The 114460-nt window shown below is 33.2% G+C and carries 129 protein-coding genes and 1 tRNA gene (2 of these 130 only partly in view); 50 read left to right on the forward strand and 80 right to left on the reverse strand.

Going from position 1 to position 114460, the window contains the following annotated elements; all coding sequences use genetic code 11:
• The 3 genes in view from VOI25_RS06245 to VOI25_RS06255 are tightly spaced (at most 57 nt apart) and all read left to right on the forward strand, a layout consistent with a single transcriptional unit that may run on beyond the window.
• Positions 1 to 87, forward strand: partial view of a tetratricopeptide repeat-containing sensor histidine kinase gene (locus VOI25_RS06245; RefSeq protein ID WP_323788202.1) — the 3' end only. The gene continues 1974 nt to the left of window position 1, outside the view; 87 of the gene's 2061 nt are visible here — the last part of the coding sequence; its start codon lies beyond the left edge, outside the window; it ends in the stop codon at positions 85 to 87.
• 37 nt (positions 88 to 124) lie between these two features.
• Complete coding sequence (locus VOI25_RS06250) at positions 125 to 760, forward strand: chromophore lyase CpcT/CpeT (protein WP_323788203.1); 636 nt, start codon at positions 125 to 127, stop codon at positions 758 to 760.
• Between the two features lie 57 nt (positions 761 to 817).
• Entirely contained in the window at positions 818 to 1333 is a 516-nt protein-coding gene (locus tag VOI25_RS06255) for a DinB family protein (RefSeq protein ID WP_323788204.1), read from the forward strand.
• A 76-nt stretch (positions 1334 to 1409) separates the two neighbouring features.
• On the opposite strand, the gene ctlX is transcribed toward VOI25_RS06255, so the two are convergent.
• Both ctlX and VOI25_RS06265 read right to left on the reverse strand, forming a co-directional pair.
• Entirely contained in the window at positions 1410 to 2345 is a 936-nt protein-coding gene (ctlX, locus tag VOI25_RS06260) for a citrulline utilization hydrolase CtlX (protein ID WP_323788205.1), read from the reverse strand.
• A gap of 47 nt (positions 2346 to 2392) precedes the next feature.
• Positions 2393 to 2782: a hypothetical protein gene (locus VOI25_RS06265; protein ID WP_323788206.1), complete on the reverse strand. Its 390-nt coding sequence runs from the start codon at positions 2780 to 2782 to the stop codon at positions 2393 to 2395.
• Between the two features lie 123 nt (positions 2783 to 2905).
• Between VOI25_RS06265 and VOI25_RS06270 the strand changes: the two genes are divergently transcribed.
• Complete coding sequence (locus VOI25_RS06270) at positions 2906 to 4645, forward strand: M14 family metallopeptidase (protein ID WP_323788207.1); 1740 nt, start codon at positions 2906 to 2908, stop codon at positions 4643 to 4645.
• A gap of 1 nt (position 4646) precedes the next feature.
• On the opposite strand, the gene VOI25_RS06275 is transcribed toward VOI25_RS06270, so the two are convergent.
• Complete coding sequence (locus tag VOI25_RS06275; protein WP_323788208.1) at positions 4647 to 5087, reverse strand: hypothetical protein; 441 nt, start codon at positions 5085 to 5087, stop codon at positions 4647 to 4649.
• A 92-nt stretch (positions 5088 to 5179) separates the two neighbouring features.
• The gene (locus VOI25_RS06280) at positions 5180 to 5761 is read right to left on the reverse strand and encodes an NUDIX hydrolase (protein WP_323788209.1); all 582 of its coding nucleotides are present in this window, start codon (positions 5759 to 5761) and stop codon (positions 5180 to 5182) included.
• A gap of 124 nt (positions 5762 to 5885) precedes the next feature.
• Between VOI25_RS06280 and pyrE the strand changes: the two genes are divergently transcribed.
• Positions 5886 to 6530 (forward strand): orotate phosphoribosyltransferase, encoded by a 645-nt coding sequence (gene pyrE, locus VOI25_RS06285; RefSeq protein ID WP_323788210.1) that lies wholly within the window; start codon positions 5886 to 5888, stop codon positions 6528 to 6530.
• A gap of 36 nt (positions 6531 to 6566) precedes the next feature.
• Positions 6567 to 6962: an SRPBCC family protein gene (locus tag VOI25_RS06290; RefSeq protein WP_323788212.1), complete on the forward strand. Its 396-nt coding sequence runs from the start codon at positions 6567 to 6569 to the stop codon at positions 6960 to 6962.
• Here the strand turns inward: VOI25_RS06290 and VOI25_RS06295 are convergent.
• The gene (locus VOI25_RS06295) at positions 6959 to 7690 is read right to left on the reverse strand and encodes a biotin--[acetyl-CoA-carboxylase] ligase (protein ID WP_323788213.1); all 732 of its coding nucleotides are present in this window, start codon (positions 7688 to 7690) and stop codon (positions 6959 to 6961) included. The two genes, VOI25_RS06290 and VOI25_RS06295, sit on opposite strands and share 4 nt — an antisense overlap.
• Before the next feature lie 96 nt (positions 7691 to 7786).
• On the opposite strand from VOI25_RS06295, the gene rsfS reads away from it, so the two are divergent.
• From rsfS to VOI25_RS06335, 8 genes are all read left to right on the forward strand, one after another.
• Positions 7787 to 8158, forward strand: coding sequence for a ribosome silencing factor (gene rsfS / locus VOI25_RS06300; RefSeq protein WP_323788214.1), 372 nt, complete (start codon positions 7787 to 7789; stop codon positions 8156 to 8158).
• 30 nt (positions 8159 to 8188) lie between these two features.
• Positions 8189 to 10177, forward strand: coding sequence for an ATP-dependent zinc metalloprotease FtsH (gene ftsH, locus VOI25_RS06305; protein ID WP_323788215.1), 1989 nt, complete (start codon positions 8189 to 8191; stop codon positions 10175 to 10177).
• 107 nt (positions 10178 to 10284) lie between these two features.
• Positions 10285 to 10890: an LUD domain-containing protein gene (locus VOI25_RS06310; protein WP_323788216.1), complete on the forward strand. Its 606-nt coding sequence runs from the start codon at positions 10285 to 10287 to the stop codon at positions 10888 to 10890.
• Positions 10891 to 11712 (forward strand): phosphatidate cytidylyltransferase, encoded by an 822-nt coding sequence (locus tag VOI25_RS06315; RefSeq protein WP_323788217.1) that lies wholly within the window; start codon positions 10891 to 10893, stop codon positions 11710 to 11712. It abuts the gene before it with no gap.
• The gene (locus tag VOI25_RS06320; protein ID WP_323788218.1) at positions 11702 to 12355 is read left to right on the forward strand and encodes a phosphatidylserine decarboxylase family protein; all 654 of its coding nucleotides are present in this window, start codon (positions 11702 to 11704) and stop codon (positions 12353 to 12355) included. Before VOI25_RS06315 ends, VOI25_RS06320 begins: the two co-directional genes overlap by 11 nt.
• The gene (locus tag VOI25_RS06325; protein WP_323788219.1) at positions 12352 to 12618 is read left to right on the forward strand and encodes an acyl-CoA-binding protein; all 267 of its coding nucleotides are present in this window, start codon (positions 12352 to 12354) and stop codon (positions 12616 to 12618) included. Before VOI25_RS06320 ends, VOI25_RS06325 begins: the two co-directional genes overlap by 4 nt.
• A 25-nt stretch (positions 12619 to 12643) precedes the next feature.
• On the forward strand, positions 12644 to 13804 hold the full coding sequence (locus tag VOI25_RS06330) for a M28 family peptidase (protein WP_323788221.1): 1161 nt from the start codon (positions 12644 to 12646) through the stop codon (positions 13802 to 13804).
• Between the two features lies 1 nt (position 13805).
• On the forward strand, positions 13806 to 14882 hold the full coding sequence (locus tag VOI25_RS06335; RefSeq protein ID WP_323788223.1) for an NADH:flavin oxidoreductase: 1077 nt from the start codon (positions 13806 to 13808) through the stop codon (positions 14880 to 14882).
• Positions 14883 to 14886: 4 nt separating this feature from the next.
• On the opposite strand, the gene VOI25_RS06340 is transcribed toward VOI25_RS06335, so the two are convergent.
• Positions 14887 to 16569: a toll/interleukin-1 receptor domain-containing protein gene (locus VOI25_RS06340; protein ID WP_323788224.1), complete on the reverse strand. Its 1683-nt coding sequence runs from the start codon at positions 16567 to 16569 to the stop codon at positions 14887 to 14889.
• Positions 16570 to 16578: 9 nt separating this feature from the next.
• The gene (locus tag VOI25_RS06345) at positions 16579 to 17715 is read right to left on the reverse strand and encodes a tetratricopeptide repeat protein (protein WP_323788225.1); all 1137 of its coding nucleotides are present in this window, start codon (positions 17713 to 17715) and stop codon (positions 16579 to 16581) included.
• Between the two features lie 276 nt (positions 17716 to 17991).
• On the opposite strand from VOI25_RS06345, the gene VOI25_RS06350 reads away from it, so the two are divergent.
• Positions 17992 to 18765, forward strand: a complete 774-nt coding sequence (locus VOI25_RS06350; RefSeq protein ID WP_323788226.1) for a hypothetical protein — start codon at positions 17992 to 17994, stop codon at positions 18763 to 18765.
• 66 nt (positions 18766 to 18831) lie between these two features.
• Positions 18832 to 19269, forward strand: coding sequence for a DUF5675 family protein (locus VOI25_RS06355; RefSeq protein ID WP_323788227.1), 438 nt, complete (start codon positions 18832 to 18834; stop codon positions 19267 to 19269).
• Positions 19270 to 19277: 8 nt separating this feature from the next.
• On the opposite strand, the gene VOI25_RS06360 is transcribed toward VOI25_RS06355, so the two are convergent.
• Both VOI25_RS06360 and VOI25_RS06365 read right to left on the reverse strand, forming a co-directional pair.
• A complete protein-coding gene (locus VOI25_RS06360) occupies positions 19278 to 20189 on the reverse strand; it encodes a dimethylarginine dimethylaminohydrolase family protein (RefSeq protein WP_323788228.1) in 912 nt (303 codons plus the stop codon).
• Positions 20190 to 20257: 68 nt separating this feature from the next.
• Positions 20258 to 21544 carry a citrate synthase gene (locus VOI25_RS06365; protein WP_323788229.1) on the reverse strand — a complete coding sequence of 429 codons (1287 nt, stop codon included), beginning with the start codon at positions 21542 to 21544 and terminating at the stop codon, positions 20258 to 20260.
• A 214-nt stretch (positions 21545 to 21758) separates the two neighbouring features.
• Between VOI25_RS06365 and VOI25_RS06370 the strand changes: the two genes are divergently transcribed.
• Entirely contained in the window at positions 21759 to 22511 is a 753-nt protein-coding gene (locus VOI25_RS06370; protein ID WP_323788230.1) for a DUF481 domain-containing protein, read from the forward strand.
• Positions 22512 to 22579: 68 nt separating this feature from the next.
• Here the strand turns inward: VOI25_RS06370 and eno are convergent, their stop codons facing one another.
• The 34 genes from eno to rpsL form a co-directional block, all read right to left on the reverse strand.
• The gene (gene eno, locus VOI25_RS06375) at positions 22580 to 23872 is read right to left on the reverse strand and encodes a phosphopyruvate hydratase (RefSeq protein WP_323788231.1); all 1293 of its coding nucleotides are present in this window, start codon (positions 23870 to 23872) and stop codon (positions 22580 to 22582) included.
• Between the two features lie 155 nt (positions 23873 to 24027).
• Positions 24028 to 25131 (reverse strand): glutamine-hydrolyzing carbamoyl-phosphate synthase small subunit, encoded by a 1104-nt coding sequence (carA, locus tag VOI25_RS06380; RefSeq protein WP_323788232.1) that lies wholly within the window; start codon positions 25129 to 25131, stop codon positions 24028 to 24030.
• An 86-nt stretch (positions 25132 to 25217) separates the two neighbouring features.
• Complete coding sequence (gene rplQ / locus VOI25_RS06385; RefSeq protein ID WP_323788233.1) at positions 25218 to 25688, reverse strand: 50S ribosomal protein L17; 471 nt, start codon at positions 25686 to 25688, stop codon at positions 25218 to 25220.
• A gap of 71 nt (positions 25689 to 25759) precedes the next feature.
• Complete coding sequence (locus VOI25_RS06390; protein ID WP_249994873.1) at positions 25760 to 26752, reverse strand: DNA-directed RNA polymerase subunit alpha; 993 nt, start codon at positions 26750 to 26752, stop codon at positions 25760 to 25762.
• Positions 26753 to 26846: 94 nt separating this feature from the next.
• Positions 26847 to 27452 (reverse strand): 30S ribosomal protein S4, encoded by a 606-nt coding sequence (gene rpsD, locus VOI25_RS06395; protein ID WP_323788234.1) that lies wholly within the window; start codon positions 27450 to 27452, stop codon positions 26847 to 26849.
• 212 nt (positions 27453 to 27664) lie between these two features.
• A complete protein-coding gene (rpsK, locus tag VOI25_RS06400; protein ID WP_120202429.1) occupies positions 27665 to 28048 on the reverse strand; it encodes a 30S ribosomal protein S11 in 384 nt (127 codons plus the stop codon).
• Between the two features lie 8 nt (positions 28049 to 28056).
• The gene (gene rpsM / locus VOI25_RS06405) at positions 28057 to 28431 is read right to left on the reverse strand and encodes a 30S ribosomal protein S13 (protein ID WP_323788235.1); all 375 of its coding nucleotides are present in this window, start codon (positions 28429 to 28431) and stop codon (positions 28057 to 28059) included.
• A 2-nt stretch (positions 28432 to 28433) separates the two neighbouring features.
• Complete coding sequence (ykgO, locus tag VOI25_RS06410; protein WP_008269159.1) at positions 28434 to 28550, reverse strand: type B 50S ribosomal protein L36; 117 nt, start codon at positions 28548 to 28550, stop codon at positions 28434 to 28436.
• Between the two features lie 4 nt (positions 28551 to 28554).
• Positions 28555 to 28770 carry a translation initiation factor IF-1 gene (gene infA, locus VOI25_RS06415; protein WP_026753784.1) on the reverse strand — a complete coding sequence of 72 codons (216 nt, stop codon included), beginning with the start codon at positions 28768 to 28770 and terminating at the stop codon, positions 28555 to 28557.
• Positions 28771 to 28777: 7 nt separating this feature from the next.
• Complete coding sequence (gene secY / locus VOI25_RS06420) at positions 28778 to 30127, reverse strand: preprotein translocase subunit SecY (protein ID WP_323788236.1); 1350 nt, start codon at positions 30125 to 30127, stop codon at positions 28778 to 28780.
• A 13-nt stretch (positions 30128 to 30140) separates the two neighbouring features.
• Positions 30141 to 30593, reverse strand: a complete 453-nt coding sequence (rplO, locus tag VOI25_RS06425; RefSeq protein WP_120202435.1) for a 50S ribosomal protein L15 — start codon at positions 30591 to 30593, stop codon at positions 30141 to 30143.
• Between the two features lie 9 nt (positions 30594 to 30602).
• Complete coding sequence (gene rpmD / locus VOI25_RS06430; RefSeq protein ID WP_323788237.1) at positions 30603 to 30785, reverse strand: 50S ribosomal protein L30; 183 nt, start codon at positions 30783 to 30785, stop codon at positions 30603 to 30605.
• A gap of 11 nt (positions 30786 to 30796) precedes the next feature.
• Positions 30797 to 31321: a 30S ribosomal protein S5 gene (gene rpsE / locus VOI25_RS06435; protein ID WP_323788238.1), complete on the reverse strand. Its 525-nt coding sequence runs from the start codon at positions 31319 to 31321 to the stop codon at positions 30797 to 30799.
• A 6-nt stretch (positions 31322 to 31327) separates the two neighbouring features.
• Positions 31328 to 31684 (reverse strand): 50S ribosomal protein L18, encoded by a 357-nt coding sequence (gene rplR, locus VOI25_RS06440; RefSeq protein ID WP_323788239.1) that lies wholly within the window; start codon positions 31682 to 31684, stop codon positions 31328 to 31330.
• Between the two features lie 10 nt (positions 31685 to 31694).
• Entirely contained in the window at positions 31695 to 32237 is a 543-nt protein-coding gene (rplF, locus tag VOI25_RS06445) for a 50S ribosomal protein L6 (RefSeq protein ID WP_323788240.1), read from the reverse strand.
• A 17-nt stretch (positions 32238 to 32254) separates the two neighbouring features.
• Positions 32255 to 32653, reverse strand: a complete 399-nt coding sequence (rpsH, locus tag VOI25_RS06450) for a 30S ribosomal protein S8 (protein WP_323788241.1) — start codon at positions 32651 to 32653, stop codon at positions 32255 to 32257.
• Positions 32654 to 32739: 86 nt separating this feature from the next.
• Positions 32740 to 33009 (reverse strand): 30S ribosomal protein S14, encoded by a 270-nt coding sequence (gene rpsN, locus VOI25_RS06455; RefSeq protein WP_323788242.1) that lies wholly within the window; start codon positions 33007 to 33009, stop codon positions 32740 to 32742.
• A gap of 3 nt (positions 33010 to 33012) precedes the next feature.
• Positions 33013 to 33564 carry a 50S ribosomal protein L5 gene (rplE, locus tag VOI25_RS06460; protein WP_323788243.1) on the reverse strand — a complete coding sequence of 184 codons (552 nt, stop codon included), beginning with the start codon at positions 33562 to 33564 and terminating at the stop codon, positions 33013 to 33015.
• Between the two features lie 2 nt (positions 33565 to 33566).
• Positions 33567 to 33878 carry a 50S ribosomal protein L24 gene (gene rplX, locus VOI25_RS06465; protein ID WP_323788244.1) on the reverse strand — a complete coding sequence of 104 codons (312 nt, stop codon included), beginning with the start codon at positions 33876 to 33878 and terminating at the stop codon, positions 33567 to 33569.
• 11 nt (positions 33879 to 33889) lie between these two features.
• Positions 33890 to 34258, reverse strand: a complete 369-nt coding sequence (gene rplN / locus VOI25_RS06470) for a 50S ribosomal protein L14 (protein ID WP_040248536.1) — start codon at positions 34256 to 34258, stop codon at positions 33890 to 33892.
• A gap of 2 nt (positions 34259 to 34260) precedes the next feature.
• Complete coding sequence (gene rpsQ, locus VOI25_RS06475; RefSeq protein WP_013869035.1) at positions 34261 to 34518, reverse strand: 30S ribosomal protein S17; 258 nt, start codon at positions 34516 to 34518, stop codon at positions 34261 to 34263.
• Between the two features lie 18 nt (positions 34519 to 34536).
• Entirely contained in the window at positions 34537 to 34728 is a 192-nt protein-coding gene (gene rpmC, locus VOI25_RS06480; protein WP_323788245.1) for a 50S ribosomal protein L29, read from the reverse strand.
• A gap of 11 nt (positions 34729 to 34739) precedes the next feature.
• Complete coding sequence (gene rplP, locus VOI25_RS06485; RefSeq protein WP_323788246.1) at positions 34740 to 35159, reverse strand: 50S ribosomal protein L16; 420 nt, start codon at positions 35157 to 35159, stop codon at positions 34740 to 34742.
• Positions 35160 to 35178: 19 nt separating this feature from the next.
• Positions 35179 to 35901 (reverse strand): 30S ribosomal protein S3, encoded by a 723-nt coding sequence (gene rpsC, locus VOI25_RS06490; RefSeq protein WP_323788247.1) that lies wholly within the window; start codon positions 35899 to 35901, stop codon positions 35179 to 35181.
• 8 nt (positions 35902 to 35909) lie between these two features.
• Positions 35910 to 36317, reverse strand: coding sequence for a 50S ribosomal protein L22 (gene rplV / locus VOI25_RS06495; protein ID WP_323788248.1), 408 nt, complete (start codon positions 36315 to 36317; stop codon positions 35910 to 35912).
• A gap of 6 nt (positions 36318 to 36323) precedes the next feature.
• Entirely contained in the window at positions 36324 to 36602 is a 279-nt protein-coding gene (gene rpsS, locus VOI25_RS06500; protein WP_040248524.1) for a 30S ribosomal protein S19, read from the reverse strand.
• A gap of 10 nt (positions 36603 to 36612) precedes the next feature.
• Complete coding sequence (gene rplB, locus VOI25_RS06505) at positions 36613 to 37440, reverse strand: 50S ribosomal protein L2 (RefSeq protein WP_323788249.1); 828 nt, start codon at positions 37438 to 37440, stop codon at positions 36613 to 36615.
• 10 nt (positions 37441 to 37450) lie between these two features.
• Complete coding sequence (gene rplW / locus VOI25_RS06510; protein ID WP_040248520.1) at positions 37451 to 37741, reverse strand: 50S ribosomal protein L23; 291 nt, start codon at positions 37739 to 37741, stop codon at positions 37451 to 37453.
• Positions 37742 to 37747: 6 nt separating this feature from the next.
• Positions 37748 to 38377: a 50S ribosomal protein L4 gene (gene rplD, locus VOI25_RS06515; RefSeq protein WP_323788250.1), complete on the reverse strand. Its 630-nt coding sequence runs from the start codon at positions 38375 to 38377 to the stop codon at positions 37748 to 37750.
• The gene (gene rplC, locus VOI25_RS06520; protein ID WP_323788251.1) at positions 38377 to 38994 is read right to left on the reverse strand and encodes a 50S ribosomal protein L3; all 618 of its coding nucleotides are present in this window, start codon (positions 38992 to 38994) and stop codon (positions 38377 to 38379) included. Before rplC ends, rplD begins: the two co-directional genes overlap by 1 nt.
• A 143-nt stretch (positions 38995 to 39137) precedes the next feature.
• Positions 39138 to 39443 (reverse strand): 30S ribosomal protein S10, encoded by a 306-nt coding sequence (gene rpsJ / locus VOI25_RS06525; protein WP_007650482.1) that lies wholly within the window; start codon positions 39441 to 39443, stop codon positions 39138 to 39140.
• A gap of 12 nt (positions 39444 to 39455) precedes the next feature.
• Positions 39456 to 41582, reverse strand: coding sequence for an elongation factor G (gene fusA, locus VOI25_RS06530; RefSeq protein WP_323788252.1), 2127 nt, complete (start codon positions 41580 to 41582; stop codon positions 39456 to 39458).
• A gap of 6 nt (positions 41583 to 41588) precedes the next feature.
• Positions 41589 to 42065 carry a 30S ribosomal protein S7 gene (rpsG, locus tag VOI25_RS06535; protein ID WP_249994898.1) on the reverse strand — a complete coding sequence of 159 codons (477 nt, stop codon included), beginning with the start codon at positions 42063 to 42065 and terminating at the stop codon, positions 41589 to 41591.
• Positions 42066 to 42087: 22 nt separating this feature from the next.
• Positions 42088 to 42462, reverse strand: a complete 375-nt coding sequence (gene rpsL, locus VOI25_RS06540) for a 30S ribosomal protein S12 (protein WP_008269190.1) — start codon at positions 42460 to 42462, stop codon at positions 42088 to 42090.
• Between the two features lie 172 nt (positions 42463 to 42634).
• On the opposite strand from rpsL, the gene VOI25_RS06545 reads away from it, so the two are divergent.
• The 6 genes from VOI25_RS06545 to rlmB all read left to right on the forward strand — a co-directional run bounded on the left by VOI25_RS06545 (position 42635) and on the right by rlmB (position 51877).
• The gene (locus tag VOI25_RS06545; protein WP_323788253.1) at positions 42635 to 44323 is read left to right on the forward strand and encodes a POTRA domain-containing protein; all 1689 of its coding nucleotides are present in this window, start codon (positions 42635 to 42637) and stop codon (positions 44321 to 44323) included.
• A gap of 127 nt (positions 44324 to 44450) precedes the next feature.
• Positions 44451 to 47561, forward strand: a complete 3111-nt coding sequence (locus tag VOI25_RS06550) for a SusC/RagA family TonB-linked outer membrane protein (RefSeq protein WP_323788254.1) — start codon at positions 44451 to 44453, stop codon at positions 47559 to 47561.
• 4 nt (positions 47562 to 47565) lie between these two features.
• Positions 47566 to 49155: a SusD/RagB family nutrient-binding outer membrane lipoprotein gene (locus VOI25_RS06555; RefSeq protein WP_323788255.1), complete on the forward strand. Its 1590-nt coding sequence runs from the start codon at positions 47566 to 47568 to the stop codon at positions 49153 to 49155.
• Positions 49156 to 49168: 13 nt separating this feature from the next.
• Positions 49169 to 50029 (forward strand): hypothetical protein, encoded by an 861-nt coding sequence (locus tag VOI25_RS06560; RefSeq protein ID WP_323788256.1) that lies wholly within the window; start codon positions 49169 to 49171, stop codon positions 50027 to 50029.
• Between the two features lie 12 nt (positions 50030 to 50041).
• Entirely contained in the window at positions 50042 to 51079 is a 1038-nt protein-coding gene (locus VOI25_RS06565; protein WP_323788257.1) for a hypothetical protein, read from the forward strand.
• Between the two features lie 63 nt (positions 51080 to 51142).
• Positions 51143 to 51877: a 23S rRNA (guanosine(2251)-2'-O)-methyltransferase RlmB gene (rlmB, locus tag VOI25_RS06570; RefSeq protein WP_323788258.1), complete on the forward strand. Its 735-nt coding sequence runs from the start codon at positions 51143 to 51145 to the stop codon at positions 51875 to 51877.
• Here rlmB and VOI25_RS06575 read toward each other — a convergent pair.
• A complete protein-coding gene (locus VOI25_RS06575) occupies positions 51874 to 52620 on the reverse strand; it encodes a rhomboid family intramembrane serine protease (protein WP_323788259.1) in 747 nt (248 codons plus the stop codon). The two genes, rlmB and VOI25_RS06575, sit on opposite strands and share 4 nt — an antisense overlap.
• An 88-nt stretch (positions 52621 to 52708) precedes the next feature.
• Between VOI25_RS06575 and VOI25_RS06580 the strand changes: the two genes are divergently transcribed.
• Positions 52709 to 53989: a replication-associated recombination protein A gene (locus VOI25_RS06580; RefSeq protein WP_323788260.1), complete on the forward strand. Its 1281-nt coding sequence runs from the start codon at positions 52709 to 52711 to the stop codon at positions 53987 to 53989.
• Here VOI25_RS06580 and VOI25_RS06585 read toward each other — a convergent pair.
• The 4 genes from VOI25_RS06585 to radC form a co-directional block, all read right to left on the reverse strand.
• Entirely contained in the window at positions 53986 to 54867 is an 882-nt protein-coding gene (locus tag VOI25_RS06585; protein ID WP_323788261.1) for a hypothetical protein, read from the reverse strand. The genes VOI25_RS06580 and VOI25_RS06585 overlap by 4 nt on opposite strands.
• Before the next feature lie 37 nt (positions 54868 to 54904).
• On the reverse strand, positions 54905 to 55594 hold the full coding sequence (locus VOI25_RS06590; RefSeq protein WP_323788262.1) for a YjjG family noncanonical pyrimidine nucleotidase: 690 nt from the start codon (positions 55592 to 55594) through the stop codon (positions 54905 to 54907).
• Positions 55584 to 56828 (reverse strand): polysaccharide deacetylase family protein, encoded by a 1245-nt coding sequence (locus VOI25_RS06595; protein ID WP_323788263.1) that lies wholly within the window; start codon positions 56826 to 56828, stop codon positions 55584 to 55586. The genes VOI25_RS06590 and VOI25_RS06595 overlap by 11 nt, the downstream gene beginning before the upstream one ends.
• Positions 56829 to 56979: 151 nt before the next feature.
• Positions 56980 to 57678, reverse strand: coding sequence for a RadC family protein (gene radC / locus VOI25_RS06600; RefSeq protein ID WP_323788264.1), 699 nt, complete (start codon positions 57676 to 57678; stop codon positions 56980 to 56982).
• A gap of 70 nt (positions 57679 to 57748) precedes the next feature.
• On the opposite strand from radC, the gene VOI25_RS06605 reads away from it, so the two are divergent.
• The 4 genes from VOI25_RS06605 (at position 57749) to VOI25_RS06620 (ending at position 60232) form a co-directional block, all read left to right on the forward strand.
• Entirely contained in the window at positions 57749 to 58192 is a 444-nt protein-coding gene (locus VOI25_RS06605) for a DUF1569 domain-containing protein (RefSeq protein WP_323788265.1), read from the forward strand.
• Complete coding sequence (locus VOI25_RS06610; RefSeq protein ID WP_323788266.1) at positions 58192 to 58785, forward strand: FMN-binding negative transcriptional regulator; 594 nt, start codon at positions 58192 to 58194, stop codon at positions 58783 to 58785. The genes VOI25_RS06605 and VOI25_RS06610 overlap by 1 nt, the downstream gene beginning before the upstream one ends.
• Positions 58782 to 59201 (forward strand): hypothetical protein, encoded by a 420-nt coding sequence (locus VOI25_RS06615; RefSeq protein ID WP_323788267.1) that lies wholly within the window; start codon positions 58782 to 58784, stop codon positions 59199 to 59201. Before VOI25_RS06610 ends, VOI25_RS06615 begins: the two co-directional genes overlap by 4 nt.
• A 131-nt stretch (positions 59202 to 59332) precedes the next feature.
• Positions 59333 to 60232, forward strand: a complete 900-nt coding sequence (locus VOI25_RS06620; protein ID WP_323788268.1) for a DUF4476 domain-containing protein — start codon at positions 59333 to 59335, stop codon at positions 60230 to 60232.
• Positions 60233 to 60251: 19 nt separating this feature from the next.
• On the opposite strand, the gene VOI25_RS06625 is transcribed toward VOI25_RS06620, so the two are convergent.
• The 3 genes from VOI25_RS06625 to alaS all read right to left on the reverse strand — a co-directional run bounded on the left by VOI25_RS06625 (position 60252) and on the right by alaS (position 65031).
• Positions 60252 to 60899 (reverse strand): hypothetical protein, encoded by a 648-nt coding sequence (locus tag VOI25_RS06625; RefSeq protein ID WP_323788269.1) that lies wholly within the window; start codon positions 60897 to 60899, stop codon positions 60252 to 60254.
• A gap of 139 nt (positions 60900 to 61038) precedes the next feature.
• Positions 61039 to 62391: a UDP-N-acetylmuramate--L-alanine ligase gene (locus VOI25_RS06630; RefSeq protein ID WP_323788270.1), complete on the reverse strand. Its 1353-nt coding sequence runs from the start codon at positions 62389 to 62391 to the stop codon at positions 61039 to 61041.
• Between the two features lie 24 nt (positions 62392 to 62415).
• Positions 62416 to 65031, reverse strand: coding sequence for an alanine--tRNA ligase (gene alaS, locus VOI25_RS06635; RefSeq protein WP_323788271.1), 2616 nt, complete (start codon positions 65029 to 65031; stop codon positions 62416 to 62418).
• Positions 65032 to 65184: 153 nt separating this feature from the next.
• On the opposite strand from alaS, the gene VOI25_RS06640 reads away from it, so the two are divergent.
• Genes VOI25_RS06640 through VOI25_RS06660 form a run of 5 tightly spaced genes read left to right on the forward strand, consistent with a single transcriptional unit; the run spans position 65185 to position 68390 of the window.
• Positions 65185 to 66156: a M23 family metallopeptidase gene (locus VOI25_RS06640; protein WP_323788272.1), complete on the forward strand. Its 972-nt coding sequence runs from the start codon at positions 65185 to 65187 to the stop codon at positions 66154 to 66156.
• The gene (locus VOI25_RS06645) at positions 66156 to 66485 is read left to right on the forward strand and encodes a MerR family transcriptional regulator (RefSeq protein ID WP_323788273.1); all 330 of its coding nucleotides are present in this window, start codon (positions 66156 to 66158) and stop codon (positions 66483 to 66485) included. Before VOI25_RS06640 ends, VOI25_RS06645 begins: the two co-directional genes overlap by 1 nt.
• 12 nt (positions 66486 to 66497) lie before the next feature.
• Positions 66498 to 67100 carry a LemA family protein gene (locus tag VOI25_RS06650; protein ID WP_323788274.1) on the forward strand — a complete coding sequence of 201 codons (603 nt, stop codon included), beginning with the start codon at positions 66498 to 66500 and terminating at the stop codon, positions 67098 to 67100.
• 1 nt (position 67101) lies between these two features.
• A complete protein-coding gene (locus tag VOI25_RS06655; protein WP_323788275.1) occupies positions 67102 to 67539 on the forward strand; it encodes a TPM domain-containing protein in 438 nt (145 codons plus the stop codon).
• A 5-nt stretch (positions 67540 to 67544) separates the two neighbouring features.
• On the forward strand, positions 67545 to 68390 hold the full coding sequence (locus tag VOI25_RS06660) for a TPM domain-containing protein (RefSeq protein WP_323788276.1): 846 nt from the start codon (positions 67545 to 67547) through the stop codon (positions 68388 to 68390).
• 76 nt (positions 68391 to 68466) lie between these two features.
• Here the strand turns inward: VOI25_RS06660 and VOI25_RS06665 are convergent, their stop codons facing one another.
• The 3 genes from VOI25_RS06665 to der form a co-directional block, all read right to left on the reverse strand.
• Positions 68467 to 68667 (reverse strand): helix-turn-helix transcriptional regulator, encoded by a 201-nt coding sequence (locus tag VOI25_RS06665; protein WP_323788277.1) that lies wholly within the window; start codon positions 68665 to 68667, stop codon positions 68467 to 68469.
• Positions 68664 to 69122, reverse strand: a complete 459-nt coding sequence (locus VOI25_RS06670; protein WP_323788278.1) for a hypothetical protein — start codon at positions 69120 to 69122, stop codon at positions 68664 to 68666. Before VOI25_RS06670 ends, VOI25_RS06665 begins: the two co-directional genes overlap by 4 nt.
• Positions 69123 to 69306: 184 nt before the next feature.
• Positions 69307 to 70614, reverse strand: coding sequence for a ribosome biogenesis GTPase Der (der, locus tag VOI25_RS06675; protein ID WP_323788279.1), 1308 nt, complete (start codon positions 70612 to 70614; stop codon positions 69307 to 69309).
• A 148-nt stretch (positions 70615 to 70762) separates the two neighbouring features.
• Here der and VOI25_RS06680 point away from each other — a divergent pair, with 148 nt between their 5' ends.
• Positions 70763 to 71281 (forward strand): GTP-binding protein, encoded by a 519-nt coding sequence (locus VOI25_RS06680; RefSeq protein WP_323788280.1) that lies wholly within the window; start codon positions 70763 to 70765, stop codon positions 71279 to 71281.
• 1 nt (position 71282) lies between these two features.
• Here VOI25_RS06680 and era read toward each other — a convergent pair whose 3' ends face one another.
• From era to VOI25_RS06715, 7 genes are all read right to left on the reverse strand, one after another.
• On the reverse strand, positions 71283 to 72167 hold the full coding sequence (era, locus tag VOI25_RS06685; protein ID WP_323788281.1) for a GTPase Era: 885 nt from the start codon (positions 72165 to 72167) through the stop codon (positions 71283 to 71285).
• Between the two features lie 127 nt (positions 72168 to 72294).
• Positions 72295 to 72453 (reverse strand): hypothetical protein, encoded by a 159-nt coding sequence (locus tag VOI25_RS06690; protein ID WP_323788282.1) that lies wholly within the window; start codon positions 72451 to 72453, stop codon positions 72295 to 72297.
• 248 nt (positions 72454 to 72701) lie between these two features.
• Positions 72702 to 73160, reverse strand: a complete 459-nt coding sequence (locus VOI25_RS06695) for an RNA methyltransferase (RefSeq protein WP_323788283.1) — start codon at positions 73158 to 73160, stop codon at positions 72702 to 72704.
• Between the two features lie 46 nt (positions 73161 to 73206).
• A tRNA-Met gene (locus VOI25_RS06700) sits at positions 73207 to 73279 on the reverse strand.
• 176 nt (positions 73280 to 73455) lie between these two features.
• Complete coding sequence (locus VOI25_RS06705; RefSeq protein WP_323788284.1) at positions 73456 to 74361, reverse strand: Two component regulator three Y domain protein; 906 nt, start codon at positions 74359 to 74361, stop codon at positions 73456 to 73458.
• Positions 74362 to 74503: 142 nt separating this feature from the next.
• Positions 74504 to 74686 (reverse strand): CPXCG motif-containing cysteine-rich protein, encoded by a 183-nt coding sequence (locus tag VOI25_RS06710; protein WP_323788285.1) that lies wholly within the window; start codon positions 74684 to 74686, stop codon positions 74504 to 74506.
• Between the two features lie 18 nt (positions 74687 to 74704).
• Positions 74705 to 76612 carry an ABC-F family ATP-binding cassette domain-containing protein gene (locus VOI25_RS06715; protein WP_323788286.1) on the reverse strand — a complete coding sequence of 636 codons (1908 nt, stop codon included), beginning with the start codon at positions 76610 to 76612 and terminating at the stop codon, positions 74705 to 74707.
• A gap of 81 nt (positions 76613 to 76693) precedes the next feature.
• Between VOI25_RS06715 and VOI25_RS06720 the strand changes: the two genes are divergently transcribed.
• Positions 76694 to 77077, forward strand: coding sequence for a DUF983 domain-containing protein (locus VOI25_RS06720; RefSeq protein ID WP_323788484.1), 384 nt, complete (start codon positions 76694 to 76696; stop codon positions 77075 to 77077).
• A 15-nt stretch (positions 77078 to 77092) separates the two neighbouring features.
• On the opposite strand, the gene VOI25_RS06725 is transcribed toward VOI25_RS06720, so the two are convergent.
• From VOI25_RS06725 to VOI25_RS06770, 10 genes are all read right to left on the reverse strand, one after another.
• The gene (locus VOI25_RS06725; RefSeq protein WP_323788287.1) at positions 77093 to 78145 is read right to left on the reverse strand and encodes an FAD-binding oxidoreductase; all 1053 of its coding nucleotides are present in this window, start codon (positions 78143 to 78145) and stop codon (positions 77093 to 77095) included.
• A gap of 131 nt (positions 78146 to 78276) precedes the next feature.
• Entirely contained in the window at positions 78277 to 79173 is an 897-nt protein-coding gene (gene gldN, locus VOI25_RS06730) for a gliding motility protein GldN (RefSeq protein ID WP_323788288.1), read from the reverse strand.
• Positions 79174 to 79209: 36 nt separating this feature from the next.
• Positions 79210 to 80775, reverse strand: a complete 1566-nt coding sequence (gene gldM / locus VOI25_RS06735) for a gliding motility protein GldM (protein WP_323788289.1) — start codon at positions 80773 to 80775, stop codon at positions 79210 to 79212.
• Positions 80776 to 80832: 57 nt separating this feature from the next.
• The gene (gene gldL, locus VOI25_RS06740; RefSeq protein ID WP_323788290.1) at positions 80833 to 81465 is read right to left on the reverse strand and encodes a gliding motility protein GldL; all 633 of its coding nucleotides are present in this window, start codon (positions 81463 to 81465) and stop codon (positions 80833 to 80835) included.
• Positions 81466 to 81538: 73 nt separating this feature from the next.
• Positions 81539 to 82909 carry a gliding motility lipoprotein GldK gene (gene gldK / locus VOI25_RS06745; protein ID WP_323788291.1) on the reverse strand — a complete coding sequence of 457 codons (1371 nt, stop codon included), beginning with the start codon at positions 82907 to 82909 and terminating at the stop codon, positions 81539 to 81541.
• A 188-nt stretch (positions 82910 to 83097) separates the two neighbouring features.
• Positions 83098 to 84264 carry a formimidoylglutamase gene (locus tag VOI25_RS06750; protein WP_323788292.1) on the reverse strand — a complete coding sequence of 389 codons (1167 nt, stop codon included), beginning with the start codon at positions 84262 to 84264 and terminating at the stop codon, positions 83098 to 83100.
• 5 nt (positions 84265 to 84269) lie between these two features.
• Positions 84270 to 86774, reverse strand: coding sequence for a type I DNA topoisomerase (gene topA / locus VOI25_RS06755; protein ID WP_323788293.1), 2505 nt, complete (start codon positions 86772 to 86774; stop codon positions 84270 to 84272).
• A 161-nt stretch (positions 86775 to 86935) separates the two neighbouring features.
• Complete coding sequence (locus tag VOI25_RS06760; RefSeq protein ID WP_323788294.1) at positions 86936 to 88162, reverse strand: hypothetical protein; 1227 nt, start codon at positions 88160 to 88162, stop codon at positions 86936 to 86938.
• A 16-nt stretch (positions 88163 to 88178) separates the two neighbouring features.
• The gene (locus VOI25_RS06765; RefSeq protein WP_323788295.1) at positions 88179 to 88622 is read right to left on the reverse strand and encodes a hypothetical protein; all 444 of its coding nucleotides are present in this window, start codon (positions 88620 to 88622) and stop codon (positions 88179 to 88181) included.
• A gap of 44 nt (positions 88623 to 88666) precedes the next feature.
• Positions 88667 to 89431, reverse strand: a complete 765-nt coding sequence (locus VOI25_RS06770) for a hypothetical protein (RefSeq protein WP_323788296.1) — start codon at positions 89429 to 89431, stop codon at positions 88667 to 88669.
• A 170-nt stretch (positions 89432 to 89601) separates the two neighbouring features.
• On the opposite strand from VOI25_RS06770, the gene miaB reads away from it, so the two are divergent.
• From miaB to VOI25_RS06815, 9 genes are all read left to right on the forward strand, one after another.
• Positions 89602 to 91047, forward strand: coding sequence for a tRNA (N6-isopentenyl adenosine(37)-C2)-methylthiotransferase MiaB (gene miaB / locus VOI25_RS06775; RefSeq protein WP_323788297.1), 1446 nt, complete (start codon positions 89602 to 89604; stop codon positions 91045 to 91047).
• A gap of 9 nt (positions 91048 to 91056) precedes the next feature.
• Entirely contained in the window at positions 91057 to 91917 is an 861-nt protein-coding gene (locus VOI25_RS06780) for a hypothetical protein (RefSeq protein WP_323788298.1), read from the forward strand.
• A gap of 26 nt (positions 91918 to 91943) precedes the next feature.
• Positions 91944 to 93212, forward strand: a complete 1269-nt coding sequence (locus VOI25_RS06785) for a sigma-54 dependent transcriptional regulator (protein ID WP_323788299.1) — start codon at positions 91944 to 91946, stop codon at positions 93210 to 93212.
• An 84-nt stretch (positions 93213 to 93296) separates the two neighbouring features.
• Positions 93297 to 93803 (forward strand): LptE family protein, encoded by a 507-nt coding sequence (locus tag VOI25_RS06790; protein ID WP_323788300.1) that lies wholly within the window; start codon positions 93297 to 93299, stop codon positions 93801 to 93803.
• Positions 93804 to 93810: 7 nt separating this feature from the next.
• Positions 93811 to 94761 carry a hypothetical protein gene (locus tag VOI25_RS06795; RefSeq protein WP_323788301.1) on the forward strand — a complete coding sequence of 317 codons (951 nt, stop codon included), beginning with the start codon at positions 93811 to 93813 and terminating at the stop codon, positions 94759 to 94761.
• Positions 94762 to 94766: 5 nt separating this feature from the next.
• A complete protein-coding gene (gene secG, locus VOI25_RS06800) occupies positions 94767 to 95126 on the forward strand; it encodes a preprotein translocase subunit SecG (RefSeq protein ID WP_323788302.1) in 360 nt (119 codons plus the stop codon).
• 149 nt (positions 95127 to 95275) lie between these two features.
• Complete coding sequence (groES, locus tag VOI25_RS06805) at positions 95276 to 95551, forward strand: co-chaperone GroES (protein WP_323788303.1); 276 nt, start codon at positions 95276 to 95278, stop codon at positions 95549 to 95551.
• 23 nt (positions 95552 to 95574) lie between these two features.
• Complete coding sequence (gene groL, locus VOI25_RS06810) at positions 95575 to 97209, forward strand: chaperonin GroEL (RefSeq protein WP_323788304.1); 1635 nt, start codon at positions 95575 to 95577, stop codon at positions 97207 to 97209.
• 135 nt (positions 97210 to 97344) lie between these two features.
• Positions 97345 to 97983 (forward strand): DUF6090 family protein, encoded by a 639-nt coding sequence (locus VOI25_RS06815; protein ID WP_323788305.1) that lies wholly within the window; start codon positions 97345 to 97347, stop codon positions 97981 to 97983.
• Positions 97984 to 98018: 35 nt separating this feature from the next.
• Here VOI25_RS06815 and VOI25_RS06820 read toward each other — a convergent pair whose 3' ends face one another.
• The 6 genes from VOI25_RS06820 to xrtF all read right to left on the reverse strand — a co-directional run bounded on the left by VOI25_RS06820 (position 98019) and on the right by xrtF (position 102907).
• Entirely contained in the window at positions 98019 to 98381 is a 363-nt protein-coding gene (locus VOI25_RS06820; RefSeq protein WP_323788306.1) for a heavy-metal-associated domain-containing protein, read from the reverse strand.
• 21 nt (positions 98382 to 98402) lie between these two features.
• The gene (locus VOI25_RS06825; protein WP_323788307.1) at positions 98403 to 100643 is read right to left on the reverse strand and encodes a TonB-dependent receptor; all 2241 of its coding nucleotides are present in this window, start codon (positions 100641 to 100643) and stop codon (positions 98403 to 98405) included.
• Complete coding sequence (locus VOI25_RS06830; protein WP_323788308.1) at positions 100644 to 101375, reverse strand: heavy-metal-associated domain-containing protein; 732 nt, start codon at positions 101373 to 101375, stop codon at positions 100644 to 100646.
• A 77-nt stretch (positions 101376 to 101452) separates the two neighbouring features.
• Entirely contained in the window at positions 101453 to 101869 is a 417-nt protein-coding gene (locus VOI25_RS06835; RefSeq protein ID WP_323788309.1) for an HYC_CC_PP family protein, read from the reverse strand.
• Positions 101870 to 101934: 65 nt separating this feature from the next.
• Positions 101935 to 102363 (reverse strand): exosortase F system-associated membrane protein, encoded by a 429-nt coding sequence (locus tag VOI25_RS06840; protein ID WP_323788310.1) that lies wholly within the window; start codon positions 102361 to 102363, stop codon positions 101935 to 101937.
• Positions 102356 to 102907: an exosortase family protein XrtF gene (gene xrtF / locus VOI25_RS06845; protein ID WP_323788311.1), complete on the reverse strand. Its 552-nt coding sequence runs from the start codon at positions 102905 to 102907 to the stop codon at positions 102356 to 102358. Before xrtF ends, VOI25_RS06840 begins: the two co-directional genes overlap by 8 nt.
• An 87-nt stretch (positions 102908 to 102994) precedes the next feature.
• Between xrtF and VOI25_RS06850 the strand changes: the two genes are divergently transcribed.
• Positions 102995 to 103453 (forward strand): GAF domain-containing protein, encoded by a 459-nt coding sequence (locus VOI25_RS06850; RefSeq protein ID WP_323788312.1) that lies wholly within the window; start codon positions 102995 to 102997, stop codon positions 103451 to 103453.
• 4 nt (positions 103454 to 103457) lie between these two features.
• Here VOI25_RS06850 and VOI25_RS06855 read toward each other — a convergent pair whose 3' ends face one another.
• The gene (locus tag VOI25_RS06855; RefSeq protein ID WP_323788313.1) at positions 103458 to 104708 is read right to left on the reverse strand and encodes an ABC transporter permease; all 1251 of its coding nucleotides are present in this window, start codon (positions 104706 to 104708) and stop codon (positions 103458 to 103460) included.
• A gap of 110 nt (positions 104709 to 104818) precedes the next feature.
• Positions 104819 to 106072: an ABC transporter permease gene (locus VOI25_RS06860; protein WP_323788314.1), complete on the reverse strand. Its 1254-nt coding sequence runs from the start codon at positions 106070 to 106072 to the stop codon at positions 104819 to 104821.
• A 178-nt stretch (positions 106073 to 106250) separates the two neighbouring features.
• Here VOI25_RS06860 and purH point away from each other — a divergent pair, with 178 nt between their 5' ends.
• The 5 genes from purH (at position 106251) to rodA (ending at position 113615) form a co-directional block, all read left to right on the forward strand.
• Positions 106251 to 107783 (forward strand): bifunctional phosphoribosylaminoimidazolecarboxamide formyltransferase/IMP cyclohydrolase, encoded by a 1533-nt coding sequence (purH, locus tag VOI25_RS06865; RefSeq protein WP_323788315.1) that lies wholly within the window; start codon positions 106251 to 106253, stop codon positions 107781 to 107783.
• Positions 107784 to 107999: 216 nt separating this feature from the next.
• On the forward strand, positions 108000 to 109028 hold the full coding sequence (locus tag VOI25_RS06870; protein WP_194509000.1) for a rod shape-determining protein: 1029 nt from the start codon (positions 108000 to 108002) through the stop codon (positions 109026 to 109028).
• Positions 109029 to 109047: 19 nt separating this feature from the next.
• Positions 109048 to 109875 (forward strand): rod shape-determining protein MreC, encoded by an 828-nt coding sequence (gene mreC, locus VOI25_RS06875; RefSeq protein ID WP_323788316.1) that lies wholly within the window; start codon positions 109048 to 109050, stop codon positions 109873 to 109875.
• A 495-nt stretch (positions 109876 to 110370) separates the two neighbouring features.
• Complete coding sequence (mrdA, locus tag VOI25_RS06880) at positions 110371 to 112332, forward strand: penicillin-binding protein 2 (protein WP_323788317.1); 1962 nt, start codon at positions 110371 to 110373, stop codon at positions 112330 to 112332.
• Positions 112333 to 112334: 2 nt separating this feature from the next.
• On the forward strand, positions 112335 to 113615 hold the full coding sequence (gene rodA / locus VOI25_RS06885; protein WP_323788318.1) for a rod shape-determining protein RodA: 1281 nt from the start codon (positions 112335 to 112337) through the stop codon (positions 113613 to 113615).
• A 55-nt stretch (positions 113616 to 113670) separates the two neighbouring features.
• Here rodA and VOI25_RS06890 read toward each other — a convergent pair whose 3' ends face one another.
• Positions 113671 to 114460 carry the end of a valine--tRNA ligase gene (locus tag VOI25_RS06890; protein ID WP_323788319.1) on the reverse strand. 1841 nt of this gene lie beyond the right edge of the window, so the window shows 790 of its 2631 coding nt (coding positions 1842-2631); its start codon lies beyond the right edge, outside the window; the stop codon is at positions 113671 to 113673.

Below are 114460 nucleotides of genomic sequence, written 5' to 3' on the forward strand. Positions count from 1 at the left end.
AATAATGGTCGTATTTGGGTAGAAAGCACACCTAATGTTGGTACAAAATTCTATGTAGAGCTTCCAAAAAATAAGCCAACAGAATAATTGCTTTTTGCGTATCTTAGCCAAAAGCAACCAAAAAATGAAACACCTTATTCTCTCTCTTGCTCTAGTAGCAACTCTATTTAGCTGTAAAAATTCGGAAACCAAACCTGAAGAAACTTTAGTCGAAGCAAATCATCTACAAGATTTATTTAGTATGATGCAAGGCTCATTTACTTCTGAAATTCAAGCTGAAGTTGATTCTACTTATTTTAATATTTCGCTTCACATGTATCCAATTTGGGAAGAAAAAGGAAATTTTTTATATGTTGAACAAGCCTTAACGTCTAGACAAAATAAACCATACAGACAACGCATTTACGAAGTGACTCAATTAAATGATAGTCTGTTTAGTTCTGCTATTTATACCATTGAACATGATTCGTTATGGATTGGCAAATGGAAAACACCAAAAGCATTTGATGCTCTCTCAATGAATCAAGTCTCTAAAAAGGAAGGTTGCGAAGTCACGCTAAAACGCATCAATTCAGAATACTTTAAAGGCGAAACAGGTGATAAAACCTGTTCTAGCACTCTATATGGCGCATCTTATGCAACCAGTGAAGTCGAAATTTTATCGGACAAAATCATCTCTTGGGATAGAGGTTTTGACGATAAAGACGAACATATTTGGGGCGCTGAAAAAGGTGGCTATGTATTTAATAAATTGGATTAGTAAATTCTAAATTTTTATAGTTGGTAACAAGGTAATAACAAACTGAAAGGACATTAAATGGACAAACCTCTAGAAAATGAATACGCTTCAGGATATCAAAAACACATTGACCTAGTTGAAACCGGAGATTTTATAGAACTACTAGATCAAAATACGGACGCCACAATTTCCTTTTTCAAATCCATTGATGGCAAATGTGAAAATTTTAGATACGAAAAGGATAAATGGTCGATTAAAGAAGTATTGATGCATATTATTGATACAGAAAGAGGCTTTTCATATCGAGCAATAGTTTGCGTTAGGAATGATGACAAGACACCTCTTTATGGAATGGACGAAAAACTCTATGCCAAAAATGTAGATGTAACCAATAGTAGTCTAAATAGTTTGATTGAAGAATTTATAGCAGTAAGAAAAGCTTTCAAATTTATATACACCAATAATCCTAAAGAAAAATTTAATTTTTTGGCGAATGGAATTGGTCACAAAATATCAGCACGAGCCATTGGCTATATTGCGATAGGTCACGTTGTTCATCATTGCTCTGTGATTAAAACAAAATACTTAGTATAAAACCCAATTGCTTACAACGTGTAGAGTCCATTTCTAGTTTTGTAAGCTTTCAAAAAAACAAACTGAATTTCCTTTTTTAACTATTTTTAGGTAAAAACACTTCAGCCATCATGCATCGTGCACTACCACCACCACAAGTTTCTATAGTTTCAAGAGAACTTGATAAAATCGGACAGTGTTTTTCAATAGCTGCAACTTGTTTTGGAGTTAAACTATCATGTGCTGCTTTACTCATCACCAAATAACGTTGATTCAAATGACCTTGTACTTGTAACATATTGCCAGCAAATTGATGCATTTGTGTTTCAGAAATCTCTATGATTTCCTTACCATCTTGTTTAAGATGTTTTACCACATTTTTTCGTTCCTTTTTATCATCAATACTATCGAGACAAATCACCGCAAATTTTTCAGCCAAACACATCATGACATTGGTATGATATATTTCTAACCGTTCACCTTCGAATGTTTGATAGGCTCTAAATAGTACTGGTGTGTATTCAAAATCTTCGCAAAACTCAATGAACAATTCTTCATCTGCTCTTGGTGATAAAGCACAATAGGCTTTATGATTAACTCTATCAAGTAACAAACTTCCTGTGCCTTCTAAAAATATACCTTCATCTTCAGCACTTGTGTAATCAATAATATTTTCAATTCTAAAGCCTTCCGATTCAAGACGCATAAAAACTTCGTCACGTCGTTCTAGTCGTCTGTTTTCAGCAAACATTGGATACAACCCTACATCTCCATTAGAATGAAAACTCACCCAATTATTAGGAAAAACTGAATCTGGTGTATCCGATAGTTTATCATCTTCCTCAACAATAACATGAACTCCTACTGCTCTTAATTTTTCAACAAAGGCGTCAAATTCTTCTTGTGCTTTTGCATTAATTTCAGCATTTTTTATGTTTATATCTTCCTGAAAATAGTTATTGATAGCCGTTTGTTCATTCATCCTAAAGCTTATAGGACGAATCATTAAAATGGTATTTGTAGTTTGTGACATTTCAAAAATTATAGTAGCGCAAAATTAATTAATTTTAATGTAGAAAATTACATCGCACTTTTTTTATTTTGAATTTGATGTAGCCAGTCAATAGCAAGTTGTCGTTCACGAAATATTTGAATCTTCCAATTATTATGTTTGTTAACATTCATAACAATTTGAGTCGCCATTTCTGCACTCTGACTATATACTACAACAGCTCGAAATTCTAGACCATCATTTATTTCTCCCATAGACAATTGTGCACCAAAGGTGTAGGAGTAACCATGTTCTTTATTAATTAATAATGAAAATGGCTTCACTAAGTGAGATTGTAATAATTTACGATATGTGATGACCATAAATTCGTCGAGAACGACGCCATCATCAATAATAATTTCAGCAATATTTGGTTCAAGAACATTAATTTTCCCGAAGGATAAGAGAAAAACTTTCATATAGTTATTAATTTAAAGGGATAATCAAATTTAGTTTAACTTTGAGTAGTTTCTTTTCAGTTTTGCTAAAGAAATAAACAGCATATTAACAATTTACTCAGTATCAATCCTAGATAATTACAAATGAACAACTTAGCACTTCTATTTATTTTTATTGTTTTTGTGTCTTGTTCTTCGGAAAAAAAACAATCTTTTAACTTTACAACGGCTTTTGAAACTTCAAATGGCACAGAAACAGCAACCTATGAGCAAACGATTAGTTTTTACACGAGTTTAGCCGCAACCTATCCTGAAATTTCTATTCAAGCAATCGGTGAAACTGATTCTGGAAAACCATTACATTTGGTAACTCTAAATCCGAGTAAACAATTCGATTTTAAATCAATCAGAGACAATGGCAAACGAATTTTGCTCATTAATAATGGCATTCATCCTGGAGAATCTGATGGCATTGATGCAACGATGTTGTTGTTTCGAGATCTCGTACAGGGTGAAATCGATATGCCTAAAGAAACCGTAATAGTTACCATTCCTATTTATAATGTTGGTGGAAGCCTAAATCGAAATTCTACAACTAGAACTAACCAAAATGGACCAAAAGCATATGGCTTTAGAGGGAATGCTAGGAACTATGATTTGAACAGGGATTTTATTAAATCTGACACCAAAAATGCCAGGACCTTTGCTAACATATTTCATTTAGTACAACCTGATGTCTTTATTGATAATCATGTAAGTAATGGAGCCGATTATCAATATACGTTGACACATTTATTTACACAGCACAATAAATTAGGTGGTTCTTTGGGTCATTTTTTGCAGACCAAAATGATGCCTCAACTTGAGAAAAAACTAAAAGAAAAAGATTGGGACATCACACCTTATGTGAATGTATTTAATAGAACTCCAGAAAAAGGATTTAGTCAGTTTATGGATTCTCCAAGGTATTCTACTGGTTACACAACACTTTGGAATACTTTAGGAATGATGGTCGAAACACACATGCTAAAACCCTACAAACAACGTGTTGAAGGCACTTATGAACTCATGAAAAGTATGATTGAAATCACAGAAACTGAAGGAGATCAAATTTCAGAATTAAGACAACATGCCATTGCAGAGTTTCAGCAACAAAACACGTACCCAATTCAGTGGACAATTGATACTACCCAAACAACAACACTTCAATTTAAAGGGTTCGAAGGTCAAATGATTGATAGTGATATAACAAATTCTAAACGTTTGAAATATGATTCATCGCGACCATTTACAAAAGAAATAACCTACAGTAATTATATGAAAGCTACTTTAGAAGTTGAGATCCCAAAAGCATATGTAATTCCGCAAAATTATTGGACTGTTATTGATTTATTAAAACTGAATGGCGTAGAAATGACTGCATTTGAAAATGACACAACCATGATGGTAAATTCGTATAAAATAAAGAGTTACGACACCAGTACACAAGCTTATGAAGGCCATTATCCGCATTACAATGTGAAATTAGATATTTCTAAAGAAAAAATAAACTTCTTAAAAGGAGATTATCTAATCTATACTAACCAACATGCATTTAGATACCTAATAGAAACTCTTGAGCCACAAGCATCAGATTCATTTTTTAATTGGAATTTCTTTGATACCATTTTACAACAAAAAGAAGGCTTCTCACCTTATGTGTGGGAAGATAAAGCCAAAATAATTTTAGAACAGAATCCAGAACTCGAAAAAGAATTCACTTTAAAAAAGACAAACGACGAAGACTTTGCAGCCAATTGGTATTCACAATTAGATTGGTTACACAAACAAAGTGAACACTATGAAAAAGCACATTTGCAATATCCTGTGTATCGCTTAAATTAACTTATTTCATTAATTTCTTTAAATACTTTTTTACCATATTTCCTGAAGAAGGATGGTAATACACCGTATTTGTACTTCTATCTACAAGTTGGAATGAGTATTCTGTATTTCCAGAAAAACTCTTAGAACTCTGAATGAATACCATGTATTTATAAGTTTCTATCGGATATTTATCATCACCATAGCCAGTTGCAACATCAGAAACATCTGCAACATAAAACGGCTTTCCGTAGTTTTTTGTAAACTGTTTTGTTAGCCACTTTTTTGTGCCTCGTGCTTTAAAGGCAGGCATGACTAGCAGTGATCCTTCATAATTTTTAAAATCTTTTGGTGCAATTTCTCTAATTATTTCAGCATTAGCTTCGGGAAGTCCATTTTGAGCGAAGCTTGTATGTATTGAAGCTAGTAGAAAAGCAATAATTAAGTAATTTAATTTTTTCATGAGAAATAATGCATTTGTAATCATTTAAAAATAACATTATTAACTAAATTAAAAAACCAACTTGTAGTGTTTTATTAAAAATCTAGAATTAATTACACTAATATTTTAATATTCGCATAACTATTTTCAAGCGCCTTTGTAGACTCTTCTTTATTTAACCATGCAACTTTGGTAATGCCTTCATTTTCCTGAGGAGACAAGGATCCTGAATAAGACGTAATCATTTCAAACCAATAGGTCACTTTAATTTTGTGCTTACCATTGCGCTTAAAGATATGGTACGTTGTTTCAATTGGTTTCGTTATGGAAAGACCAGAAACACCTGTTTCTTCTTCTACTTCCCTCAATGCTGTTTCTTCAATGGTTTCTTTTCCTTCAGTTTTTCCTTTAGGTAAATCCCATTTATCATTTCTGTAAATAAACAGAATTTCACCTTTATCATTAATCACTTTTCCTCCACCAGCAACAACATTAGGAAGCTTTTTTAAGAATTTTTTGATTAGAGTTTCTTCTTTTTTACCAATAAGATGAATTCCTTTTAAAGAGGTAGAATTTAGTTCTTTTATAACCTTCCCAATTTGAACTGTCGACAAAAGGTAATTTTTAAAATTACGCTCTTGACTAACTTGTGTGGTTAGAATTATAGGTTTATCAGTTACAAAAACGCAGTACATTTTTTTAGTAGTATAGTATTTGGAAAGTAAAAATATCATTTTTTGAGTTACCACACCCAATTATAAAATTAATTTTATTTATAGTTTGAAATCGAATTAGGTTAAAATTATGTAATTTTGCGCCATGATTTTTGACAAAAAAACCGCGAAACAAACTGCTGAAGTTTTACTGCAAGTTAATGCAATAAAATTGCAACCTAACAACCCCTTTACATGGGCTTCAGGCTGGAAATCTCCAATTTATTGTGATAACCGAATTATACTTTCTTTTCCTAAAATTAGAAACTACATTCGAACAACAATGGCCAAACAAATTGAAGCAAAATATGGCAACATCGATGTGATAGCTGGTGTTGCAACAGGTGCTATTGGTATTGGAATTTTAGTTGCTGAAGAATTAGGCTTACCATTCGTTTATGTAAGACCAGAAGCAAAATCTCATGGTCGTCAAAATCAAATTGAAGGTTTCATACAAAGCGGACAAAACGTTGTTGTTGTTGAAGATTTAATTAGCACAGGAAAAAGTAGCCTAAATGCAGTCAAGGCATTAGAAGAAGCGAAAGTAAATGTGAAAGGTATGGTTGCCATTTTTTCTTATGGATTTGAAGTTGCACGAGCTAATTTTGAAAAGGCAAATGTTGAATTATACACGTTAAGTAACTACGAGAACTTGTTAGACCAAGCACTAGACACCAAATATATTACTTCAAAAGAACAAGACATTTTAGCACTTTGGAATGCCAATCCGAGTGAATGGAACGGATTTTGAATACATACTTAATAATGAACACAAATATTTAAAAGAATGAATTTAGAATCACCAAAAACCACCATAAATAAATCAGCGAAAGAAACTTTCGATTTTCTATCTGAAGTGAAAAATTTTGAGAAATTAATGCCAGAAAATATTAGCAAATTTGAAGTACTTGATGACGACAAATTTTTGTTTGCATTAAAAGGAATGCCAGAAATTGTACTCAAAAAGAAGGAAGCTATTTCACCTAATAAAATAGTATTAGGTGCTGCTGGTGGCAAGCTCGATTTCTCACTTACGGCAGATATTACTGCTATTTCAGAAAACTCTAGTGAAACTCAATTAACGTTTGAAGGAGAGTTTAATGCTATGATGGCGATGATGATAAAAGGACCCATTTCTAAATTTATTGAAACCTTAGCTACTAACATGTCTGTGGTAGTTTAGAATAACAATGTGACTTCTTTAAGGTCAAACGACTTCACTATTTCATCTTCAATTAACACCTGTAGAAGACCAAAATCGCTTACGCCTTTGATATACCCAGAAAATAAATTCCCTTGAGTGTCTTTAAAGGTTGAGGGTTTATTTTTTCTAAACAGATGGCTTTCATATTCTAGTTTTAAATCCTTGTAGGATTTTGAATGTAACATTAAGAAATAATGCTTTAATTGTTTTAAAACTTCTTCAAGCAAGTGATCACGATCAAAATGATTTCCAGATATCAATTGCATTGACGTCGCGTTAGGCAAATCATTAAAACTCATTTGATTTACATTGATACCAATTCCAATGATTGAAGATTGTAATTGGTTCTGTTTTATGACATTTTCTATTAAAATACCACTAAGTTTTTGCTGCTCTGACAAAATGTCGTTAGGCCATTTAATTTTTAGTGTATTAATTTGAAAGGATTTTAAGGCTTTAAAAACAGCTAGAGAAACAGCCATACTTAAGTAAAAAGGTGATATAACATCTAAACTCGATACATCTTTAAACACACTAAACATAAGGTTTTTTGCGCTTTCAGATTGCCATTGGGTTCCCATTTGTCCACGACCATTAGTTTGGTTTTCGGTAACAAGGACGGTAAAATCTTCAATCGATTCTTCAGCACTAAGCTGTCGTAAAAAAGAATTAGTAGAGTCAATGGCATTAAGTTTGATTATACGCATAGTATTGTGTTAATAAACTTTAAGAATTTCTTATCAGCAATTAAGCTTCATAAGAGTAAAAAAAATAATAACTTTGCACAAAATTAAATCAATTTAATGGCGAAAAAAAATACGAGTCCAGATGAACTAATTACAACAGTAATTGCTGGAATTGAAGATGTAAAAGGAAAAGAGATTACAATTCTGGATTTAAGAGACATTGAAAATACAGTTTGTGACTATTTCATTATATGTGAAGGTACTTCGAATACTCAAGTAAATGCCATAGTAAATTCCATACAAAAAAGAGTAAGTAAAGAACTTAAAGACAATCCTTGGCACGTTGAAGGTGCTGATAATGCTGAATGGGTATTAATGGATTATGTGAATGTTGTAGTACATGTATTTCAAAAACATATCAGATCTTACTACGACATTGAAAGTCTTTGGGGAGACGCAAAGATTACAGTTATAGAGACTAGTTACTAATAAAATTAGCCACTTTGTGGCATATAAATAATGGCAAAAGACAATAAAAATATAAATAAAAAACCAAAATTAAATCCCTATTGGATTTACGGAATTATCATTGCCGCTTTTTTGGGAATCCAATTATTCTCAGGTGGATTTGGTAGTTCTACAACTAAAAAAATAAATCCTTCAGAGTTTCTTGAATATTTAGACAAAGGCGACGTTGATAAACTTGTCATAGTCAATGGTCGAGAAGCTAGAGTGTATTTAACTAAAGAAGCTTTAGAACAAGAAATTCATAAAAAATCTAAACCCAACAACCTTTTACCTTCTGTAACACCTCAGCCTAACTATACATTTGAATTTGGTGAGCAAAAATTATTTGAAGAAAAAATAGAAACTATATTAGAGAACAATCCAAATCTAAATACACCTATTTCTTTTATAACAGAAGAAAACCATTGGGGCAATTTTATATTCTCTTTACTACCGTTTATTTTAATTATTGGTGTTTGGATTTTTATTATGCGTCGTATGTCTGGTGGTTCTGGAGGTGGAGCTGGTGGACAGATTTTTAATATCGGAAAATCTAAGGCAAAGCTATTTGATGAAAAAACAGATGTAAAAACATCATTTAAAGATGTTGCAGGTCTTGAAGGTGCAAAAGAAGAAGTACAAGAAATTGTGGATTTCCTCAAAAATCCAGAAAAATATACATCTCTTGGAGGTAAAATACCGAAAGGAGCCTTGTTAGTTGGTCAACCAGGAACTGGTAAAACCTTGTTAGCAAAAGCCGTTGCTGGAGAAGCAAAAGTACCTTTCTTCTCTTTATCTGGTTCAGATTTCGTAGAAATGTTTGTAGGTGTTGGTGCTTCAAGAGTTCGAGATTTATTTAAACAAGCGAAAGAAAAATCACCTGCTATCATTTTTATTGATGAAATCGATGCTATTGGTAGAGCTCGAGGTAAAAACAACTTCTCAGGTTCTAATGATGAACGAGAAAATACACTTAACCAATTGCTTACAGAAATGGATGGTTTCGGAACTAATACAAACGTAATAGTATTAGCAGCAACCAACAGAGCAGATGTCCTTGACAAAGCCTTAATGCGTGCAGGTCGTTTTGATAGACAAATTTTTGTTGATTTACCAGATGTTAGAGAACGTAAAGAAATATTTGAAGTACACTTAAGACCAATAAAACAGTCGGAAAAATTAGATATCGATTTCCTTGCTAAACAAACACCAGGATTCTCTGGAGCAGATATTGCAAATGTTTGTAACGAAGCCGCTCTTATTGCTGCTCGTGGTGGTAAAAAAGCTGTAGGAAAACAAGATTTCTTAGATGCGGTTGACAGAATTGTTGGTGGTCTTGAAAAGAAAAATAAAATCATTACAGTAGAAGAGAAAAAAGCAGTAGCTTACCATGAAGCAGGTCACGCAACTGTTAGTTGGATGCTTGAGCATGCTGCACCACTTGTAAAAGTAACAATTGTACCACGTGGGCAATCTTTAGGTGCTGCATGGTATTTGCCAGAAGAGCGACTTATTGTTCGTCCTGAGCAAATGCTAGATGAAATGTGTGCTGCCCTTGGTGGAAGAGCTGCAGAAAAAGTGATTTTTAATAAAATCTCAACTGGTGCTTTAAGTGATCTGGAAAAGGTAACTAAACAAGCAAGAGCTATGGTTACCATTTACGGACTGAGTGATAAAGTTGGAAACCTAACCTATTATGATTCATCAGGACAATCTGAATATGGATTTACAAAACCTTACAGTGAACAAACTGCTGAGTTAATTGATAAGGAGATATCAGATATTATTGAAAAACAATACCAACGTGCAATTGCATTATTAGAACAACACAAAGATAAATTAACTCAATTGGCTGAAGTCCTTCTTGAAAAAGAGGTAATCTTTAAAGACAATCTTGAAAAAATATTTGGTGAACGTCCGTTTGAAAAGCGAGAACTTGTAGAACCAAAAGGAACTATAGCTAAAGAAAGTAATCAAGCATCTGAAACAGAAGAAGAGTAAATCTTTGAAAATCCTATAAAAAACTTAAATTAACTTATCATTAATTTAAGTTTTTTTATATTTGATACTTACTATAGTATAACTAGGTTAATAGCACAATTCCTTAAATGAGTCTATTTCGTAAAATCTTCGGTTTAAAAGACACTCCCGAAGACCACATAAAAAGCGAAGAGAGAGGCAAGTATATGCCTGAAGTAAAGCTACCTATTGATGAGCAATTTACAATCAATTTTAAAGCTAATGGTGGCAAGTTTTTGTATTGTGAAGACATGCAGGAGGTCAATAATAGCCTCAACAATATTCTAAAGGAAAATAAGTGGGAAGACGAAAAGGTTTTGGTTATAGACGAACGTCTTGAAGAGATGTTTAAAGATTATAATTTTAATACCTCTAAAAAAGTATCAGAATGTACTTACTTTCTATCTACTTGCGAATACCTAATTTCAGATGATGGATCTCTATTAATTTCTTCAAATCAAATTGCGGAAAAGAAACTAAAAGAACTCCCAGCAAATTTTATAATTTATGCGACAACGAGTCAGTTTGTTCAAAATATTGGTGAAGGTTTAAGAGGTATTAAAGGAAAAAACAAAGACAAGATTCCAACCAATATTACTACGATTAAACACTTTAAAACGATTGAAGACAAAGACTTTCTTACGTATGGAAGTAGCTCAAAAAACCTATATTTGCTGCTCCTAGAAGATTTATAGATGAAAGAAATCCTTACAAGAGCGCTCTCTGGACTATTATATGTTTCACTTCTAATTGCTTCTCTTTATTGGCAACATGCGCTTATCGGACTCTTTTTTGTTTTCGGACTTATATGCATGGCAGAATTTAAAAAACTCATCAATCTCAAAAGTTATTTTCCTTATGCAGTTTTCATAGTATTATACTTAGGATTTGCCTATTGGAAAACTATATCAAATACCGTTAAAGGTTATGAGGAAGCCTCTCAAATTCTATTGGTAATTACCATTTTTGTGCTCCTCATTTTGATTAAAGATTTATTTTCAGAAAAGTCCATACCTTTATTTGAATCGAAACGGTTTATCATCACAACCTTTTATTTATCTAGTGGATTTGTGTTTTTAATTTCGATTGCCAATTTTGAACAAACCTTTACTCCGCTTCTACTATTAGGGTCTTTCATCCTAGTATGGGTCAACGATACGTTTGCTTTTCTGGTTGGCAAAAACTTTGGCAAACAAAAATTATTTCCTAGTGTATCGCCTAAAAAAACAGTCGAAGGCTTTCTTGGTGGTTTATTCTTTTCGTGTATTGCAAGTTATTTTATTGCTGAATATACAGAAACCCGTAGCTTTACGATTTGGCTTATATTAGCAATTATTATTAGTGTATTTGGCACTATAGGTGATTTGATAGAATCCAAATTTAAGCGGCAAGCAAACGTAAAAGACAGTGGCGTAATTATGCCTGGTCATGGCGGATTACTAGATCGTTTAGATAGTATTATCTTTGCTGCACCATTTATATTTTTATTTTTAAGACTTGTATCATATGTTTCATAAAGAAGGTTATAAAATTATTACTATTACGCTTGCCCTTGTTACTGCATCTGTACTTTTGATAGATCGTTTTGTTGATTTACCATGGTTGAAATTGCTACTTATGATTAGCATGCTCGTGGTCTTAATATTAATTCTTCAATTTTTTAGAAATCCAAAACGACTTACCAAATTAGAAGATCATACTGCTGTTTCTCCAGTTGACGGAAAAGTAGTTGTTATTGAAGAAGTTTTCGAAAAAGAAGTCTTTAACGATAAACGCATTCAGGTATCAGTATTTATGTCACCAATTAATGTGCATGTAACACGCTATCCTATTAGCGGAAAAGTCAGTTATAGTAAATATCATCCAGGAAAATATTTGGTTGCTTGGCACCCCAAAGCTAGTGAGGAAAACGAACGTACTACAGTTGTAGTGGATAATAAAAATTTTGGACGAATTTTATATAGACAAGTAGCTGGTGCCTTAGCAAAACGTATTGTCAATTATGCTAAAGTTGATGATCAAGCTGTGCAAGGCGGTGATTCTGGATTTATTAAATTTGGAAGTCGAGTAGATTTATTTTTACCTTTAGATGCTACTATTAAAGTAGAACTTAATCAAAAAGTAAAAGGCGGCGAAAGTATTATTGCCGAAAAGATATGAAATCAGAGGAATTAGATATCACATTTCAAGAATCTGTTGCGCGAATTAATGCACATACAGAACCTTTTCCTGCAGATTTTCTTTTACGCCTTTATGCCTACTACAAAAAAGCTACTAATAATTACGGTAGACCAAGTAGTAGCAAACCAATAATTAATGCCTTTAAAACTAATGCATTATTTCAAGTTAAAGATGTTAGTGAAGATGAAGCCAAACAAGTCTATATCGATTTAGTCAATAATTACTTCCTATACAGAGAATAAAAATCATTTCCCCAATCCAAAACACATGAAAAAAATTATTTTATCTTGTTTATTAGCTTTTGCTGTACTTTCAATAAATGCACAAACGTTTAATTCCTTTTATTCCTCTATTGTCGAAAACACATCACAAGCCAATATTTTAAATGATTTGACGACGTTTGAAAGTTTCGGAATTAAAAATGTAGGTTCTACTCGTCTTACTAATGCTGAAAATTGGATAACATCACGTTACCAAAGTCTCGGTTATACTGATATTGTATTGCAACCGTTTACCTATTCGGCAGGAACAAGTAATAACATTATTATTACAAAAACAGGAACGGTATATTCAAACACCTATTTAATTATTGATGGTCATTATGATACAATTAATGGAGCAGGAACAAATGATAATGGATCAGGTACAGTTTTAATAATGGAATTGGCACGTTTACTTAAAGATGTAGACACCGAATATTCGATCAAATTCATTCATTTTTCTGGTGAAGAAGATGGCTTAATCGGAAGCAACTACTATGTAAACAATACTGTAATTCCGCAAAATCTAGACATCAGATTGGTTTTTAATATTGATGAAGTTGGTGGTCTTGCTGGAACCAATAACGATACTATTGTTTGCGAACGTGATCAATCTATGCCAGCATCAAACAATGCAGCTTCTAATCAATTTACAAATGATTTAGCAACACTTATTGAATTGTATTCAACTTTGCACACTGAAATCTCTTATGCTTACGCTTCAGATTATGTCCCTTTTGAAAATAATGGTGAAATCATAACAGGTTTATACGAAAAGAATGAAACGCCTTATGCACATACTGCAAATGACTTGTTAGTTAATATGGATGTGCCATATTTATATCAAGTAACTAAAGGTTCTCTTGGAGTTGCTTTAGAGTTTGCTGTTGCTTATGAAACATTGAGTACTGAAGAAGAAGCCGATTTTAATAACGCAATTCAGATTTCACCAAACCCATCAGATAGCTTTTTAACTATAAGTTTTACTAGACCTTTAGAGCAAGCTGTCGATTTTAAATTGATAGATATGCTAGGCAAAAATGTCTATGAAAACACGTTTACTGAGCAAACACAAACAATCTCAATAGACAATCTATCAGCTTCACAATACTTCGCAGTGTTTAAACTAGATAACAAACGTTTTATTAAACGACTTATCGTAGAATAAGATGTCTGAAAAAGCTGATAATTCTCTAACATTTTCCTGTGGTGCAAAGATGCCAAACCGTTTCATGTTGGCACCAATGACCAATTGCCAAAGTCATGAAGATGGTACTTTATCCGACGACGAATTTCAATGGCTAACAATGAGAGCCAAAGGTGGCTTCGGACTCACAATGACTTGTGCTTCACATGTACAAGCCATTGGCAAAGGTTTTCCTGGACAATTAGGTATTTTCTCTGATAAGCATATTGAAGGTCACAAACGACTTGCTGCAGGCATTAAAACTCATGGCAGTTTAGCTGTCATTCAATTACATCATGCCGGAATGCGTTCGCCACAAGATATCATTAATGGACAACCGGTTTCTGTATCTGATATGAAGAAATACAATGCTCGTGGCTTATCAATTGCAGAAGTTCAGCAACTCAAAACTGATTTTATAGATGCCGCAATACGAGCACAACAAAGTGGTTATGATGGTGTTGAAGTTCATGGTGCTCATGGTTATATTTTAACTCAGTTTTTAAGTTCAGACATCAACTCACGATCTGATAATTATGGTGGAAGTCTAAAGAATAGAGCTCGATTGCTTTTTGAAATTACAAATGGTATCAGACAGGCTTGTGGTCCAAAATTTCTATTAGGCGTACGTTTGTCTCCTGAACGATTTGGAATGCAACTAAAAGAAGTAAAAACGATATGCCAACGATTTATTGACGAAGGTCAAATAGACTTCTTAGACATCTCACTTTGGGACTGCTTTAAAATGCCAGAAGAACTTGATCACCAAAACCAAAGTTTATTAGAGCATTTTACAAGTTTAGACTTCAAGAATATTAAACTCACTGTAGCTGGGAAGATTAATTCCGGATACGATGTACAAAAGATCCTAGACGCCAGAGTAGATTTTGTATCTATTGGTCGTTCTGGTATTTTGCATCATGATTTCCCTAAACAAGTAATGGCTAACCCAAATTTTGAACCAACGCCAACTCCAGTTTCAGAAGACTACTTGCACAACGAAGGTCTAAGCGATACATTTGTAAAGTATATGAAGCGATGGCCAGATTTTGTAGCTTAATAAGCTAAGCAATTCCTTTATGGCTGTTAAGACTTTCTTCAATAGCCTTAATAAAGTCTTTGTTCACGTTGATATCAACAAAATTGATATGCGTATAAATATCTGGAACACATTGATACGAAAAAGCAATAGGCTTGATATCTAAAAGCTTCTCAACAGATCGTTTGTAAGCCAGATCCATTTCGTTTTTACAATGGTTCTTTCCGTAGTATTCTTCAGAAATTATAGGAATAAAAACTTTAGAATCTACAATTCCCCACATATATTTTGACGTAAATGGTTCTCCAATACCAATGCTCTTTACATCAAAAAATATTTTTAATTTGTTTCCTTTTGGTGTTCTGAACGCTTTAAGAGGTTCATACACATTCTTTTTAACCCACTCACTATTGCCATGAGAATAGCTAATAAATACATCATATTTTTCTGAGCCTTCAGCTACTCCAGTCGTTAAAAATTTATAAGCAAAATGCCAGGAAAGTACAGCTGTAACCAACATGGTTGCCAATGTTTGTCCAACAGGAATAACAGCATTAAAGGATAAAATCACTTTGTAATAAACATACAAAAAAAGCAAGCTTAGTAAAAAGGAAATAATGGCAATGAGTATAGGTTTTGTTTGAAGTGATTTTACATATTTAAAAAGTAACGCATAAATCATTACAACAAACAAAGCAAAAAATAGCATTTGACCTATAATAAGCGCAGTGCTTTCTATTGGTAGGTTTAGTCTTATATTATAATCCAGTAGGTCACTAATCGCCCAAGTAAGGATGTAAGGACCTGGAATTGCGATAGAGCCTAAATCGACAACATCGTTTTGAGGGTCTCCAACAACAACAATTTTATGATCTATGTCTATAACATTTCCTTCTTTAGCAGATAAAAAGCTATTTAAAGTAAGCGTACTATCTGGAAAAAACATATAGGAACTAGACATAATTTCATCTAAAGTCGCCATAGGAATAATAGAACCTCTTCTTTTCTTTTCATGTGATCTGGTCTTAGATTTTTCTAAATCTGTCACTACCTTTAAGGCTAAAGATTCAATTAATACATACGGGTTTTCATCTCCAATAAGTTCAGAAAATTCAGATTTAAACCAATAGTCAAATTCATAAAAAGCCACATTGGTTATAGGAAAAGAATAGGCGTGATAACGACCACTCCCTAAATGTATGGAGTCAGAGGTATAGGATAAGGCATTATAAATATCAACATCGTGATTTGCTTCTAAGTTATCAAACCCAATACTGTCAATTTCTACGTTATTTTCATTAGATGCGTTAATATTATAAGCAGCATAAACTGGAGTTTTTAATTCCCGTAAGTTTTGAATTGCTCTAATGAGGTTTTTCCGTTGTGTACTATCACGACTAAACCAAAGATCTAATACCACTGCTTTTGGACCTTTACTAACTTCAGCTTCTTTAGCAAATGCATCAAGCATATCCACAACTTTTTGTCGTTTTTTTTGAATTATAGCACATGTGCTTTCACCCAACATATCGGGAGCTAAATCAACAAATACGATATCATCATTTACAATAGGTTGATTATCGATAGTTTTATTAGAAAACGCAGTCAGGTAGGTATCTATTTGCTTCCAATTACCTACACTCAATAATAGAATTGCTGTGACTACAAATGTAACTAAGTATATGGCAAGGCGTTTTAATGTAAGCATAGATATGGATTAATAGCAACCATTATCTGCTTGATTATAGAAGTAGTCACTGTTAGTAATGTCCCCTTTAATATCATATAACCATCCCAAAAACTCATTAATTTCAGTGACATCTTCACAAATAAGTTCGCGTTCTTCGGGATCATTAGTGTACTGCAAATCTTCCATATCGAAAGACAAATATTCTCGTAATAAGACTTCAATATTATATAAAATGGAATCTCCTTCAGAATTGTATGAATCAACAGCTTTAAGCGCTTCAGCTAATGACAAATTTGCTTCAATTGTACTCATATCGTCATAACCATAATACTCGTTATAAATAGATGCGGCTTGTCTAAAAGGACCAATCGCTTCTTGTGGTTGATCAGTATCAATATACAATTCTCCTAAACAAAGGTAATTATTCGCTTGATCGTCTGGATCATTACGATCACTAATGTCACTATATACATCTTGTATAGCATCAGAATAATTATCATATTCTGCAGGAGTATCATTTGCAAAATATTCAGATTCCCCTTGTGATTGAGAGATTGAGATTGATTTTGTAAGCGCAGTACCACGCTTTTTAGTTGTAAGTGGATTACCTCCTACATACACAGGAACCTGATCAATAATATTAACACTTCCTTCAGTTGTAATCACAGATGCCTTGTTATTTTTACCTTCAGATTGATCAGTGAAGGTAAATTCGGTCGTGCGGCTTGCTGTGGTGGTTCCACGTCCATTTGTAACACGATAATTCGGTCCAACACCTCTATTTACCTTGCTTTGAATTGTAGCTCCTTTTCCTTTAACTATATGTTTTTCTACTCCACCTTTAAATTCAACACTATATTCCATAGGCTTACTCTTAGCCATACAAACTTGCACTCCATTTGGAGATTTAAGTAATACAACTGTATTTGATGGAATTATTAATTTTGTCCCTGAATTAAGGGTAGATCCTATTTGAGCAGCATAACTCTTTCCGTTAACTGTTAAAGTAACCTTAGTAGCATTAGCATTGTTGAATCTAATATTTGTTATAACACTAGAACTTTGTGCATTCAATGAACAAAAACCAGCAATGAATAGATAAAACAAAATGCTCACAAATGGTTTAATTATTTTTGTCCTTATAGTTGATTGGTTGGTTATCATAATAAGAATTTTAATTGTGTATTTGAAAAATATAAATTCACTTTTGAATTTAATATGGTACAGTGGAGACTAACAAATATAAAGATAATAAATTTTTATTAGTGCAAATCTTATGAATTAGAACATTAGAACTAACAAATTGAAAGTTAACCCTGAGTTTTTCTTGTAGAGTTCAGTTATTGCATAAAACCAGTTTCTATACGTAGTTCTACGTATTGACATCCTTAAATTTTTTATCGAATTTTGAAAAGCATCATTACAATTAAAACCAATCGTATGCAGAACCAACTTTCTGATAAAATCAACAATATGATTAACCTAGATTATCGTAAAGAAGACGATATCTGGTTACAAAACAGTAAAACTTTACGAAAACTTATTGGTGTTTTAGGTATGGCTTTACCATTTATCCTTATCATAATCACTTTTTTATTTTTTGATTTATCAAGACCTATTGAATCTATCAGCCATTATTACTATACAAGAGCTGGATCTGTTTTTACTGTTATTTTAAGTGTGATTGCCATTTTTTTAATAGTCTATAGTGGTAAAGAACCTAAGGATTTTTACATTTCTACTATTGCTGGAATATGCGCGCTTTTTGTAGTTTTCTTTCCTACAGGGAATTTAAGCGCTGAGTGTTGCGATACTTTAACTACCTATTCTGTAACTTATATAAAAGGAAGTGCAAGTGCAGGATTTAGAGAAGGTTTTCACTTAGTATCTGCAGCCATTTTTTTATTACTATTAGCATATATGTCTTACTTTTTATTTACCAAATCTAATAAAGCACCTAACCAACGAGGTCAAAAAAAGAAGATTAGAAATAAAATCTTTAGAGTTTGTGCGATTCTAATCGTCATATCTTTAATAATTATCCTTTTAGGTTTCACGGGAGTTATACCGGAAGATATATACAACGGTAATCAATTGACTTTTTGGATGGAAACCTTGGCGGTTGAAAGCTTCGGATTTGCATGGTTGATTAAGGGTGAAGCTATATTTAAAGACGATCCCGAATTTTTAGCGATGTCATCAGCTCCTGAATAAAACCAGCTACTAACAACAGAACAATTAAAGGTGCAATTTAAAACTTCTAACTAAACTTATATTCAAATGAAAAAAATAGTCTTATACAGAAACAACTATTTAGGTCAAGAAATACTTGGGCATTTAATGGTATTTGAAGATAACGCGTTTGGAGGAAGTAAAATGATTTTTGAATGCAAAACTTTAGAGCTCGAATGGAAGAATAACAATAATAACGTATCATGTGTACCCACTGGTTTCTACAACATTGTATTTGAAAAGTCTGCTAAATTTAATAGATACCTTTGGGAACTTAAAGGTGTTCCTGGACGATCTGAAGCTAAAATCCATGTAGCAAATTATTACACACAAATTCAAGGATGCATTGCTGTTGGAGATATGCATACACATATTAATTCAGACGAAATTCCAGATGTAAGAAATAGTAAAGAAACGTTAAGACGATTTCATGAAATAATGAAACCAGAAAAAAAATCTACCATTAGAATTGTTGGTAAATCCTAAAGCTTTAACTAATCCCTAATCAAAGGCATCGTACTACAACGCAGTAATCCTTCTTGCTTAGCAATTTCCGCATAAGGAACTTCTTCAACAGTAAATCCGTTTTCGCGAAGCCATGTATTTAATCTAGTAAAGTTACGTTCAGAAATGATGACATCCTCAGAGATCGAAAAGATATTGCTATACATGCTATACATTTCATCTTTAGTGATTTCAAAAACGTTTTCTTTTCCGAAGAAATCCAACAACCAATTGTATTCGCTTTCGACTAAAAATCCATTTTTATGTAAAATGGCTTTGTCTTTACCAATGGGTTGAAAACAACAATCTAAATGTAAAGCGTTTTCTTTGGGATCTGTATTAGATTTGCGCAACTCAAACGACTTCACAGTTTTATGAGGAAACAACTCTTGTATAGCAATTACGGCATCCATATTAGTTCGTGCAGTAATATAGTCGGCATAATCTTCACCAGAATAAGTACCAATAAAAATATAATCATTCCAAGGCATCACGTCTCCACCTTCTATATGACATTCTTCAGGTAATCTTAGACGATTCTCTTTAGGAATTTTACTCCAAACGTGCTCGATGGCATCTATCTCACGATCTCTATCTGGTAAAACGTTTGCTTTCACAATTTTATCGTCAATTACAAAAGCAATATCTCTAGCAAAAATCTGATTATAATCTTTAATGATTTCTGGTCTGTACACCTCTACATCATACTTTTTCAAAACATCAGCAACCGCTTCCATCTCTTTAATCATATCTGCTTCCTTAGGATAGGTTCCTGCTTTGATATGTTGTACAGATTTTGGATCGTAAGCTTCTTCGATAGTAGGTGTTGGACCATTACTTTCAGCAGTGCCAAGAATTACAGCTCGTAGGCGCGATGTTTCGTTTTGTATGTGTAGTTTCATATATTACAAATATAAAAAAAGCTCCATAATTACTTATGAAGCTTTATTAAACCTTTAATTAAATTGGTTTATCTTTTTGATATGTCTTTAAATGGTCTGTATGTTTCACCAGTATATAATTGACGTGGACGACCAATTGGCTCTTTACGCATACGCATTTCTCTCCATTGAGAAATCCAACCTGGTAAACGACCTAAAGCAAACATCACTGTAAACATTTCTGTTGGAATTCCCATACCTCTATAAATGATTCCTGAATAGAAATCGACGTTAGGATATAATTTTCTGTCAACAAAATATTGATCCTCTAAAGCCTCTTTTTCTAAACCTTTAGCGATATCAAGAATAGGATCTTCAACACCTAAATCTCCTAATACTTCATCTGCAGCCACTTTAATTATTTTTGCTCTTGGATCAAAGTTTTTGTACACTCTATGTCCGAAGCCCATTAAACGGAAAGGATCCTTTTTATCTTTAGCTTTCGCCATATATTTTTTAGTATCTCCACCATCTTCTTTAATTGCTTCAAGCATTTCTAAAACCGCTTGATTTGCTCCACCATGCAATGGTCCCCAAAGTGCTGAGATTCCTGCAGATAATGACACAAATAATCCAGCATGAGACGACCCTGTTATTCTTACTGTAGATGTTGAACAGTTTTGCTCATGATCTGCATGAAGAATTAATAATTTGTCTAAAGCATTCACTAAAATTGGATTTTGTGTGTAGTCTTCATCAGGACGCTTAAACATCATTTGTAAAATGTTCTCAACATATCCTAAAGATGAACTCCCATAATCTAAAGGCATACCATGTTTTTTACGCATAGTCCAAGCCACAAGAATTGGAAACTTACCTAAGATTCTAACAATTGCATTGTACATTTCTTCTTCAGAATCTACATTAACTGATGTAGGATTAAAAGCGGTTAATGCACTAGTTAAGGATGCTAAAACTCCCATTGGATGTGCTGATTTCGGGAATGCATCTAATATTTTTTTGATATCATCATCAACTACTGCGTGCTTTTTAATATCTGAATGAAATTGATTTAGTTCCTCTTGAGTTGGTAACTCACCAAAGATTAACAAATATGCTACTTCTAAGAAATCAGCTTTTTCTGCTAACTCTTCAATTGAGTAACCTCTATATCTTAAGATTCCTTTTTCACCATCTAAAAACGTAATTGCACTTTCGCAACTACCTGTGTTTTTATAGCCAGGATCAATTGTAATTACGCCTCCTGTATCTCCTCTTAAGGTTTTTATATCTATAGCAACTTCATTTTCTGAACCTATAACAATAGGTAATTCATACTTTTCACCATTAATTTCTAAGGTAGCTTTATCTGACATTTGTTGATGTTTTATATATTTTTTTAAGTCCTGTAAATTTACGAAATATCTAAGGATTTATGAAGTCAATTTATAATGGTTTTAACAATTATGATATTCATAAAATAGATACTTTAAACCAAGTCTTAATTGATGCATTATCCACAGCATTTTACAAAAAGCCACATTGATTTTTTAAACTTAAATGGTATTTTTACAACTAAATACTAATTACATGTTACGACTTTTATTTGTTCTGTTCTTAATAACTTCTGTAGCTCAAGCTCAAGTTATAAATGTAGAGACGTTAAGAAAATCTACAGATTCAACCAAATGGACTGGCTCTGTAAGTTTAGATGTTTCGTTGATAAAAAATAGGAGTGATATTTTCAGAATATCAAATAAAGCACATGTTCAATATAAAGACTCCAGCAATATATGGTTGTTTGTTAATGATATCAACCTTCAAAAAATTGAAAATAATGCTTTAGTTAATAGAGGCACTCAACATTTAAGATATAACCGAAGACTCACACCACGAATAAAATGGGAAGCGTTTACCCAAGCACAATACGATGCGGTTTCAGATATTGACTTGAGATTTTTATTAGGAACTGGTCCACGTTTCAAACTAAGTGAAAACGATGACTATAAATTTTATTTGGGTACTTTGGTGATGTACGAACATGAAAAAGCTTCAGATGTAGTATCAGATAGGCTTCAGCAAGATTTTAGAGGAAGTATGTACCTGTCGTTTAGCTTATACCCTACAGAATCACTAAGTATTATTAGCACCAGTTACTTTCAGCCCAAACTTAATAGACTTAAAGATCATAGACTTGCAAGCAATACGTCTGTATTAATTAAGATTCTAGATGACTTGGCTTTTAAAACGTCTTTTGATTATTTCTTTGATGCGTTTCCTGTGACTACATCAATCCCAAAAACGCAATATGAATTGACAAATGGGTTGTTGTATAGTTTTTAGATGTTCCTAAAAATAAAAAACCTACCCGAATCAACGAATAGGTTTTAATCTTTTCTATGTAATAAGTCTTATTTCACTTTAAACGCATTCATTTGCGGAAAGTAAGCGACTTCTTGTAATTCTTCTTCAATACGCAATAACTGATTGTATTTTGCCATACGATCACTACGCGACGCAGAACCTGTTTTAATCTGACCAGTGTTTAAAGCCACAGCTAAATCTGCAATCGTATTATCTTCAGTTTCACCAGATCGATGAGACATTACAGACGTATAACCAGCATTATGTGCCATATTTACAGCAGAAATGGTTTCAGTTAAGGTACCAATCTGATTCACTTTAATTAAAATAGAATTTGCGATTCCATTTTCAATACCTCGAGATAAACGCTCTACATTAGTCACGAATAAATCATCACCAACCAACTGTACTTTATCTCCAATTTGCTCTGTAAGATATTTCCAACCATCCCAATCGTTTTCATCCATTCCATCTTCTATGGATAGAATTGGATACTTTGACGCTAATTCAGATAAATAATCTGCTTGTTCTTTACTTGTTCTAACCACACCTGAATCACCTTCAAAAATGGTATAATCGTATTTTCCGTCTTTATAGAATTCTGCGGCAGCACAATCTAAAGCAATCATTACATCATCACCTAATTTGTAACCTGCATTTGAAACTGCTTTAGCAATCGTTTCTAAAGCATCTTCAGTACCACCTTCTAGGTTAGGTGCAAATCCACCTTCATCACCAACAGCCGTACTTAAACCTCTATCGTGTAATACTTTTTTAAGGTTATGAAAAATCTCAGTTCCCATTTGCATGGCGTGCGTAAAATTTTTCGCTTTTACAGGCATTACCATAAATTCTTGAAATGCAATTGGTGCATCACTATGAGAACCACCATTGATAATATTCATCATTGGCACTGGTAGTGTATTTGCTGAAACGCCTCCAACATATCTATATAATGGCATTCCTAATTCGTTAGCAGCTGCTTTTGCAGCAGCTAAAGACACACCTAAAATAGCGTTAGCGCCTAGTTTAGATTTGTTCGGAGTTCCGTCTAAATCTATCATTAACTGATCGATTCTATTTTGATCAAATACAGATTCTCCTAATAATTCTTGAGAGATAATTGAATTTACATTATGAACCGCTTTTAAAACTCCTTTTCCCATATATGCATCACCTCCATCGCGAAGTTCAACAGCTTCATGTTCTCCAGTAGAAGCTCCAGAAGGTACTGCCGCTCTTCCCATCACTCCGTTTTCAGTAATCACATCAACTTCAACTGTTGGATTTCCTCTTGAATCTAAAATTTGTCTTGCATGAATATTAATTATAATGCTCATATTCTTTTGATTTTTATGTTTAGAATGTTTTACAAATTTACGAAATAGTTGACCTAAAACTGATTCGACTAATCAGAATTACATTATATCTCAACTATAATGTTTTCGTAAAATTAAAAAAGCAACGAATCTTTAAAATCGTTGCTTTTTTGTTATTAATTATTTTTGATATTCTGAATAAACTCATCAAACAAATAGGTTGAGTCGTTTGGTCCAGGACTTGCTTCTGGATGATATTGTACCGAGAAGCAGTTTTTGTTTTTCAGTTTAATACCTGCTACTGTATGATCATTTAAATGCACATGCGTAATTTCGATATCAGGATGTGCTTCAGTTTCTTCTCTATTAATTGCGAAACCATGATTTTGAGATGTGATTTCTCCTTTGGTCGTTACCAAATTCTTTACAGGATGATTAATACCCCTATGACCATTGTGCATCTTGTAGGTAGAAATTCCGTTAGCCAATGCAATGACTTGATGCCCTAAACAAATTCCGAATAATGGCAAATCTCTTTTGATGATTTCTTTTGCCACTGTTTGAGCTTCAACTAAAGGTTGTGGATCTCCAGGACCATTTGAAATAAAATAACCATCAGGTTTGAATCCTTCTAAATCTTCAAATTTAGAATTATGTGGAAACACTTTAATATATGCATCTCGTTTTGCTAGATTACGCAGAATGTTCTTTTTTATTCCGATATCTAATGCCGCAATTTTAAGCGTAGCATTTTCATCGCCATAATAATAAGGTTCTTTAGTTGAGACCTGCGAAGCCAGTTCTAAACCTTCCATGCTTGGCACAGCAGCAAGTTGCTTTTTCAATCCTTCAACATTATCAACATCTGTAGAAATTACAGCATTCATAGCGCCATGATCTCTTATGTGACCAACAAGTGCACGAGTATCCACATCAGAAATTGCTAAAAGATTATTATCATTAAGAAATTCTTCTAAAGACTTATCTCCAGACGGACGCGAATAATTAAAGCTAAAGTTTTTACAAATTAATCCAGCAATTTTAATAGAATCTGATTCTATTTCATCAGCTTTGGTTCCGTAGTTACCAATATGTGCATTGGTCGTCACCATAAGTTGTCCGAAATATGAAGGATCAGTAAAAATTTCTTGGTATCCTGTTGTACCAGTATTGAAACAAACTTCACCAAAGGCTGTACCTTCTTTACCTATAGATTTCCCATGAAAAATCGTTCCATCTGCAAGTAAGATTAAGGCTTTTTTACGTTTTAAGTATATCATTTTAATAGAAAAGTTTTACAAAATTGCATAAAAAAAAGGATAATCTAAAACAGATTATCCTTTATATATTAAATGCTTATTAACATTTATTCTTCTTCGTTAGTTGCTACTGGTGGAACTGGAGTCGCTTCAGATTTTGAACCGCCTCTTCTACTTCTTCTAGTCGTTTTCTTTTCTTTCTTACCAGCATTATAGATTTCGTTGTAATCAACTAATTCTATCATTGCCATATCAGCATTATCACCAAGTCTGTTTCCTAATTTGATGATTCTTGTATAACCACCTGGACGATCTCCAATTTTAGGAGCTACATCTCTAAACAATTCAGCAACAACATCTTTTTGCCTAAGCTTAGCCATTACGATACGTCTATTGTGAGTTGTATCAGATTTTGACTTTGTTATCATTGGCTCAACAAATTGTTTTAAAGCTTTCGCTTTAGCAACAGTTGTGTTGATACGTTTGTGTTCGATTAACGAACATGCCATATTAGCTAACATTGCTTTTCTATGAGCAGTTTGTCTTCCTAAATGGTTAAATTTCTTTCCGTGTCTCATGACTTTCAATTTATCATCTTGCTTCCAAACTCAAATTATGAGGAGCAAAATATGATTATTATAATTTAAAATTAATCTTTATCTAATTTGTATTTTGCTAAATCCATTCCGAAGTTAAGCCCTTTAACATTTACCAGCTCTTCAAGCTCAGTTAAAGATTTCTTACCAAAGTTACGGAACTTCATTAAGTCATTTTTATTGAAAGATACTAAGTCTCCTAGAGTATCTACTTCTGCAGCTTTTAAACAGTTTAATGCACGTACAGAAAGATCCATATCAACTAATTTAGTTTTCAATAGTTGTCTCATGTGAAGTGATTCTTCATCATAAGTTTCAGTTTGTGCAATTTCATCAGCTTCAAGAGTGATACGCTCATCAGAGAATAACATGAAGTGGTGAATTAATATTTTAGCAGCTTCAGTTAAAGCATCCTTAGGTGCGATTGAACCATCAGTAATAATTTCAAAAACTAATTTTTCAAAATCGGTTTTTTGTTCAACACGCCAGTTTTCAATGCTATATTTTACATTCTTAATTGGTGTATATATTGAATCCGTAAAGATTGTTCCAATTGGCGCCGACGCTTTTTTGTTTTCTTCAGCAGGAACATAACCTCTTCCTTTTTCAATAGTGATTTCCATATTGATGCTAACTTTAGGATCTAAGTTACAAATGACTAAGTCTTTGTTTAATACTTGAAATCCTGAGATAAACTTTTGGAAATCTCCAGCTGTAATTTGATCTTGACCAGAAATTGAAATTGAAACAGATTCGTTATCTACTTCATCAATTTGACGCTTAAAGTTAACTTGCTTTAAGTTTAGAATCATTTCTGTTACATCTTCAACCACACCTGCAATTGTAGAAAATTCGTGATCTACACCTTCAATTCTTATTGAAGTAATTGCAAACCCTTCTAAAGAAGATAATAATACACGTCTAAGCGCATTACCAACTGTTAATCCGTATCCTGGTTCTAAAGGTCTAAATTCAAACTTACCTTCAAACTCAGTTGAATCAATCATGATTACTTTGTCTGGTTTCTGAAAATTTAATATTGCCATATTTTTCTTCTTTTTGATTGTTATTTAGTTGCGCGGTTTATAAGTATGAAGAAGACTAATAAACCCTTTGGCTAAATTCCAATATGATTAATTATTATTTAGAGTATAATTCAACAATGAATTGCTCATTGATGTTTTCTGGAATTTGGATACGTTCTGGAACAGAAACATAAGTTCCTTGTTTTGTATCATTATTCCAAGTAATCCACTCATATACACTGCTAGAATTAGTTAATGAATTTTGAATAGATTCTAAAGATTTCGATTTTTCTCTTACAGCAACGACATCACCTGCTTTTAATTGGTAAGAAGGAATGTTTACGATTCCACCATTTACAGTAATGTGTCTGTGAGATACTAATTGTCTTGCACCACTACGAGATGGAGATAAACCCATTCTGAAAGCCACGTTATCTAAACGAGACTCACATAATTGTAATAATACTTCACCAGTAATACCTTGTGCAGCAGTTGCTTTTTTAAACATGTTTCTGAATTGCTTTTCTAATATACCATATGTATATTTAGCTTTTTGCTTCTCCATTAATTGGATTGCATATTCAGATTTTTTTCCACGACGTCTTGCGTTTCCGTGTTGACCTGGAGGATAATTTCTTTTTTCGAAAGCTTTATCATCTCCAAAAATAGCTTCACCGAATTTTCGGGCTATTTTAGTTTTAGGACCAGTATATCTTGCCATTTTAAAATTTGTTATGAGAGTGTTTATGAATTAAGGTCTTAATCTTATCCTTCGATAAACGTTGATCTCTCGTTGATACTTGTTTATAATTTTTCAGTTTGCAAATTTATGCAAAATAAACTAATATCATACATGAATGTATTAATATTAGTTTACTTTAAATTTTGTGAGATTACATAATAAAATTATGCAATATCTAAAACGTGTTCAGATTAAACTCTTCTACGTTTAGGAGGACGACATCCATTGTGTGGTAATGGAGTAACATCAATGATTTCAGTTACTTCAATTCCTGCATTATGGATCGATCTGATAGCAGATTCTCTACCGTTACCTGGACCTTTAACGTATACCTTTACTTTTTTAAGACCAGCTTCCTTTGCTACTCCAGCAGCATCTTCTGCAGCTAATTGAGCAGCATAAGGTGTGTTCTTTTTAGAACCTCTGAATCCCATTTTACCTGCAGATGACCATGAAATAACGTCACCTTTTTTGTTTGTTAAAGAGATAATGATGTTATTAAATGAAGCTGCAACGTGCGCTTCTCCAACAGCATCTACTATTACTTTACGTTTTTTAGTACTTGACTTTGCCATACTATTTATTATTTAGTTGCTTTTTTCTTGTTAGCAACTGTTTTTCTTCTACCTTTTCTTGTTCTAGAGTTGTTTTTAGTTCGTTGACCTCTTAAAGGTAAACCAGCTCTATGACGAATTCCTCTATAACATCCAATATCCATCAAACGTTTGATGTTTATTTGCGTTTCAGAACGTAATTCACCTTCAATAGTAAAAGTTCCAACGGCGTCACGAATTGCTCCAATTTGCTCGTCAGTCCAGTCATCTACTTTGATGCTTTCGTCTACTTTAGCTGTTGCTAAAATTTCTTTTGATCTACTTCTACCTACTCCGTAGATATAAGTTAAAGAGATTACTCCTCTTTTGTTTTTTGGTATGTCTACACCTGCGATTCTTGCCATAATTACCCTTGTCTTTGTTTGAATCTAGGATTCTTTTTGTTAATGACGTAAAGTCTACCTTTTCTACGAACTAATTTACAGTCCGCACTTCTTTTCTTTACTGATGCTCTTACTTTCATCGAATTAGTATCTATAAGTTATACGAGCCTTAGTTAAATCGTAAGGACTCATTTCTAATTTTACTTTATCACCTGGTAATAATTTAATATAATGCATACGCATCTTACCAGAGATATGTGCAGTCACAATGTGACCATTTTCAAGTTCTACACGAAACATTGCATTTGACAATGCTTCAATGATTGATCCGTCTTGTTCTATTGCTGCTTGTTTTGCCATAGTATAATTAAGCTACTGCTTTTCTGTTTTTACCAGTTTTCATCAAGCCATCATAATGCTTATTCAACAAATATGAATTTACTTGTTGCATTGTATCTATTGCAACTCCAACCATAATTAATAGCGATGTACCACCAAAGAATAATGCCCAACCAGCTTGAACATCCATAAGCTTTACAATAATTGCTGGGAACACAGCTATTAAGGCTAAGAATATAGAACCTGGTAAAGTAATTTGTGACATGATTTTGTCTAAATATTCTGAAGTTTCTGTTCCTGGTCTAATCCCTGGAATAAAACCACCACTACGTTTTAAATCATCTGCCATTTTGTTCGTTGGAACTGTAATAGCCGTATAGAAATATGTGAATATGATAATTAATAATGCAAATACAACATTATACCATAATCCGAAAATATCAGAGAATTGTGCAATCATCCATTGTCCAGCATCACTATCATCAATTGATTTACCAATTAAACTAGGCACGAACATAATAGCTTGAGCAAAGATAATTGGCATTACACCTGATGCATTTAATTTTAATGGTAAAAACTGTCTAGACCCAAATACGTTTTTTTCGTATCCACCAGAAGCAGTTCTTCTTGCGTACTGAACTGCAATCTTACGAACAGCCATAACTAACATTACAGATGCCATAATAATTACAAACCATATCACTAATTCGATTAAGATCATCATTAATCCACCATTACCACCTCCACTTAAACGTGAGGCTGCATTTTGAATAAATGACGCAGGTAAGGTTGCTATAATACCAACCATAATTAATAATGAAATACCATTACCAATACCTTTATCTGTAATCTTCTCACCTAACCACATTGCAAATATACATCCTGTAACTAAAATGATTACTGAAGATATATAGAATGTTGGTCCTGTTCCTAATAAGAATGCCGATTGAGGAATACCAAATGCTGTTGGTAAACTAGCCAAATAACCTGGTGCTTGAAATAAACAGATAACGATGGTTAACCAACGAGTAATCTGAGTAATTTTCTTTTGACCACTTGCGCCTTCTTTTTGAAGCTTTTGAAGATAAGGAATTGCTATTCCCATCAACTGTACTACAATAGAAGCCGAAATATATGGCATAATACCTAATGCAAAAACAGAAGCATTAGCAAAAGCACCACCAGTAAACATGTTTAATAAACCAAGAATACCTTCTCCTGCTCCAGCTTGTAAATTGCTAAGTTGACTTGCATCGATACCTGGAAGTACAACCTGAGCACCAAAACGGTACACTAAAAGTAAACCAAGCGTTAGAATGATTCTGTCTTTTAGTTCGGTTATTTTCCAAACATTCTTTAATGTTTCTATAAATTTCATACTCTAAGTTGTCTTATAAAGTTACAGCTTCTCCTCCTGCAGCTTCAATTGCAGCTTTTGCTGAAGCAGTAAATTTATGAGCAGTTACTGTTAATTTTGATTTTAATTCACCACGACCAAGAATTTTTACTAATTCATTCTTTCCCGCCAAACCTAGATCGACTAGAGTTTGAAAATCAACTGCATCTTTTATTTTCTTATTGTCTACTAACTCTTGTAATTTATCTAAGTTGACACCTTGATATTCTACACGATTAATATTTGTAAATCCAAATTTTGGTACACGTCTTTGAAGTGGCATTTGTCCACCTTCAAAACCTAATTTCTTAGAATAACCAGAACGAGATTTAGCTCCTTTGTGACCACGAGTTGCAGTACCACCTTTTCCAGAACCTTGTCCTCGACCTATTCTTTTACCTTGATTCTTTACAGAACCTTCTGCTGGTTTTAAATTACTTAAGTCCATTCTATATTATTATTTTGTTTCTTCAACAGAAACTAAATGTGAAACTTTATTTACCATACCAAGAACACTTGGTGAAGCATCATGCTCTATTGTTTGACCAATTTTTTTAAGTCCAAGAGCTTCTAATATTCTTTTTTGGTTTTGAGTACGATTGATTGCACTTTTTACCTTTGTTACTTTAATCTTTCCCATCGTCCTATTGATTAACCGTTAAATACTTTTTCAAGAGAAATTCCTCTATCCTTTGCAATTGTATTTGCATCTCTTAATTGTAATAAGGCATCAAAAGTTGCTTTTACCACATTATGAGGGTTAGAAGATCCTTGAGATTTAGATAATACATCGTGAACACCAACGGCTTCTAATACTGTTCTCACAGCTCCACCAGCAATTACACCTGTACCAGGAGCAGCAGGAATAATATTCACTCTAGCTCCACCAAATTTACCTTTTTGTTCGTGAGGTAAGGTTCCTTTTAGGATTGGAATTCTAACTAAATTTTTCTTAGCATCTTCAACTGCTTTAGCAATTGCAGTAGCTACATCTTTAGATTTTCCTAATCCGTGACCTACAACTCCAGCTTCATCACCAACCACTACGATCGCTGAAAAACCAAAAGCTCTACCACCTTTTGTTACTTTAGTAACTCTTTGTACACCAACTAAACGATCTTTAAGATCAATTCCACTTGGTTTTACTAATTCTGCGTTTTTATATTTTTGATACATAGTGTCTTAGAATTTAAGTCCGCCTTCTCTTGCGCCTTCAGCTAATGATTTTACTCTTCCGTGATATTGGTAACCACCTCTATCAAAAGAAATAGTATTGATACCAGCTTTTATTGATCTCTCAGCAACAGCTTTACCTACTAAGGCAGCTTTTTCTGATTTCGTTCCTTTTGCAGAAGCGACATCTTTATCTCTTGAAGATGCTGCAGCTAAGGTTTTACCTGTTACATCATCTACAACTTGAGCATAGATTTCTTTATTGCTTCTAAAAACAGCTAATCTAGGTCTTGCTTCTGTACCAGAAACAACCTTACGGATTCTGCTTTTAATTCTTAGTCTTTTTTCGTTCTTTGTTAATGCCATAACTAATATTTTAAGCTGATTTACCTGCTTTTCTTCTTAATTCTTCACCAACAAACTTAATCCCTTTTCCTTTGTAAGGTTCAGGTTTTCTGAAGCTACGAATTTTTGCAGCTACTTGACCAACTAATTGTTTATCGTGAGATGTTAATTTAACTATTGGGTTTTTACTTTTTTCTGAAATGGTTTCAATTTTAACCTCTGGTGCAATATCTAAAATGATATTATGAGAAAAACCTAAAGCCAAATCTAATTTCTGACCTTGATTTGAAGCTCTATAACCTACACCAACAAGTTCTAATTCTTTCGTCCATCCTTTTGAAACACCATCGATCATGTTGTTCATTAAAGATCTGTATAAACCGTGTTTAGCTTTTTGTTCTTTACTATCTGATGATCTTGTTACAAGTACGTTTCCGTCTTCAACTTTAATCTCTACAGTATCATAGTTTTGTGTTAATTCTCCTAATTTACCTTTTACAGTAACTACGCTATCTTTAACATCAACTGTAACTCCTTCTGGAATTGCTACTGGATTATTTCCTATTCTTGACATGTTCTTTCTGCTTTAAATTAGTAAACGTAACACAATAACTCACCACCTACGTTATCTCTATGCGCTTGCTTTCCAGTAATTACACCTTTAGATGTAGATACAATAGCAATACCTAATCCATTAAGGATTCTTGGCATTTCATTAGCGCCAGCATACTTACGTAAACCTGGTGTGCTTATTCTTTGAATCTTTTTGATAACCGATTCTTTAGTTTCTTTGTTGTACTTCAAAGCAATCTTGATTGTTCCTTGTACGCTAGAATCGTCAAACTTATAACTTAAAATATATCCTTGATCGAATAATATTTTAGTCATTTCTTTCTTTAAGTTAGATGCAGGAATTTCAACCACTCTGTGATTTGCTTTCACTGCATTTCTGATTCTTGTTAAAAAATCAGCAATTGGATCTGTATTCATTTATATTAATTTGCGGTAACGGTTTTCGAAATTTCTCGAACCTGAGACCAATTTATAATTCTTTGTTTATCGCTAAGCGATAGAGTTTACCAAGATGCTTTTTTAACACCTGGAATCAAACCTTGGTTTGCCATTTCACGGAAAGTTACACGTGAAAGACCAAAAGTTCTCATATACCCTTTAGGTCTTCCTGTAAGTTTACATCTATTGTGCATACGAACTGGAGAAGCATTTTTAGGTAACTTTTGTAATGCTTCGTAATCTCCAGCTTCTTTTAAAGCCTTACGTTTCTCAGCATATTTAGCTACTGTTTTTGCTCTTTTAACCTCACGGGCTTTCATTGATTCTTTAGCCATATCTTAGTTCTTTTGAAAAGGTAATCCCAATTCAGTTAATAACGATTTTGCTTCTTTATCTGTATCAGCTGTTGTTACAAATGTAATATCCATACCAGATATTTTATTGATTTTATCAATATCTATTTCTGGAAAGATAATTTGTTCAACAATACCTAAGTTATAATTTCCACGTCCATCAAAACCGGTAGCTTTGATTCCGCTAAAATCTCTTACTCGAGGTAAAGCTGAAGTTACTAAACGATCTAAAAACTCATACATTTGCTCACCTCTTAACGTTACACGAGTACCAATTGGCATTCCCTTACGTAATTTGAATGATGCAACATCTTTTTTAGATAATGTTGCTACAGCTTTCTGACCAGAAATCTTTGTTAATTCATCAACGGCATGATCAATTAATTTCTTGTCTGCAACTGCTGCTCCAACACCTTTAGATATCACTATCTTAGAAAGTTTAGGAACTTGCATTACATTTTTATATCCGAATTCTTCTGTAAGAGCAGAAACTACTTTGTCCTTGTACTCTTGTTTTAATCTTGGAATATAAGCCATAACTATATTACTTCATTTGATTTTTTAGAAAATCTAACTTTATTGTCACCTTCCATTTTATAACCAACTCGTGTTGTTTCTCCTTTAGAAGTTAACAACGACAAATTAGATAAATGCATTGGTGCTTCTTTCTCTACTATTCCACCTTGAGGGTTTTGTGCACTTGGTTTCGTATGTTTCTTAACCATGTTTACACCTTCTACGATGGCTTTGTTCTTATCTTTTAATACTTTAAGCACTTTACCTTCTGTACCTTTATGGTCTCCAGCTATTACTTGAACGGTATCTCCTGATTTAATTTTAAGCTTTGTCATTTTTTTAGTCATTAAAGCACTTCTGGTGCTAATGATACAATTTTCATGAACTGTTTGTCACGAAGTTCTCTAGCTACTGGTCCAAATACACGTGTTCCTCTCATTTCACCTGTCGGATTTAAAAGCACACAAGCATTATCATCAAAACGAATGTAAGATCCATCTGGACGTCTCACTTCTTTTTTAGTACGAACCACAACTGCTGTTGAAACTGCTCCTTTTTTAATGTTTCCATTAGGCGTTGCATCTTTAACAGATACTACGATTTTATCTCCTATAGAAGCATATCTTCTTTTTGTACCACCAAGAACACGTATTGTTAATACTTCTTTTGCTCCTGTGTTATCAGCTACTTTTAATCTAGATTCTTGTTGTACCATAATTATTTAGCTCTTTCAATTATTTCTACTAATCTCCAACATTTAGATTTACTTAAAGGTCGTGTTTCCATGATCTTTACCGTATCACCAATGTTACAGTCATTTGTTTCGTCGTGAGCAACATATTTCTTTGTTTTCAAAACGAATTTTCCATACATAGGATGCTTTACTTTTTTTACTTCAGCAACAACGATTGATTTCATCATTTTGTTACTAGTAACTACTCCTATACGTTCTTTTCTTAAGTTTCTTTTTTCCATCTTTCAGCCAGAATACAATTATTGTATTTCTCTTTTAGTTAATTCTGTTGCAATTCTTGCTACTGAACGTCTAACGTTTCGTAACTGAATTGGATTCTCTAATGGAGAGATTGCATGAGCCATTTTTAGGTCTGCATAACTCTTTTTTGTCTCGCTAAATTTTTCTTGTAACTCAGTTACAGATAGCTGTGTAATTTCTGATTGCTTCATAATTTTTTATATTAAGCTTCGTAATCTCGAGCTATTAAAAACTTAGTTTTTACTGGTAGTTTTTGAGCTGCAAGACGCAATGCTTCTTTAGCAACTTCAATTGGTACACCACCAACTTCAAAAAGGATTCTTCCTGGTTTCACTACAGCTACCCAGTATTCAACAGCACCTTTTCCTTTACCCATACGAACCTCTAAAGGCTTTTTAGTAATTGGTTTGTCTGGAAATATTTTAATCCATAATTGACCTTCTCTTTTCATGTAACGTGTTGCCGCAATACGAGCTGCCTCGATTTGACGTGACGTTAAAAAGTTAGAGTCCATAGATTTTATACCAAACATACCATAAGAAAGCTGATGTCCTCTTCCGGTATTTCCTTTCATACGTCCTTTTTGGACTTTACGAAATTTTGTTCTTTTAGGTTGTAACATTGTTCTTTGTCTTTAAAAATTACTTTCTGCGACGAGATTTATTATTATCTCTTCCGCGTCCTCCAGACTTACCACCTTGTTTCTTAGACAAGCCAACTAATGGAGAAAGTTCTCTTTTACCATATACTTCACCTTTCATGATCCATACTTTAACACCTAATCTACCATAAGTAGTATGTGCTTCAACTAAAGCATAGTCAATATCGGCTCTAAACGTTGATAAAGGAATTCGTCCTTCTTTGTAGTGTTCACTACGTGCCATTTCAGCACCATTTAAACGACCACTGATTTGGATTTTAATTCCTTCAGCATTCATACGCATAGCAGCAGCAATTGCCATTTTGATTGCTCGTCTGTAAGAGATACGATTCTCAATTTGACGTGCAACACTTGATCCTACTAAAAACGCATCGAGTTCAGGTCTTTTAATTTCAAAGATGTTTAACTGAACCTCTTTACCAGTAATTTTTTTAAGTTCTTCTTTTAACTTGTCTACCTCTTGGCCACCTTTACCGATAATAATACCAGGTCTAGCAGTAGTGATAGTAACGGTTACAAGTTTAAGCGTACGCTCAATAATTACTCGTGACACACTTGCTTTTGATAAACGAGCGTGAACGTATTTTCTAATCTTATCGTCTTCAGCTAATTTGTCGCCATAGTCATTTCCTCCATACCAGTTAGATTCCCATCCTCTGATAATTCCTAAACGATTTCCGATTGGATTTGTCTTTTGTCCCATATCTCTATTTAAGCTTGTGTGTTATTTTTTGCTCCAATCACAACTGTAACGTGATTAGATCTTTTTCTTATTCTGTGTGCACGACCTTGAGGTGCTGGACGTAATCTTTTTAACATAGATCCTCCGTCAACTCTAATCTCTTGTACAAATAAATCTGCATCTTCAATACTTGCATCTTCATTTTTAGCTTGCCAGTTAGCAATTGCCGACAATACTAATTTTTCTAAACGACGTGATGCTTCTTTAGAACTAAATCTTAAGATTTGAAGTGCTTTTTCAGCTTCTTTTCCTCTTACCAAGTCGGCAACTAAGCGCATTTTTCTTGGTGAGGTAGGACAGTTATTCAACTTTGCGAATGCAATTTTCTTTCTGTCTTCCTTAATAGCGTCTGCCATTTGTTTTTTACGACTTCCCATAGCTTACTATTTTTTTCCTTTATTTTTTGCACCTGCGTGACCTCTAAAAGATCGTGTTGGTGAAAATTCTCCTAACTTATGACCTACCATGTTTTCAGTTACATAAACTGGTACAAATTGACGACCATTGTGAACAGCGATTGTTTGTCCAACAAAATCAGGAGAAATCATTGAGGCTCTAGACCACGTTTTGATTACCGTCTTTTTGTTTGAAGCTACATTCTCTTCAACTTTTTTACTCAATTTATAATGGATGTAAGGTCCTTTTTTTAATGAACGTGCCATATTATCTCAATTATTTCTTTCTACGTTCTACAATATATTTATTACTCGCTTTAGTTTTAGAACGTGTTCTATAACCTTTAGCTGGAATACCATTTCTAGATCTTGGGTGTCCTCCTGAAGATTTACCTTCACCACCACCCATTGGGTGATCAACTGGATTCATTACCACTGGTCTTACTCTTGGTCTTCTACCTAACCATCTTGTGCGTCCTGCTTTACCGGAAACAGTTAATTGATGATCAGAGTTAGAAACAACACCTATAGTTGCCATACAATCTGTAAGTACTAATCTTGTTTCTCCTGAAGGTAATTTTACCGTAGCAAATTTACCATCTCTTGCCATAAGTTGAGCAAATGCTCCAGCACTTCTAGCCATTACAGCCCCTTGACCAGGACGTAATTCTATACAAGATATAATTGTACCTAAAGGTATTTCACTTAATGGCATTGCATTACCAATTTCTGGCGCAATTCCTTCTTTACCAGAAACTACATTTTGCCCTACTTGTAATCCGTTTTGAGCAATGATGTAACGCTTTTCACCATCTTGATAATTCAATAATGCTATAAAAGCTGTTCTGTTTGGATCGTATTGAATTGAAGCAACTTCACCAGGAACACCTGCTTTATCACGCTTAAAATCGATAATACGATACTTTCTTTTATGACCTCCACCAATTTGGCGCATGGTCATTTTTCCTCGATTGTTTCTACCACCAGATCTTTTATTCGGAACGAGTAAACTCTTTTCCGGCTTATCAGTAGTTATGGCATCGAATCCATTTACTACTCTAAATCGCTGAGCTGATGTGATTGGTTTTAATTTTCTTACTGACATTATTGTCTAATTACATGTTAGTGTATAAATCAATTACTTCACCTTCCGCCAGTTGTACAATTGCCTTTTTAACAGCATTTGTTTTACCATGTTGAATACCTGTTTTTGTAAAACGGGTTCTTCTATCTGGACGGACATTTATAGTACGAACTTTTTCAACAGAAACGCCATAGGTTGCTTCCACAGCCTTTTTGATTTCTACCTTGTTCGCCTTAGTGTTCACTTCAAATGCATATGCATTTAACAACTCACTTTGCATGGTTGCTTTTTCGGTGATTATAGGTTTAATTAAGATACTCATGACTTTCTATTTACTTAAATTCGATTCAATTCCTTCTAAAGAACTCTCTAGAAGAATTAATTTATTTGCGTTTAAAATTTTATAAGTACTTAATTCTGAGTTCATTACAACATCAGACCCTTTAAAATTTCGTGATGACAAATATACATTATTATTTGAAGCACCCAACACAAACAATGATTTTTTGTCTTGAATATCTAGTGCTTTCAATACTGCTGTAAAGTTTTTCGTTTTTGGAGCATCAAAATTGAAGTCTTCCAAAACAACGATATCTTTAGCATTAGCCTTCATCGTCAAAGCCGATTTACGAGCTAGACGCTTAAGGTTTTTGTTCAATTTGATACTATAGTTTCTTGGTCTAGGTCCGAACATACGTCCTCCACCTCTAAATACACCAGACTTAATACTACCTGCTCTTGCAGTACCAGTACCTTTTTGTTTCTTAATCTTACGTGTACTTCCCGAAATCTCAGCTCTCTCTTTAGACTTATGTGTCCCTTGACGTTGGTTAGCTAAATATTGCTTAACGTCTAAGTAAACTGCATGATTATTGGGCTCTATAGCGAACACATCTGAAGAAAGCTCTGCTTTTCTACCTGTGTCTTTTCCGTTTATATCTACAACTGCTACTTTCATTACTTCTGAATAATTACATAAGAGTTTTTGTGTCCTGGAACACATCCTTTCACCACTAATAAGTTCTTTTCAGGAACCACTTTGTAGACTCTTAAATTTTCAACATTAACTCTTTCGCCACCCATTCGTCCTGCCATTTTCATTCCCTTGAATACTCTCGCAGGATATGATGCAGCACCAATAGAACCTGGAGCTCTTAAACGGTTGTGTTGACCATGCGTTGCTTGACCAACTCCACCAAATCCATGACGCTTTACAACACCTTGGAATCCTTTACCTTTAGAAGTACCAGCTACATCAACATATTCACCTTCAATAAAGTGTTCTACTGTTATAGCATCTCCTAATTTGTAATCTCCTTCAAATCCTTGAAATTCCGCGACTTTTCTCTTAACAGAAGTACCAGCTTTTTTGGCGTGACCAATTTCAGCTTTAGTAGCACTTTTCTCTGTCTTGTCATCGAAACCAAGTTGAAGGGCACTGTACCCGTCGACCTCTTCGGTTCTGACTTGGGTAACGATACATGGTCCAGCTTCGATTACTGTACAAGGAATATTCTTCCCGTTTTCATCGAAAATGCTGGTCATACCGATCTTTTTTCCTATTAACCCAGACATAATTATTAATTTATTTATTATTACTATTTATTAAAATTCAAGGCCGAAAATACATTCGACCTTGAATTGTATTTTTACCGTTTTTCCTTTGCACGCAGCTCCGGACATGTTTCGCTTTAATCTATTTAAGCGATAAGATTCACTTACACTTTAATCTCTACTTCAACTCCACTTGGTAATTCAAGTTTCATTAACGCATCAATTGTTTTAGAAGATGAAGAGTAAATATCTAATAAACGCTTATAAGAGCTTAATTGAAATTGTTCTCTAGACTTCTTGTTTACGTGCGGTGAACGTAATACAGTGAAAATCTTTTTGTGTGTTGGTAATGGAATTGGCCCAGTTACAACAGCACCAGTACTTTTTACTGTTTTTACAATCTTATCAGCAGACTTATCAACTAAATTGTGATCGTAAGACTTTAATTTTATTCTAATTTTCTGACTCATTTTCTTTTAGTTTTAAGCTTCTACGCCTTTAGCTGCCTTGATTACTTCTTCTGAAATATTAGAAGGAGTTTCAGCATAATGTGAAAATTCCATTGTTGATGTAGCACGACCTGAAGATAATGTTCTTAATGTTGTAACATAACCGAACATTTCAGATAATGGCACAGTAGCTTTTACAGTTTTTGCACCAGCTCTATCACCCATATCACTTACTTGACCACGACGACGGTTTAAATCACCTACGATATCACCCATATTTTCTTCTGGAGTAATAACTTCAAGTTTCATAATTGGTTCCATGATTACCGCTTTAGCTGCTTTAGCACAGTTTTTAAAACCAAGCTTAGCTGCTAACTCGAATGATAGTTGATCAGAATCCACATCATGATAAGATCCATCTTTCAATGTCACTTTCATAGCGTCAATTTCATATCCTGCTAAAGGACCATTCACCATTGCCATTTTGAATCCTTTTTCAATAGAAGGGATAAATTCTTTAGGAACGTTACCACCTTTAATTATAGATTCAAACTGAAGTCCAGTTACACCTTCCTCAGCTGGTTCAACCGTAAATACGATATCGGCAAATTTACCACGACCACCAGATTGTTTTTTATAAACCTCTCTATGATCGGCAGAAGCAGTAATAGCTTCTTTATATTCAACTTGAGGTTGACCTTGATTAACCTCAACTTTAAATTCTCTTCTTAAACGATCAACAATTACATCTAAGTGCAACTCACCCATTCCAGAAATAATAGTCTGTCCTGAAGCTTCGTCTGAACGCACAGTAAAAGTTGGATCTTCTTCAGCTAATTTAGCTAATCCCATTCCTAATTTATCAACATCTGCTTTAGTTTTAGGCTCAACCGCAATACCAATTACTGGATCAGGGAAGTCCATAGATTCTAAAACAATAGGATGTTTTTCATCTGAAAGTGTATCTCCTGTTTTGATAGATTTAAATCCAACAGCAGCTCCAATATCTCCAGCTTCAATAAAATCAATTGCATTTTGCTTATTAGCATGCATTTGATAGATACGAGAAATACGTTCTTTTTTACCTGAACGATTGTTCAATACATAAGAACCTGCATCTAAACGACCAGAATATGCTCTAAAGAATGCTAAACGTCCCACGAAAGGATCAGTCGCAATCTTAAATGCTAGAGCAGCAAAAGGTTCATCTACACTTGGCTTACGCAATTCTTCTTTTTCAGTATCTGGATTCATTCCAACGATACCTTCCTTATCTGTAGGAGAAGGCAAGTAACGACAAACAGCATCTAATAAAAATTGAACACCTTTATTTTTAAAAGCAGAACCACAAATCATAGGAATGATAGCCATATCCATTACAGCAGCTCTAAGTGCAGCATGCACTTCATCTTCTGTAATTGAATCTTCATCTTCCATAAACTTCTCTAGTAAGTTTTCATCGTAGCTAGCAACTTCTTCAATAAGTAGTGCTCTATATTTTTTAGCTTCAGCTTTAAGCTCTTCTGGGATTTCAATAACATCAAAAGTTGCCCCTTGAGTTTCATCATGCCAAACAATAGCTCTATTCTTAACTAAATCTATAATTCCTTTAAAATCTATTTCATCACCAATGTTCAAAACAATTGGCACTGCGTTAGATTTCAACATATCTTTTACTTGTTGGCAAACTCCTAAAAAGTTTGATCCTTGACGGTCCATTTTATTAACGAAACCAATTCTAGGTACTTTATAGTTATCAGCAAGTCTCCAGTTAGTTTCAGATTGAGGCTCAACACCATCAACTGCACTAAACAAGAATACTAAACCATCAAGCACACGTAATGAACGGTTTACTTCAACCGTAAAATCAACGTGACCAGGAGTATCAATTATATTAAAGTGATAACCTTTAGTATCTGGAGTTTTTTCACCATTTTCAATTGGGAAATCCCAAGTACAAGTTGTAGCAGCCGAAGTAATTGTAATACCTCTTTCCTGCTCCTGCTCCATCCAGTCCATTGTTGCAGCACCATCATGCACTTCACCAATTTTGTGAGAAACACCTGTATAATAAAGAATACGTTCTGTCGTAGTAGTTTTTCCTGCATCAATATGCGCAGCAATACCTATATTTCTTGTGTATTTTAAATCTCTTGCCATTTCTTATTAAAATCTAAAGTGAGAGAATGCCTTATTTGCTTCAGCCATTTTATGAGTATCAACTCTTTTCTTAACAGCTGCTCCTTCTTCCTTAGCTGCAGCTAAAATTTCAGCAGCTAATTTTTGTGGCATTGATTTTTCATTTCTTTTTCTTGAGTAAGATATCAACCATTTCATAGCTGTTGATACTTTACGATCTGGACGAATTTGCATTGGAATTTGGAATGTAGCACCACCAACACGACGACTACGTACTTCTACGTGAGGCATTACGTTTGATAAAGCGTCTTTCCAAGTTTCTAAAGCTGTTTTTTCTTCGTCAGTTTTCTTTGATTCTACGATATCAATCGCATCATAGAATACTTTAAAAGCTACAGACTTCTTTCCATCCCACATCATCATGTTAACGAAACGAGTTACTAACTGGTCGTTAAAACGTGGATCCGGTAAAAGCGGTCTCTTTTTTGCTGCTCTTTTTCTCATGTCTTCTTCTTAAAGTTTTAAATTACTTCTTAGGGCGTTTTGCACCATACTTAGATCTACGTTGTGTTCTACCTGCGACACCTGCTGTGTCTAAGGCACCACGAACGATGTGATATCTAACTCCTGGCAAATCTTTTACCCTTCCACCTCTAACCAATACTATCGAGTGCTCTTGTAAGTTGTGTCCTTCTCCACCGATGTATGCATTAACCTCGTTTCCGTTTGTTAAACGAACCCTTGCTACCTTACGCATTGCTGAGTTTGGTTTTTTAGGAGTCGTCGTGTAAACACGAGTACACACACCACGTCTTTGTGGACACGAATCTAAAGCAGCCGATTTACTCTTCTTGGTTATTTTGGCTCTTCCTTTTCGTACTAATTGTGAAATTGTTGGCATATATTTCTATATAATTATTATTTAACCCTCTACTTTGAGGGCTGCAAAGGTAGAAATAAATATCAGTTTTTCAAACGCAAAGCCATTAATTTTTAAAAGTTTTCTAAATTATTTTATCACTTGCATATTTTTACTAGGTATTTTGCGTTAGTTTTGAAAAATAATCTAGTACATGTCTAAACAATTTAGCATTTATAAACCCTTACTTTTCTTTCTGTTTTTTGCTCAACTTTACTCGCAAAATTTAGAACTTAAAGTTATTGGAGGAAATGAAATTGAAAGCAAAGTTATAGATTCAATAGGTTATGAAAATTACTTCAAAGACTTCAACTCACTTAATAAGGAAATAGATTCATTAGCCAAACGATTTTTAACTATTGGCTATATTAATAGTAAATTAATTGAACTCAAGAGACAAAATGATTCTTTGTTTCAGGCTAAGTTCAATTTAAAAAACCGATTTAAATCTATTACCATATATCACAATGGTTTAGTTGATAAAGACATTTTAAAATTGAGTGGTTTAAAATCTGAAGATAATTCGTTCACTGTATCCATTTCAAAATTGGAACAAACTTTAGAATTTATCAATTCGGAAATCGCCAATCGAGGAAACCCATTTTCAACCCTTCAACTTAAAGATATAGTGCAAGAAAACGACACTAACCTTTCGGCAAGTCTCGAATTATCCAAACCTATTGAACGCTCAATAGATAAAATAATTATTAAGGGTTATGAGAAGTTTCCGAAGGCCTTCGTACAGCGCTATATGAAAATAAAAATCGGTCAACGCTTTAACCTAGCACGCATAAAAGAAAAAACATCTGAACTAAGTGACTTACGTTTTGCCAGCCAGATAAAAGATCCTGAGGTTCTTTTTACAAAAGATTCTACGATACTCTATATGTATATTGAAAAGACTAAGAGTAATACTTTTGATGGATTTTTAGGTTTTGGAACCAATGAAGACACTAATAAAATAGAATTTGATGGTTATTTAAATTTAAGTTTAACAAACAATCTTAATTATGGAGAAACATTACAATTGCTTTACAAAAGCGATGAAAATGATCAACAAACCTTTGATGGCAATATCACAATGCCCTATCTATTTAGTTCGCCATTAGGTGTAGAAGTCAATCTAAATATTTTTAGGAAAGATTCTACCTTTGTTACCGCGAGGCAATCTGCGAAACTTAATTACCAAATTAACTCTAACCATCAAATTGGCATTGGTTTGAGTGGTGTAAATTCTTCAAATTTATTAGAGACTGAAGTGCCAACCATAAATGACTTTAATTCGAGTTATTATTTTACAAATTATGTGTACACCAAACGTCAAAATTATGATTTTCTATTCCCAGTTAATTTCTTATTTGATGTTACCGCAGGCTTTGGAAATAGAACATTTGATGATATAAATGAAGATCAAACAAAATTTGCATTGAACACTTTTAAAATCTTCAACCTCAACGATCAGAATAGTTTTTATATAAGAGGTAGTGGCCAACTCATTGATTCTGATTCATTTCTTGAAAACGAACTTCCTAGATTTGGTGGCATTAACTCCATTCGTGGTTTTGAAGAAAACAGCTTAATTGGCAACCTATTTGGTGTAATTAATACTGAATATCGTTATCGGTTAAATCGTGATATTTATGTCCATTCTGTAATTGATGCTGCCTATTTTGAAAATAAAATAAGTGACCAAAAAGGAAAACTATTTGGATTTGGATTCGGATTCGGGTTGCTTAGTAAAGCTGGTCTTTTTCGGTTTAACTATACAAGCGGAAAAACAGAAAATCAGCGCTTCAAATTGTCCGATTCTAAAGTCCATTTGAGTTTAACAGCTATTTTTTAACCTCTACTTCCTCTCATTTACAATATAGTTTTTAACTATAATTATTGAAAACTTTATGATAATAAGATTGCTTTAATACTTTTTTATAGTGAAATTTGGATTAGACTAATTTTAATCAATCAATAATATGAAAAAAACTTTACGTAAATCACTAACGCTATTACTGTTGTTAGTTGTGCAACTTACGTTGGCACAAGAAAAAACTATTTCTGGTAAAGTATCAGACCAATCAGGAATAGCGCTTCCAGGAGTTAATATTATTATTAAAGGAACTACAACTGGAACTCAATCAGATTTTGACGGGAATTATGCACTTTCAAGTAATGTAGGAGACGTTTTGGTGTTTTCTTATGTTGGTTTGCAAACACAAGAAATCACTGTAGCTGAATCAAGTACAATTAATGTCACTATGCTTGAAGATGCAGAATCACTTGATGAAGTTATTGTAACTGCAGTAGGTATTAAAAGAAAACCAGATGAGATTACTACGGCTTATGAAAATCTTAAAGCAGAAGAAATCACATCGGCAAACAATCCAGATGCTGTACAATCTTTAGTAGGTAAGGTCTCTGGTTTACAGATTAACACAACCAATACAGGAGTTAATCCTTCCACTACAATTCGATTGAGAGGTACGCGATCTTTATCTGGATCAAATTCTGCATTAGTCGTAATTGATAATGTAATTTCGTCTGCAACGATTTTATCTGATTTAGACCCAGAAATAATTGAGTCTATTAATATTCTTAAAGGTCCAAACGGAGCTGCATTATATGGTTCTCGCGGTGGAAACGGTGTTATAATTGTAACCACAAAAAAAGGCACCAAAAACCAAGGCAAACTTAACATCTCTTATTCGACTACACTTTCCTTAGAGAAAATTGCTTTTTTACCGCAATTACAGGATCGATATGGTAAAGGCTATTGGGGAGAAATTGATGCCTTTGACCAAGGGTCTTGGGGACCAGAATATGATGGTTCTATTCAACCTGTTGGATTGCCTTATCCTACTATAAATGATTATAGATATACGGATTACGAGTTTAAAAAAGATAATATGAAAGACTTTTTTGATACTGGTATTGCAGTTCAAAACACTATAACACTCTCTGGTGGAGATAGTGAAGGGTTTTATTCATTGTCAGCAAATAGAAGGACTACAGATGGTATTATTCCTGATGACACCTATAAAAAAGATTTTTTAGCACTTAGTGCAGGTAAAACATTTGGTAAGCTTTCTTTATCAGGAAATGCACGTTTCACAACTGAAGATCAAAATGTCTCTGCAACAATTGTAGATAATGATGGATTTATCCGATTGAGTGGCGTTTATGCTGAATTAGCACAATTACCTAGTGATATAAATGTAACAGATTTCGATTCTGGAAGTAATACTGACCACTGGACGGCATTTGGTAATAGTCCTTACTGGGTTAAAAACAACCAAAGAACTGTTTCAGAAAACACAAGATCCGATTTATCTGCTGAATTATCATACCAGTTTAATGATAATATTAGCGCTGTATTACGAAGTAATGTTGTAACTAATAGTGGTAAAGGATTTACTTTTGCGAATGCCTATGTATCAGAATATACAGTAACTGGTGACAGTAGAGACATTCAGTCATCTTTAAGTGTTACAAGTAGTAATTCAAGAACTTTATACACTGATTTAATAGCCAATTTCAATTATGATTTAACTGAAGATATTGCATTAAAATCTTTAATAGGTTTTAATAGTACTGAAAGCAAAGGATTTTCTCAAACCACATCTGGAGATATCTTAACACTTCCAGGATTGTACACTGTGGAAAATATCTCGAGTGGTATTTCTGTTTCTGACTTTAGTTCAAAAGCAAGACAGCAGGCGGTTTTCGCAAACATTGATTTAAGCTATAAAGACTATTTATATTTAAATCTAACAGGACGACAGGAATGGGATTCTAGATTACAATCTCCAGGAAGAGATATTGGAGATATAGGTTTCTTCTATTATTCAGTTGGTGCATCTTTCATTCCAACTAAAGCCTTCCCAGAAATCAGGTCTAACTTTTTCCATAAAATGAAAGTATCAGGTGGTTATGTAAAAGTAGCAAACATTTCAGCTTTAGGAGCTCATGATCTTTTTGACACTGGATTTAGACCTGCTGCATTTCCTTATCCAGGTGGTGTAAATTCTTTTATAATTCCATCATCAACATTTGATAATGCTATAGAGCCAGAATTTATTAATACCTATGAATTAAACTTAAATTTAGAATTACTTAAACGAGGTGGCATTCCTAGAATTACCTTAGATGGAAGTTATTCATTCTATACCAATGATAATCAAATATTAAGTGCTTCTGTATCTTCAGCAACAAGTGTATTTAGTGCAGGTATTAATGTAGGTGAAACTCAAACTAACGCATATGAAGTGGATTTAGGTTTAACTCCAATTAAAACCGATAATTTTAAGTGGAGACTAAATTTCGGTTATGCTTCACAAAAAACAACGGCCACAAAAATTACTGAAGATTCAGACCAATTAGGTAGTGGTGCTCCTGGAATCTATGCTATTCAAAATCAAGAATTTCCTCTAATTCAAGGAACGGCCTATGAAAGAGATGAAGCAGGTAGAGTGGTTTTAAATCCTGATGGTTCTCCAAGAACAGCTTCAGGTTTAAAAGTATTAGGAAAAACAACTCCAGATTACATTTTAAATTTTGGAACTGAATTTACATACAAAGGATTTAAATTGAGTGCTGTTGCAGATTTTAGAACAGGACATGTATTCTACTCTGGTATCTATAATAACTTATCTGGCCAAGGTCGTAGCTTTATTACAGCAGAAAATGGTAGAGGACATTTTATATTTCCTAACTCTACTGTTCAAGGCTCAGGAACAACTAACACAACAGTGCTTACTGGACCATCTTATGGTGGACCATCAGCTTATGCGCAATACCAATCGTTTGTTCAAAGTGATGACTTCCAAGGTGTAGATGAAAACTTTATTGTTGATGCCACTGCATTTAAACTTAGGGAGATTGCACTGAGTTATGCCTTACCAAGTAAAGTTTTGGAAAACACATTTATCCAAGGTTTATCAGTTGGTATAAGCGGAAGAAATTTACTCGTTGTTTTACCAAAAGAAAACAGAGGTTATAACGATCCTGAAATAGGATCTGGAATAGGTGGATATGGTCAAACACCTCCAACTAAATTCTATTCAATGAATGTTAAATTTAACTTTTAAGAAAATGAAACATATATTTAAATTAAAATACGCATTATCACTTGCTCTATTATGTATTACATTTTCTTGTGACGATGTGCTTGTCAATGAAGATCCAAACGGAGTGGTCATTGATGAATTACAACCAGAAGTAATTTTACCTGGAGCATTCACTGTACCTTCTGCTACCCTCATGACAACCATGAATGATTTAGGAAATACAATGATTGCGACTTGGTCTGGAAATGCTCAGCAAGTTCAAGCACCTTATTTTACCGAATTTCAATACCAATTGAGTACTGATTTTTATAGTGGTATTTGGGACAATTTAATGGCTAGAACTGGAAATTTAACTCAAATCATCGTCAATGACTACAGCAGTAATTACGATTATTTTAAAGGTGCATCTAAAATATATAGAGCCTTTTATTTTCAGTATCTCGTAGATTTATATGGTGATATTCCATTTACAGATATTCATCAACGTGGTGATTTACTCTTCCCTGAATATGACAATCAAGTTAATGTATACATTGCTTTAATCAATGATGTAAATGATGCTATTGATCAGATTCAAAATACAGATGCTAACACAGCAGTTGATATGGGTTCAAATGATGTTATTATGGGTGGAAACATGAACATGTGGATTAAATTTGGAAATACATTAAAACTAAGAATGCTTCTACGTATTTCTGATGTAGCTCCATCTAATCCTGATTTGCAAACCGTTCTCAATACTGAATTTGCATCGCTTAACAATGCTGAATTTATTGGTTTTGGAGAAAATGTGACTATAAATCCTGGTTATTCGGATGAAGTCGATAGAATGAATCCATTTGCAGAAACCTTTGGATATGCTGCAGGTGAGTTTGGAAATACCGCAAACGAAACTTTCTCAAACTTAAGAGCTGGACCAACTACATTTTTAGTAGAATTCTTAAATGGCTCCACTAATGGCGTAGCAGATTCAAGGTTACAACGCTTATACGCACCAAGAGCTGGACAAGCTGCTATTCAAGGAAATACTCAAGGAGGTGGAGACCAACCGTCAAGAATTGGTCCTGGTTTATTATCATCACCTCAACAAGATGGTTATATTATGACAGCTTCTGAATCGCTTTTCCTTCAATCTGAAGCTGTGTTTAAAGGATTATTATCTTCAGGAAATGCAAAAGGATTATTTGAGAGTGCTATTTTATCATCATTTATTAGACTTGGAGTAGATACTGATGATGTTTATCCTTTAGGTCATCCTTTGGAAGGTGAACTTAATCCAGAAACAACCCCAGAGTTGGCAGCTAATGCATATATTAATGCCTCAAGTAATGTCAATAAAATTGGTTGGGATGGTAGTACTGATAAACTTGAAGCTATTATTACACAAAAATGGATTGATTTAGGCGGAACCAATGGTGCTGAAACTTGGATTGAATATACAAGAACTGGTTATCCTAGCAATATGCCTCTTCCAGATATTACAAACAGACCTAATAGACCATTAAGATTATTATATCCAACATCAGAATATACAGGAAATTCAGCAAATGTTAGTGTCTACAATCAAACCGTAGATACCGCTTTTGATTTACCTGTTTTTTGGGATGTTGACTAAAAAAAAGAATATTATGAAAAAAATTAAATTTATTTTATTGACCATTCTAAGTGCTGGAATTATGGTATCGTGTAATATAGACGATAGTCCTCAGCAAATAGAAGCCGATTTAGCAAACACACCATATGTGGTAGGTTTCAACAACACTGAAGCATCTCCTGCTTTCGTTACAGATGGCGCAGTTTATATGTACAGTGAAAATGTGGTTTTATTTGGAGGGAATGATTTTTCTACCAACCCAAATATTACTGTTAATTTTGAAGTCGATCAAAGTTCAACTGCAATAGCAGGAACTGATTATGATTTTGTAGGTGGTACTCAATCTGTTGCAATACCAAATGATAGAGACTTCGCAACTTTTGATATTAATTTTTATTCTGATGTTATAGATGTAGACAATCCAAAAACATTAGTGTTAAATATTACTTCTGCTACCAATGGCGTAGTAGCTGATCAATACAGAACTTTAACTATCACAATTAATGGAATTTGTTTTTCAGATATTGGAGGCATGTATAGTGTATCAACAACTTACGGTTTTCACGATTTTTTACCAACATTTAGCTCACATACAATGGACGTTGAAGTTACGGCATTAGGTGATGGCCAATATAGTGTTGTAGATTTTTCAGGAGGACTTTATACTGTTGGCCCTTATGTAGCCGCTTATAATACTGGACCTACAAGTTTTGATGTTGTTTTTACAGAAAACTGTGATGACATATCATGGGTAGATCAAACAGATCCATGGGGAACTTGTATTCCTCTTGATGGCGGCATTAATGCCGTTGATCCAGACACAGGAGTTATAACCATATCATGGTACTGTGAGGCTTATGGAGAAAATGGAGTTTCAGTTTACACACCACTATAAAACAAGAAAAACATGAAAAATATACATAAAAAAATAAGTTACGCTTTAGTTATTGTATTCCTTCTCGGTCTTGTTACCTTCTCATGTGAAGACGATGATTCTATTGCGAGAAGAGGGAAACCTTCCTTAACGCTCATGAGTAATTCAGTTACTGTAACTGAAGGAGAAACAGCAGTATTTGTTTTAAATGCAGAATATGCGGTTTCGGAAAAAATTGATATTAGAATTGACATCCTAGATGATCAAGGCAATCCAGTTGTAACCGCTGAAGGTGATCCTACAACAGGTAATGGCTTATATGATAGGGTTCAATTTGAATCTGTAGAAGTGCCTTATCCAACATGGTTTGAATCAGGTTGGTTTGAATATGGATATTTAGGAGGCACAGGGTATGTTGCTTCTTTTCCTCCTTTTTCTGAAACTATGGAGTTAAGTATTGAAACTATTCAAGATTTCATTCCTGAACAAACTGAAACAGTTCATTTGAGATTATCTGCGACCTCATTAATGTCTGCTTCAATTCAACAAGATATTAGCATAAATATCAACGATTTTGTTGGAGAAGATTTAGTTGCTAGATTAAATTGGGCTGGTGATTATTTAGATAGTGCTGAAGATCCTTGTGATATTGATGTAGGATTAGACTTGGATCTAGAATTAATTTTTGATGGTGGATATGTACAAACCAGTTATAATGATTGTCCAGAAGAATTAATAATTCTGAGTTCTGATACTGATGGTACATATACCATTGATGCTAGTTTTTGGACTGCTAATGGCAATACCTCAGCAAATGGTGATAACATTCCTGTTTCGATAGACTTTATGAAAGCAGGTGTATTTGTTGAATCTGTAGATTTATCAACTTTGTTTCCATTGAATGATGGTGGACTTAACGATGGCAATGGAAATGCAATCACGTCTTTCTTTGTCGAGAAAGCTGGAAGCACCTATACAATTACTGATAGTAATAATACTCAAATCGCTCAAGGCAGGTTTGCAGATTATAGACTATCACTTGAAGAAAAAAGGCTAATGAAAAATCAATAGGCTTTAAATTTAAGTTTACAAAAACCACCTAAGTTTAGGTGGTTTTTTTTATACCTTTGACGCATGGAAAAAGAGACTACAATTTTTGGTATTCGTGCCATAATAGAAGCCGTTAAATCTGAAGAAAATATCGACAAGGTATTTTTACAAAAAGGATTACGAGGTGATTTGTTTACAGAATTAGAAGACTTACTAAGAAAAGAACGTCTCAACATTTCTTATGTTCCCGTTGAAAAACTTAATCGACTCTCTAAACAAAATCACCAAGGTGCTATTGCTCAAATTGCTCCAATAACCTTTTATACTCTTGAAAATTTAGTTGAAACCGTTTTAGAATCTGGCAAAACACCACTCTTTCTTCTACTCGACCAATTAAGCGATGTTAGAAACTTTGGAGCTATTATAAGAACTGCTGAATGCACAGGAGTTTCAGGAATTATTATTCAGAAAAAAGGTGGTGCTCCTGTAAATGGAGATACCATAAAAACGAGTGCAGGTGCCATTTTTAAAATCCCAATTTGTAAAGTCGATCATATAAAAGATGCCGTGTTTTATATGCAAGCCTCAGGAATTAAAGTCATTGCAGCGACAGAAAAAGCCGAACACACGATTTACGATGTGTCTTTTAAAGAACCTTGTGCAATTGTTATGGGTTCTGAAGGAAAAGGCATTAACCCTTCCGTTTTGAAAGTTTCTGATGACCAGGCTAAGCTTCCAATTTTAGGAGAAATTGAATCTTTAAATGTTTCAGTAGCTTGTGGAGCATTTCTTTATGAAGCTGTTAGACAACGACGTTAATCTTTCTTTTCTTTATACGTATAGGTAATATTCAATTGATTTTCTTCTGATAAAAACTCTTCTTCTATTTCGTGTTCAATAGTTTCAATAAAGTTTCCGTTTTCATCAAAGTGTTTTAAAAAAGGGTCATTGTCTTCGTTATAATCAGGCTGTTGCCATTTATAACGTTCTGGTTTAGCGACCGATTTTCTAAAGATAATTGCAAACAACAAACCTGTTATCAATCCGCCTAAATGACCTTCCCAAGACATGCCTTCTTTAACGGGAAACACATACCAAATCATACTTCCATATAAAAAAATAATCAATAACGATAAGGCAACCAATCTAAAATGCTTCGCAAAAACACCTTTAAAAAATATAAAACTCACAAGAACATAAACCAATCCACTAGCTCCAATGTGATTTGATGGTCGACCAATAATCCAAGTAATCAATCCAGATAAAACAATTCCGTAGAGAATAACTTTCCAAGAAATTTTCCGATAGAAATAAAACAAGGCAACCGATAGTATAAAAAGTGGAATACTATTATGATATAAATGTTGAATATCTGCATGAATAAACGGACTAAAAAAGATGCCACTTAGTCCTTCAAGCTTTTGCGGATACACTCCAAATGTTTTTATAACTGGAAAAAATCGTACTTGTAACCAAAACACAACCCAAATTAAAAGCACAAAAAATACAGGATATGCAACGACTCCTGTAGAATATTTAAACTGTTGTTGGTTTTGACTCATCTTCAAATTTAGAATTTAATTAGCAAAATGCTCTCCATTTATTAAAACTATGAAATATTGTCACATTCGTTTTTTGTAATTTTACATTATGAACGAACCATTAGCAGAACGATTACGACCGCAATCACTTGACGATTATTTAAGTCAGTCGCATTTAGTTAGTAAAACTGGTGTTTTAACACAGCAATTGCAACATGGCGTTATTGCTTCTATGATTTTTTGGGGTCCACCAGGCACTGGAAAAACAACCCTTGCAAATATTATTGCAAACGAGTCTAACAGACCTTTTTACACTTTAAGTGCTATAAATTCTGGCGTTAAAGATATTAGAGAAGTCATTGATAAAGCGAAACAAAGTGGTGGATTATTCACAACGAAGAATCCTATTTTATTTATTGATGAGATTCATAGATTTAGTAAATCTCAACAAGATTCATTATTACAAGCTGTTGAAAAAGGTTGGGTAACACTTATTGGTGCAACAACCGAAAACCCAAGTTTTGAGGTGATTCCTGCATTGCTTTCAAGATGTCAAGTCTATGTTTTAAATGCTTTTGAAAAAGCTGATTTGGAAGCCCTTTTAAAACGTGCTATTAAAGAAGATGATTTATTATCGAAACGGAATATAAAATTAAAAGAAACTGAAGCTTTAATTAGACTTTCTGGAGGTGATGCACGAAAACTATTAAATGTTTTTGAACTCATTGTTACCTCTTTTGATAGTGATGAAAAGATAGTTATTACCAATGAAATTGTTTCAGAAAAGGTTCAAAACAATACCGTTAGATATGACAAAACTGGTGAGCAACACTATGATATCATTTCGGCATTTATAAAATCGATTAGAGGAAGTGATCCTAATGCTGCTGTTTATTGGTTAGCCCGAATGATTGAAGGTGGTGAAGATGTAAAGTTTATTGCACGACGTTTACTTATTTTGGCGAGTGAAGATATTGGAAATGCAAATCCGACAGCCTTGGTGATTGCCAACAATACTTTTCAAGCGGTTTCTATTATTGGCTTTCCAGAATCTCGAATAATTTTGAGTCAGTGTGCTACTTATTTAGCAACATCACCAAAAAGCAATGCTGCTTATGAAGCTATTGGTAATGCTTTAAAACTGGTCAAAGAAACTGGAGATTTATCAGTACCACTTTCTATAAGAAATGCACCAACTAAATTAATGAAAGAGTTAGGTTATGGTGATAATTATAAATATGCACATAGCTATGATAACAATTTTGCAAATCACGAATTCTTACCTGAAGAAATCAAAAACACAACACTTTATAATCCAGGTAACAATTCTAGAGAGAATGCACAACGCGAATTTTTAAAACTTCGTTGGAAAGAGAAATACGGTTATTAAAATTTAATGTTTAAGGTTTCTAATGAAGTTGATTTACCATCATTTTTTGATAGATACCAAAATCCGTCCTCTTTAAAAACAATGGCATTTTGGTCTTTTACAATATATGTATTTTGCTTTGGCGTTGCTAAAAGTATCATGATTACTTTGGGTGTAAGATCAACGACTTGAAAACCATGTTCAATAGGTTGTGCAAAAAGTGTATTATTATCTTTTACAAGTTCTTTAGGTTGTTCAACCTTTTCAGCCGATGTTTTAACTACAGGTTGAATTTCTAGCTCCTCAGTTTCCTGTTCTTCTTTTAGAGCTGCAACTTCTTGTTTTAAACGTTCAATTTCATCTTGTGCTGCCTTCACTTGCTCGGTATTTGGAGCTGATGAATTACTACTTGCGCTTGCAGACAAAGCAACGACCTTTGGATCGGGTTTATAATTGTAAGTAAAATGCTGAAAAGTTTCGAAAGCATCTCGCAATGCAAAATTATATGCTGTCTTATATTCTTTTTCTCGAGATGCTCCAACTTTTGAAGAGGCAACCAAATTACCATTACAATCCATAAGATTAATTTGAAGTTTTGTATTTAAAAACCCACCTTTCACTTTGACAACCTCAGTTTTTAGCGCCAAACATCTGTTTTGATTTAAATCATCTGGATACGTATCACTTTCTAAAAATGCAGTATATCCATATTTATTAAACAAAAATTCAGTTAAAGAATTAATTTGATACTCATCTTGGTTTTTAAATAATTCATATCGTAATGGAACAACGATATATTTATAATTATTAATGGCTTCAATATTTTCGGTCTCACCTTGAGAAGATGCACTCAAAGAAAATAGGAATGAAAGCGAAAGAATCAGAAATAAATTTTTCATTTGATTTATCTGTTTTTTAATGTTTTAAAACGAGTTATTAAAGATACATTTTTATATCCAACAATGATTTTACTTGTTTGATATGATCTTCTGCGTTACAATTATGGTAATTGAATAAAATGGCATCAAAACCAACATCAATTGCGCCTAAAACATCAGCCTCGATATTATCACCAATCATGATACTTTCATGTGACTCAGCTTTAGCAATATTTAAGGCATATTCGAAAATAATTGGATTAGGTTTTTTTACACCTGCAATTTCAGAATTGGTAACCGTATTAAAATACTTAGAGATATTAGCATTATCCATTTTCTTTTGTTGCGCTTCATCAAAACCATTTGTGATGATATGCAATTGATACCGTTTTTTTAAATGTTCTAAAATATCAAAAGTGCCTTCAAACAAATGATTAAACGTTGTTAGATAGGTTATGTAATCTTCAGATAATTGATGTATTGTATCGTCTGAAACTTCAAATTCTATGGCATCAAATGTATCTTTTAAACGCTTGTAGCGCAAATTTGATTTGTTGATTTTCTCTTCACGATACAGTTTCCAATAGTTTAAATTAATGGGCTCATAAACTGAAGAAAATTCTGTTCTGTCTATATCAAGTTGATGAAGATGAAATATTTTATCGAAGGTTAGTGCCGAATTTTTATCAAAATCCCAAAGTGTATGATCGAGATCGAAAAACACATGTTTAATGTTCTTAATTTTCATTAGCTGAATCTAATATCATGGTGAATAATTCTCTGTACCCATTCCAAAGGGAATCGTCACTAAAACTATAATTATGAAATATAGGAGTAAACGTTCCATTCACTTGTTTTACTTGGTATATAATTCGTTGAAGAGCTTCTTTCTTATCTAATTGAGATTGGTGTTTTAATAAGGCTGAATCTAAACAATGAAACGAATGAATTTGCAATGGTGTTTGGACTTCATAATCTAAATCGTAAAACAAAAAAGGTGTACATGTACCAGCTCTAAATCCAAGTTCTTTAATATAACCCATGGTATAATCTTGATGAATTTCAAGTTCGACTAAATGACGATATGATTTGGGTAAATTCAGTTTAGAAAACGAATGTCTCGAGGCTTGAAGTTCATAGTTAATTATGGATTCCATTTTTTTCTTTTCTTTCTTCAAAATGGAAATATCATCTAATGCAAAATACGACGCTTTTAATCCAACTTTACAATAATCTGCAACGGATTTGATAAGTGATACAAATTCCTTTTTATTGATATTGATGTTTTTGTCATAGGTTGAGTAATCACCAATTAGAAAAAGAACTATAAACTTAAAATCGCAATTTTTCTGCTTATTAATTATCCATTTAAACGTATCATGTGGATCTCTTTTAAATCCAGATAATATTAAAGTTCTTTGATATAGTCGTCGTAATCTTAAACGCACCAAATCATTTAAAATACCTCCAAAAGTTCTTATCAATCCTTTTTTTCTGTAATAGTATGCTCTTGGAACATCTATAACTGGTTGAACAGAATAATGTCTTTTTGGAAAACTAAAATCTTCAAATTTTTCTTCTAAAACTGCTTTGAACTTATAGGTCCAAATGTCGACGACAGGTTGTTGCAAAAAGTTGTTATTAAAAGCAATACTTTCTGAAGCCGTAAATCGACCAAAATCATCTTTTACGTGTGGCAAATATTCTTCATATCTACTCAATAAATAGAATGAAGCTGCAAAAATATCAAAAGGTAAAGCACTCTTTTCTCCTGTAGAAAAAAAACATTTTGTGTCATCCCAATCCTGAACATTTATATCAATATCTGAAAGCCCTTGTTCAAAAAGCAATTCATGGCTTCTTATAAAAATTTCATTACTCAAAGGTTGCTTAGAATATGACATTTTTATACTATCATGAGCAATAAAATCTTCAATTGTTGTAGTAAATGAAACTGGTACACCTAATATTCGCGTACACAAATGCTTAAATGTGTAACGTAACCTTGGTGTTATTTTGTGTGTATAAACTAGGAGCATATATAATCTCAAATTCCAGTTTTTAAAAGTACCAAATTACCAATGGAAAATCGACATTTTATAATTGATATTTAGAAATCTACTCTAGATGTTTTTACAATAGAGATTCATCGGCAAAACTAAAATAGCTGCTTTCTGTGACAATCAAGTGATCTAAAATCTTTATATCTAGACTTAGAGCAGCCGTTTTTAATTTTTGAGTCAGATTTTTATCTGCTTCACTTGGTTTTAATGTTCCTGAAGGATGATTGTGCACTAAAATTAATCCGACAGCACCAACTTCTAAGGCGGTTTTTAGTGCTATGCGAATATCGACTAAAGTACCTGTAATTCCACCTTTACTTAATTGGTTTTTCTGAATGACTCTATTAGAATTATTCAAATAGATTATCCAAAATTCTTCATGAGCTAACTCACCAATAATAGGTTGCATGAGTTCAAAAACGGAAGCACTAGAACTAATTTTACTTTTTTCAAGTGCGTCGTTACTTCTTCGTCGTCTTCCGAGTTCTAAAGCTGCAGCAATAGTAATAGCTTTTGCTTCTCCAATCCCTTTAAAGGTCATAAGTTGTTTCAATGATAGTTTTCCTAAAGCATTCAGATTACTATCAACACTTACCAAAACACGTTTGCTCAAGGACACTGCACTTTCCTCTCTGCTTCCAGAACCAATAAGGATTGCAATCAACTCGGCATCACTTAAAACGGACTTACCTTTATCGCGAAGTTTCTCTCTAGGTTGATCGTCTTGAGACCAATTTTTTATGGAAAATGAAACTGATTTTTTGGTCATTTAATAAAGATATATTGTAACTTTCTACTGTATAAATATATACATTATATAGAAAAAATACTATAAAATTATGAAATCCATTTTTACTCCTGAAGCTCATACTGAAATTATGAGTAGAATTGAACAACTTGACGAACATAAACAGGCACAATGGGGAAAGATGAATGTAGGACAGATGCTCTATCATTGCCAGTTTCCACTACATATTATTCTTGAAAAAGATGATTATAATCTAAAGCCGAATTGGTTGATCAACTTATTATTTAAAAAATCAATGTATAATGACAAACCCTGGAGAAAAAACGTACCAACTGTTCCTCGTTTTAAAGCTAAGGATAACAAAGAGGTGTCTGTAGAAAAACCAAAATTAATACAATTATTAAAAGAATTACATACCCATAAAGACAGATCCCATTGGCAACCTCATCCTTCGTTTGGTGAACTTACGAAAGAGCAATGGGGAAAAATGCAATACAAACATTTAGATCACCATTTAAAGCAGTTTGGTGTCTAATGAATTATCCACCAAAATATCATTTGGACGACAATCAAAATCACATGATTGAGGTCATTAAAACCTATCCACTCGCGACCGTTATTTCAATAGATAACAATGCACCTTTGATTACACATTTACCTTTAATTTTTGATAACGGAAAGTTGATTGGTCACATCGATATCTATAATCCTCAGGCAAAGCTTCTGAAAAACGACCACAATGTTACATTAATTTTCTCAGGACCTGAATGTTATATTTCTCCTAGTGTTTACGCAACCACTCAATTGCCTACATGGAATTATATTAAAGTCCATTTAAAAGGAACAGTAAAAGCCATTGAAAGCAAAGCAGCTTTAAAGCAGTCGTTAATTGCAATGACAGAATTTTTAGAAGCTCCAGATCACAACTATGTTTTAGAACCTAATAATCCAAGACTAGACAGCAACCTTAATTATATTGAAATGTTTGAAATTACAATAACCCATTGGGAAGGTAAATTTAAATTATCTCAAGACAAGAAACCTAAAGATACTAGATTGGCCAGAGCAGAATTACTAAAATCAAATCAAGAAAGTATCAAACAGTTTTTAGATACTGTGTTTAAATGAAAATCATTTTACTCATACATGTTTTTACAACTGTTTTTATGACTGGATTATGCTGGTTTGTTCAGGTTGTTCATTATCCACTTTTTAGAGAAATAGATAGCGATAAATTTCCTGCATATGAACGAAAAAATTTAATTACCGGAGTAATAACGGTTCCAATTATGACTATTGAACTTATAACTGGGATTATTTTACTGTTCAATTCCTCAGCAAGCCTATATATAATAAATATGATTTTATTGGCTTTTGTATGGTTAAGCACTTTTCTTTTTCAGGTTCCAATTCATTTAAAACTGATGTCTGAAGGTTCTCCAAAACTTATTACTAAGGTCATTAGAACCAATTGGATTAGAACATTAAGTTGGACAGCCAGAACACTATTAGTAGGATATATTATATTTGAACTTATTATCTAATTAATTACAACTAGGTAGAAAAGCATTAAGCAGTTTTTAGATAAGGTATTTGTTTAATTACCCAACATTAAATAAATTATTATTTTTGGCACAGCTTTTGAAAAGCTATAGTTTTTAAAAAATCAACTAACATGAAAAAAATTACCATTCTAGCCGTTTTACTCGTAAGCTTATTTGCTTCAGCACAGGAATCTCGATTAACAATTTTCTCAGAAGATGGAGATCCATTTTATGTGATTCTGAATGGCATCAGACAAAATGAAGAACCTGTAGTAAACATTGCTGTAGATTATTTGGTCCATGAGTATTACGATACTCAAATCATATTTGCCGATAAAACTATTCCTGAACTTGAAAAGAGACATCTTATGGTTGTAGATGTAGACAATAGACGAGGTGAAGTGGTTTATAAAATTAAAAATACGAAACGTGGTAGAAAATTGCGTTACTATTCATTTACACCTTTTCAGAATATCTTACCTCCTCCAAGCAATGTATCTGTGATTCGTTACAATACTGTTGCGCTTCCTCCTATTCAAACCGTTACACAAACCACTACAACGACGTCATCAGGAAATGGTGACCAAATTAATATTGGTGTTGGTGTAAATGCAGGTGGAACAAATGTTGGTGTTGGAATTAATGTTAATTCTGGATCATCTACAACGACCACACAAACCACTACAACTACCATTGGAGGACCAACTGATGTTGTGATTGTTGAAGATTCTGGTTGTTTTGAAATGTCTCGCCCTGATTTCAATCAGGCACTTGAATCAATAAAAAGCAAAACATTTTCAGATTCTAAATTAACACTAGCTAAACAAATTACGAAAGGAAATTGTCTGAATTCTGGTCAAATAGCGCACATTACAAGCCTATTTGATTTTGAAGATACAAGATTAGAATATGCGAAATTTGCTTATTCGTATTGCTTTAATCCAGAAAACTACTGGAAAGTGAACAACGCATTTGAATTTGAAATGACCATTGATGAGCTCAACGAGTATATTGAATCTTTAGGACACTAAATCAAGGTATAAATAGAATTTACTGCACGCTATAAGATTCAAGACGTCTTTGATATCCTGCGCCATCTGGACTAGCAAGAAAGACTTCTTCATCCTTTATCAGTCCAATACCTTCTGCGTAGTAACGTTTGTTAACTCCAGGGATTTCATAGTCTGGATTTTCAAATCGAATTCTCATTTCTAAGCAATCAAAAGTTCCTGCTTCTGTTGTAAAGTCGAAATTACCTTCAGAAAGTTTAGCATAAGCAGTAAGTGGAAATCCTACATTCGTTTCATATAAAAAAAATTCATCAATTGTATTATTAACAAATAAGATTGCTCCCGAGCTATGAACTAAATAGCCTAATGAATCTCTATAATGCTCAAAATATTCCCCATTACTTGGGTAAGTTGGATTAGACCCATCATTTCCAGAAACCACCTTTTTAAACTTATAATATAAATTGTTATTAAAGTCTTCAGTGCCAATTATAGAAATTGATTCTGTTACCGAATTAGGACTTAATCCTTCTTCAGGAGTGTATAAATACCATCTATATTCCCAAGAATTCCCAACAGTTAAGGCATAGAAATTCTCCTCTTGAACATCTGGTGTTGAGGAATCATTGTTTGTCGAGCATGAGTATATAAGAGCTAACATGCTTACTATGATAAGAATACGTTTCATACGAATTAATTGATTAAAAAATAAAGATACTAAATTGAGATTATTGCAAACATTAATACCATTCTGAAATCAAAGATTCATGAACACAATAATAGAAAATCTTAAGGTGCAAAACAATCAAGTTCAGAATAACAAAAAACTAAAACAACTTCTTCACCTCATCAAAATCTAAACCTCCATAATTTCCTGAACTCATTAAGAGTAAGGCTTTATTATCAAAATTTTGAGAGAATAAAAAGTCTTTAAAATCGTCTGGATTGGTATAAATAATTAAGTCATCACGTTCAAAAGCATTGGCAATTTGTTCGTGAGTTACTTCATCGAGTTTTTTAATTTCAACAGCATGAGGTGAATAAAACACGACTGCAACATCGGCAGCGTTCAGTGCACCTTTATACTCTGTTAAGAATTCAGCATTTAAACTACTGTAGGTATGCAATTCTAAACAAGCAACAAGAGTTCTATTACTATACTGTTCTTTCACGGCATTGGTCGTTGCTTCAACTTTACTAGGTGAATGCGCAAAATCTTTATAAGCAACACTTGTTGAAGATTCAGCAATTTTCTCTAAACGTTTGCTTGCGCCTTTGAAGGTTGCAATGGCTTCATAAAAATCATCTTCATCAATTCCCATATGCTGACAAATCCATTTGGCACCAGCAAGGTTATTAAGGTTATGAGCTCCAAATATTTCAATTGGCAAATCTCCTTCAGGTGTTTCAAGTAATGTTTGTCCGTTTTCAACGCGATATTCAGGTGTACGATATGCCAGTTTACGAATGGTATTTTCACTCGTTTCTACAACACGTTTGACTTCTAAATCTTCTTCATTATAATTGATGCTTCCACCATTTACAATACTATCAACAAAAATTGAGAATTGCTCCACATAGTTCTCATACGTTGGAAACACATTAATATGATCCCAAGCAATTCCACTAAGCAATGCAATATTTGGTTTATATAAATGGAACTTTGGTCGTCTATCAATTGGAGAGCTTAAGTACTCATCACCTTCTAAGACGATAAAATCATTGTCTTTAGTGAGCTTTACCATCACATCAAATCCTTCTAATTGCGCGCCAACCATATAATCGACATCACTATCATGATAATGCATCACATGTAAAATCATAGATGTAATCGTAGTTTTTCCGTGACTTCCACCAATAACAACTCGTGTTTTATGCTTAGCTTGTTCGTATAAAAACTCAGGATAACTATATATTTTAAGACTTAATTCTTGAGCTTTCAGCAATTCAGGATTATCTGCTTTTGCATGCATACCTAAAACGATAGCATCTAAAGTATTGGTGATTTTTTCTGGAAACCAACCGAACGTTTCTGGCAATAATCCCTTAGCCTCTAGGCGCGATTTAGAAGGGTCAAAAATAGTATCATCACTTCCAGTGACTTTATAGCCTTTATTATGTAAAGCGATGGCAAGATTATGCATTGCTGCTCCACCAATAGCTATAAAATGTACGTTCATGAGATATTATTTATAAGTTAGTGCCTATTCTATAAAGGATTTTGCAGCATTTAACGCTTTGTCTAATCCCTCAGGATTTTTCCCTCCAGCTGTTGCGAAGAAAGGCTGACCTCCTCCACCGCCTTGGATGTGTTTTCCTAATTCTCTTACAATCGTTCCTGCATTCAAACCTTTACTTGCAACAAGTTCTTTAGAAATGTAACATGATAGAATTGCTTTACCATCATTCTCGGCTCCAAACAATAAAAACAGATTATTAAATTGACTTCCCAATTCAAAGCATAAATCTTTAATTCCTGAAGCATCTAAATCTATCTTTTTTGCTAAAAACTGAATGCCATTAACTTCTGTGATTTCATTTTTTAAATCACCTTTAATGTTTTTTGCCTTATCCTTAAGCAGATTTTCTATTTGTTTCTTTAAATCTGAATTTTCATCTTGAAGATTTTGAAGTGCTTTGACAGGCTCTTTAGCGTTGTTAAGCAAGTCTTTCATTTCGAAATACGCTCTATTATTTTCAAAATAGAAATCTTTAACCGCATCATTCGTAATCGCTTCAATACGACGAATACCCGCAGCTACTGCTCCTTCTGAAACAATTTTGAAATGCCAAATATCGCCTGTATTATTCACATGTGTACCTCCACAAAGCTCGATAGATTGTCCAAAGCGAATCGTTCTCACAGAATCGCCATATTTCTCACCAAATAATGACATTGCACCATCTGCTATTGCTTGTTCTTTTGCTACACTTCTATTTTCTTCTAACGGTAATTTGCCTTCAATACGTGAATTGACAAAATTCTCAACATCTCTTAATTCTTCTGTGGTAAGTTTAGAGAAATGAGAAAAATCGAAACGCAAATATTTTGAATGCACCGCAGAACCTTTCTGCTCCACATGCGTTCCTAAAACTTCACGCAAAGCTTGATGCAATAAATGTGTTGCTGTATGATTACATTCGGTTCTATTACGTTGTTTTGAATCGACCACAGCTTTTAACACTTCATCTTTATGTTTTGGTAAGTTCTTCGCAAAATGAATAATAAGATTATTTTCTTTTTTGGTGTCTAAAATATAAACCACATCACCATGATCATCTTCCAAGTAGCCCTTATCTCCAACCTGTCCACCACCTTCAGGATAAAAAGGTGTTATATTAAAAACAAGTTGATACATTTCTCCATCTTTTTTAGACACCACTTTACGATAACGCGTAATTTTTACATGTGCTTCTAAGGTATCATAACCAATAAATTCTTCAACTTCATCATGATGCAAAATGGTCCAATCATCAGACTTAAGCTGAGAGGCTTGTTTACCTCTTTCCTGTTGCTCTTTAAGTTTTAAGTCAAACTCATCATGATTATAAGTATAGCCTTTTTCACGCAGAATTAAATCGGTTAAATCTTCAGGAAAACCATAGGTGTCTTTAAGTTCGAAAACTTTTACTCCTGAAATTTCTTTAGACTTTGTACTCTTAATAATTCTATCTAAAAGTAAAAGTCCTTGATCTAAGGTTCTTAAAAAAGAAGCTTCCTCTTCTTTAATTACATTTTCGATCAATTGTTTTTGGTCTTTTAATTCTGGAAATGCAGGTCCCATTTTTTTAACCAGTACATCTACTAATCTATAAATGAATGGTTCCTTTTTATTTAAAAATGTAAAACCATATCGAACTGCACGACGCAGAATTCTTCGAATCACATAACCAGCTCCAGTGTTGCTAGGTAATTGTCCATCAGCAATGGAAAATGCAACAGCTCTAACGTGATCAGAAATCACACGAATAGCTATATCTGTTTTTTCGTTTTTTCCATAGACTTTATTAGTAATGGTTTCAATCTCTCTAATTATTGGTGTAAACACATCAGTATCATAGTTAGACTGAACACCTTGTAGCACCATGCATAAGCGTTCAAAACCCATTCCTGTATCGATATGCTTATCTGGAAGATTTTCTAAACTTCCGTTTGCTTTTCGATTGTATTGCATAAATACTAGGTTCCAGATTTCTACAACTTGAGGATGATCCATATTTACTAATGACTTTCCATCAATTTGTGCTTTTTCTTCTGCTGAACGTATATCGACATGAATCTCACTACATGGTCCACATGGTCCTTGATCTCCCATTTCCCAGAAGTTATCTTTTTTATTTCCCATAAGAATACGATCTTCAGGAATTAAAGCCTTCCAAAAATCAAAAGCTTCTTGATCCATTGGCAAATTATCGTCATCTTCACTACCTTCAAAAACAGTCACATAAAGTAAACTTTTATCAATCCCATAAACTTCGGTTAATAGTTCCCAAGCCCAAGTAATTGCTTCTTTTTTAAAGTAATCTCCAAAACTCCAATTACCCAACATTTCAAACAAGGTATGGTGATATGTATCGTAACCAACTTCCTCTAAATCATTATGTTTACCAGAAACACGCAAGCATTTCTGAGTATCTGAAATTCTATTATTTTTTGGTTCTGCATTTCCTAAAAAGTATTCTTTAAATGGTGCCATACCTGAATTGACAAACATTAAAGTTGGATCATCTTTTAACACCATTGGTGCAGAAGGTACAATGCTATGCTTCTTTTCCTTAAAGAAGTTTAAAAATGTTTTTCGAATGTCTTGAGACTTCATAATAAGAAATTAAATCCTTGTAAATTAACAAATTGCAGCACCTAAATTAATGAAAACCTCTAAAACTAAAGTTCAAATGACTTCAAAGTGTGAAACAATTTATATATTTGTGTGTCGTTCTATTATTCATGCAAAAATAGAACTTTTTAAGATATGGCTAAAGTAAAATATTATTACGATTCTGAAACGCTTTCTTACCGAAAAATAGAGCGTAAAAAAAGAACAACGATAAAGTTTGCCATGTTATTTATTTTAGCATCCGCCTTATTTGGTTTTCTTTTTGTTTTTATCGCTAGTCAATATATTGAATCACCAAAAGAAAGGGCTCTTAAAAGAGAACTTGCTAATCTGCAATTACAATATAAACTGATTAATAAACGCGTAGATAATGCATTTACGGTTTTAGAAAGTGTTGAAGAACGCGACAATGCTATCTATCGATTATATTTTGAAGCCAACCCAATACCTTCAGAACAACGACGAGCTGGTTTTGGTGGAATTAACCGATATAAAAAGTATGAAGGTTATGATAACTCAAAGCTCATTATTGAGAGCAATAAGCGCTTAGATTTACTTCAAAAAGCTATTGTAGTACAATCAAAATCTTTAGATGAAATTGCAGTATTAGCAGAAGATAAAGAGAAATTTTTATCAGCTATACCTGCTATTCAACCTGTAAAAAATGAAGATTTAAAGCACATGGCATCTGGCTATGGTTATAGAACCGATCCATTTACCAAGGTTAGAAAGTTTCACTTTGGAATGGATTTCACGGCTCCTAGAGGCACACCAGTTTATGCTACAGGTGATGGTGTTGTAGCTCGAGCAGACAATAATGCATCTGGTTATGGCAAACATATTAGAATAGATCATGGCTATGGTTATGTGTCTCTTTATGCGCATTTATACAAATACAATGTTCGTTCTAATCAAAAAGTAAAACGAGGTGATTTAATCGGGTTTGTAGGAAGCACAGGACGATCTGAAGCACCACACCTTCACTATGAAGTATTTAAAGATGACGAACGTATTAACCCAATAAATTTTTACTACGGAAACCTGTCTGCAGACGAATATGCAAGACTGTTAGAAAAAGCTTCTTTAGAAAACCAATCCTTAGACTAATGCATATAGATTTACCAGAAAAACGATACTACAATATTGGCGAAGTCGCTAAAGCATTTGGCGTAAACACCTCTTTAATTCGATTTTGGGAAAAAGAGTTCGATGCCATTAAACCAAAGAAGAATGCTAAAGGAAATCGAAAGTTCACACCTGAAGATATTAAAAACCTTCAGTTTATATATCACTTAGTAAAAGAGCGTGGGTTTACACTTGATGGTGCCAAAACGCATCTAAAAGAAGAAAAACAAAAAGCCTTAAGTAATTTTGATATTATCAATAAACTAGAAGGTATAAAAGCACAACTTATAAAAATTAAAACACAACTTTAAAACTATATTATTATGAAAAAATGGCTCATTCCTGTAATCATTATTGCACTAGTTGCAATTGGATCTTATTCTTGGGTAAAAGGATTTAATAATACAGCTGTTCAACTTAATGAAGGCGTAAGTGAAGCTTGGGGAAATGTTCAAACATCTTACCAACGACGTAATGATCTTATTGGCAATTTAGTAAACACTGTAAAAGGTGCCGCAGATTTTGAGCGTAAAACGTTAACAGATGTTATTGAAGCTAGAGCAAAAGCAACTTCAATTAATATTGATCCATCAAATGTAACACCAGAACAATTAGCTCAGTACAATCAAGTTCAAGGTGGTTTAAGTGGTGCTTTAAAAAGTTTATTAGTGACTGTTGAGCGTTATCCCGATTTAAAATCAAATCAAAATTTCTTGAAGCTTCAAGACGAACTCACAAGTACTGAAAACACAATTCAAACCGCCAGAACTCGCTATAATGAAGCTATCAAACCTTATAATATTCATGTGAAAGAATTTCCTAATTCGCTTTTAGCTGGAATTTTAAATTTTGATGATAAGCCTTATTTTGATGCCGAAGTTGGAGCTGACAAACCAGTTGATGTAGAATTTGATTTTGACAATTAAGATGTCTAAAATTGAAGACTTCCTTTCTACTGAAGAAGAACAAGAGATCATTGATGCTATTCGAACTGCAGAACGAAACACGTCTGGAGAAATTCGAATACATATTGAAAAATCTTCAAATACAGATGCATTTGAACGTGCAATGGAAGTATTCCACTACCTTAAAATGGATAATACCAAATTGCAAAATGGCGTTTTAATTTATGTAGCTGTTGAAGATAAAACATTTGTCATTTATGGTGATAAAGGCATTAATGACGTTGTTCCTGGAAATTTTTGGGATAGCACAAAAGATGTTATGCAATCTCACTTTAAAACAGGTGATTTTAAACAAGGACTTATCGAAGGTGTATTAAAAGCTGGTCAACAACTAGAAGTTCATTTTCCTTGGATTCATGGAGATAAAAACGAATTAATGGATACTATTTCTAAAGGATAAAAAATATGTTTCTTTCAATCCAGAGTACGGTAAGAAATTCGAGTTTTCAAAAACGAAGAATTAATCACGTACTTACTGTTTTACTATTTTTTATTTGTGTTTCTTCCTTATTTGCTCAATATAATATTCCGGATAAACCAAGTTTTATTCCACCAGTAATAGATAGTACAGGCACTTTATCTCAAGGTGAATATAAAATGTTATATGAAAAGTTGAAAAATTATAATGATTCAACTTCTACTGAGATTATCGTAGTAATTATACCAACAACTAAAGGAGAAAATATTGGTTTATTAACTCCAAAATGGGGACAAAAATGGGGTATTGGACAAGCGAAAGAAGATAATGGTGTATTTATATTATTAGCAAAAGATGATCGTAAGATTTGGATTTCACCTGGCTATGGAGTTGAAGACCGACTTACTGCTGGAATTACAGGCGAATTGATAAGAAATGTAATCATTCCTGAGTTTAAAAAAGACGATTATTATCAAGGTCTTAATAAAGGCACAGATGCCATATTTGATGTGTTATCTGGAGCGTATGAAAATAATAGACAGGCAAATTCAAATGATTTTCCTTATGTTATCTTCATTTTTTTATTCATCATTTTTATAATTTTTCTAATTGCTATTTCTAAAAACAGACGTGGTGGAAACAATGGAAAAGGTGGTCGTCGCACTGATGGCACTAGTATTCTTGATGCTATTATCTTAAGTAATATGGGACGAGGTAGCTTTGGAGGAGGTTCAAGCGGTGGCTTTGGTGGTGGAAGCTCCAGTGGTGGTGGCTTTGGTGGTTTTGGAGGCGGTGGCGGATTCTCTGGTGGTGGTGCAGGTGGAAGTTGGTAGTCCTACACTTAAACTTTAAGCTATTAGTTTTTACCTTATCAACTTTGTATGCATTACGTAAATAAGACGAAGTACATTAATCATTTTCTTCTATCATAAATAAATCTTCAACAGGCATTTGAAAAAGTCTTGCAATTTTAATTGCTAACAAAGTTGATGGTACGTACTTCCCTTTTTCAATGGCATTTATTGATTGACGGCTGACACCAATTTTTTCAGCTAGATCACTTTGAGTCATGTTATATCTAGCACGTTCAATTTTTATATTATTCTTCATGACTTAAATTTTAAGAAATTAAATCTAATAATAAAGACTAATAATGGTGTAAACATATTATAGACCAACACGTTAAAAAAAGTAAATTCATAGATAAAAACAATCATAATTATTAATACAATATAATTGAAAATAATGGCCCAAACTAAAGAGTCTTTTCTCAACTTATAAATAAATTCATCTTCAACTTTCTCTTTAGAAAAACCAACCATTAGACCACCAATTATAATGCATAGCGCTATTATTTCATCTACAATACTATTTTCAATAATTTTAAAGAACCCTTCATTATCAGAAAACAAAGAATCACCATTAAATATGGCGAGCACATTTACCTCTAAAAGATCTGATTCAAATTCAGAAGTTATTAAAAACGCACCAGTTATAAGACCTACAATTAGTAATATCCAACCAGGTATTTTATATTTATTTGATATGAGATAATTAGTTTTCATAATAATTCATTTTAAAATCCACATACAAATGTAAATAAAAATTTACAAAAAGTAAACTTTACTTTACTTTTTGTAAAAAATAATTTATTATAAATTTACAAACAGCTTTAAGTCACTATAATAAAAACAAAAAAAACACCATTCAAATTAAGAATAGTGCTTTACATCTTTTTAGTTGAGATGATTACTTTTTACGCATATAAACGCTAATTGGCACCCCTTTAAAATCAAAATGATCTCTTAACTGATTTTCTAAATAACGCTTATAAGGATCTCTTACATATTGCGGTAAATTGCAGAAAAAAGCGAATTGCGGTTGTGGAGTAGGCAATTGCATAACATACTTAATCTTCACAAATTTACCTTTATAAGCAGGAGGTGGATAGTTTTCTATTATAGGTAACAAAACTTCATTAAGCTTACTAGTCTTAATTTTTTTAGTTCTGTTTGTATAAACTTCAACGGCAGTTTCAATTGCTTTAAAAATACGTTGCTTATTAAGTACAGATATAAAAACTATTGGCACGTCAGTAAATGGAGCTATTTCCTCTTTAATTTTTCTTTCAAAATCACGAGTAGTCATGGTATCTTTTACTACCAAATCCCATTTATTTACTAAAATTACTATTCCTTTTCGATTGCGTTGAGCTAACCAGAAGATATTTTGAACTTGACCATCAAAACCTCTTGTTGCGTCAAGTACTAATAAACAAACATCACAATGTTCGATAGCTCTGACGCTTCGCATTACTGAATAAAACTCAAGATCTTCTTTAACTTTAGATTTTCGTCTGATACCTGCAGTATCGACTAAGTTAAATTCGAAACCAAAACGGTTATATTTAGTATCAATAGCATCTCTTGTTGTTCCAGCGATATCAGTTACTATATATCTCTCTTCTCCAATAAGTGCGTTTATAAACGACGATTTTCCTGCATTAGGACGACCAACAACTGCGAAACGTGGAAGTTCATCTTTATCTTCGGCTTCTTCTTTTTCAGGCAAAGCTTCAACTAAAGCATCTAAAAGATCTCCTGTTCCACTACCATTAATACTCGCAATGGTATAATATTCGCCTAATCCCAGCGCATAAAACTCAACGGCATCTTCAGAACGTTTTCCATTATCAACCTTGTTTACAGCTAAAAAAACTGGCTTATCAACTTTGCGAAGTAATCGAGCAACATCTTCATCCATTCCAGTAACGCCAGTTTCTACGTCTACCATAAAAATAATGGCATCAGCTTCTTCGATGGCTAATTCAACTTGTTTATCAATTTCGGCTTCAAAAACATCATCACTTCCTTTAACGTAACCTCCTGTGTCAATTAAAGAAAATTCTTTCCCATTCCAATCACTTTTACCGTAATGTCTATCTCTTGTTACTCCGCTTACGGCATCAACAATAGCTTCACGACGTTGAATTAATCTATTAAAAAAAGTAGACTTCCCTACATTAGGCCTTCCTACAATGGCAACTATATTACTCATAATTTATTTTTTTTCTGCATTACATATCCTGTAAGCGGCTGCAAATGTACTAAATAAGTACTGATGTAGCACACTTTTTTGGTTAAACATAAATTGTATTCCATTTTTGAATAAAAAATAGTACTTTGACTTTCTATTTTAAATCAAAATGTCAACAACCAATGTTATTGTTTTAAGACCTCGCTTTAAGTTTCATGTAAAGCAAGATAATGATATGCTCTTAAAATTATTCGAAGAAAAGAAAGGGACACAACCTGATTTTATTGTATCAAGAGTTGATGACCATGTGTTTATTAAAATTCCTAAAGCAAAACAACATTTTTGGTCACCTCAATTACATTTAGAAATAAATAAAGAATCCGATAAAGAAGGTAGTATTATATACGGTTTGTTTGGACCCAATCCAACGGTTTGGACTATGTTCATGTTTCTTCATTTTTTAGTGGCTGGAATATTTATAGCCTTTGGAATTTGGGCTTATGTCAATTGGTCTTTAGGCGACAGCTTTGCGCTTCAATTGTTCTTCACTTTATTTGCAATTGTAATTTGGTTTGGGCTCTACTTTGGTGGACGTTTAGGAAAAAAAGCTGGAATGGAGGAAATGCACCAGTTACATCATTTTATGAGAGATACGTTAAGAAGTAAAGGCATTCACACAGAATTATAATTTATTTCTGATTGTAGCCAAATCGTCTCAATTGTCTTTGATCGCTTCTCCAATTTTTATTGACTTTTACATACAATTCCAAATGCACTTGTTTACCAAAAAATTTCTCTAAATCTTTTCTAGCTTCTACACCTACACGTTTTAAAGCCGAACCTTTATGACCTATTATTATTCCTTTTTGAGTCTCACGTTCTACCATAATTACAGAACGCATTCTGATGATGTTTTCCTCTTCAAAAAATTCTTCTGTATCAACCTCAACAGCATATGGAATTTCTTTTTTATAGTGCATTAATATTTTCTCACGAATGGCTTCGTTAACAAAAAATCGTTCAGGTTTATCTGTTAATTGATCTTTTGGATAGAACGCTGGTGATTCTGGAAGTAGTTCTATTATTCTATCAAACACATTTTGAACATTGAAACCTTGCAAAGCCGAAATTGGAAAGAACTCAGCATTTGGAACTTTGCTCTGCCACAATTCTGCTTGTTCTTCTAATTGCTCTTGATTAGAATTATCAATTTTATTAAGTAGTAATAGTACAGGAATTTTTGAATTGGTGATTTTATTAAAAAATGCTTCATCCTTTAATTCCTTTTCACCAATCTCAACCATATAAACAAGGACATCAGCATCATCAAAAGCCGACTTTACAAAGTCCATCATAGACGCTTGTAACTCATAAGCTGGTTTAATGATTCCAGGTGTATCACTTAGGATGACTTGAAAATCTTCACCATTTACAATCCCTAAGATACGATGTCTTGTAGTTTGTGCCTTGGATGTAATTATTGACAATTTTTCACCAATGAAGGCATTCATTAATGTAGATTTCCCAACATTAGGATTACCAATTATATTTACAAAACCTGCTTTGTGACTCATAGTATACTTTTAAAAGTGGCTGCAAAGTTACGACCTTTATCATACAATAAATAACATGCATGATTTGATTATAAAAAAAGCCTATGATTTTAACTTCATAGGCTTTTTTAAGATGATTAATTTTATATTAACCTAATCCTCCTCCTGGATCTGGTGGTGATGAGGCTTGAGCTTTTTTAGGGTTTAATATAATGAAAGTACCCATTGCTGTCAAAGCTGCATACTTTCCCATTTTCTTTAATGCATCCTTTCGGGTGATTTCATCTTGTGATGAGTTTTTTTTCATGGTTTTACGTTGCTTTAGTTATTAGTAATTAGACTTTGATAGCAACAACCTTGTTTTTCAAATTAAAACATAGTTGTCTACTAGATTAATAAATATCTAAATTAAATGTAATTAATACAAACTATGATGTTTAAACTTGTTAAAGGTTCGTGTGTTTTTCGACAAAGTGCAACTAAACACAGATTAAGGGTGTGGTATTTTTTCTGAAAGTCTAATAAACACCAATACATTTTATTTAATTTTAAAATTTACGCTCGTAATTTATCAAGTCCTCTATCATACATCACAATACTACCAGCTACAGAAACATTTAGGCTTAACTGCGATTTGAATTTGACTAAAAAATGACTGTTCTTAATGGCTTGTTTAGATAAGCCATGATCTTCTGCTCCTAAAAGATATACACAACGTCTAGGATGTTGAAAGGCCTCTAAATCTTCAGCTTCTTCAGTTAACTCTACACCAACTAATCGTGTACCTTTAGGTAAGTTGTTAAAGAAATCATCAAAAGAATCGTAATAAAAATAGGGCATTGATTTTACTGCATTATGCGTATCACAGGCTTGCTTTGCATAACGATTGCCAATGGTAAAAATAAAACTAGCACCTAGATTCTGTGCTGATCGCCAAAGCACACCTAAGTTTTCTGGTGTTTTTCCGTTTTGAATTCCTATTCCGAAGAATTCGTTTTTGAAATTATCATTCATGATACAAAAATAAAAAACCTCTTGATTTCTCAAGAGGTTTTCTTAGTAGCGGGAACTGGACTCGAACCAGTGACCTTCGGGTTATGAGCCCGACGAGCTACCTACTGCTCTATCCCGCGATTTAATATTAAAATGATTTTCTTAGCTTTTAACTTTCGGTTCATAATGCCGACTCAATCAATTTAGGACTGCAAATATACAATGCTTTTTGATTTTAACAATAATAAATTTAAAAAAAAATAACTCTCAACTTTTAAGGTCGAGAGTTATTTACAAAATTAAAACTATAAAATAATTAATCTTCTATATCTAAAGTTGCCAATACACTTGTATCATTACTGTTTACAAAATCAAACTGCACAATATTTGGAAACTGAGCTTCTAAATTTGCAAATTCTCCTTTAAAATCATTATTACCTATCATCAATATTTTAAGGTTTGATAAGTTAGCTAAGTCTTTTGGAAGTTTACCAAAAAATGCATTATTAGCTAAAACCAATTCTTCTAAATTTACAAGACTCGAAATAGCATTAGGAACTATTCCTAATAAACTATTATCAAAAACACTTAATGTTTTCAATTCAGACAAATTACCAATACTTTGAGGTAATTTACCCGTTAGATTATTACTACTAATTAATAACTCGTTTAAGCTAGTCAAATTTCCTAATGAATTTGGTAAGAAACCTGAAAGCTTATTATTGTACAATTCTAAAGTTTGAAGTTGCGACAACTGACCAATAGTCTCAGGAATAGACCCTTGAATATTGTTCATGAATAATTGCATTGTTTGTAATGAAGTTAAACCACCAATAGAACTAGGCAATTCTCCATCTAACTTATTAAAAGCCACATTCAATACTTTAAGAACTTTTAAATTTCCTATTGAATTTGGTAAAGCTCCTGATATATTATTTCTAAACAAGTTTAATTCTCTAAGGTTAACAAGATCTCCTAAGTTTTCAGGAAGTTGGCCTTCAAGATTATTGAATTCTAAATTAAGAGCAACAACTTTTTCGTCTTCGATAGAAACACCATACCAATTTGAAACAGGACTTTCTAAATCCCATGTCGTATTCCAAGATGAACCATTTGTTGAATTGTATAAAGCAATTAATGCTTCTTTTTCTTTTGAAGTAACATTAGCAAACGAAAATATCGTGACTAAACATAACAGCAATGTAATTTTAACGGTTTTCATAATAGTAGATTTTTGTGAGGGAGCACATTTACTATAACGAAAATAACAGAATACCGACGATCTACCAACTTTTTTCGATGAAATGCAATGTCACTCATCGAATAAATCACAATTTCCTGATTATTAGGTATTTAAAAAATGACTATTGTTCAATGTTTTGGGCATCAAAACTTGAAATTTCGTTATTTTCAGTACTGATATTCAACTGAATAGGATTGCAACATACTTCACAATCTTCAATATAAGACTGTTTTATTTGCGAAATATCAATGAGCATTGATATGTTTTCCCAACAATATGGACATTGAAAAAAGTGTTCTTTCATGTTCAATATTTGTGTTAATTATGACAATTCTTCAAGATCTAATTGTACAGATTCCCAATCTGACATCAGTTGTTTTAGCTTCTCCTTTTTAGCTTGATATCGATCAAAAAAGGTCGCATCAGCAACCGTCTCATCGTAATTTGTTGCTAGCTCAATATCATTAGTTTTAATCTCCTTTTCTAACTGATTTATTTTTGATTCTATATTACTCAGTTTATTGTTAAGTGATTTAAGCTTTTTCTGGTCTTCGTAGGATTGTTTATTCGTTGTCTTAGGTGTTTCTTTGACAACGGTTCTCATCTCAACTTCACGCAGGTTTTCGACATTACGCTGTTCTAAATAAAAATCAATATCTCCTAAGTATTCTTTAATTTTTTCATCTTTAAACTCGTAAACTTTATTTGTCAAGCCTTGAAGGAAATCTCTATCATGCGACACTAAAACTAATGTGCCTTCATACTTTTTTAGGGCTTCCTTTAATACGTTTTTAGATTTAATATCAAGGTGATTTGTTGGCTCATCCATGATTAACACATTAATAGGTTGCAACATCAATTTTGCAAGCGCTAATCGGTTTCTTTCTCCTCCAGAAAGCACTCTAACATACTTTTCTGCTTCATCTCCTCGAAATAGAAAAGACCCTAAAATATCACGTACTTTACTTCTATTTGTCTCATTTGCTGCATCAATCATGGTATCTAGAACAGTTTTACTTCCATCTAAATATTCTGCCTGGTTTTGAGCAAAATATCCTATTTGCACGTTATGACCTAATTTTAGATGGCCTTGATACTTAATTTCGCCTACAATAATTTTAGCTAAGGTAGATTTACCTTGACCATTTTGCCCAACAAATGCCGTTTTACTATCACGTTCAATCATTAAATTAACATCTGTTAATACCTGATTATCGTCATAACGTTTAGAAATGTTTTCTGCTTCTACCACAACCTTTCCGGGAACAACAGAAACAGGAAAATTTAAGGTCATCACACTATTATCATCTTCATCAACTTCAATACGATCAATTTTATCCAATTTCTTAATAAGCGACTGAGCCATTGTAGCTTTACTTGCTTTTGCTCTAAACTTCTCGATAAGTTTTTCAGTCTGCTCAATTTGTTTTTGTTGATTTTTTTGTGAGGCTAGTTGCTGCGTCTTTATTTCCTGACGAAGCACTAAAAATTTAGAATATGGTTTCGGATAATCATAAATTCTGCCCAACGAAATTTCAATCGTACGATTGGTAACATTATCCAAAAACATTTTATCATGCGATACAATGACTACTGCACCAGAATAGTTCTTTAAAAAACTCTCTAGCCAAATAATCGATTCAATATCTAAGTGGTTTGTAGGCTCATCTAGAAGCAAAACATCGTTACTTTGCAATAATAGCTTTGCTAACTCTATACGCATTCGCCAGCCACCAGAAAACGTATCAGTTAGTTTATTAAAATCTTCACGCTTAAACCCTAGCCCTTGTAATATTTTTTCAGTTTCTCCTTGATAATTATAACCTCCAATAATTTCGTAAGAATGTTGAATCTCATTTAAATCTACCATCAACTGATGGTAACTTTCGCTTTCATAATCTGTGCGCTCAGCTAATTGGGTATTAACATCTTCCATTTTAGCCTCAAGCTCTTTAATCTCTTTAAACGCTTCATAGGATTCTTCAAGGACTGTCCTTCCTACAACAAAATCAATGTCTTGTTTTAAAAAACCAATACTTAAATTTTTATCAGCTGCTATTTGTCCAGAATCTGGTTCTAATTCTTTGGACAAAATTTTTAGCATTGTAGATTTACCTGCTCCATTTTTTCCTATTAAACCGATGCGATCTCCAGGACTGAGTTTAAAGGTAATATCTTCAAACAGAAATTCGCCTTGAAAAGAAATAGAAAGATTATGAATATTAAGCATTTGCTACTTTTGTTACAATGAAATTATTAATAAAACGTAAATTTGTACCTAAATACAAAGCGCAAAAGTAAACAAATTTAAATCATGTTAAAAGGCACAAAAGTATACAGTATTTTTACAGGAGCTTGTCCGAAATGTCATCAGGAATCTATGTATGAAAATAAAAATCCTTATGCATTAAGTGATGTTTTAAAAATCAATGATAAGTGTTCACACTGTAATACACGTTATCGCTTGGAACCTTCGTTTTTTTATGGTTCAATGTATGTGAGTTATGGTGTTGGGATTGCATTTGCCGTTGCCGCGTTTGTTATTAGCTATTCATTTTTAAAAAGCTCCCTACTTACTGCTTTTATAGTGATTGTTATGACAGTGATTGTTTGTGGACCAATCATAATGCGACTTTCTAGAAATATATGGATAAATTTATTTATGAGTTACGACAAAAGTCTGGTCAAGAAATAGCTATTTTGACTACGTTTATCGACCAACTTTGAACCTTTTAATATCTAATTCTTGGTCTAAACTAATTCCGTGTTCAATTTTATTAAACAACTGTTTAGCCGCAAATGGTGACATCATCACACCTCTAGTCCCTAATCCGTTTAGTACAAATACATTGTGATACTCTGGATGACTACCAACTAAAGGTCTGCGATCTACTGTTGTTGGACGAATCCCAGCAACTTGATGAATAATTTCAAAATCACAATTTATGATTTTTTTCAATTTCTCAATTAATTCATCCTTTGCTACTGAGGTAATTGAATGTGTTTTATCTTCCCTTTCGTAAGTAGCACCAATCCAATACAAATCGCTTCCTAAGGGAACAACAAATACGGAAGACTTCAAAATAAAATTCATCTTCAAATCTGTAGCTTTAATCGTAAGCATCTCGCCCTTTGTTCCATTTAAGGGAAGGTTTTTGAAAAATGGATTTTTCTTTAACCCAAATCCTTCAGCAAATACAATGTATTTTGAAGCAATATTTTTATACTGAACACCATTGTCCCGAATTTCTAATTGATTGTGATGAAACTCTTCTTTATACAACCTCTTTTCGTTGTCCAAAAAATCACAATACGAAGTAATTAGTTTTGTAGTATTGATTCTACCTGAATGTAATACCTCTCCAAAACCATATTCAGCACGTATATGAGGGTTTTCGTTTTTTATTAAGGTTGTTGATAAATAATCACACAAAACAGCCTTATCTGATGCTGTAAACCAATCATTTTGTTCTTCAATAGACGTGAATTTTCTATAAATTGGTAGTTTATAATCTAGTTTAATCTGAAGTAACTCTTCGAGTTCTTTATATTTAGGAAGTGCTAATTCTAGTTGAAATTTTGCCTTCCAAACATAAGTAAATCGTTTTAATACTACAGGATTGTATAAACCTGCTGCAACTCTTGAAGACTGTTGAGATTGGTTATCAAATACAATAAAGTCCTTATTGTGTTTTCTTAGTTGTTCGCAAAAGGCAATACCAGCGAGTCCATTACCTACTATTATATAGTCTACATCTTTCATTGAAGCAAAAATAAAGAAGATATCATTAGGATACTTCCTCTCTTCAAAAAAGATTCATGAATTCTCATATGCACAAAAACAAAAAGCGCTCACTAAATAGTGAGCGCTTTTATCTATAATTTATGTGCTATTTAATAAGCCCACATATCTTGTTCGAAATCACGAATCTTATCTTTAATTCGATCAGATTCTAACATTTGCATTAATGCATTGTCAGCCACATATTCTTTAACTTCACGATCTCCATATACATTTTCTTCTTTGTACATATAAGCGTTAAAGCGTCTAGAATTTAAAACGTGATCAAAAGATAATGGCATGGCACTATTCTTATTATTAAAAGCTTTCCCTTCATGTAATATTTGTCTAGCTTCAGGATAGAAAATCCAAAATAACGCATTAGGCGTCTTTAAAGATTCATCTTCAGAGTCTAAAAAGTTAACATCTGGAGCTGCAGGTGCAATCCCTAATATTCTATACTTCAATTCTCCATGACGCTTATCAAAATACCACAGTCCTTTAATTAAGTATGCACTAATATGAAAGGCTTCAATATTAGTAGTTGTAATATACTCAGGATCTACATAACCATCAGCATTTAATTGGTCATAACCAATATCTAAAGTATCAACTTTAGTTGTGATGTCTTTAAGTTCCTTTAGAGAACGTTTTTGTGAGAAATAAGAATCGTTATAAACATTCTCGATTTTTCCATCTTTAACGGCTTTAATCAATGTATGATATAAAGAACGTCTTTCTTTTCCTATATTATTAGTATCTACAGGAAAGTACAATGGAAAGTTCACACGTTCGTCTAAAACAACTTTTTCCCAAGTCATTTTAGAGAACAATATGTCTCTATCATCAACATAACCGTATTCTAATGGTTTGTCATTATCTAATGCTAACTGAGCTTCAGTTTTAACACCTACTTCTTGAGGTACTCTAGCATTTAAAATATTTGCCTGCGAATACATACTAGATGTAAAACCTATGGCAATGATTGATAATAAAAATTTATAATTCATCTTTTCAATATTAATTTGGGTTCTTTTTAAAGTTGATTAGTTAGTCAACTCAATAACAAGTGGTGATGCTGGTTTAATAGCAGGACCATTACTTCTTGATTTGATCTCAAAAATTTGAACTTGAGATCCTCGTTTAGCACTTCTAAGCGCAGATTTAGCTGCACCATTAAGTCTATTACCAGAGCAAGTCACAGAAGGTTTTCCTTCAACTTTTATTTTAAATCCAGTTACTGTTAATGGTAAATCGAAATCGAAATCTTCTAATACAGCTTCAATACGACCAATTTCCACATTGTTTCTAGGTAATTTAGCAGTTCCTATTTGTCCTGCTATTTGACCTGATGGCTTTGGAATATCTTTAATTCTAAATATCGCTTTATCACTAACTTTAGAACCATCATCAAGTGTTGCAGTTACATTAATTGCAACTTCTCTACCAGATGTAGGTACCATTGTGTATTTACCAATACCTGAACCTTTTTTCAATCCAGCACCTGATGCAGACACCTTATTATCTGGTACACCAGCAAAGGATATTGTCATAGGGTTTACAACGCCACGATATACAACATTCATCTTATCTGCAGAAATTGTAGCAGAGTTTGGTCTAGGCACAACCACATAGTTTCCTTTAATTGGAATTTCTAAAGGCTTCCCGTCTTCTAAGAACGTGAATTTACCATCAATTTCATGTTCACCAACACCACCAACGTTAAAATCTAAACGAGCAGCACCTGTTGAATCGATTGCTTCAGTTAAATCAATAGATTGTCCACCAATACTTAAACCTGTTGGAGGAACTTTAGCGTATTTACCTATAACAACTCTACCTTGGAATTTTTCACCAGCAAAAAATGCTGATTTATCAGATAGAACGATGGCTTGATACTTATTAAGAGATACTGCATCTGTCAAAACATTTCCTAAGAAAAGGTTCATCATACCAGCTTCAGTAACTTTTACATCATTTTGCATTGCTGTTAATTTAGTATAAGAAGCAATTGCCGGGAAACCTTGAAAATGGTAATTTAACCACTCTATTTTCTTCCCATCTTTATTAGATTCCTTTTCAGTACTAAATAATTCTTCAAAACTTTTTAAAGCTTTGCTATATTTAATATCTTCTCCTAAGATTGTTCTGATTTCAGATTTATAGCTATTAATATTAGCCATTACCTCATCACCTTTCTTAGTAAATCTATCACCTGTAAACCAAGCTTCATCTAAGATGTCAGTTTTATCCATAGCCTCAAATGGTAATTTACCAGTTTCAGGATCTATAACATATTCACCATTCTTTAATAAATCACTCTTTAAAGTTTCAATATAATTATAAAACTTTTCTGAAGCGATACTCACTTCTTTTGCTTTTGAAGCTGGAATCATAAATTCTTCAGGCTTCTCTTCTGATTTTTGTTCTAAATCAGCTAACAACGTTTCATTTCTGTCTGTTGTTGCAATGTTTGCACTAGCAAATTTTGCTTCCATTAATCCGAAAGCGGATAGTACTTCTTTAGACATATTCATCGCCATCATAGCAATAAATACTAAGTACATCAAGTTAATCATTTTCTGCCTTGCAGATAATTTTCCTCCTGCCATTTTAAATTAGTTTTTTAGTTTGTTAATAGTTGTTATTAATTCTAGTTTAAAAACTAATTAGCTTTTATTCATCGCAGAAAGCATTCCACCATATACACCATTTAAAGATGATAAGTTAGAAGCTAAAGATTGCATTTGTTCTTTTAATTTAGTTGCGTTTTCAACCGCTTCTTCATTAATAGCAGCTTGACGATTAGCACTTTCCATTTGTACTTTGTAAAGGCTATTTAAAGATTCCATTTGAGCAGCAGCTAAAGACATTTCTTCGCTGTATTTCTTTTGAGCATTCATTGAATCTACAGTTGGGCTAATCCCTTTTGCAGCACCTTCAAAGTTTTTAATGCTCGTTCCAAGACTTGCCATTAATTCACCATCAATTTTAGCTTCTTTTAAAAGGTTATCTAATTTTTTTGATAATAAACCTTCGGCATCTTTAGGTTCTTCTTTGCCCTTTTTATTTGACATCATTCCTCCCGCAAGCTCAGGATATACTAGTGACCAGTCTAATTCCGATTGTTGTCTTTCAAAAGCTGAATATGTAAATACTAATGCCTCAACAATCATTCCTAGGGTAAGAATTTCAGATCCGAAAGGCCAGTGTTGTATTTTAAATAAAGCTCCAACAATTACAATTGCTGCTCCTAATCCGTAGATCATATTAGTTACGGTTACTTTTCCTTTTTGTGCCATAATTTTAATTTTTAGTTTTAGCCCTAAGTGAATTACTTAAGTAGATTAAATATTTAGTTTAGTTAATTATTAATTAGTTGGTTGCAGCATTAAGAGTTACTTCAGTTCCCATATAATCTTGAACTGTTCTAAACCCAATGTAGCTTCTTGCAGAATCTGCATATTCGTAATCTCTTGAACTCACTTGTAAAAAGTAAGCAACATCTTTCCAAGATCCTCCACGCACAACTTTGCGTTCGTTATCTGGATCGTTTACCGTTGGATTAAAAGACGCAGAGTATTCATAGGATGCCGCTTCATAAGATCCTTGAACCCATTCAGAAACATTACCTGCCATATTATAAAGGTCAAAATCGTTTGGTTCATATGCATCAGCTTCTACAGTATATAAAGCTTGATCTGCAGCGTAATCACCTCTTAATGGCTTAAAGTTAGCCATAAAACAACCTCTATCGTTTTTAGCATAAGGTCCACCCCAAGGATATGTTGCTCCTTGCAGACCACCTCTTGCAGCGTATTCCCACTCTGCTTCAGATGGCAATCTGAATTTATTTACATATTGCTTTCCTTTACTTTTCTGATAAGAGTTTTTCTTAAGTGTTCTCCATTGACAAAATGCATTGGCTTGTTTCCAAGATACACCTACTACAGGATAATCGCCATAAGCGTCATGCCAGAAGTAATCATTGTGCATAGGTTCGTTGTAAGAATATGAGAAATCACGTATCCAAGCTGTTGTGTCTGGATACACTTCTACCTCTTCAGTAATTATTACATCTTTACGTCGTAAACTACGATCTTTAGCTGCTTTTTGAATATCCATATATTTATACTGGAACTTAAATTTCTTCACATCCCAAGTACGTTGACCATTGTATGATTCTTCAATAGGTAAATACATTGTATCCATAACTTCTGCATAATACTCATCTGGATAGTCATTTGTATCTAAAATTAAATCAACATCGTGATTTAATTTTCGACCTTCATAACCAGTAGGACCTAATCCACTATAATTATCATACATATATTTCTCATATACAGACATATTTTCAGGATCAGCATCATTAAATGCAAATTCACCAATACCTCCATTACCCGGAGTTTCACCAATTTCATCAGCTAAAATGGCTAGTTTAGTTCTTAATATTGAATCTCTAACCCAATATACAAACTCACGATACTCACTATTAGTAATTTCAGTTTCGTCCATATAGAACGCTCTAACAGTAACAGTTCGGGTTGGTGCATCTTGAACACCAGCAAGGTCATCATCCGATTTACCCATTATAAATGCGCCACCTGGAACAAGTGCCATACCATATGGTTTTTCAGGATGCCATTTCTTTCCTTTAACTCCAATCAGCTCTCCTCTGTCACCAGAGCCACAGCCGACTAATAAAGCTAAAACAGCAGTCAATAAAACAAACTTCTTAATATTCATAGAAACTCGAGGTTAAATTATTTAGTTGTAATTATAAGTCTTAAAAACGTGTTTATTATTTTTAAGGCAGTAAACATATTTATATATTTTGTAAAAACCAATTTTTTTTATAGTTTTTTTGCACTTCATCCTATTAAATTAACATTTCGTCGATTAAAAAAACGCTAAACTTTTAAAAGATAAATATACTAAAAACTGTTCTTTTTATACGCTTTATACCATCTTTCTGGTATTTTACCTTGACTAGCTTCTGAATAATCTTCGTGCGTGCAAGGTAATAACGTATGCTTTTTTAATTTATTATTAACATTTGGCAAAAAAGGAATTTCAATCCACCAACGTCCAGTTTTTATACTTTTATAAAATATAAGCTCTTCATCTTCAATAAGTACATTGTACTTTTGATAATTATTTTCATCTTCAAAATTATCATCATTTATTCTACAATTGACACCTTCTATGAAATACCACATCATTTGTGAAATCAGCATAGGAGTTGCATCTATGTCAGTTGTTGTTTTATATTCATATATCCCAAACGAAGATACTTTGTTACTAATTCCGGCATAACGTGAAATAGCACAAATCTCTTTTCCATTAAAACCATTAGGAGAATATTTTTGTTTTGAACCTACTTCAGCAGCACGAACAGATTTTAAATCGACCGTTACAATATGAGCATCACGCATTATTGGTTCGACCATGTTAATATTATGTGTGACTTCTCCTAATCGATAGGCTTCAAAATAGAGCTTATCCATTAAATCTATTTCTTCTTGTGAATTGAAATAAGTTTGATAACCGATAACCGAGTAATTAAACAAGTTATACGGCTGTTCTAAAATAATTTTTCCAAAGAAAGTATTATTCTTCATTTCAACAGAGGCATCACCTAAATCAAAATTACTATCTACATTAACAATGTTAACCATAGGAGCCATAGTATCGTATGCACGATAATTGGCATAAGTTAGATCTTGACTTCCACCAATAATAATTGGAATGATTTTTTTCTCTATTAAAACAGAAATGATTGTTCGAACAGCATAATAGGTATCTTCTATTGTTGCTCCAGCAGGAATATCTCCTAAATCTGCAATTTCAGTATGCCAGTTTCCAGGGAAAAGAGAATATAACGATGTACGTATGGTATCAAAGTTTAATTCTTCTCCCATATAATTAACATCGTTTCGATTTTCTTTAACACCAACGATTACTAATTTTACACAATCTAAATCTGGAATACCTTGTTGTGAAGAATGTATTTTAATTTTTTTGCCCAGCGCTTGTTCAGATAATAGTTCATTATGAGCTAATACTGCATCTGCAACGGGAGACAAAAAATTAAAATTCATTTTTATTACTTTTTGCTAGTGGTTTTCTTTTTAGTAGTTTTCTTCTTTGCTGCAGCTTTTTTCTTAGGCGCTTTCTTTTCAATTTCTGCTTTAGCTTCTTCTAGAGTCATTTCTGAAACATCAACCGTTTTTGGAAGCTCAACTTTCACTTTACCTTTTATAATATTATGTCTTCCCCAACGTGCTTTTTCAACACGAATACCTTCATCTTCCCAATTGTGAATGACTTTATCTATTTCTTTCTGAATTTTTTCTTCAATCAAAGTAACGATATCTGTATCTGATAAATTATCCCAATCGTATTTTTTATTCACGTTAATGAACATATTGTTCCATTTAATAAATGGACCAAAACGACCTTTACCTTTTTGAACAGGTAAATCTTGATACATATATATAGGTGCATCAGCTTTTTGCTTTTCTTTAATTAACTCGATAGCCATATCGATTTCAACATCCATTGGATTTGTTCCTTTTGGAAGTGATACGAATGCTTTACCAAACTTTACATACGGTCCAAAACGACCATTATTCACCTCTACCTCTTCACCTTCATAGGTTCCTAATTGTTTAGGCAACTTAAACAGCTCCATTGCTTCATCATAAGTAATGGAAGTTAATTGTTGATCTGGAGATAAACTTGCAAATTGAGGTTTTTCCTCATCATCAACGGTTCCTATTTGAACCATTGGCCCGAACTTTCCTAAACGCACACTTACTTGCTTCCCTGTTTTTGGATCTTTACCAAGAATACGTTCACCAGATTCACGTTCGGCATTTGCTGCAACATCTTCTACCTTTGGATGAAATTCCTTGTAGAAATCTTTCATCATTTTAGTCCAATCTTCTTTTCCTTCAGCTATTTCATCAAAATCTGCTTCAACCTTTGCCGTAAAATTGTAATCTAAAATTCCACCAAAATGTGTCACAAGAAAATCGGTGACAATCATTCCTATATCTGTTGGTACTAATTTACCTTTATCACTATTTACTTTTTCGGTAAGTGACTTATCTTTTATACTTCCACTTTGAAGGGTTAATTGAGTGTAAGCTCGCTCAACACCTTCATTAGATCCTTTTTCAACATAATTTCTGTTTTGAATTGTTGAAATTGTTGGCGCATACGTAGATGGACGACCAATACCAAGTTCTTCTAATTGTTTTACCAAAGAGGCTTCAGTATATCTATATGGTGGACGAGAAAATCGTTCGGTTGCTGTGATATAACTATTTAATAAAGTCTCATTGACTTTCATTGCAGGCAACATACCTTCTTGTTCAGTATCTTCATCATCAGTACCTTCTAAGTAAACTTTCAAAAAGCCCTCAAACGTAATCACCTCTCCATTTGCTGTAAAGACTTCGTTATGTGTTGACGCTTCAATTTTTACATTGGTACGTTCTAACTCAGCATCACTCATTTGAGACGCAATAGCTCGTTTCCAAATCAAGTCGTATAAACGTGCCTGGTCTCTTTCTACATTTACTGTATGTTTAGAAAAATCTGTAGGACGAATCGCTTCGTGAGCTTCTTGAGCGCCTTTAGATTTACCTTTATATTGTCTTGATTTACTAAATTTAGAACCGTAAGCATCTTCAATTTCGGCTTTTGCACCTTTTTGAGCTTCAGCAGATAAATTGACACTATCTGTTCTCATGTAGGTAATCAAACCTGCTTCATATAAACGTTGTGCATTTTGCATTGTTCTACTTACAGAAAAACCTAATTTCCTAGACGCTTCTTGCTGTAATGTTGACGTTGTAAATGGTGCAGCTGGTGATTTTTTTGCAGGTTTCTTTTGAAGGTCTGCAACTTTAAAATCTGCTTTAGCATTAGATTCTAAAAATGCATAAGCCTCTTTTTTAGAAGAAAAATTCTTGGGAAGCTTCGCCTTAAATGTTTGTCCGTCCTCATTCGAAAACTCTGCATCAATACGATATGAAGCTTCAGCAGTAAAGTCATTAATTTCACGTTCACGTTCAACAATTAAACGCACTGAAACCGATTGCACACGACCAGCAGATAATCCGCCTTTTACTTTTCTCCATAAGACAGGAGATAATTCATAACCAACAATTCGATCTAAAACACGTCTTGCTTGTTGTGCATCAACCAAATCGTAATCTATCCCTCTTGGGTTTTCAATAGCTTTTAAAATTGCCGACTTGGTAATCTCGTGAAATACGATACGTTTCGTCTTTGATTTATCTAAACCTAAAGTTTCGGCCAAGTGCCAAGCGATAGCTTCACCTTCTCGATCCTCATCACTTGCTAACCAAACCATATCAGCTTTTTTAGCGAGTTCCTTTAGTTTTTTAACGACATCTTTCTTGTCTTTTGAAACTTGGTATTTAGGTTTAAAATCTCCCTCTACATCTACTCCTAATTCTTTAGAAGGTAAGTCTGCAATATGTCCAAAACTAGATTCAACTTTAAAATCTTTTCCTAAAAATTTCTCAATAGTTTTGGCTTTTGCTGGTGACTCGACAATGACTAAATTCTTCGACATATTTGATTTTTTCAGGCACAAATGTATGTGAAAAAAAATTTATCTTCCTAATTTTTAAAAAAATCGATGGTATTTAATCTTAAAAAAGTGTGTGTTTATCTATGAAAAATCACGTAAAAAAATTCAGAAAACATCAACCACCTTTAAAGTAAGACTTTGTTTTAATTTAAAATGAACGTGCTAATGAGTTCAATAGAATTTTCAGACGTGTATTCATATTGATACAATGCGTTGGCCGAAATCATTAATAATCTATCTTCTAATGGAATTACGTCTGTAGCATTCACATTACTGAATGTGCTTAATAGTTGTAGGTCTAAGGGATTAGTTTTATCATAAATTTTTAGTCCAGCAGCACCATCGCAAACAAACAAACGATCATTCTTAAAACCTAAACCATAAGGATTATCTAAAAAGTGCTCTGCTACAAGTGTTGGATTAAATTTGTCACTCACATCTATAACTTCTAAGACACTTAATTCTTGTCCACACTCATTTCCGGCTCTAAGGGTCAAATAGGCGTAATCATCATCAACAACCACAGGATCACATCCTTCCCAATGATTAAAATTAGATATATATTGAGGCAGTGCTGGATTTTCGATACTATGGATAAACATTCCGTTTGTTCCACCTAAATACAAATACCCATCAGCATGAAACATAGTCTCAATATTCCAACCAGCATATTGCGTATGTACCAAATTAGGTTGTGCAAGATTTGAAATATTAAACACATTCATGACTTCTACTCCAACGGTGTACAAATAATCATTTACAATTTGGAATCGAGCTAAAGAACCACCTACTCCAACTGAACCAGATTCTAAAGCTGAGGCATCGTTACTCGTAAATATGCCAATCTCATCATAAACGCCTTCTCGTTGCTCTAAGGTCCAACCAACTATGACATCTGTCTCAGCATTAAAATTACTATAATCTATACCTACAGCATCATTAGGAACTCGATAATCATAGACATCAAAAACATCTTCCAATCGTTCAACTTCATGAATACTAGTAATGTTTGAAAGATCAAAAACTACTAAATCAATGGCATTATCGGCATAAAGGAAATTATCTTTAATAGAAATATCTTCATTTCCAGGTATTTTAATAAAACTCACCACATGAGGTGCTAATGGATTACTATTATCAACCACATGCACACCTTTAAACTTCTCGTTTATAAAAATATAGTCATTGTAGGCGTAAATTTTACCTACATTTAAAATAGGTTTTGGATTTTCGACTACAACTGAGGATCTAAATTCTGTTTTACTCAAGGTTTCAGGAACTGCAATCGTATACGTTTCAGATTGACGATTATCATCAGTATTACATGACCAAAAGCTTATAACAATAAGAATGCGTACTAATTTTTTCATTTTTCTACTAGTTTAGTTATGGGTACATATAATTTATAACCTCAGGAAGGCCTTCAATATTTAAAACAACTTCATTACTACCATCTATTCGTAATCCCGTAAGATTAAATTCGCGGCTCTGATTAAAGACAGCTAGACAGGCTTCATCATTTGTAAAGACAAACTTCAAATAACGTTGTTCAGGTGAAGATTCTGCAATATTTCCAGAATCAACTACAACCATACTCCAAGTTTCTCCATCGCATCCGCTAGATGAAACTTCAATGGTTAGACAATCGCCATTAAGGTTAAAATCAACAAGCGTATATTCACTTGACACTGCAGATTCAAAATATGCATTATCAATAATTACGGGTTGACCACAATTACTCACTTGAAAATCATCATCTTCATCACATTGTGTATTCATTAATAATAAAGGAAAACATAAAAACGCAATCAATGTTTTAGATAATTTCATAAGGTCAATTTATAATTAGATACCAAAATTCATAAAGGGTTGCGTTATATTTTCGAAAATTCTTCAATTTCTTTGATTTCAGGCTTATCAAATCCAACGACATGCTTATAAATAAAATATAGTGGTACACTTACAAAAGATGCTGTGACAAAGATTCCTATAAAACACATTAACATTCCAATAATCTCAGCCAATAATCCAGCTATAAAAATTAAACCAAATGTTAAAAACCATTTTCTGTTTCCCAACTCAAAACTTACTTTAATTAGATTAGAAACCGTCAAATCTGGATTAAAAGCATACAATACTATTAATAAATTCATTGGAACTATGACATAAATTACAGGAAAAAAACATAATAATGCGGCAAGAATTGTAATCCCTAAATATGCAAGTGCTAAGGATATGGTTTTTCCCAAATAAGGTCTTTTCAAAAAATAAAAATAATCATCTTTTACTAATAGATTCATATCATGCTGAAACATAATCCTAAAATACGCTGCTTTTAATCCCACAGCAATTATAACCACACCTACACTTAAAATTAAGTAAGCAAAAGCAACTACCAGTAGCATTAAAGGAGCAATATCATCAACCATGCTTGGATTACTCTCTCCTATTATCCCTAAAGCAAACAAAGGAATCATTACCAAAATAATAAATGGTATTGAAAGCGCAAAAGTTAACAATATTGTTACTAAACCTTGCAACCACACTTTTTTGAACAACTCTATACTTTCATTAAAGATTTGCCCAAAATCAAGTTGCCTTGCATTTTGAATTTTATGTTGAATTTCTGCTAATAACATATAAGATGAAATAGTAATTGATACTTCAAAGAAAACGAATTAATTCCTAGTTTCAAAGGAAATGTTATTATGACACTTTGTCATAATTTTTAAAAATATCGTATCTTTGCATGCTTATTGAACTTCAATTTCAAGAAAAAAGGATATTCCGTTTTCACGGAACATAATAGATGGAAAAAACAATAGACGAAAACAAACAAGGAGAATCACTTATCCTCGAATCTAAAAAAGGCAACAACCGTAAGCTTTTTATTGAAAGTTATGGTTGTGCAATGAATTTTAGTGATAGTGAAATTGTCGCTTCAATATTGTCTGAGCAAGGTTTCAATACGACTCAAAACCTTGAAGATGCCGATTTAGTTTTAGTAAACACCTGCTCAATTAGAGATAAAGCCGAACAAACCGTTAGAAAACGCTTGGAAAAATACAATGCCGTAAAACGCATCAACCCAAAAATGAAAGTTGGTGTTTTAGGTTGCATGGCAGAACGTTTAAAAACTAAATTTTTAGAAGAAGAAAAGATTGTCGATTTAGTTGTTGGACCAGATGCATACAAAGATTTACCAAACCTGTTAGCCGAAGTTGATGAAGGTCGAGATGCCATTAACGTGATTCTTTCAAAAGAAGAAACCTATGGTGACATTTCTCCTGTGCGATTGAACAGCAATGGTGTTACTGCCTTTGTTTCTATAACTCGTGGTTGTGATAATATGTGCACATTTTGTGTTGTGCCGTTTACGAGAGGTCGTGAACGTAGTCGTGATCCACAAAGTATTATTGAAGAAGTTAATGATCTTTGGAATAAAGGTTTTAAAGAAATTACGCTTTTGGGGCAAAATGTAGATAGTTATTTATGGTATGGTGGTGGACTCAAAAAGGATTTTTCAAAAGCGAGCGATCTGCAAAAAGCAACTGCAGTTAATTTTGCACAACTCCTAGAGCTATGTGCTAAAACCCAACCACAAATGCGTATTCGTTTTTCGACGAGTAATCCGCAAGATCTGACCTTAGATGTTGTTGAAACTATGGCGAAATTCGATAACATTTGTAAACACATTCATTTACCTGTTCAAAGCGGAAGTAATCGTATTTTAAAAGAAATGAATCGTTTACACACAAGAGAAGACTATTTTGAACTCATTGATAATATTAGACGAATCCTTCCTGAATGTTCCATTAGTCAAGATTTAATTGCTGGTTTCCCAACTGAAACTGAGCAAGATCATCAGGATACCTTAAGTTTAATGAACTATGTAAAATATAATTTCGGGTATATGTTTACTTATTCTGAGCGACCAGGAACTATGGCTGAACGAAAATTAGATGATGATATTCCTGAAGTAATAAAGAAAAGACGTTTAGCTGAAATTGTTCAGTTACAACGAGAGCATAGTGAAATTAGAACGAAAGAATATCTCAATACAACCGTTGAAGTTTTAATCGAACGTGAATCTAAAAAATCTAATAACCAATGGTCTGGAAGAACCTCTCAAAATATTGTTGCTGTATTTCCTAAAGAACAGTATAATATTGGAGATTTGGTAAATGTCGACGTTAAAGATTGTACTAGTGCAACACTTATAGGTGAAGCTATTGGGTATTCAAAAAATAATTAAATACTTGTTGTGAAAAATATAATCTATTTAGTATTAGCTCTGTTTATTTTTTCATGTAATTCTGACAATAGTCAGGAGCCTGAAGAAGTAACAACAAACACATTAATTATCAAACAGATAAACGATGTAAGAGAAAATTATGAACGAAATTATTTTTTTGACCCAAACGGAAGATTAGATTCTATTACAGATACTGAAGTGTTTCCTTCTTTCAATTACATACTTGCTAAATTTGAATATTCAAGTGATAATAAATTAATTGGTACTTATAGTACAGGTGGTTCTGAAGATCAAATTTCAACGCTTACATATAATAACAATATCATTGCCAATTATTCTTACGTAACGATAGGTTTAGGAACTAATTCTCCAGTTAGTATTAATGAGAATTCTTTACGTTATTATGATGATGGCGAGACAAGTTGGGATTTGGATGATCAAGAAATTGAATTGAAATTTAATTCAAATTCTCTACAATATATCACTCAAAGAAGACAAATAGCATTTAATTATATGCCAAATTCGGATTTCAAGGTGACCAATTATGAATACGATACTAATTTTAATTTAATTGGAATTCATCAAACACAAAATAATGGTAATCCAAGTGATTTAATGGAAACCTCCGATTATGACGATAAAAAAAATCCAATCGCTGAATCCATGAATAACTATCGATTAGCCTTGACCATTATTAGGACTAATTCTTTTGAAATGTCTCCAAACAATGTGTTGAGCAGAACCAATTTCCAAGGGACAACTCATGTATATGAATACATTTACAACGATGATGATTATCCAATTTCAATAATAAAAACAAACTCAAATACAAACGAAGTTACAAACACATTAACTTATACATATTATTAATTTAAACTGTATAGCAGAATAAAACTATGGAATCAATTCAAGCCATAAAACAACGTTTCGGAATTATAGGAAACAACGCAAAACTTAATCGCGCTATTGAAAAAGCGATTCAAGTATCTCCTACAGATATTTCTGTATTAGTAACAGGAGAAAGTGGTGTTGGTAAAGAAAGTATTCCGAAAATCATTCATCAACTATCGCATCGTAAACATGGCAAATACATTGCTGTAAATTGTGGTGCAATTCCTGAAGGCACTATTGACAGTGAACTGTTTGGTCACGAAAAAGGGGCTTTTACTGGAGCGACTTCAACACGTTCTGGTTATTTTGAAGTTGCCGATGGTGGTACCATATTTTTAGATGAAGTCGGAGAATTACCGTTAACAACACAAGTACGTTTGTTACGTGTATTAGAAAATGGTGAATTTATAAAAGTAGGATCTAGTAAAGTCCAAAAAACAAATGTTCGTATAGTGGCTGCTACAAACGTCAATATGTTTGAAGCCATAAAAAAAGAAAAATTTCGTGAAGATTTATATTACCGATTAAGCACTGTTGAAATTGCCATTCCGCCATTGAGAGAGCGTCAAGAAGATATTCACTTACTTTTTAGAAAATTTGCTAGCGACTTTGCACTTAAATATAAAATGCCAACCATCAAGCTTAACGATGATGCTGTTGATATTTTATTAAAATTCCGCTGGAATGGTAACATAAGGCAATTACGTAATGTTGCCGAACAAATTTCGGTACTTGAGCAAAATCGAGTCATAAGCGCAGCAGCACTTAGAGGGTATTTACCAAATAATTCTTCAAATTTACCAGCCGTTATCAATAACGCTAAAGCCGAAAGCGATTTTAGCAATGAACGTGAGATTTTATATAAAGTTCTGTTTGACATGAAAAGTGACCTTTCAGATCTTAAAAAACTCACTTTAGAATTAATGAAAAGTGGCAACGCCAATGAGGTTCAAAAAGACAACGAACATTTAATTCAGAAAATTTATGGAGGCAATAAAAAAGAATCTTACGACAGCGATTTTGAAGATTTAGAAGTATTGCCAATTCCAGAAAAGCACGATTCTTATACAGAAACTGTTGAAGATCGTTCACAAGATAAATATCATTTTGCAGAAGAGATTGAAGAAGAAGAAACCTTATCTTTACACGATAAAGAGTTGGAATTAATTAAAAAATCACTCGAACGTCATAGTGGAAAACGCAAATTAGCTGCTGCCGAATTAGGCATTAGCGAACGCACATTATACAGAAAAATAAAGCAATACGATCTTTAAGAAAAGTTTATGAAATCAATAGTAATTTTAAGACTAAACATGTCGTTTTTAAAATTTACATTTAATCAAACAAATACTTATTAAATGAAAGCATTTAAAAACTTATTTCTGCTTTGTCTACCATTTCTATTTTTTGGTTGCGGACCATATTCATTCACAGGAACGTCCATTGCAGATAATATTGAAACGTTTCAGGTGAATTATTTTCAAAACGCTTCAGATTTAGTAGAACCTGGTTTAGATAGAGATTTCACACTAGCGCTTCAAGATTTAATTCTGAATCAAACCAATTTAAGTATTGTAAATTCTGGAGGTGATTTAGTGTATGAAGGCGAAATTACAGATTACCGAATTTCACCAACCACTGCCCAAGCCAATAGCACAGCTGCTCAAAACAGATTAACAATTGGTGTGAACGTGCGATTTTATGACAAAAATGAACCTGAAGAAGAATTTGAACAACGCTTTTCTTTCTTTTTCGATTATTCAGGTAGCTCACAATTAATAGGCTCCCAAAAAGACACCGCAATTGAAGAAATTTTCGAACGCATAACGCAAGACATTTTTAATGCTACCTTAGCCAAATGGTAAAACTATTTTGAATACAACCGATTTCACATATATACTCCAAAACCCGCAGCATATAACATCTGACCAAACAGAGCAGTTGCAAGCGATAATTACTGAGTTTCCGTATGCCCAATCGGCTAGAGCATTATACCTTAAAGGACTAAAAAACAAAGACAGCTACAAATACAATCAAGAGTTAAAAACGACTGCTGCATATACATCAGATCGCAGTATTTTATTTGATTATATCACGTCTGAAGCGTTTAATCAAAATGAAATCTCTCAAATCATAAAACAAAATTCAGAACATCTTAAAGGTATTGTGGTCAACGAAGCTGATGATATTTCAATCAACAAAAGCGTGACCATTGACGATGCTTTAAAGGAACATATTAAAAACACAAAAGGCGTACTTGATCCCAATTTATTTGAAGATAAGTTGAAAATGGAAAATGTTGCCAACTTTTTATCGCTTCGAAACACGACTCCAGAGCAAGTTATTTTGGATATTGATGCCAAACATATAGAAGAATCTCCTGAAGACGCCTTGCAAATTGGAAAACCATTAGAATTTGATAAATCTGAAACACATTCGTTTTCAGAATGGCTCAAAATAACTAGTTTTAAACCTATTGAAAGAAGCGAACCAAATAGCGTTTCTTCAGAACAAAGTGAAACTAAATCTCAAATTACCGAAAGTTCAGTTAGCAAAAAATATGAGCTAATAGATAAGTTCTTAGAAAATAATCCAAAAATTGTTCCTTCTAAAGACACGCCAAAAATAGAGATAAAATCAGAGGACTCAGTAAAGCATGATGGCTTGATGACAGAGACTTTAGCTAGAATTTACCTCGAACAAAAAAATTATGAAAAGGCGATTCAATCTTATAAAATTTTAAGTTTGAAATATCCAGAAAAAAGTGGTTTCTTTGCAGACCAAATTAAAGCAGTCAAACAATTACAAGAAAATAATACATAAAACTAATGAATACGTTTACTATATTTTTAATCCTTATCGTGCTTGTAGCATTTTTATTAATCGTTGTTGTTATGGTACAAAACCCTAAAGGTGGTGGATTATCATCTTCGTTTGGTGGAGGTGGCACCCAACAATTAGGTGGTGTTAAAAAGACAACAGACTTCTTAGACAAGAGTACTTGGGCTTTAGCAACTTTATTGTTAGCGCTAATATTAGCATCTAACTTTGCTATTCCTGGTGCTGGAGGTTCTCAAGATTCTAAAGTAATTAACGGACAAGATACTGAAACTTCGGTTCCAGCAACAACTCCAGATACTTCAATTGATGACAATACAGCAACGCCAACTGACAGTATTGGAGGATAAGACTTAGATACATAAAATTATAAAAATGCCAGCTTGTTAGTTGGCATTTTTTATTTCTGCAAGTTTGTCAGTAAAAAAATTGCTGGCACATTTTTAGCATAACGCTTAAGCGTTAACATTAAACATTTAATTAAAAAACTTACATAACAATGAGCTTAAATATTAAACCATTAGCAGATAGAGTTCTTATTGAACCTATGCAAGCTGAAACTAAAACAGCTTCAGGAATTATTATTCCAGACAACGCAAAAGAAAAACCACAAAAAGGAAAAGTTGTTGCTGTTGGTAAAGGCACAAAAGATGAACCTATGACAGTTAAATCTGGTGACACTGTTCTTTACGGAAAGTATGCTGGCACAGAATTAAAGTTAGAAGGTAAAGATTACCTCATCATGCGTGAAAGCGACATATTAGCAATTGTTTAATCAACTTAAAAACTAGAAAAAAAATGGCAAAAGACATAAAATTTGATATTGAAGCACGTGACGGATTAAAACGTGGTGTAGATGCATTAGCAAATGCTGTAAAAGTAACATTAGGACCAAAAGGACGTAACGTAATCATTGGAAGATCATTTGGTGCTCCTCAAGTTACTAAAGATGGAGTTACTGTAGCAAAAGAAATAGAGCTTGACAATGAGCTTGAAAATATGGGAGCGCAAATGGTTAAAGAAGTCGCTTCTAAAACCAACGACTTAGCTGGTGACGGAACAACAACTGCAACAGTTTTAGCACAAGCCATCGTAAAAGAAGGTTTAAAAAATGTGGCTGCTGGTGCCAATCCAATGGATTTAAAACGAGGAATCGACAAAGCTGTTGAAGCTATTGTAAAAGATCTAGAAAAACAATCTAAAAAAGTAGGTAGCTCATCTGAAATGATAAAGCAAGTAGCTTCAATTTCTGCAAATAATGACGATACCATTGGTGACTTAATCGCTAAAGCATTTAGTAAAGTTGGTAAAGAAGGTGTTATCACTGTTGAAGAGGCTAAAGGAATGGAAACGTATGTTGACGTTGTAGAAGGTATGCAGTTTGATAGAGGTTATTTATCACCTTACTTCGTTACTGATTCTGATAAAATGATTGCGGATTTAGAAAATCCTTATGTGTTATTATTTGATAAGAAAATTTCAAATTTACAGGAAATTCTTCCAATCTTAGAGCCTGTAGCACAATCTGGTCGTCCTTTATTAATTGTAGCTGAAGATGTTGAAGGTCAAGCCTTAGCAACTTTAGTTGTGAATAAATTACGTGGTGGGCTTAAAATCGCTGCTGTGAAAGCACCAGGATTTGGAGATCGTCGTAAAGCAATGCTTGAAGATATTGCCATCTTAACTGGTGGAACTGTAATTTCTGAAGAACGCGGATTTTCTCTTGAGAATGCAGAATTAAGCATGCTAGGAACTGCAGAATCTATTATGATTGACAAAGACAATACTACTATTGTTAATGGTGCTGGAAAGTCTTCAGATATCAAAGCAAGAGTCAATCAAATCAAAGCGCAAATAGAATCAACAACAAGTGATTACGACAAAGAAAAACTACAAGAACGTTTAGCTAAATTAGCTGGAGGTGTTGCCGTTTTATATGTTGGAGCAGCATCTGAAGTTGAAATGAAAGAAAAGAAAGATCGTGTTGATGATGCGTTGCATGCCACTAGAGCTGCAGTTGAAGAAGGTATCGTAGCTGGAGGTGGTGTTGCTTTGGTAAGAGCGAAATCAGTTTTAGAAAAAATTACTACCGAAAATCTTGACGAAGTAACTGGTATACAAATTGTAGCAAGAGCTATTGAAGCGCCTTTAAGAACTATTGTTTCTAATGCTGGTGGTGAAGGTTCTGTTGTAATTTCTAAAGTTATGGAAGGTAAAAAAGACTTCGGTTTTGATGCAAAATCAGAAACTTATGTTGATATGCTAAAAGCTGGAATTATCGACCCTAAAAAAGTAACGCGTATAGCTTTAGAGAATGCAGCATCGGTTGCAGGAATGATTCTAACAACCGAATGTGCTTTGGTTGACATTAAAGAAGATGCTCCAGCTGGTGGAATGCCACCAATGGGAGGCGGAATGCCAGGAATGATGTAATAACGATGGTGAATCGCCATTGAAGAATTACTTACTCTTAGGTATTCGAAACCAATATATTGAAAAAAGCTCTTGATACTATCAAGGGCTTTTTTATTGAATTTATTTTCTTAGCTTTAAAAAAACTAATCGTCCATGAAAAAAGAAATACGTTATGCTTTTGGAGAGATTCTAATCGTTATCATAGGAATTTCTATAGCCTTTAGCATGAATAAATGCGCAGAGAATTCTAAAAACGAAACTCAAAAACAACAATATATAAGCAATTTAAAAGAGGACATTCAAACTGACAAACTGCAATTAGAATCTAACCTCGTTAAGATTAATGAAAAAATTGAACTTTGCGGAAGCCTCATTCCAATTCTTGGATCTGATGACCCACAGAAGGCTGCAAAACTAAGAGGTGTTTTCGCAGTTGCTAACCTCACAAACTTCACGCCTGAAGATTACACGCATCAAACACTTGTAAATTCTGGCGATTTAAAATTGATGAATGACTTTAAACTAAAGTCTGATATACTAAAGCACTATTCTGTGTATAAAGAAATTCAAAAAGCCTATGAACGACAAGAAATCATCAACAAAGATTATTTAGGAAATTACTTTATATATCAAACTAATTACGATTTAATGCGAGAAGGCAAATCACCTTTTAAGGATGAGAAATTGCTAAAAAATATTATGCAAAGTATACGTGGTTCATTTATGATAAAACGAGATGCTACACAGCGAGGCATCACTAGTTGTGAAAATGTTTTGAAAATTTTAGAATAAAAAAAGCCTGAATAAATTTCAGGCTTTTTTTTATTTTAATTCTTGATTTCATGATCCTTTTTAACCTCATCATCACGATACTTACAACATGGATGAACAGAATTATAAGCTTCATCTGTAGCTTTTAATGCCTTAGTATCATGACCTACGGCTACTATTTTTTGAGTAATCGTATCTAGATTTGTTTTGCGTTCATCATAAATAAGTTTTAATTCATGGGTCTCAACATTCCAAACGGCCGATTTCACACCCTTGGTTCTTATGGCTGCTTTTTCAATCCGTTCTTTACACATTAAACAAACGCCATCAACTTCTAAAGATGCTTTTGCGTTTTTGTTTTGAGCAAATGATGCTACTGAAACCAACATTACAATAACTATTACAAATACTTTTTTCATAATCTATATTTTAATTTTTATCTATTTAATTTTAAATCGCAATCCTGCGTAATACATGCTTCCAAAAACTGGGCCATATACAAATGTAGTATCAAAATTTGAACCAAAGGGATCATTTGCTCCTAAAATTGGATTATTTTGTCTAACATTTGTAACATTCTCACCTCCAACATACACTTCAAACTTAGGAGAAAATACTTTAGTCACTTGGGCATTTAAGGTTCCAACAGTTGGCGATTCTTCAGGTAATCTAAACTCAGCTGGATTAGAACTTGTTGAAGCAAAACGTTGTTCACTCAACCAATTATAAGTAAGATCAAATTTCCAATTAGACAACTCTCCTTCTTCCTTATTCGTTTCATAGGATGCATTAGCAAAAAAACGATGCTTTGGAGTTAAAGGCTTTGCTAATTTACCTGTTAAATATTTAGTTTGTACATCATAGTATTTATATGCAGTTCTAAAATCGAAATGTTCAAATACATTATAATTTACTTCAACTTGAAAACTATTAGCAAAACTGTTTCCTTTTAAATTATAGAAATTTACCTCTTGTGGATTTTCCCAATCAACAACCACTTGATTCTGGAAATCGGTTTTGTAATAATCAAAAGTAATATCGCCTTTTCTTTCGAAAAGATTAAATCCTTGAAGATAAGATACGCCGTAATTCCATGCAATTTCTGGATCTAAACCATAAATATTTCCGTTTGTATTTAAAATATTTACCGTTCTTGAAGTCGCAAACATATTTTGGTTTTCGGCAAAAATATTCGCACTACGTTTACCTCTACCTACAGAAAATCTCAAAGCCGATTTTTCCCAAGGTGTATATCTCAAGTGCAATCTAGGTGTTACAAACTCTCCTAACAAATTATGTGTATCAAACCTTAGTCCTGCAGTTAAGGTTAACTTATCTAAATTATCATAAGCATATTCAAAAAATCCACCAAATGAGCGCTCACTGCGTTCGAAATCGGTATTAATTGCAAACTCATCATAATGATCATAAGTAAAACTTACTCCCGTTTTGATCTTATGTCTAGAATCACTAATTATTGAATTATAAATCAAATTAGAATACACACTGTTGTGATGTATATCATATGTATTTAAACCATAATACGAATCTTGTTTATGCGTGCTAAAAGCAAATTGCACACCTAAACTCTGCCATGGTACTTCAGGGTTTACGTATCCAAATTTAGTGGTGACTTCAAACCGTTCTGTATCAATTTCACTTCCCCAAGCATTGGTAGTAAGTTTATCATTATTTGGATCAAAATTTAACTGTCCAGCTTGCTTTGCATCATTTAAATAACGCACATTGATAAAACTAACTAAACCTTTTTCCGGATTTGTGTATTGCCAACGATTCATAACATTAACCTGATTATACAAAGGCATATCCATAAATCCATCATTATTAACATCATGCTTTTTTTGATGCGTATTTCCATGAATATAAAAGCCTGTACTCCATTTGTCATTCACTTTGGTATTAATATGTGTATTTAGCTCCATACGTTCACTACTTGCCGCATAAAAATTTGCAAAGAAGCGATTGTCTGTAGATGGTTTTTGAAGCTCGGCATTAATTTGTCCTGCAATACTTTCAAAGCCATTAGTAACGCTTCCTGCACCTTTTGTAATTTGAATACTCTCTACCCAAGTTCCTGGTATAAAACTCAATCCAAATGCCTGAGATGCTCCTCGAATTGAAGGTACATTCTCTGTAGTAATTAAAATATATTTACTGGTTAAACCTAACATCTTAATTTGCCTTGCACCCGTAAGCGCATCAGAAAAGTTAACATCAATTGACGGATTAGTTTCAAAGCTTTCAGATAGATTACAACATGCTGCTTTCAGTAACTCATCACTACTAACTGTGATAATATTAGCAGCTTTCATATAAGATTTCAGCGTAGATTGTTTACGTGAAGTAATGGTTACCTCATCCAATTCGCCTGAAGCTTTAATATAATGTTTAATGTATTTTGGCTGAGTAATAGTTAAGGTATCTGTTTGATAACCAACGTAACTAATAACTAATTGCTTGTAACTTGTTTCATACGGAATTGTAAATTTTCCGTCGATATCAGTAACTGCACCAACAGACGTATTTAGCCAAAATACGTTTGCTCCTACTACAGGAAATGTATTGTTTTCGGTATTGAGTTCCAAAATTTCCCCAGATAGCTGGTCTTGGGAAAACATTAAAAACGGAAGCGCTAATAATATATATATTATGTTTTTCATTTAATTGTAGGTTTTTAATAACATGACAACTGCCATAATAATCATTATGCTGTTTTCAATAAAAGTAGCTTTGGTCATTGGAAGTTTTAAAGCCGTTCCTAAACACGCACATTGAATTGATGTTTTACTCCACAAGCTTTTAGTAACTCCAATTGTTGTGATACCTAAAACAATTATAGTAATAATAAGTGCCAATGTGATTTGAAAACGCATTAAGAAAAGTAATCCAAGTGCTAACTCAATAAAAGGATAAATCCAACCATAGGCTGGAATTGACTTCGCTAAAGGATCATACATTCTAAAAGATTCAGGAAACCCTTTTAAATCGAGTAGTTTAAAGAAGCTAAAAACGATATAAAAAAGACCCATAAAATCGAGCATAAAACTTTCTATACTCCAAAGGTTTCTATTTAATAGAATGGAAGCTCCAATGATATATCCAAAAATCAGGAATAAAGGAAACAATTGCTTAAGATCACTTTCTTTTACATTTGTTTCTGCTGTAACGGATTTAAAAACATTCGATTCTGTTAGCTCTGCAATTGAATATTTAGAAGCTAGAGCATTCTGCATTGTTTCGATTGAAACAGGTTTGGACATGTTAATTACAGCCTTGGAATTTTCTAAATCTATAGATATATGTTCTACCTTATCCAATGAAAGTAATGCCTTCTCTACGGAAGATTTACAGTTATTACAAGTCATACCTGTTATGCTATATGTATGTGTCATGATTTTGATTTTTTAGTATATGAAATTCGCATAGGTCATTTAAAGCCCATACTTTGAATTTATAAAATACTAGTAAATCAAATTAAGAATACAGCATCAAGTAATTGAATGTCCTCAACGAGATTGGGAGGAGAATAATTTTTATGAGGAATAATAAGTTTAGGTAATTCCTCAAAACTATGGCTAAATGAGTAAAGATATGAAACAACAACTATCTGTTGTTCAAATGATATATCTTCAAATTGTGATTGTTTGAGTTGATCTTGGCCTTTAACTACTTCTAGCTCATCTTTACAACAACTCTTCTTTTTAATTTTAGATTGGTCTACCTCTGAAGTTTCCATATTGCATTTTTGCACTTCCGAGAATACTGCAGTATCAATCAAAGTATCTCCACAGTAATGTTTTTCCACAGTAAAAGAAACCGTCGAAAACAACACTAGCAAAGCCATTGTTGTTGAAAATAATTGATATAATGTTTGTTTAAACTTCATAAAACTCTTTACAAAGTTACAAAAAAGGGAGACATGACATTTTTTTTTAAGTTAGCATTAACGTTTTACTGTTTCAACTTATAATAATAAAATGCTGGTAACAAGAGTAATAATAAAATAGGCTGAATTAAAAAACGTCTAAAATTAAAAAACAAATAGTAGTCTTCTTGGCTTGGGTGAATTACAAAATACAAAAACAAAGCAATCAAAATAATATAGGCAATACCAAACACTGAAGAAGAAAATTTTACAATAGATTTATCTTTAAAAAAAAGATAAATAATCCCTAATGATATTAGCGAATTAAGCGCATATCTCAAGGTTGTATACATCGTTAATTTAAAAATCTCGCGTCTTGGTGAATCGATATGTAAATAATCGTTCTTGAAAAAAGACAGGTATGGATCATAAAACAGTTCGTTTTCAAATACACGAATAAGTACCAACAAGATAAATAATACCAAAATTAATATGATCGATATAGGATTACGCATTTGCTTTTTCTAGTTTAGAAAATCGATTCACCCAAAACATCCATAGCAGAAAAACCATTCCATAAATAATTAAAGGAAATATTACGGTATGTAAAATTTCACGTCGCCAAGGATAGTTGTACAATCCAATCGATAAAATGATGATTCGAATTAAATTAACCACATAAATTAAAACACTACCTGATATTATATATAAAAATGTAGCTTTAAATTTACCAGCAAAAGCAACAATAAAAGAGATAAAGAGAATAATAACACTTATCGAATTACAACCTTCTACTACTCTAGCGACAAATTTATCGTTAATAATAAGTTTCATTGAAGACTCATCAGCATGCGGCATGACATGTGCATCATAACCAAATGCATTTATTAGTACGTTACTTTGTTTAGATACTAAATTGGTGAAATAGTCAGGATAATAGTTAGAACCTTCAGATGCATCCAAATACAATTTATACATTAAAGTCAACACAAAATAAACCGTTAGAAAGGTTAAAATAAACTTTACGACTGATTTGTATTTAAGAAAAAGTGCCTTCAATAGCTATCCATTTTATTGAGTTAAAATTATATAAAATGAATATAGAAATGATACTTTTTAAATACTTTTACTAAAATTTTAATAACAATGATTTTCAATGCCCTAAAACCTGAAGTAGAAGCCATCATAAAACAAAGTTCTAGAACTATTGATGAAAAACTTCTTGACATTTGTAAACTTCTTGAAGATCGCGTAGCTCATTACAATTGGGTTGGGTTTTATTTTAAAAACGGCAACAAAAATGAGTTAAAACTGGGACCTTATGTTGGCGAACCTACAGATCATGTTATTATTCCATTTGGGAAGGGTATTTGTGGACAAGTAGCCGTGTCCAACCAAAATTTTGTGGTACCTGATGTTTCGGCACAAGACAATTATATTGCTTGCAGTATAACAGTAAAAGCAGAAATTGTAATTCCGATTTTTGTCAATGGCGAAAATATTGGTCAGATAGATATAGATTCAAATACTCCCGATCCATTTACTGAAGAAGACGAACGTTTTTTAGAATTTGTTTGTGAGAGGGTTGCTCAAATAATTAATTAGAAAATTACATACCAGTTCTAATTGCTTCCACTGGATCTAGTTTTGAAGCTGAAATCGCTGGAATCACACCAGAAATCAATCCGATAAATGTAGATAAAGCAAACCCTAAGAATACATTATAAAAGGACAAGATAAATTCAAAATCGCCTGACATTATAGAGGCAATTAACGAGACTATCCAAACTAAGATAATTCCTATGATACCACCAAGCACAGATAAAATAATAGCTTCAAATAAAAACTGAAAAAGAATAAAGCGATTTTTAGCTCCTAATGATTTTTGAATTCCTATAAGATTAGTACGTTCCTTTACACTAACAAACATAATATTAGCAATTCCAAATCCACCAACTAAAAGTGAAAACCCACTTATAATCCATCCTATTAAATTAAGAGTTCCGATAATTCCATCAATAGCATCTGTAAATCCAGACATTTTATTAACAAAGAAATTATCTGGCTCTCCAGCTTTCAATCCTCTGTAAACACGATATTTCTGTTTTAAAACTTGCTCAAAAGCTCCAATATCGACATTTTTCTTAGGTTTTATAATTATGGCTCCAGGAACGCCATTGGCACCTCCATTATTAAAACGTCTTACAAAGTTTGCTGGCACATAAGCTTTATCATCTGGAGAATCAAATATGCTTGATCCAAATTTCTTCAAAACACCAATAACGGTAAGTTTTCTTCCATAAACTCTGATTTGTTTTCCTATTGGGTTTAAATTTCCAAATAAATTTTCAGCAACAGAATATCCTAAAACAATTACAGGAGCACCAGAATAAGACTCAGATTCAGTATAAAATCGTCCGTTTTCAACTTTAAAATCTTCAATTTCATAAATCCCATTAGACACAGGAGTTACTTCAACGCCAGAAACAGATTCACCTTGATATTTTAAAGATTCTGAAGCACCAAACATTACATAGGCAATCGCTTCAATGTCTGGGACGTTTCGTTCTATGAACTCAAAATCATCGTGTTCAGTTTGTGGAAAATTATCACGTTGCCATCTTGGTACTTCAGTCGGTCCGAATGAATACTTAGTAAGGTACATCGTGTTTTTATCTAATCCAGATAAGTTCTCTTTTATGTTTCGATCTAAAGAATCTACAGCTGCAAGCACAGCTATGATTGAAAAAATACCAATAGTAATCCCTAATAACGACAAAAAAGTACGTAGCTTATTGTTACGCAACGCATTAAGAGCAAATGAAAAACTTTCTTTAAATAATCTTAGATAAACGAGCATAATAGTAATAGCTACTTATAGTTTTATAAATAAGACGCAACTAATACCGCAATGTTACATATAATGTTAGTTAATTGACAGTTGAATTGTAACTAACAACAAAAACACAATTACATTCCTGATCGGATAGCTTCAACTGGATCCAATTTAGATGCAGAAATCGCAGGAATAATACCAGAAATTAAGCCAATAAAAGTAGATAATCCTAAGCCAATAAAAATATTAGAAAAGGACAAAATAAATTCGAAATCTTCAATTACAGCATTAGCAATTAATGAGCATATCCAAACCAAAATAACGCCAATAAATCCTCCTAATAAGGATAAAATAATCGCTTCAAATAAAAATTGGAACAAAATAAATCGATTTTTTGCACCTAAAGATTTTTGTATTCCGATAAGATTTGTTCGTTCCTTCACACTAACAAACATAATATTAGCAATTCCAAAACCACCAACTAAAAGTGAAAATGCACTTATAATCCAACCAATGATATTAAGCGTAGAGATAATCCCATCAATAGCGTCTTGTAAACCTGAAATAATATTGACAAAAAACGGATTTATCTCATCAGGTTTTATACCGCGTTGTGCACGCATTTTCTGAGCAATATCTGCTTTTATCTCATCAACGTCGGCTCCTGCTTCAGGCTTGATAATGACAATATGATTCATGTTTTTATTGTTGTCACCAAATCGATTTCTTATATAATTGGCTGGAAGAAAAATGGAAATATCATTACTATCGCCAAACAGTCCTGAACCTTCTTTTTTCACAACACCAATCACGGTAAACTTTTGCCCATAAAGCCTAACCTTTTTTCCAATAGGTTCAAAATCACCAAAAAGTGACTTTGCAATTTCGTCTCCTATTACGACGACTGGTTTTCCAGAATTTGACTCAGATTCATTATAAAATCGTCCCTTAGAGAACTTTAAGGCCTGAATATCTTCAAACTCATTACTCACCACCACTGTATTGACACTACTTACTATTTCTTTTCCATATCTAATATTTTCTCGCTTAACAAACAATTGGTAAGCAACATGCTCAACATCATCCAATGATGATTTTAAATATTTATACTCGTTGTAAGAAACTTCTGGGAATTGCATGCGTTTCCATCTTGGTACGTCAGTCGGTCCAAACGAAAATTTCGCAACATACATGGTATTGCTATCCAGCCCACTTAATTGTTCCTTAATACTTTTGTCTAATGAATCAACGGCTGCCAAAACTGCGATGATTGAAAAAATACCAATGGTAATGCCTAAAAGAGACAAAAAGGTTCGAAGCTTATTATTTCGCAACGCATTAATTGCAAATGAAAAGCTTTCTTTAAATAACCTGAGATAAACAAGCATAGAATTGGTTTGGATTTCAAAAAAATTAAAGATAAGATGTTTTCAACAATTTATTGTTACAAAAAACTTAAATAAACTCCTTTTTGGACTTATAAAAACTATTGATTATACGTACTTTTGGGCTTTAAATTTTACAACACCGTTTCTCTAGAAGAAACACAACGACAACAACACAACAATGAGTAACAACAAAGCAATTAAATCGGCATTAATTTCAGTTTTTAGCAAAGATGGTTTAGAACCAATTGTAAAACAACTTAGCGCTCAAAACGTAACCATTTATTCTACAGGAGGAACCGAAAAATTCATCAAAGACCTAGGCATTGATGTCGTGCCAGTAGAAGACGTAACCTCGTATCCATCAATTCTTGGTGGTCGCGTAAAAACGTTACATCCTAAAGTTTTTGGAGGCATTTTAAATCGTCAAAACAACGAAAGTGATGTTGCTGAATTGGTTGATTTTGATATTCCGCAAATTGATTTGGTCATTGTAGATTTATATCCTTTTGAAAAAACAGTGGCATCTGGAGCTTCAAACCAAGATATCATTGAAAAAATTGATATTGGAGGCATTTCTTTAATTAGGGCAGCCGCTAAAAATTATTCAGATGTCGTTTGTGTATCTTCAGTTGATGATTATGCTGAATTTTTAGAACTTTTAAAATCTAAAAAAGGAGATACTTCAGAAGCTGATAGAAAACATTTTGCGGCCAAAGCCTTTAATGTATCATCACATTACGATTCTGCAATTTTTAATTACTTTAATGCAGATCACAGTATCGCTTCACTTAAAATTAGTGAAACCAATGGCAAAGTTTTACGTTATGGTGAAAACCCTCATCAACGTGGCTTTTTCTTCGGGAACTTTGATGACATCTTCACTAAACTTCACGGAAAAGAATTAAGTTATAACAATCTTTTAGATGTAGATGCTGCTGTAAATTTAATGAGTGAATTTAAAGGTGAAGCGCCAACATTTGCAATTTTAAAACACAACAATGCTTGCGGATTTGCCCAACGCAATACAATTCAACAAGCTTACGTTGATGCTTTAGCTGGTGATCCTGTTTCAGCGTTTGGCGGTGTTTTAATTACCAATACTAAAATTGATAAAGCCACAGCTGAAGAGATTCATTCATTGTTCTGTGAAGTAGTTATTGCACCTTCATTTTCTGATGATGCCTTAGATATTTTAAAGGGAAAAAAGAATAGAATTCTGCTCATTTTACACGATGTAGACTTTCCACAAACAAACGTTAGAACATGCTTAAATGGTGTTTTAGTTCAAGATAGAAATAATAAAACAGATCGCATTTCCGATTTAACCAATGCTACAAACAATAAACCAACTTCAAATGAGTTAGAAGATTTAATATTTGCTTCAAAAATTTGTAAGCATACAAAATCAAATACCATAGTTTTGGTGAAAAACAAACAATTGTGCGCTAGTGGCACAGGACAAACAAGCCGTGTAGATGCACTTAACCAAGCCATTCACAAAGCAAAGTCGTTTAATTTTGACTTAAATGGAGCAGTTATGGCAAGTGATGCTTTCTTTCCCTTTCCAGATTGTGTAGAGATTGCAGATCATGCAGGAATTACTGCGGTGATACAACCAGGAGGCTCAATTAAAGATCAATTAACCATTGATTATTGTAATGAACATAATGTAGCCATGGTAATGACTGGAACACGTCATTTTAAACATTAAAGCCAATTTTAAAAACGGATGCTCAAAAATTGATAGTTTTCATTCAATCTCAAACATCCAAAACCAATAATTAAACGTTTAATTAAAAAAAGGTAAGAAGTTAGCTTTCAAAATAATTGAAATAGAAATAAACTGTAAATATTTAGGAAGTTTTACTACATTTACAAAAGACCAAAAACTGAATACAATAACGCCCTCATAATATTAAAATAACACATGGGATTTTTTGATTTCTTAACCGAAGAAATAGCCATAGATTTAGGAACTGCGAATACGCTTATTATCCACAACGACAAAGTAGTTGTTGATAGTCCTTCCATAGTCGCAAGAGATAGAATTTCAGGAAAAATTATCGCTGTTGGAAAAGAAGCCAACATGATGCAAGGAAAAACGCACGAAAACATTAAAACAATTAGACCGTTGAAAGATGGAGTAATTGCAGATTTCGATGCCTCTGAGCAAATGATTAGTATGTTTATTAAAAACATCCCTGCACTTAAAAAGAAATTATTTACACCTGCACTTCGTATGGTAGTTTGTATACCTTCTGGGATTACAGAAGTAGAAATGCGAGCTGTTAAAGAATCTTGTGAACGTGTCAACGGAAAAGAAGTCTACTTAATTCACGAGCCAATGGCAGCTGCCATCGGAATTGGCATTGACATTATGCAACCTAAAGGGAATATGATTGTTGATATTGGAGGTGGAACCACAGAAATTGCTGTGATAGCATTGGGTGGAATCGTCTGTGATAAATCGGTTAAAGTTGCTGGTGATGTATTCACTAACGATATTATTTATTACATGCGCACGCAACACAACCTTTATGTTGGCGATCGTACTGCTGAAAAAATTAAAATTCAGATTGGTGCTGCTACCGAAGATTTAGATATGCCACCTGAAGAAATGAGCGTTCAAGGTCGTGATTTGTTAACAGGAAAGCCTAAGCAAGTTCAAATTTCTTATCGTGAAATTGCAAAAGCACTTGATAAATCTATTTTAAGAATTGAAGATTCTGTAATGGAAACCTTATCACAAACACCTCCAGAATTGGCTGCAGACATATACAACACTGGTATTTATTTAGCAGGTGGTGGATCGATGTTACGTGGATTAGACAAACGTTTATCCCAAAAAACAGACTTACCCGTTTATATTGCAGAAGATCCTCTAAGAGCTGTTGTTCGAGGCACAGGAATTGCACTAAAAAATCTAGCAAAATTTAAAAGTGTATTGATTAAATAACTGAGAACACTTACTTAACATGCAACAGATTATAAACTTTGTTATTAGAAACAAAACATCTCTTTTGTTTCTGCTGTTGTTTTTTGTTTCTATTGCGTTAACGATTCAGTCGCATTCTTATCATAAAAGTAAGTTTATCAATTCTGCTAACTTTTTTACAGGTGGGATTTATGAAAGTGCGAATAATGTGTCCAACTACTTCGATTTAAAAACACAAAATCAAATCTTGGTAGAAGAGAATAACACATTACGATCTAAAGTTTTGAATAGTTCAGATTCTACACAGACTTCAAGCCCAAAAATTGATACAACCTCATTTAGCGGACGTTATAAAATTCAGACAGCCAGAATTATCAACAACAACTATTCAGCTTCAAAAAATTATTTAACTATTAATAAGGGTGAAAAACTTGGACTTAAAGAAGATTTGGCGGTTATAACTTCAAAAGGAATTGTAGGTATTATTGACAATACATCCAGTGGATATGCAAGAGTACTTTCTATTTTAAACACAAAGAGTAGAATCAATGCACAGTTAAAATCTTCTAATCATATTGGTTCTTTAGTTTGGAATGCCAAATCTACATCTGTAGTTCAACTTACAGATATTTCAAAATTTGCTCCAGTAAAACAGGGTGACACAATTATCACTGGAGGACAATCTTCAATATTTCCGCAAGGCATACCAATTGGTATTGTAGATGATTTTGTTTTAGATATTAGTGGAGACACATATACAATAGACATCAAATTATTTAATGACATGACCAATTTATCACATGTCTACATCATTGAAAATTTAGATGCCGATGAAATAAACCTTTTAGAAAATCCTGTTAATGAATAGCCTAAATATCAATAGCATCATTAGGTTTGTTGTGTTAATTTTAGCTCAAGTATTGCTATTTAATAATATCAATTTTATAGGTTCTATAAATCCGTACCCATACATCTTGTTTATCCTTCTTTTCCCTGTAAATAATAATCGCACCCTATTTATTTTTTTAAGTTTTATGTTAGGATTATTTGTTGATATTTTTTCAGACTCTGGAGGTGTTCATGCGGCAGCATGCGTCACTATTGCATTTATTAGACCACCTATTTTAAAGTTTGCATTTGGGACGATTTACGAACACCAGAATATTAAGTTCAATAATACCGAATTTGGGAATAGAGTCATTTACTTTCTAATCTTAATAATAATTCATCATCTTATCTTATTTTCATTAGAGATTTTTAACATTTCAAATATACTTTTAGTACTAAAAAAGACGTTATTTTCAAGTGTTTTTACACTTATACTTTGTATCTTAATTTCGATACTTTTCAGTAACAAACAACGATGAGAAAACTTCTACTCTTATTAACGGTAATTACGGTAGGACTTTTATTTATTGCACGCTTGTTTTATTTACAGGTATACAATAAAGAAGCCTATAGTCTTTACGAAGATAACGCGATCCTAAAGGAATATAACTACCCCAAACGTGGCTATGTTTATGACAGAAATGGAACGCTCTTAGTTGCAAATCAGCCATCATATGATGTTATGGTTATTCCTCGGGAAGTAGAGCCTCTTGATGACAAAGAATTGAAAGAATTTTGCAATCTTTTGAAAATTACACCTGACGATTATCAAAAGAAATTTGATAAAGCTTATAACTATTCACCTCGTTTATCATCGGTTTTTGTACCACAGTTATCCAAAAAGGATTATGCTGTACTTCAGGAAAAAATGAGGAAATTTGATGGCTTTTATATTCAAAAGCGTTCACTTAGGGCTTATCAAACAACCATAGGCGCCAATGTTTTAGGTGATATTGGTGAAGTGAATAGACGAATTATTGATAATGATCCTTATTACCAAATGGGAGATTTAATTGGAAAACAAGGTGTCGAAATATCGTATGAAAATGTATTACGTGGTGTAAAAGGCATTAAGTTCAGCCAAAAAGACAGATTCAACAAAAATATCGGACCTTATAAAGACGGTAAATTTGACACTTTACCTCAGCCAGGAAAAGATATTACAATCACCATTGACAGTGATTTACAACAATATGGCGAACTATTAATGACTAACAAAAGAGGTGGTATTGTTGCCATAGATCCAAGTAACGGAGAAATTTTAGCACTGGTTTCTGCTCCAAGTTATAATCCGAACTTACTTGTTGGCAGAGGTCGTTCAAAAAATTTCACAAAACTTTTTAGAGACAGTATTGCTAAACCTTTATTTGACAGAGGCTTACAAGCTCAATATCCTCCAGGATCGCCTTTTAAAGTTATTAATGCTTTAATCGCACTTCAAGAAGGAGTTGTTGAAACTAATGAAAGGTTCACTTGTAGAATGGGTTATTACTATGGCAGCCGAAAACTTACAGGTTGTCATCATCATAAAAGTCCAGTTGCTATGAACGATGGTATTGCACAATCTTGTAATGCTTATTTTGTAAATGTTTATAGAAGAATTATTGACAACGCTGATGATGCTGGAGATGCCATGAATACATGGGCTGCACATGCCAAAAGTTTTGGACTTGGAGATTTTTTAGGATATGATTTACAAGTTGGGAGACCAGGCCGAATTCCAGATGGAGATTACTACGATAGAGCTTATGGTGACAATCGATGGGGTTCTACATATAATGTTTCCAATGCTATTGGACAAGGCGAGGTTGAAGCTACTCCAATCCAGCTCGCAAATATGGCTGCTGCTATTGGTAATAGAGGATATTACTATACACCTCATATCATAAAAGCAATTGAAGGTGATACAATTCCAAGTAAATACACAACTCCAAACTACACAACTATAGATAAACGTCATTTTGAACCTGTTATTGAAGGTATGTTTGATGTATATAATAAAGGTACTGCTTCAACGCTAAAGGTTCCAGGAATTGAAATATGTGGAAAAACTGGTACTGCCGAAAACTTCATGAAAATAGATAGTGTAAAAACACAATTAACCGATCATTCGATTTTTGTTGCTTTTGCACCTAAAGACAATCCTAAAATTGCTATTGCCGTATTTGTAGAAAATGGATATTGGGGAAGTCGATTCGCTGGTCGAATGGCAAGTTTATTAATAGAAAAATATATTAAAGGAGAAATCACTAGGACAGATATGGAACATTGGATTTTAACCCATAGTCTTGAAAATGAATATGCAAAGCCATACTCTGGTGAACCCTTTAAAATTAACGGAGAAACAACCCTACAAGTGGTAGAAAAAGTACAAGCTTCAAAAAATATTGATTATAAAAATTCCATTTCAACAAACCCAAATAAACCAAATCTATAGCCATGAATAGAGAAAACCATAGAGGGTTTAAATTTGATTGGGTAATAATAGTTTTGTTTTTACTTCTAGTTTCTTTTGGTTGGTTAAACATTATGTCTGCGTCTCATGTTGGCGAGGTAGAAAATTACTTCGACATGAGTCAACTTTATGGTAAACAACTCGTGTTTCTCGGACTAACGTTTGTGCTGATAATTCTAATATTATCAGTAGAAGCCAAGTTTTATGAACGATTTGCAAGTATTATTTACATCGTAGCCATGTTAGCTCTTGTTGGACTTTTTATCTTTGGAAAAGATGTCAATGGAGCACGCTCTTGGTATGGCATAGGTAGCATGACCATTCAACCTAGCGAGTTTGCAAAGTTTGCCACTGCTCTAGCAGTTGCCAAATACATGAGTGATTTACAAACTGACATGAATACGCTGAAACATCAGCTAAGAGCAGTTGCCATTATTGTTCTTCCTGCAATCTTAATTCTTTTGCAAAATGATGCTGGAAGCACCTTGGTGTATGCCTCTTTCTTTTTTGTTTTCTACAGAGAAGGCTTACAACAAATCTATTTAGCGATAGCGCTATCAATAATTATTTTAGCCGTTTTATCTCTTAAATTCGGAATTTTAATAACAGCTCTTATTGCCACCTTAATTATCTTTGGAGTTTATTTTTTTAGACGAAAAAAACGTGCTTCCATTGTTCAGCCTATTGTTATTCTTTTGATTTGTGTTTCATTTTCATCTGGTGTAAAACTATTCTATGAGCACGTACTAAAACCACACCAACAGAATAGAATAAGCCTGTGGTTGCGACTAGAGAAAGATCCTGTGAAACTTGAAAGAATGAAAAAAGTGGAAGCCTATAACCTCATCCAATCTGAAAAAGCGATCAGTTCTGGTGGTTTTACTGGTAAAGGGTTTATGGAAGGCACTCGCACTACTGGAAAATTTGTGCCAGAACAAGAAACAGATTACATTTTTAGTACTGTAGGTGAAGAGTGGGGATTTTTAGGAAGCACCTTTGTAGTATTACTTTTTGTAGCACTTATTATTCGTATATTAATCTTAGCGGAAGCTCAAAAATCGCAGTTTAGTCGTGTTTATGGCTATGGTGTGGCCTCCATATTATTCATACATTTTACAATTAATACAGGTATGGTTATGGGAATGATTCCTACCGTTGGCATACCACTTCCATTTTTTAGTTATGGTGGCTCCGGACTTTGGGGCTTTACGATTTTGCTTTTTATTTTCGTGAAATTAGATAGCAATAAGATTAATGAATGGTAACAAAAAAAAGGAACTTATAATAAGCTCCTTTTCAAATATATTTAAAAACTTACATTTATTGTAAACTTGATAAACTAGATTTTAAAGTTTCTATTTTAGCCAAAGCATCAGCTTCTTTTTTCTTTTCAGAAGCAACAACTTGTTCTGGAGCATTATTAACAAAACGTTCATTTTTCAATTTTCCTTGAACAGATTTTAAAAACCCTTCAGTATACTTTAATTCTTCAGTTAATTTTTCAATTTCTGCTACAACATCGATACTACCTTCCATCGGGATAAAGTATTCATTTGACAATACTCTGAAGGTTAAAGCGCCTTCAACCGCTTCAGAAACTGTTTTCATTTCTGAAATATTTCCCATTTTAGATATTACAGTATCATATTTCGAATCTACATTTTCATTATTCAACACCATTAATTCAATGGTATCCTTAAATGCTATATTTTTTTCTTTACGAATGGTTCTAATACCTGACACTACATCTTTAATCGTTTCAAAATCTGAAATTAACTGTGCATCAAAAGTTGTTAATTTAGGATATTCAGCAATTATTAAAGCCTCTTTTGGTGTGCGTTTAGTAATGTGCTGCCATATTTCTTCAGTTAAAAATGGCATAAAAGGATGTAAAATCTTTAAGTTATTTTCAAAAATAGAAATAACTGAAGCATAAGTTTGAGCATCTATTGGTTGTTGATAAGCAGGCTTTATCATTTCTAAAAGCCATGAACAGAAATCATCCCAAATTAATTTGTACATGCTCATTAACGCATCAGAGAGTCTATATTTACTATAATGATCTTCAATCTCAGCTAAAGCACTTTGAAACTTATGTTCATACCAATCT

The sequence above is a fragment of the Psychroserpens sp. genome (assembly GCF_034670085.1).
Taxonomy (GTDB): domain Bacteria; phylum Bacteroidota; class Bacteroidia; order Flavobacteriales; family Flavobacteriaceae; genus Psychroserpens.

What these genes read in the sequence shown, in the direction of transcription:
- rlmB (WP_323788258.1), top strand. Translation starts at nt 51,143, where the DNA reads ATGGAAAAAGAGACTACAATTTTTGGTATTCGTGCCATAATAGAAGCC.
- rplN (WP_040248536.1), bottom strand. Translation starts at nt 34,258, where the DNA reads ATGGTACAACAAGAATCTAGATTAAAAGTAGCTGATAACACAGGAGCA.
- rpsK (WP_120202429.1), bottom strand. Translation starts at nt 28,048, where the DNA reads ATGGCAAAGTCAAGTACTAAAAAACGTAAAGTAATAGTAGATGCTGTT.
- carA (WP_323788232.1), bottom strand. Translation starts at nt 25,131, where the DNA reads ATGATATACTTAAAACGTAAAAAAGCCTTAATCTTACTTGCAGATGGA.
- VOI25_RS06610 (WP_323788266.1), top strand. Translation starts at nt 58,192, where the DNA reads ATGAATTATCCACCAAAATATCATTTGGACGACAATCAAAATCACATG.
- VOI25_RS06710 (WP_323788285.1), bottom strand. Translation starts at nt 74,686, where the DNA reads ATGAAAGAACACTTTTTTCAATGTCCATATTGTTGGGAAAACATATCA.
- VOI25_RS06315 (WP_323788217.1), top strand. Translation starts at nt 10,891, where the DNA reads ATGAAAGAAATCCTTACAAGAGCGCTCTCTGGACTATTATATGTTTCA.
- VOI25_RS06645 (WP_323788273.1), top strand. Translation starts at nt 66,156, where the DNA reads ATGCATATAGATTTACCAGAAAAACGATACTACAATATTGGCGAAGTC.
- VOI25_RS06565 (WP_323788257.1), top strand. Translation starts at nt 50,042, where the DNA reads ATGAAAAATATACATAAAAAAATAAGTTACGCTTTAGTTATTGTATTC.
- rpsS (WP_040248524.1), bottom strand. Translation starts at nt 36,602, where the DNA reads ATGGCACGTTCATTAAAAAAAGGACCTTACATCCATTATAAATTGAGT.
- era (WP_323788281.1), bottom strand. Translation starts at nt 72,167, where the DNA reads ATGAGTCACAAAGCAGGTTTTGTAAATATAATTGGTAATCCTAATGTT.
- ftsH (WP_323788215.1), top strand. Translation starts at nt 8,189, where the DNA reads ATGGCAAAAGACAATAAAAATATAAATAAAAAACCAAAATTAAATCCC.
- rpmD (WP_323788237.1), bottom strand. Translation starts at nt 30,785, where the DNA reads ATGGGAAAGATTAAAGTAACAAAGGTAAAAAGTGCAATCAATCGTACT.
- ctlX (WP_323788205.1), bottom strand. Translation starts at nt 2,345, where the DNA reads ATGTCACAAACTACAAATACCATTTTAATGATTCGTCCTATAAGCTTT.
- VOI25_RS06625 (WP_323788269.1), bottom strand. Translation starts at nt 60,899, where the DNA reads ATGAAACGTATTCTTATCATAGTAAGCATGTTAGCTCTTATATACTCA.
- VOI25_RS06575 (WP_323788259.1), bottom strand. Translation starts at nt 52,620, where the DNA reads ATGAGTCAAAACCAACAACAGTTTAAATATTCTACAGGAGTCGTTGCA.
- rodA (WP_323788318.1), top strand. Translation starts at nt 112,335, where the DNA reads ATGAATAGAGAAAACCATAGAGGGTTTAAATTTGATTGGGTAATAATA.
- VOI25_RS06550 (WP_323788254.1), top strand. Translation starts at nt 44,451, where the DNA reads ATGAAAAAAACTTTACGTAAATCACTAACGCTATTACTGTTGTTAGTT.
- ykgO (WP_008269159.1), bottom strand. Translation starts at nt 28,550, where the DNA reads ATGAAAGTAAGAGCATCAGTAAAGAAAAGAAGTGCGGACTGTAAATTA.
- VOI25_RS06855 (WP_323788313.1), bottom strand. Translation starts at nt 104,708, where the DNA reads ATGCTCGTTTATCTAAGATTATTTAAAGAAAGTTTTTCATTTGCTCTT.
- VOI25_RS06695 (WP_323788283.1), bottom strand. Translation starts at nt 73,160, where the DNA reads ATGAATGATAATTTCAAAAACGAATTCTTCGGAATAGGAATTCAAAAC.
- gldN (WP_323788288.1), bottom strand. Translation starts at nt 79,173, where the DNA reads ATGAATTATAAATTTTTATTATCAATCATTGCCATAGGTTTTACATCT.
- rpsN (WP_323788242.1), bottom strand. Translation starts at nt 33,009, where the DNA reads ATGGCTAAAGAATCAATGAAAGCCCGTGAGGTTAAAAGAGCAAAAACA.
- VOI25_RS06705 (WP_323788284.1), bottom strand. Translation starts at nt 74,361, where the DNA reads ATGAAAACCGTTAAAATTACATTGCTGTTATGTTTAGTCACGATATTT.
- VOI25_RS06870 (WP_194509000.1), top strand. Translation starts at nt 108,000, where the DNA reads ATGGGATTTTTTGATTTCTTAACCGAAGAAATAGCCATAGATTTAGGA.
- VOI25_RS06270 (WP_323788207.1), top strand. Translation starts at nt 2,906, where the DNA reads ATGAACAACTTAGCACTTCTATTTATTTTTATTGTTTTTGTGTCTTGT.
- VOI25_RS06840 (WP_323788310.1), bottom strand. Translation starts at nt 102,363, where the DNA reads ATGCGTAATCCTATATCGATCATATTAATTTTGGTATTATTTATCTTG.
- VOI25_RS06680 (WP_323788280.1), top strand. Translation starts at nt 70,763, where the DNA reads ATGTCAACAACCAATGTTATTGTTTTAAGACCTCGCTTTAAGTTTCAT.
- rpmC (WP_323788245.1), bottom strand. Translation starts at nt 34,728, where the DNA reads ATGAAGCAATCAGAAATTACACAGCTATCTGTAACTGAGTTACAAGAA.
- gldK (WP_323788291.1), bottom strand. Translation starts at nt 82,909, where the DNA reads ATGAATATTAAGAAGTTTGTTTTATTGACTGCTGTTTTAGCTTTATTA.
- VOI25_RS06585 (WP_323788261.1), bottom strand. Translation starts at nt 54,867, where the DNA reads ATGAAAAATTTATTTCTGATTCTTTCGCTTTCATTCCTATTTTCTTTG.
- VOI25_RS06360 (WP_323788228.1), bottom strand. Translation starts at nt 20,189, where the DNA reads ATGAAACTACACATACAAAACGAAACATCGCGCCTACGAGCTGTAATT.
- pyrE (WP_323788210.1), top strand. Translation starts at nt 5,886, where the DNA reads ATGATTTTTGACAAAAAAACCGCGAAACAAACTGCTGAAGTTTTACTG.
- gldL (WP_323788290.1), bottom strand. Translation starts at nt 81,465, where the DNA reads ATGGCACAAAAAGGAAAAGTAACCGTAACTAATATGATCTACGGATTA.
- VOI25_RS06770 (WP_323788296.1), bottom strand. Translation starts at nt 89,431, where the DNA reads ATGTTATTAGCAGAAATTCAACATAAAATTCAAAATGCAAGGCAACTT.
- VOI25_RS06255 (WP_323788204.1), top strand. Translation starts at nt 818, where the DNA reads ATGGACAAACCTCTAGAAAATGAATACGCTTCAGGATATCAAAAACAC.
- VOI25_RS06640 (WP_323788272.1), top strand. Translation starts at nt 65,185, where the DNA reads ATGGCTAAAGTAAAATATTATTACGATTCTGAAACGCTTTCTTACCGA.
- rpsD (WP_323788234.1), bottom strand. Translation starts at nt 27,452, where the DNA reads ATGGCAAGATATACTGGTCCTAAAACTAAAATAGCCCGAAAATTCGGT.
- VOI25_RS06825 (WP_323788307.1), bottom strand. Translation starts at nt 100,643, where the DNA reads ATGAAAAACATAATATATATATTATTAGCGCTTCCGTTTTTAATGTTT.
- VOI25_RS06665 (WP_323788277.1), bottom strand. Translation starts at nt 68,667, where the DNA reads ATGAAGAATAATATAAAAATTGAACGTGCTAGATATAACATGACTCAA.
- secG (WP_323788302.1), top strand. Translation starts at nt 94,767, where the DNA reads ATGAATACGTTTACTATATTTTTAATCCTTATCGTGCTTGTAGCATTT.
- VOI25_RS06330 (WP_323788221.1), top strand. Translation starts at nt 12,644, where the DNA reads ATGAAAAAAATTATTTTATCTTGTTTATTAGCTTTTGCTGTACTTTCA.
- VOI25_RS06545 (WP_323788253.1), top strand. Translation starts at nt 42,635, where the DNA reads ATGTCTAAACAATTTAGCATTTATAAACCCTTACTTTTCTTTCTGTTT.
- VOI25_RS06365 (WP_323788229.1), bottom strand. Translation starts at nt 21,544, where the DNA reads ATGTCAGATAAAGCTACCTTAGAAATTAATGGTGAAAAGTATGAATTA.
- VOI25_RS06715 (WP_323788286.1), bottom strand. Translation starts at nt 76,612, where the DNA reads ATGCTTAATATTCATAATCTTTCTATTTCTTTTCAAGGCGAATTTCTG.
- rpsE (WP_323788238.1), bottom strand. Translation starts at nt 31,321, where the DNA reads ATGTATCAAAAATATAAAAACGCAGAATTAGTAAAACCAAGTGGAATT.
- VOI25_RS06790 (WP_323788300.1), top strand. Translation starts at nt 93,297, where the DNA reads ATGAAAGCATTTAAAAACTTATTTCTGCTTTGTCTACCATTTCTATTT.
- VOI25_RS06655 (WP_323788275.1), top strand. Translation starts at nt 67,102, where the DNA reads ATGTCTAAAATTGAAGACTTCCTTTCTACTGAAGAAGAACAAGAGATC.
- VOI25_RS06650 (WP_323788274.1), top strand. Translation starts at nt 66,498, where the DNA reads ATGAAAAAATGGCTCATTCCTGTAATCATTATTGCACTAGTTGCAATT.
- VOI25_RS06325 (WP_323788219.1), top strand. Translation starts at nt 12,352, where the DNA reads ATGAAATCAGAGGAATTAGATATCACATTTCAAGAATCTGTTGCGCGA.
- VOI25_RS06390 (WP_249994873.1), bottom strand. Translation starts at nt 26,752, where the DNA reads ATGGCAATATTAAATTTTCAGAAACCAGACAAAGTAATCATGATTGAT.
- mreC (WP_323788316.1), top strand. Translation starts at nt 109,048, where the DNA reads ATGCAACAGATTATAAACTTTGTTATTAGAAACAAAACATCTCTTTTG.
- miaB (WP_323788297.1), top strand. Translation starts at nt 89,602, where the DNA reads ATGGAAAAAACAATAGACGAAAACAAACAAGGAGAATCACTTATCCTC.
- VOI25_RS06860 (WP_323788314.1), bottom strand. Translation starts at nt 106,072, where the DNA reads ATGCTTGTTTATCTCAGGTTATTTAAAGAAAGCTTTTCATTTGCAATT.
- VOI25_RS06850 (WP_323788312.1), top strand. Translation starts at nt 102,995, where the DNA reads ATGATTTTCAATGCCCTAAAACCTGAAGTAGAAGCCATCATAAAACAA.
- VOI25_RS06350 (WP_323788226.1), top strand. Translation starts at nt 17,992, where the DNA reads ATGCAGAACCAACTTTCTGATAAAATCAACAATATGATTAACCTAGAT.
- mrdA (WP_323788317.1), top strand. Translation starts at nt 110,371, where the DNA reads ATGAGAAAACTTCTACTCTTATTAACGGTAATTACGGTAGGACTTTTA.
- rplD (WP_323788250.1), bottom strand. Translation starts at nt 38,377, where the DNA reads ATGAAAGTAGCAGTTGTAGATATAAACGGAAAAGACACAGGTAGAAAA.
- topA (WP_323788293.1), bottom strand. Translation starts at nt 86,774, where the DNA reads ATGTCGAAGAATTTAGTCATTGTCGAGTCACCAGCAAAAGCCAAAACT.
- VOI25_RS06725 (WP_323788287.1), bottom strand. Translation starts at nt 78,145, where the DNA reads ATGAAAGATGTAGACTATATAATAGTAGGTAATGGACTCGCTGGTATT.
- VOI25_RS06345 (WP_323788225.1), bottom strand. Translation starts at nt 17,715, where the DNA reads ATGATAACCAACCAATCAACTATAAGGACAAAAATAATTAAACCATTT.
- VOI25_RS06830 (WP_323788308.1), bottom strand. Translation starts at nt 101,375, where the DNA reads ATGACACATACATATAGCATAACAGGTATGACTTGTAATAACTGTAAA.
- rplE (WP_323788243.1), bottom strand. Translation starts at nt 33,564, where the DNA reads ATGGCTTATATTCCAAGATTAAAACAAGAGTACAAGGACAAAGTAGTT.
- VOI25_RS06785 (WP_323788299.1), top strand. Translation starts at nt 91,944, where the DNA reads ATGGAATCAATTCAAGCCATAAAACAACGTTTCGGAATTATAGGAAAC.
- VOI25_RS06750 (WP_323788292.1), bottom strand. Translation starts at nt 84,264, where the DNA reads ATGAATTTTAATTTTTTGTCTCCCGTTGCAGATGCAGTATTAGCTCAT.
- rplB (WP_323788249.1), bottom strand. Translation starts at nt 37,440, where the DNA reads ATGTCAGTAAGAAAATTAAAACCAATCACATCAGCTCAGCGATTTAGA.
- VOI25_RS06765 (WP_323788295.1), bottom strand. Translation starts at nt 88,622, where the DNA reads ATGAAATTATCTAAAACATTGATTGCGTTTTTATGTTTTCCTTTATTA.
- rsfS (WP_323788214.1), top strand. Translation starts at nt 7,787, where the DNA reads ATGGCGAAAAAAAATACGAGTCCAGATGAACTAATTACAACAGTAATT.
- VOI25_RS06280 (WP_323788209.1), bottom strand. Translation starts at nt 5,761, where the DNA reads ATGTACTGCGTTTTTGTAACTGATAAACCTATAATTCTAACCACACAA.
- VOI25_RS06690 (WP_323788282.1), bottom strand. Translation starts at nt 72,453, where the DNA reads ATGAAAAAAAACTCATCACAAGATGAAATCACCCGAAAGGATGCATTA.
- rpsC (WP_323788247.1), bottom strand. Translation starts at nt 35,901, where the DNA reads ATGGGACAAAAGACAAATCCAATCGGAAATCGTTTAGGAATTATCAGA.
- VOI25_RS06670 (WP_323788278.1), bottom strand. Translation starts at nt 69,122, where the DNA reads ATGAAAACTAATTATCTCATATCAAATAAATATAAAATACCTGGTTGG.
- rplQ (WP_323788233.1), bottom strand. Translation starts at nt 25,688, where the DNA reads ATGAGACACGGAAAGAAATTTAACCATTTAGGAAGACAAACTGCTCAT.
- groES (WP_323788303.1), top strand. Translation starts at nt 95,276, where the DNA reads ATGAGCTTAAATATTAAACCATTAGCAGATAGAGTTCTTATTGAACCT.
- radC (WP_323788264.1), bottom strand. Translation starts at nt 57,678, where the DNA reads ATGACCAAAAAATCAGTTTCATTTTCCATAAAAAATTGGTCTCAAGAC.
- VOI25_RS06310 (WP_323788216.1), top strand. Translation starts at nt 10,285, where the DNA reads ATGAGTCTATTTCGTAAAATCTTCGGTTTAAAAGACACTCCCGAAGAC.
- secY (WP_323788236.1), bottom strand. Translation starts at nt 30,127, where the DNA reads ATGAAATTTATAGAAACATTAAAGAATGTTTGGAAAATAACCGAACTA.
- rpsQ (WP_013869035.1), bottom strand. Translation starts at nt 34,518, where the DNA reads ATGGAAAAAAGAAACTTAAGAAAAGAACGTATAGGAGTAGTTACTAGT.
- purH (WP_323788315.1), top strand. Translation starts at nt 106,251, where the DNA reads ATGAGTAACAACAAAGCAATTAAATCGGCATTAATTTCAGTTTTTAGC.
- rplF (WP_323788240.1), bottom strand. Translation starts at nt 32,237, where the DNA reads ATGTCAAGAATAGGAAATAATCCAGTAGCAATTCCAGAAGGAGTTACA.
- VOI25_RS06290 (WP_323788212.1), top strand. Translation starts at nt 6,567, where the DNA reads ATGAATTTAGAATCACCAAAAACCACCATAAATAAATCAGCGAAAGAA.
- VOI25_RS06320 (WP_323788218.1), top strand. Translation starts at nt 11,702, where the DNA reads ATGTTTCATAAAGAAGGTTATAAAATTATTACTATTACGCTTGCCCTT.
- rpsJ (WP_007650482.1), bottom strand. Translation starts at nt 39,443, where the DNA reads ATGAGTCAGAAAATTAGAATAAAATTAAAGTCTTACGATCACAATTTA.
- fusA (WP_323788252.1), bottom strand. Translation starts at nt 41,582, where the DNA reads ATGGCAAGAGATTTAAAATACACAAGAAATATAGGTATTGCTGCGCAT.
- VOI25_RS06835 (WP_323788309.1), bottom strand. Translation starts at nt 101,869, where the DNA reads ATGAAGTTTAAACAAACATTATATCAATTATTTTCAACAACAATGGCT.
- VOI25_RS06590 (WP_323788262.1), bottom strand. Translation starts at nt 55,594, where the DNA reads ATGAAAATTAAGAACATTAAACATGTGTTTTTCGATCTCGATCATACA.
- VOI25_RS06615 (WP_323788267.1), top strand. Translation starts at nt 58,782, where the DNA reads ATGAAAATCATTTTACTCATACATGTTTTTACAACTGTTTTTATGACT.
- VOI25_RS06760 (WP_323788294.1), bottom strand. Translation starts at nt 88,162, where the DNA reads ATGAAAAAATTAGTACGCATTCTTATTGTTATAAGCTTTTGGTCATGT.
- alaS (WP_323788271.1), bottom strand. Translation starts at nt 65,031, where the DNA reads ATGAAGTCTCAAGACATTCGAAAAACATTTTTAAACTTCTTTAAGGAA.
- VOI25_RS06660 (WP_323788276.1), top strand. Translation starts at nt 67,545, where the DNA reads ATGTTTCTTTCAATCCAGAGTACGGTAAGAAATTCGAGTTTTCAAAAA.
- VOI25_RS06275 (WP_323788208.1), bottom strand. Translation starts at nt 5,087, where the DNA reads ATGAAAAAATTAAATTACTTAATTATTGCTTTTCTACTAGCTTCAATA.
- rpsL (WP_008269190.1), bottom strand. Translation starts at nt 42,462, where the DNA reads ATGCCAACAATTTCACAATTAGTACGAAAAGGAAGAGCCAAAATAACC.
- infA (WP_026753784.1), bottom strand. Translation starts at nt 28,770, where the DNA reads ATGGCAAAACAAGCAGCAATAGAACAAGACGGATCAATCATTGAAGCA.
- eno (WP_323788231.1), bottom strand. Translation starts at nt 23,872, where the DNA reads ATGAGCATTATAATTAATATTCATGCAAGACAAATTTTAGATTCAAGA.
- rplO (WP_120202435.1), bottom strand. Translation starts at nt 30,593, where the DNA reads ATGGACTTAAGTAATTTAAAACCAGCAGAAGGTTCTGTAAAGAATCAA.
- VOI25_RS06250 (WP_323788203.1), top strand. Translation starts at nt 125, where the DNA reads ATGAAACACCTTATTCTCTCTCTTGCTCTAGTAGCAACTCTATTTAGC.
- rplC (WP_323788251.1), bottom strand. Translation starts at nt 38,994, where the DNA reads ATGTCTGGGTTAATAGGAAAAAAGATCGGTATGACCAGCATTTTCGAT.
- VOI25_RS06370 (WP_323788230.1), top strand. Translation starts at nt 21,759, where the DNA reads ATGTTACGACTTTTATTTGTTCTGTTCTTAATAACTTCTGTAGCTCAA.
- VOI25_RS06295 (WP_323788213.1), bottom strand. Translation starts at nt 7,690, where the DNA reads ATGCGTATAATCAAACTTAATGCCATTGACTCTACTAATTCTTTTTTA.
- groL (WP_323788304.1), top strand. Translation starts at nt 95,575, where the DNA reads ATGGCAAAAGACATAAAATTTGATATTGAAGCACGTGACGGATTAAAA.
- rplR (WP_323788239.1), bottom strand. Translation starts at nt 31,684, where the DNA reads ATGGCATTAACAAAGAACGAAAAAAGACTAAGAATTAAAAGCAGAATC.
- rplW (WP_040248520.1), bottom strand. Translation starts at nt 37,741, where the DNA reads ATGAGTATCTTAATTAAACCTATAATCACCGAAAAAGCAACCATGCAA.
- rpsM (WP_323788235.1), bottom strand. Translation starts at nt 28,431, where the DNA reads ATGGCAAGAATCGCAGGTGTAGACATACCAAAAAACAAAAGAGGAGTA.
- rplP (WP_323788246.1), bottom strand. Translation starts at nt 35,159, where the DNA reads ATGTTACAACCTAAAAGAACAAAATTTCGTAAAGTCCAAAAAGGACGT.
- VOI25_RS06340 (WP_323788224.1), bottom strand. Translation starts at nt 16,569, where the DNA reads ATGCTTACATTAAAACGCCTTGCCATATACTTAGTTACATTTGTAGTC.
- der (WP_323788279.1), bottom strand. Translation starts at nt 70,614, where the DNA reads ATGAGTAATATAGTTGCCATTGTAGGAAGGCCTAATGTAGGGAAGTCT.
- VOI25_RS06555 (WP_323788255.1), top strand. Translation starts at nt 47,566, where the DNA reads ATGAAACATATATTTAAATTAAAATACGCATTATCACTTGCTCTATTA.
- VOI25_RS06560 (WP_323788256.1), top strand. Translation starts at nt 49,169, where the DNA reads ATGAAAAAAATTAAATTTATTTTATTGACCATTCTAAGTGCTGGAATT.
- gldM (WP_323788289.1), bottom strand. Translation starts at nt 80,775, where the DNA reads ATGGCAGGAGGAAAATTATCTGCAAGGCAGAAAATGATTAACTTGATG.
- rpsG (WP_249994898.1), bottom strand. Translation starts at nt 42,065, where the DNA reads ATGAGAAAAAGAGCAGCAAAAAAGAGACCGCTTTTACCGGATCCACGT.
- VOI25_RS06630 (WP_323788270.1), bottom strand. Translation starts at nt 62,391, where the DNA reads ATGAACGTACATTTTATAGCTATTGGTGGAGCAGCAATGCATAATCTT.
- VOI25_RS06605 (WP_323788265.1), top strand. Translation starts at nt 57,749, where the DNA reads ATGAAATCCATTTTTACTCCTGAAGCTCATACTGAAATTATGAGTAGA.
- VOI25_RS06815 (WP_323788305.1), top strand. Translation starts at nt 97,345, where the DNA reads ATGAAAAAAGAAATACGTTATGCTTTTGGAGAGATTCTAATCGTTATC.
- rplV (WP_323788248.1), bottom strand. Translation starts at nt 36,317, where the DNA reads ATGGGAAGTCGTAAAAAACAAATGGCAGACGCTATTAAGGAAGACAGA.
- VOI25_RS06355 (WP_323788227.1), top strand. Translation starts at nt 18,832, where the DNA reads ATGAAAAAAATAGTCTTATACAGAAACAACTATTTAGGTCAAGAAATA.
- rplX (WP_323788244.1), bottom strand. Translation starts at nt 33,878, where the DNA reads ATGACAAAGCTTAAAATTAAATCAGGAGATACCGTTCAAGTAATAGCT.
- VOI25_RS06580 (WP_323788260.1), top strand. Translation starts at nt 52,709, where the DNA reads ATGAACGAACCATTAGCAGAACGATTACGACCGCAATCACTTGACGAT.
- VOI25_RS06335 (WP_323788223.1), top strand. Translation starts at nt 13,806, where the DNA reads ATGTCTGAAAAAGCTGATAATTCTCTAACATTTTCCTGTGGTGCAAAG.
- VOI25_RS06820 (WP_323788306.1), bottom strand. Translation starts at nt 98,381, where the DNA reads ATGAAAAAAGTATTTGTAATAGTTATTGTAATGTTGGTTTCAGTAGCA.
- VOI25_RS06620 (WP_323788268.1), top strand. Translation starts at nt 59,333, where the DNA reads ATGAAAAAAATTACCATTCTAGCCGTTTTACTCGTAAGCTTATTTGCT.
- rpsH (WP_323788241.1), bottom strand. Translation starts at nt 32,653, where the DNA reads ATGAATACAGATCCAATTGCTGATTTTTTAACAAGAATCAGAAATGCA.
- VOI25_RS06265 (WP_323788206.1), bottom strand. Translation starts at nt 2,782, where the DNA reads ATGAAAGTTTTTCTCTTATCCTTCGGGAAAATTAATGTTCTTGAACCA.